112 protein-coding genes and 1 rRNA gene (1 of these 113 running past the window's edge) are annotated in these 111,287 nt (G+C 72.3%); 60 read left to right on the forward strand and 53 right to left on the reverse strand.

The features are described 5' to 3' along the window. From rrf to ACFW2G_RS08290, 9 genes are all read left to right on the forward strand, one after another. Nucleotides 1-92, forward strand: a 5S ribosomal RNA gene (rrf, locus tag ACFW2G_RS08250); the annotation flags it as partial. 130 nt (nt 93-222) lie between these two features. Then, the gene (locus tag ACFW2G_RS08255; RefSeq protein WP_037918652.1) at nt 223-876 is read left to right on the forward strand and encodes an HAD family phosphatase; all 654 of its coding nucleotides are present in this window, start codon (nt 223-225) and stop codon (nt 874-876) included. Between the two features lie 43 nt (nt 877-919). Continuing rightward, nucleotides 920-2,152 (forward strand): MFS transporter, encoded by a 1,233-nt coding sequence (locus tag ACFW2G_RS08260; RefSeq protein WP_384456514.1) that lies wholly within the window; start codon nt 920-922, stop codon nt 2,150-2,152. After that, complete coding sequence (locus tag ACFW2G_RS08265; RefSeq protein WP_384585573.1) at nt 2,124-3,272, forward strand: acetoin utilization protein AcuC; 1,149 nt, start codon at nt 2,124-2,126, stop codon at nt 3,270-3,272. Before ACFW2G_RS08260 ends, ACFW2G_RS08265 begins: the two co-directional genes overlap by 29 nt. Nucleotides 3,273-3,389: 117 nt before the next feature. Then, nucleotides 3,390-4,220: a phosphatase gene (locus ACFW2G_RS08270; RefSeq protein WP_384585570.1), complete on the forward strand. Its 831-nt coding sequence runs from the start codon at nt 3,390-3,392 to the stop codon at nt 4,218-4,220. 114 nt (nt 4,221-4,334) lie between these two features. Further along, the gene (locus tag ACFW2G_RS08275; protein WP_008738568.1) at nt 4,335-4,544 is read left to right on the forward strand and encodes a helix-turn-helix domain-containing protein; all 210 of its coding nucleotides are present in this window, start codon (nt 4,335-4,337) and stop codon (nt 4,542-4,544) included. Nucleotides 4,545-4,686: 142 nt separating this feature from the next. After that, nucleotides 4,687-4,785 carry a 30S ribosomal protein bS22 gene (locus tag ACFW2G_RS08280; protein WP_003948845.1) on the forward strand — a complete coding sequence of 33 codons (99 nt, stop codon included), beginning with the start codon at nt 4,687-4,689 and terminating at the stop codon, nt 4,783-4,785. Between the two features lie 95 nt (nt 4,786-4,880). After that, on the forward strand, nt 4,881-5,957 hold the full coding sequence (locus tag ACFW2G_RS08285; RefSeq protein WP_037918656.1) for an NAD-dependent epimerase/dehydratase family protein: 1,077 nt from the start codon (nt 4,881-4,883) through the stop codon (nt 5,955-5,957). Continuing rightward, nucleotides 5,957-6,946, forward strand: coding sequence for a lysophospholipid acyltransferase family protein (locus ACFW2G_RS08290; protein ID WP_384585567.1), 990 nt, complete (start codon nt 5,957-5,959; stop codon nt 6,944-6,946). The genes ACFW2G_RS08285 and ACFW2G_RS08290 overlap by 1 nt, the downstream gene beginning before the upstream one ends. 72 nt (nt 6,947-7,018) lie before the next feature. On the opposite strand, the gene ACFW2G_RS08295 is transcribed toward ACFW2G_RS08290, so the two are convergent. From ACFW2G_RS08295 to ACFW2G_RS08305, 3 genes are all read right to left on the reverse strand, one after another. Further along, nucleotides 7,019-8,227 carry a DUF5667 domain-containing protein gene (locus tag ACFW2G_RS08295; RefSeq protein WP_384456413.1) on the reverse strand — a complete coding sequence of 403 codons (1,209 nt, stop codon included), beginning with the start codon at nt 8,225-8,227 and terminating at the stop codon, nt 7,019-7,021. Between the two features lie 237 nt (nt 8,228-8,464). After that, complete coding sequence (locus tag ACFW2G_RS08300; RefSeq protein ID WP_384456416.1) at nt 8,465-9,283, reverse strand: ECF subfamily RNA polymerase sigma factor, BldN family; 819 nt, start codon at nt 9,281-9,283, stop codon at nt 8,465-8,467. 371 nt (nt 9,284-9,654) lie between these two features. Continuing rightward, nucleotides 9,655-10,638, reverse strand: a complete 984-nt coding sequence (locus ACFW2G_RS08305) for an HAD family phosphatase (protein WP_037918662.1) — start codon at nt 10,636-10,638, stop codon at nt 9,655-9,657. Between the two features lie 108 nt (nt 10,639-10,746). Between ACFW2G_RS08305 and ACFW2G_RS08310 the strand changes: the two genes are divergently transcribed. The 6 genes from ACFW2G_RS08310 (at nt 10,747) to ACFW2G_RS08335 (ending at nt 17,418) form a co-directional block, all read left to right on the forward strand. Then, a complete protein-coding gene (locus tag ACFW2G_RS08310) occupies nt 10,747-11,034 on the forward strand; it encodes a glutaredoxin family protein (protein ID WP_037918664.1) in 288 nt (95 codons plus the stop codon). Between the two features lie 272 nt (nt 11,035-11,306). Next, on the forward strand, nt 11,307-12,113 hold the full coding sequence (locus ACFW2G_RS08315) for a redox-sensing transcriptional repressor Rex (RefSeq protein ID WP_037918666.1): 807 nt from the start codon (nt 11,307-11,309) through the stop codon (nt 12,111-12,113). Continuing rightward, nucleotides 12,110-13,822, forward strand: coding sequence for a glutamyl-tRNA reductase (locus tag ACFW2G_RS08320; protein ID WP_384456423.1), 1,713 nt, complete (start codon nt 12,110-12,112; stop codon nt 13,820-13,822). The genes ACFW2G_RS08315 and ACFW2G_RS08320 overlap by 4 nt, the downstream gene beginning before the upstream one ends. Continuing rightward, nucleotides 13,819-14,787, forward strand: coding sequence for a hydroxymethylbilane synthase (gene hemC, locus ACFW2G_RS08325; protein ID WP_037918670.1), 969 nt, complete (start codon nt 13,819-13,821; stop codon nt 14,785-14,787). The genes ACFW2G_RS08320 and hemC overlap by 4 nt, the downstream gene beginning before the upstream one ends. Then, the gene (locus ACFW2G_RS08330) at nt 14,784-16,451 is read left to right on the forward strand and encodes a uroporphyrinogen-III synthase (RefSeq protein WP_384456427.1); all 1,668 of its coding nucleotides are present in this window, start codon (nt 14,784-14,786) and stop codon (nt 16,449-16,451) included. The genes hemC and ACFW2G_RS08330 overlap by 4 nt, the downstream gene beginning before the upstream one ends. Nucleotides 16,452-16,536: 85 nt before the next feature. Then, on the forward strand, nt 16,537-17,418 hold the full coding sequence (locus ACFW2G_RS08335; protein ID WP_384680882.1) for a hypothetical protein: 882 nt from the start codon (nt 16,537-16,539) through the stop codon (nt 17,416-17,418). Here ACFW2G_RS08335 and ACFW2G_RS08340 read toward each other — a convergent pair. From ACFW2G_RS08340 to ACFW2G_RS08350, 3 genes are all read right to left on the reverse strand, one after another. Beyond that, entirely contained in the window at nt 17,330-18,919 is a 1,590-nt protein-coding gene (locus ACFW2G_RS08340; protein ID WP_384584640.1) for an alpha/beta hydrolase, read from the reverse strand. The two genes, ACFW2G_RS08335 and ACFW2G_RS08340, sit on opposite strands and share 89 nt — an antisense overlap. A gap of 112 nt (nt 18,920-19,031) precedes the next feature. Further along, entirely contained in the window at nt 19,032-19,277 is a 246-nt protein-coding gene (locus tag ACFW2G_RS08345; protein ID WP_037918674.1) for a DUF397 domain-containing protein, read from the reverse strand. Then, nucleotides 19,274-20,098: a helix-turn-helix domain-containing protein gene (locus ACFW2G_RS08350; RefSeq protein WP_384446242.1), complete on the reverse strand. Its 825-nt coding sequence runs from the start codon at nt 20,096-20,098 to the stop codon at nt 19,274-19,276. The genes ACFW2G_RS08345 and ACFW2G_RS08350 overlap by 4 nt, the downstream gene beginning before the upstream one ends. Before the next feature lie 176 nt (nt 20,099-20,274). On the opposite strand from ACFW2G_RS08350, the gene ACFW2G_RS08355 reads away from it, so the two are divergent. Both ACFW2G_RS08355 and hemB read left to right on the forward strand, forming a co-directional pair. After that, a complete protein-coding gene (locus ACFW2G_RS08355; RefSeq protein WP_106967559.1) occupies nt 20,275-20,652 on the forward strand; it encodes an ATP-binding protein in 378 nt (125 codons plus the stop codon). A 43-nt stretch (nt 20,653-20,695) separates the two neighbouring features. Beyond that, a complete protein-coding gene (hemB, locus tag ACFW2G_RS08360) occupies nt 20,696-21,697 on the forward strand; it encodes a porphobilinogen synthase (RefSeq protein ID WP_037918676.1) in 1,002 nt (333 codons plus the stop codon). 9 nt (nt 21,698-21,706) lie between these two features. Here hemB and ACFW2G_RS08365 read toward each other — a convergent pair whose 3' ends face one another. Next, complete coding sequence (locus ACFW2G_RS08365) at nt 21,707-22,069, reverse strand: hypothetical protein (RefSeq protein WP_037918677.1); 363 nt, start codon at nt 22,067-22,069, stop codon at nt 21,707-21,709. Between the two features lie 126 nt (nt 22,070-22,195). Between ACFW2G_RS08365 and ACFW2G_RS08370 the strand changes: the two genes are divergently transcribed. The 5 genes from ACFW2G_RS08370 to ACFW2G_RS08390 all read left to right on the forward strand — a co-directional run bounded on the left by ACFW2G_RS08370 (nt 22,196) and on the right by ACFW2G_RS08390 (nt 24,784). After that, a complete protein-coding gene (locus ACFW2G_RS08370) occupies nt 22,196-22,801 on the forward strand; it encodes a hypothetical protein (RefSeq protein ID WP_384584637.1) in 606 nt (201 codons plus the stop codon). Between the two features lie 18 nt (nt 22,802-22,819). Next, nucleotides 22,820-23,395, forward strand: a complete 576-nt coding sequence (locus ACFW2G_RS08375) for a hypothetical protein (protein WP_384446248.1) — start codon at nt 22,820-22,822, stop codon at nt 23,393-23,395. Nucleotides 23,396-23,407: 12 nt separating this feature from the next. After that, nucleotides 23,408-23,707, forward strand: a complete 300-nt coding sequence (locus tag ACFW2G_RS08380; RefSeq protein ID WP_384584634.1) for an RNase A-like domain-containing protein — start codon at nt 23,408-23,410, stop codon at nt 23,705-23,707. A 12-nt stretch (nt 23,708-23,719) separates the two neighbouring features. Beyond that, entirely contained in the window at nt 23,720-24,376 is a 657-nt protein-coding gene (locus ACFW2G_RS08385; RefSeq protein WP_384584631.1) for a contact-dependent growth inhibition system immunity protein, read from the forward strand. Nucleotides 24,377-24,511: 135 nt separating this feature from the next. Further along, nucleotides 24,512-24,784, forward strand: coding sequence for a DUF1876 domain-containing protein (locus ACFW2G_RS08390; RefSeq protein WP_030851867.1), 273 nt, complete (start codon nt 24,512-24,514; stop codon nt 24,782-24,784). 47 nt (nt 24,785-24,831) lie between these two features. Here the strand turns inward: ACFW2G_RS08390 and ACFW2G_RS08395 are convergent, their stop codons facing one another. Further along, nucleotides 24,832-25,587: an ABC transporter permease gene (locus ACFW2G_RS08395; RefSeq protein ID WP_384446253.1), complete on the reverse strand. Its 756-nt coding sequence runs from the start codon at nt 25,585-25,587 to the stop codon at nt 24,832-24,834. After that, nucleotides 25,584-26,519: an ATP-binding cassette domain-containing protein gene (locus tag ACFW2G_RS08400; protein WP_384446255.1), complete on the reverse strand. Its 936-nt coding sequence runs from the start codon at nt 26,517-26,519 to the stop codon at nt 25,584-25,586. The genes ACFW2G_RS08395 and ACFW2G_RS08400 overlap by 4 nt, the downstream gene beginning before the upstream one ends. Before the next feature lie 104 nt (nt 26,520-26,623). Here ACFW2G_RS08400 and ACFW2G_RS08405 point away from each other — a divergent pair, with 104 nt between their 5' ends. Next, complete coding sequence (locus ACFW2G_RS08405) at nt 26,624-27,400, forward strand: TetR/AcrR family transcriptional regulator (protein ID WP_037918692.1); 777 nt, start codon at nt 26,624-26,626, stop codon at nt 27,398-27,400. A gap of 186 nt (nt 27,401-27,586) precedes the next feature. Here the strand turns inward: ACFW2G_RS08405 and ACFW2G_RS08410 are convergent, their stop codons facing one another. The 3 genes from ACFW2G_RS08410 to argS all read right to left on the reverse strand — a co-directional run bounded on the left by ACFW2G_RS08410 (nt 27,587) and on the right by argS (nt 32,311). Then, complete coding sequence (locus tag ACFW2G_RS08410; protein WP_384446259.1) at nt 27,587-29,314, reverse strand: stealth family protein; 1,728 nt, start codon at nt 29,312-29,314, stop codon at nt 27,587-27,589. Nucleotides 29,315-29,568: 254 nt separating this feature from the next. Beyond that, the gene (locus tag ACFW2G_RS08415) at nt 29,569-30,366 is read right to left on the reverse strand and encodes a VOC family protein (protein ID WP_384584649.1); all 798 of its coding nucleotides are present in this window, start codon (nt 30,364-30,366) and stop codon (nt 29,569-29,571) included. Nucleotides 30,367-30,547: 181 nt separating this feature from the next. Beyond that, nucleotides 30,548-32,311, reverse strand: a complete 1,764-nt coding sequence (argS, locus tag ACFW2G_RS08420) for an arginine--tRNA ligase (RefSeq protein WP_384446261.1) — start codon at nt 32,309-32,311, stop codon at nt 30,548-30,550. A gap of 189 nt (nt 32,312-32,500) precedes the next feature. Here argS and lysS point away from each other — a divergent pair, with 189 nt between their 5' ends. Then, nucleotides 32,501-34,240, forward strand: a complete 1,740-nt coding sequence (gene lysS, locus ACFW2G_RS08425) for a lysine--tRNA ligase (protein ID WP_037918699.1) — start codon at nt 32,501-32,503, stop codon at nt 34,238-34,240. A gap of 94 nt (nt 34,241-34,334) precedes the next feature. Here lysS and ACFW2G_RS08430 read toward each other — a convergent pair whose 3' ends face one another. The 3 genes from ACFW2G_RS08430 to ACFW2G_RS08440 form a co-directional block, all read right to left on the reverse strand. Continuing rightward, the gene (locus ACFW2G_RS08430; RefSeq protein WP_384584628.1) at nt 34,335-35,786 is read right to left on the reverse strand and encodes a DUF2637 domain-containing protein; all 1,452 of its coding nucleotides are present in this window, start codon (nt 35,784-35,786) and stop codon (nt 34,335-34,337) included. A gap of 125 nt (nt 35,787-35,911) precedes the next feature. Beyond that, complete coding sequence (locus ACFW2G_RS08435) at nt 35,912-36,673, reverse strand: DUF3558 domain-containing protein (RefSeq protein WP_384446266.1); 762 nt, start codon at nt 36,671-36,673, stop codon at nt 35,912-35,914. Between the two features lie 110 nt (nt 36,674-36,783). Beyond that, nucleotides 36,784-37,683 carry a DUF3558 domain-containing protein gene (locus ACFW2G_RS08440; RefSeq protein ID WP_384446268.1) on the reverse strand — a complete coding sequence of 300 codons (900 nt, stop codon included), beginning with the start codon at nt 37,681-37,683 and terminating at the stop codon, nt 36,784-36,786. A gap of 191 nt (nt 37,684-37,874) precedes the next feature. Here ACFW2G_RS08440 and ACFW2G_RS08445 point away from each other — a divergent pair, with 191 nt between their 5' ends. Next, on the forward strand, nt 37,875-39,068 hold the full coding sequence (locus tag ACFW2G_RS08445; protein ID WP_384446270.1) for an RtcB family protein: 1,194 nt from the start codon (nt 37,875-37,877) through the stop codon (nt 39,066-39,068). 140 nt (nt 39,069-39,208) lie between these two features. On the opposite strand, the gene ACFW2G_RS08450 is transcribed toward ACFW2G_RS08445, so the two are convergent. Then, the gene (locus ACFW2G_RS08450; RefSeq protein WP_037918709.1) at nt 39,209-39,973 is read right to left on the reverse strand and encodes an SDR family NAD(P)-dependent oxidoreductase; all 765 of its coding nucleotides are present in this window, start codon (nt 39,971-39,973) and stop codon (nt 39,209-39,211) included. 62 nt (nt 39,974-40,035) lie between these two features. Then, on the reverse strand, nt 40,036-40,371 hold the full coding sequence (locus ACFW2G_RS08455) for a YnfA family protein (RefSeq protein ID WP_384584625.1): 336 nt from the start codon (nt 40,369-40,371) through the stop codon (nt 40,036-40,038). 115 nt (nt 40,372-40,486) lie between these two features. Here ACFW2G_RS08455 and ACFW2G_RS08460 point away from each other — a divergent pair, with 115 nt between their 5' ends. Beyond that, nucleotides 40,487-40,972, forward strand: coding sequence for a hypothetical protein (locus ACFW2G_RS08460; protein WP_236647532.1), 486 nt, complete (start codon nt 40,487-40,489; stop codon nt 40,970-40,972). A 92-nt stretch (nt 40,973-41,064) separates the two neighbouring features. Here the strand turns inward: ACFW2G_RS08460 and ACFW2G_RS08465 are convergent, their stop codons facing one another. Continuing rightward, entirely contained in the window at nt 41,065-41,793 is a 729-nt protein-coding gene (locus tag ACFW2G_RS08465) for a Mut7-C RNAse domain-containing protein (protein ID WP_037918716.1), read from the reverse strand. A gap of 42 nt (nt 41,794-41,835) precedes the next feature. After that, nucleotides 41,836-42,252, reverse strand: a complete 417-nt coding sequence (locus ACFW2G_RS08470) for a winged helix-turn-helix transcriptional regulator (RefSeq protein WP_384446275.1) — start codon at nt 42,250-42,252, stop codon at nt 41,836-41,838. 162 nt (nt 42,253-42,414) lie between these two features. Between ACFW2G_RS08470 and ACFW2G_RS08475 the strand changes: the two genes are divergently transcribed. After that, a complete protein-coding gene (locus ACFW2G_RS08475; RefSeq protein ID WP_384584646.1) occupies nt 42,415-43,311 on the forward strand; it encodes an NADP-dependent oxidoreductase in 897 nt (298 codons plus the stop codon). A 205-nt stretch (nt 43,312-43,516) separates the two neighbouring features. On the opposite strand, the gene ACFW2G_RS08480 is transcribed toward ACFW2G_RS08475, so the two are convergent. Then, complete coding sequence (locus ACFW2G_RS08480; protein WP_384584623.1) at nt 43,517-44,380, reverse strand: LysR family transcriptional regulator; 864 nt, start codon at nt 44,378-44,380, stop codon at nt 43,517-43,519. Nucleotides 44,381-44,472: 92 nt separating this feature from the next. Between ACFW2G_RS08480 and ACFW2G_RS08485 the strand changes: the two genes are divergently transcribed. The 6 genes from ACFW2G_RS08485 (at nt 44,473) to ACFW2G_RS08510 (ending at nt 50,529) form a co-directional block, all read left to right on the forward strand. After that, nucleotides 44,473-45,210, forward strand: coding sequence for an SDR family oxidoreductase (locus tag ACFW2G_RS08485; RefSeq protein WP_037918726.1), 738 nt, complete (start codon nt 44,473-44,475; stop codon nt 45,208-45,210). Between the two features lie 537 nt (nt 45,211-45,747). After that, entirely contained in the window at nt 45,748-46,095 is a 348-nt protein-coding gene (locus ACFW2G_RS08490; RefSeq protein WP_037918730.1) for a peptidase inhibitor family I36 protein, read from the forward strand. A gap of 72 nt (nt 46,096-46,167) precedes the next feature. Further along, nucleotides 46,168-47,112 (forward strand): hypothetical protein, encoded by a 945-nt coding sequence (locus ACFW2G_RS08495; protein WP_384584620.1) that lies wholly within the window; start codon nt 46,168-46,170, stop codon nt 47,110-47,112. Between the two features lie 4 nt (nt 47,113-47,116). Beyond that, on the forward strand, nt 47,117-48,613 hold the full coding sequence (locus tag ACFW2G_RS08500) for a peptidoglycan-binding protein (RefSeq protein ID WP_384584617.1): 1,497 nt from the start codon (nt 47,117-47,119) through the stop codon (nt 48,611-48,613). Continuing rightward, the gene (locus tag ACFW2G_RS08505) at nt 48,606-49,280 is read left to right on the forward strand and encodes an ABC transporter ATP-binding protein (protein WP_384584614.1); all 675 of its coding nucleotides are present in this window, start codon (nt 48,606-48,608) and stop codon (nt 49,278-49,280) included. The genes ACFW2G_RS08500 and ACFW2G_RS08505 overlap by 8 nt, the downstream gene beginning before the upstream one ends. Then, nucleotides 49,270-50,529 (forward strand): ABC transporter permease, encoded by a 1,260-nt coding sequence (locus tag ACFW2G_RS08510; protein WP_384446284.1) that lies wholly within the window; start codon nt 49,270-49,272, stop codon nt 50,527-50,529. Before ACFW2G_RS08505 ends, ACFW2G_RS08510 begins: the two co-directional genes overlap by 11 nt. Nucleotides 50,530-50,537: 8 nt before the next feature. Here ACFW2G_RS08510 and ACFW2G_RS08515 read toward each other — a convergent pair whose 3' ends face one another. The 17 genes from ACFW2G_RS08515 to ACFW2G_RS08595 all read right to left on the reverse strand — a co-directional run bounded on the left by ACFW2G_RS08515 (nt 50,538) and on the right by ACFW2G_RS08595 (nt 71,652). Continuing rightward, nucleotides 50,538-51,290: a zinc ribbon domain-containing protein gene (locus tag ACFW2G_RS08515; protein WP_384584609.1), complete on the reverse strand. Its 753-nt coding sequence runs from the start codon at nt 51,288-51,290 to the stop codon at nt 50,538-50,540. 998 nt (nt 51,291-52,288) lie between these two features. After that, nucleotides 52,289-52,924 carry a phage tail protein gene (locus ACFW2G_RS08520; protein WP_384582670.1) on the reverse strand — a complete coding sequence of 212 codons (636 nt, stop codon included), beginning with the start codon at nt 52,922-52,924 and terminating at the stop codon, nt 52,289-52,291. Further along, nucleotides 52,921-54,894, reverse strand: coding sequence for a putative baseplate assembly protein (locus tag ACFW2G_RS08525; protein WP_384582673.1), 1,974 nt, complete (start codon nt 54,892-54,894; stop codon nt 52,921-52,923). The genes ACFW2G_RS08520 and ACFW2G_RS08525 overlap by 4 nt, the downstream gene beginning before the upstream one ends. Continuing rightward, nucleotides 54,894-55,316: a GPW/gp25 family protein gene (locus ACFW2G_RS08530; protein WP_037918745.1), complete on the reverse strand. Its 423-nt coding sequence runs from the start codon at nt 55,314-55,316 to the stop codon at nt 54,894-54,896. The genes ACFW2G_RS08525 and ACFW2G_RS08530 overlap by 1 nt, the downstream gene beginning before the upstream one ends. Beyond that, nucleotides 55,316-55,633, reverse strand: a complete 318-nt coding sequence (locus ACFW2G_RS08535) for a PAAR domain-containing protein (protein ID WP_384446292.1) — start codon at nt 55,631-55,633, stop codon at nt 55,316-55,318. Before ACFW2G_RS08535 ends, ACFW2G_RS08530 begins: the two co-directional genes overlap by 1 nt. A 46-nt stretch (nt 55,634-55,679) precedes the next feature. Beyond that, a complete protein-coding gene (locus ACFW2G_RS08540) occupies nt 55,680-57,497 on the reverse strand; it encodes a VgrG-related protein (protein WP_384582676.1) in 1,818 nt (605 codons plus the stop codon). Next, nucleotides 57,494-58,219 carry a LysM peptidoglycan-binding domain-containing protein gene (locus ACFW2G_RS08545; protein WP_037918754.1) on the reverse strand — a complete coding sequence of 242 codons (726 nt, stop codon included), beginning with the start codon at nt 58,217-58,219 and terminating at the stop codon, nt 57,494-57,496. Before ACFW2G_RS08545 ends, ACFW2G_RS08540 begins: the two co-directional genes overlap by 4 nt. Nucleotides 58,220-58,317: 98 nt before the next feature. Next, nucleotides 58,318-58,743 (reverse strand): phage tail protein, encoded by a 426-nt coding sequence (locus ACFW2G_RS08550; protein WP_030710062.1) that lies wholly within the window; start codon nt 58,741-58,743, stop codon nt 58,318-58,320. A gap of 37 nt (nt 58,744-58,780) precedes the next feature. Then, complete coding sequence (locus tag ACFW2G_RS08555) at nt 58,781-59,551, reverse strand: hypothetical protein (RefSeq protein ID WP_384582679.1); 771 nt, start codon at nt 59,549-59,551, stop codon at nt 58,781-58,783. A gap of 2,146 nt (nt 59,552-61,697) precedes the next feature. Further along, nucleotides 61,698-61,856 (reverse strand): DUF6760 family protein, encoded by a 159-nt coding sequence (locus tag ACFW2G_RS08560; RefSeq protein WP_167344733.1) that lies wholly within the window; start codon nt 61,854-61,856, stop codon nt 61,698-61,700. After that, entirely contained in the window at nt 61,853-62,350 is a 498-nt protein-coding gene (locus ACFW2G_RS08565) for a zinc-ribbon domain-containing protein (protein WP_037918765.1), read from the reverse strand. The genes ACFW2G_RS08560 and ACFW2G_RS08565 overlap by 4 nt, the downstream gene beginning before the upstream one ends. Continuing rightward, nucleotides 62,347-62,787: a phage tail protein gene (locus tag ACFW2G_RS08570; RefSeq protein WP_030031999.1), complete on the reverse strand. Its 441-nt coding sequence runs from the start codon at nt 62,785-62,787 to the stop codon at nt 62,347-62,349. The genes ACFW2G_RS08565 and ACFW2G_RS08570 overlap by 4 nt, the downstream gene beginning before the upstream one ends. An 83-nt stretch (nt 62,788-62,870) precedes the next feature. Beyond that, nucleotides 62,871-64,430 (reverse strand): phage tail sheath family protein, encoded by a 1,560-nt coding sequence (locus ACFW2G_RS08575; protein WP_384446300.1) that lies wholly within the window; start codon nt 64,428-64,430, stop codon nt 62,871-62,873. 217 nt (nt 64,431-64,647) lie between these two features. Continuing rightward, entirely contained in the window at nt 64,648-66,738 is a 2,091-nt protein-coding gene (locus tag ACFW2G_RS08580; protein ID WP_384582750.1) for an ATP-binding protein, read from the reverse strand. 113 nt (nt 66,739-66,851) lie between these two features. Further along, on the reverse strand, nt 66,852-67,556 hold the full coding sequence (locus ACFW2G_RS08585) for a DUF4255 domain-containing protein (RefSeq protein ID WP_384582682.1): 705 nt from the start codon (nt 67,554-67,556) through the stop codon (nt 66,852-66,854). After that, nucleotides 67,553-70,687: a hypothetical protein gene (locus tag ACFW2G_RS08590; RefSeq protein WP_384582685.1), complete on the reverse strand. Its 3,135-nt coding sequence runs from the start codon at nt 70,685-70,687 to the stop codon at nt 67,553-67,555. The genes ACFW2G_RS08585 and ACFW2G_RS08590 overlap by 4 nt, the downstream gene beginning before the upstream one ends. 194 nt (nt 70,688-70,881) lie before the next feature. Then, nucleotides 70,882-71,652, reverse strand: coding sequence for a LuxR C-terminal-related transcriptional regulator (locus ACFW2G_RS08595; protein WP_384446308.1), 771 nt, complete (start codon nt 71,650-71,652; stop codon nt 70,882-70,884). Between the two features lie 188 nt (nt 71,653-71,840). On the opposite strand from ACFW2G_RS08595, the gene ACFW2G_RS08600 reads away from it, so the two are divergent. After that, on the forward strand, nt 71,841-73,202 hold the full coding sequence (locus ACFW2G_RS08600) for a hydrolytic protein (RefSeq protein ID WP_384582688.1): 1,362 nt from the start codon (nt 71,841-71,843) through the stop codon (nt 73,200-73,202). 358 nt (nt 73,203-73,560) lie between these two features. On the opposite strand, the gene ACFW2G_RS08605 is transcribed toward ACFW2G_RS08600, so the two are convergent. Then, a complete protein-coding gene (locus ACFW2G_RS08605; protein ID WP_078556091.1) occupies nt 73,561-74,169 on the reverse strand; it encodes a hypothetical protein in 609 nt (202 codons plus the stop codon). Between the two features lie 133 nt (nt 74,170-74,302). On the opposite strand from ACFW2G_RS08605, the gene hemL reads away from it, so the two are divergent. From hemL to ACFW2G_RS08645, 8 genes are all read left to right on the forward strand, one after another. Beyond that, on the forward strand, nt 74,303-75,625 hold the full coding sequence (gene hemL / locus ACFW2G_RS08610) for a glutamate-1-semialdehyde 2,1-aminomutase (protein WP_384446312.1): 1,323 nt from the start codon (nt 74,303-74,305) through the stop codon (nt 75,623-75,625). Further along, nucleotides 75,622-76,320 carry a histidine phosphatase family protein gene (locus tag ACFW2G_RS08615; protein ID WP_037918777.1) on the forward strand — a complete coding sequence of 233 codons (699 nt, stop codon included), beginning with the start codon at nt 75,622-75,624 and terminating at the stop codon, nt 76,318-76,320. Before hemL ends, ACFW2G_RS08615 begins: the two co-directional genes overlap by 4 nt. 224 nt (nt 76,321-76,544) lie before the next feature. Next, nucleotides 76,545-77,780 (forward strand): hypothetical protein, encoded by a 1,236-nt coding sequence (locus tag ACFW2G_RS08620; RefSeq protein WP_370466482.1) that lies wholly within the window; start codon nt 76,545-76,547, stop codon nt 77,778-77,780. A gap of 78 nt (nt 77,781-77,858) precedes the next feature. After that, nucleotides 77,859-78,485 carry a TlpA family protein disulfide reductase gene (locus ACFW2G_RS08625; protein ID WP_384582691.1) on the forward strand — a complete coding sequence of 209 codons (627 nt, stop codon included), beginning with the start codon at nt 77,859-77,861 and terminating at the stop codon, nt 78,483-78,485. A gap of 4 nt (nt 78,486-78,489) precedes the next feature. Further along, entirely contained in the window at nt 78,490-79,263 is a 774-nt protein-coding gene (locus ACFW2G_RS08630) for a cytochrome c biogenesis CcdA family protein (RefSeq protein ID WP_384446317.1), read from the forward strand. Between the two features lie 13 nt (nt 79,264-79,276). Beyond that, entirely contained in the window at nt 79,277-80,980 is a 1,704-nt protein-coding gene (locus ACFW2G_RS08635) for a cytochrome c biogenesis protein ResB (protein WP_384446319.1), read from the forward strand. Further along, on the forward strand, nt 80,977-82,065 hold the full coding sequence (gene ccsB / locus ACFW2G_RS08640) for a c-type cytochrome biogenesis protein CcsB (RefSeq protein WP_037918784.1): 1,089 nt from the start codon (nt 80,977-80,979) through the stop codon (nt 82,063-82,065). The genes ACFW2G_RS08635 and ccsB overlap by 4 nt, the downstream gene beginning before the upstream one ends. Before the next feature lie 25 nt (nt 82,066-82,090). Next, nucleotides 82,091-82,606 carry an SRPBCC domain-containing protein gene (locus tag ACFW2G_RS08645; RefSeq protein WP_037918786.1) on the forward strand — a complete coding sequence of 172 codons (516 nt, stop codon included), beginning with the start codon at nt 82,091-82,093 and terminating at the stop codon, nt 82,604-82,606. Nucleotides 82,607-82,634: 28 nt separating this feature from the next. On the opposite strand, the gene ACFW2G_RS08650 is transcribed toward ACFW2G_RS08645, so the two are convergent. After that, a complete protein-coding gene (locus ACFW2G_RS08650) occupies nt 82,635-82,973 on the reverse strand; it encodes a PLD nuclease N-terminal domain-containing protein (protein WP_384582694.1) in 339 nt (112 codons plus the stop codon). 90 nt (nt 82,974-83,063) lie between these two features. Between ACFW2G_RS08650 and ACFW2G_RS08655 the strand changes: the two genes are divergently transcribed. The 3 genes from ACFW2G_RS08655 to mqnP are packed head-to-tail and all read left to right on the forward strand — an operon-like array spanning nt 83,064 to nt 85,911. Further along, nucleotides 83,064-84,521: a menaquinone biosynthesis decarboxylase gene (locus tag ACFW2G_RS08655; protein WP_037918790.1), complete on the forward strand. Its 1,458-nt coding sequence runs from the start codon at nt 83,064-83,066 to the stop codon at nt 84,519-84,521. After that, nucleotides 84,518-84,991: a hypothetical protein gene (locus ACFW2G_RS08660; RefSeq protein WP_037918792.1), complete on the forward strand. Its 474-nt coding sequence runs from the start codon at nt 84,518-84,520 to the stop codon at nt 84,989-84,991. Before ACFW2G_RS08655 ends, ACFW2G_RS08660 begins: the two co-directional genes overlap by 4 nt. Further along, nucleotides 84,988-85,911, forward strand: coding sequence for a menaquinone biosynthesis prenyltransferase MqnP (gene mqnP, locus ACFW2G_RS08665; protein WP_037918794.1), 924 nt, complete (start codon nt 84,988-84,990; stop codon nt 85,909-85,911). Before ACFW2G_RS08660 ends, mqnP begins: the two co-directional genes overlap by 4 nt. 127 nt (nt 85,912-86,038) lie before the next feature. Here mqnP and ACFW2G_RS08670 read toward each other — a convergent pair whose 3' ends face one another. Next, a complete protein-coding gene (locus ACFW2G_RS08670; protein ID WP_384446328.1) occupies nt 86,039-86,650 on the reverse strand; it encodes a rhomboid family intramembrane serine protease in 612 nt (203 codons plus the stop codon). A gap of 86 nt (nt 86,651-86,736) precedes the next feature. Between ACFW2G_RS08670 and ACFW2G_RS08675 the strand changes: the two genes are divergently transcribed. After that, a complete protein-coding gene (locus tag ACFW2G_RS08675; protein WP_037918796.1) occupies nt 86,737-87,429 on the forward strand; it encodes a UbiX family flavin prenyltransferase in 693 nt (230 codons plus the stop codon). Between the two features lie 8 nt (nt 87,430-87,437). Here the strand turns inward: ACFW2G_RS08675 and ACFW2G_RS08680 are convergent, their stop codons facing one another. Continuing rightward, on the reverse strand, nt 87,438-87,572 hold the full coding sequence (locus tag ACFW2G_RS08680) for a hypothetical protein (RefSeq protein ID WP_269084508.1): 135 nt from the start codon (nt 87,570-87,572) through the stop codon (nt 87,438-87,440). A gap of 122 nt (nt 87,573-87,694) precedes the next feature. On the opposite strand from ACFW2G_RS08680, the gene ACFW2G_RS08685 reads away from it, so the two are divergent. The 5 genes from ACFW2G_RS08685 (at nt 87,695) to ACFW2G_RS08705 (ending at nt 92,198) form a co-directional block, all read left to right on the forward strand. Beyond that, complete coding sequence (locus tag ACFW2G_RS08685; RefSeq protein WP_030026281.1) at nt 87,695-88,150, forward strand: Lrp/AsnC family transcriptional regulator; 456 nt, start codon at nt 87,695-87,697, stop codon at nt 88,148-88,150. Nucleotides 88,151-88,211: 61 nt separating this feature from the next. Beyond that, nucleotides 88,212-89,375: an aminofutalosine synthase MqnE gene (gene mqnE, locus ACFW2G_RS08690; protein WP_037918797.1), complete on the forward strand. Its 1,164-nt coding sequence runs from the start codon at nt 88,212-88,214 to the stop codon at nt 89,373-89,375. 118 nt (nt 89,376-89,493) lie between these two features. Next, nucleotides 89,494-90,018: a GNAT family N-acetyltransferase gene (locus ACFW2G_RS08695; protein WP_384582698.1), complete on the forward strand. Its 525-nt coding sequence runs from the start codon at nt 89,494-89,496 to the stop codon at nt 90,016-90,018. A 197-nt stretch (nt 90,019-90,215) separates the two neighbouring features. Next, nucleotides 90,216-90,488 (forward strand): DUF4229 domain-containing protein, encoded by a 273-nt coding sequence (locus ACFW2G_RS08700; protein ID WP_052030316.1) that lies wholly within the window; start codon nt 90,216-90,218, stop codon nt 90,486-90,488. A gap of 372 nt (nt 90,489-90,860) precedes the next feature. Beyond that, nucleotides 90,861-92,198, forward strand: coding sequence for a dicarboxylate/amino acid:cation symporter (locus ACFW2G_RS08705; RefSeq protein ID WP_384446334.1), 1,338 nt, complete (start codon nt 90,861-90,863; stop codon nt 92,196-92,198). Nucleotides 92,199-92,453: 255 nt separating this feature from the next. On the opposite strand, the gene ACFW2G_RS08710 is transcribed toward ACFW2G_RS08705, so the two are convergent. From ACFW2G_RS08710 to ACFW2G_RS08735, 6 genes are all read right to left on the reverse strand, one after another. Beyond that, entirely contained in the window at nt 92,454-92,774 is a 321-nt protein-coding gene (locus ACFW2G_RS08710) for a hypothetical protein (RefSeq protein WP_384446336.1), read from the reverse strand. Beyond that, the gene (locus ACFW2G_RS08715) at nt 92,771-94,162 is read right to left on the reverse strand and encodes a hypothetical protein (RefSeq protein ID WP_384446338.1); all 1,392 of its coding nucleotides are present in this window, start codon (nt 94,160-94,162) and stop codon (nt 92,771-92,773) included. Before ACFW2G_RS08715 ends, ACFW2G_RS08710 begins: the two co-directional genes overlap by 4 nt. Next, the gene (locus ACFW2G_RS08720) at nt 94,159-94,596 is read right to left on the reverse strand and encodes a hypothetical protein (RefSeq protein WP_236647536.1); all 438 of its coding nucleotides are present in this window, start codon (nt 94,594-94,596) and stop codon (nt 94,159-94,161) included. The genes ACFW2G_RS08715 and ACFW2G_RS08720 overlap by 4 nt, the downstream gene beginning before the upstream one ends. Nucleotides 94,597-94,658: 62 nt before the next feature. Beyond that, on the reverse strand, nt 94,659-94,850 hold the full coding sequence (locus ACFW2G_RS08725; protein ID WP_384582702.1) for a DUF397 domain-containing protein: 192 nt from the start codon (nt 94,848-94,850) through the stop codon (nt 94,659-94,661). Nucleotides 94,851-94,872: 22 nt separating this feature from the next. Continuing rightward, nucleotides 94,873-95,064, reverse strand: coding sequence for a DUF397 domain-containing protein (locus ACFW2G_RS08730; RefSeq protein WP_384582705.1), 192 nt, complete (start codon nt 95,062-95,064; stop codon nt 94,873-94,875). Further along, entirely contained in the window at nt 95,061-95,918 is an 858-nt protein-coding gene (locus ACFW2G_RS08735; RefSeq protein ID WP_384582708.1) for a helix-turn-helix domain-containing protein, read from the reverse strand. Before ACFW2G_RS08735 ends, ACFW2G_RS08730 begins: the two co-directional genes overlap by 4 nt. Before the next feature lie 155 nt (nt 95,919-96,073). Here ACFW2G_RS08735 and ACFW2G_RS08740 point away from each other — a divergent pair, with 155 nt between their 5' ends. The 3 genes from ACFW2G_RS08740 to ACFW2G_RS08750 all read left to right on the forward strand — a co-directional run bounded on the left by ACFW2G_RS08740 (nt 96,074) and on the right by ACFW2G_RS08750 (nt 99,760). Beyond that, entirely contained in the window at nt 96,074-96,481 is a 408-nt protein-coding gene (locus ACFW2G_RS08740) for an ATP-binding protein (RefSeq protein ID WP_384582711.1), read from the forward strand. A gap of 213 nt (nt 96,482-96,694) precedes the next feature. Then, the gene (locus tag ACFW2G_RS08745) at nt 96,695-97,579 is read left to right on the forward strand and encodes a helix-turn-helix domain-containing protein (RefSeq protein WP_384582714.1); all 885 of its coding nucleotides are present in this window, start codon (nt 96,695-96,697) and stop codon (nt 97,577-97,579) included. Between the two features lie 306 nt (nt 97,580-97,885). After that, a complete protein-coding gene (locus tag ACFW2G_RS08750) occupies nt 97,886-99,760 on the forward strand; it encodes an AMP-dependent synthetase/ligase (RefSeq protein WP_384446345.1) in 1,875 nt (624 codons plus the stop codon). Between the two features lie 90 nt (nt 99,761-99,850). Here the strand turns inward: ACFW2G_RS08750 and ACFW2G_RS08755 are convergent, their stop codons facing one another. Both ACFW2G_RS08755 and ACFW2G_RS08760 read right to left on the reverse strand, forming a co-directional pair. Beyond that, nucleotides 99,851-100,057 carry a hypothetical protein gene (locus tag ACFW2G_RS08755; RefSeq protein WP_384446347.1) on the reverse strand — a complete coding sequence of 69 codons (207 nt, stop codon included), beginning with the start codon at nt 100,055-100,057 and terminating at the stop codon, nt 99,851-99,853. A gap of 377 nt (nt 100,058-100,434) precedes the next feature. Beyond that, complete coding sequence (locus tag ACFW2G_RS08760; RefSeq protein ID WP_384582717.1) at nt 100,435-100,572, reverse strand: hypothetical protein; 138 nt, start codon at nt 100,570-100,572, stop codon at nt 100,435-100,437. Nucleotides 100,573-101,344: 772 nt separating this feature from the next. Here ACFW2G_RS08760 and ACFW2G_RS08765 point away from each other — a divergent pair. Continuing rightward, nucleotides 101,345-101,842 (forward strand): hypothetical protein, encoded by a 498-nt coding sequence (locus ACFW2G_RS08765; RefSeq protein WP_157840192.1) that lies wholly within the window; start codon nt 101,345-101,347, stop codon nt 101,840-101,842. Nucleotides 101,843-101,866: 24 nt separating this feature from the next. Here the strand turns inward: ACFW2G_RS08765 and ACFW2G_RS08770 are convergent, their stop codons facing one another. Next, nucleotides 101,867-102,463, reverse strand: coding sequence for a dihydrofolate reductase family protein (locus ACFW2G_RS08770; RefSeq protein ID WP_384582720.1), 597 nt, complete (start codon nt 102,461-102,463; stop codon nt 101,867-101,869). 453 nt (nt 102,464-102,916) lie between these two features. Here ACFW2G_RS08770 and ACFW2G_RS08775 point away from each other — a divergent pair, with 453 nt between their 5' ends. Continuing rightward, nucleotides 102,917-104,608 carry a lytic transglycosylase domain-containing protein gene (locus ACFW2G_RS08775; protein WP_384582723.1) on the forward strand — a complete coding sequence of 564 codons (1,692 nt, stop codon included), beginning with the start codon at nt 102,917-102,919 and terminating at the stop codon, nt 104,606-104,608. 217 nt (nt 104,609-104,825) lie between these two features. Here the strand turns inward: ACFW2G_RS08775 and ACFW2G_RS08780 are convergent, their stop codons facing one another. Beyond that, on the reverse strand, nt 104,826-105,029 hold the full coding sequence (locus tag ACFW2G_RS08780) for a cold-shock protein (protein WP_030012116.1): 204 nt from the start codon (nt 105,027-105,029) through the stop codon (nt 104,826-104,828). Between the two features lie 237 nt (nt 105,030-105,266). Here ACFW2G_RS08780 and ACFW2G_RS08785 point away from each other — a divergent pair, with 237 nt between their 5' ends. The 4 genes from ACFW2G_RS08785 (at nt 105,267) to ACFW2G_RS08800 (ending at nt 110,069) form a co-directional block, all read left to right on the forward strand. Beyond that, nucleotides 105,267-106,130: a menaquinone biosynthetic enzyme MqnA/MqnD family protein gene (locus ACFW2G_RS08785; protein WP_384446354.1), complete on the forward strand. Its 864-nt coding sequence runs from the start codon at nt 105,267-105,269 to the stop codon at nt 106,128-106,130. 204 nt (nt 106,131-106,334) lie between these two features. Next, the gene (locus ACFW2G_RS08790) at nt 106,335-108,134 is read left to right on the forward strand and encodes a serine/threonine-protein kinase (protein ID WP_384582726.1); all 1,800 of its coding nucleotides are present in this window, start codon (nt 106,335-106,337) and stop codon (nt 108,132-108,134) included. Nucleotides 108,135-108,211: 77 nt separating this feature from the next. Then, nucleotides 108,212-109,411, forward strand: coding sequence for a cyclic dehypoxanthinyl futalosine synthase (mqnC, locus tag ACFW2G_RS08795; RefSeq protein ID WP_384446358.1), 1,200 nt, complete (start codon nt 108,212-108,214; stop codon nt 109,409-109,411). A 13-nt stretch (nt 109,412-109,424) separates the two neighbouring features. Continuing rightward, nucleotides 109,425-110,069, forward strand: coding sequence for a hypothetical protein (locus ACFW2G_RS08800; RefSeq protein ID WP_384582729.1), 645 nt, complete (start codon nt 109,425-109,427; stop codon nt 110,067-110,069). Here ACFW2G_RS08800 and ACFW2G_RS08805 read toward each other — a convergent pair. Both ACFW2G_RS08805 and ACFW2G_RS08810 read right to left on the reverse strand, forming a co-directional pair. After that, the gene (locus ACFW2G_RS08805; protein ID WP_384582731.1) at nt 110,035-110,439 is read right to left on the reverse strand and encodes a response regulator transcription factor; all 405 of its coding nucleotides are present in this window, start codon (nt 110,437-110,439) and stop codon (nt 110,035-110,037) included. The genes ACFW2G_RS08800 and ACFW2G_RS08805 overlap by 35 nt on opposite strands. 54 nt (nt 110,440-110,493) lie before the next feature. Beyond that, on the reverse strand, nt 110,494-111,287 hold the 3' portion of the coding sequence (locus ACFW2G_RS08810) for a DUF3152 domain-containing protein (RefSeq protein ID WP_384582734.1). 112 nt of this gene lie beyond the right edge of the window; the window shows 794 of its 906 coding nt (coding positions 113-906); its start codon lies beyond the right edge, outside the window; the stop codon is at nt 110,494-110,496.

Genomic DNA, 111,287 nt, shown 5'->3' on the forward strand with positions numbered 1-111,287 from the left:
CGCCCGGTTACATTCCGAACCCGGAAGCTAAGCCTTTCAGCGCCGATGGTACTGCAGGGGGGACCCTGTGGGAGAGTAGGACGCCGCCGAACAATTTTTGTGGGGAAGCCCCGTACCTTCTGGTACGGGGCTTTTCCGCGTTCACGGGCCGGTCGGGTGACCCGGCGCCGGGGTGGGCACGGCGGCACCGTGCCGCATCCGTTTCCTCCGTAATGTGGAGGTATGGGCTACGACCTCGTCATCTTCGACAACGACGGCGTGCTGGTGGACAGCGAGCCGATCGCCAACAACGTCCTGGCCGGGTACCTCACCGAGCTGGGGCACCCCACCACGTACGAGGAATCGGTCCGCGACTACATGGGGGCCGCCGTGCGTCAGGTGCACGACCTCGTCGGGGAACGGACCGGCCGGCAGCTGCCGGCGGACTTCGACGAGACGCTCCACGCCCGGACCGTCGCCGCCTTCGAGACGGAACTCAAGCCCGTCCCCGGCGTGGAGGAGGTCCTCGGGGCGCTGACCGCCCACGGCATCGCGTACTGCCTGGCGTCCTCCGGAAGCCACGAGCGGATCCGGGTCGGGCACCGCCTGGCCGGCCTCGACGGGTGGTTCGAGGAGGAGTGGATCTTCAGCGCGGAGGACGTGTCCCGGGGCAAGCCCGACCCCGAGCTCTATCTGCACGCCGCACGCCGGATGGGCGTCGAGCCCGCGCAGTGCGTCGTCATCGAGGACAGCCCGCGCGGCATCCAGGCCGCCGCGGCCGCCGGGATGGACGTGTACGGGTACACCGCGCTGCTGCCCGCGGACCGGATGCCCGGTGCCACCGGGTACTTCGGCGACATGATGCAGCTACCGCTGATCCTGCAACTGCCCGTGTGATCTCTCTACCCACGGGTAGCCCCGGGGCCTACGCTGACCCGCCATGACGGATGATGTGCGGCTGCGCCGCGGCCGCGGCGCCCTGGGGTTCAGCTTCTTCGTGCAGGGCGTCACCTTCGCCCTGCTCGTCACCCGGATCCCGGCCATCCAGGACCGGTACGGGATATCCGACGGGCTGTTGCCCGTCTTCCTGGCCGCCGTACCCGTCCTCGCAGGGGTGGCCAGCGTCGGTACCGAGCACCTGGTCAAGCGGGTCGCGCCCAGTGCCGTCCTGCGGTGGGCCCAGCCGCTGGTGCTGCTGTCGCTGCTCGGCGTGGGGGCCGGTGAGCGCCTGTGGCACGTGGCGGTGGCCCTGGGGGCGTTCGGGCTGTCGGTGGGTGCCCTGGACGCGTCGATGAACATGCTCGGGGTCAGCCTGCAGCGGGCCTACGGGCGCAGCATCATGCTGGGCTTCCACGCCGCGTACAGCCTGGGCGGGATCCTCGGGGCGTCCGCGGCCTGGTTCGGGGCGCACGCGCACCTGGGGTTGTTCGTCAGCTACCTGCCGGCCGTGGCCGTCCTGCTGCCGCTCGTGCTGTCGGGGAGCCGGTACTACGTCGACCGGGAGGAGCGCGCCGGGGCGGACGGCGAGTCGCAGCAGGGCCTGGGCAGCGGCGGGTTCGGGCTGCTGCTGCCGCTCTGCCTGGTGATGGCGTGCGCGTACATCGGGGACTCGACGGTCGCGAACTGGAGTGCCAAGTACCTCCAGGACGTGCTCGGGAGTTCGGAGCAGACGGCGACCGTCCCGTACAACGTGTACATGGTGACGACCCTCGTGGGGCGGGCCGTGGGCGACCTCGGGGTGCGGCGCTTCGGGGCGGTGGCGGTGGTGCGTTGCGGGACGCTGCTGGCGGCCTCCGGGTTCGCGGTCGTGGCGGCCGCCCCCGGGGTGTGGGTGGGGATGATCGGCTTCACGCTGCTGGGCGTCGGGCTGTGCGTGATCGTGCCGCAGACCTTCGCGGCGGCCGGGAGGCTGTTCCCCGGGGCTTCGGACACGGCGGTCGCGCGGCTGAACATCTTCAACTACGTGGGCTTCCTGATCGGGTCGCCGCTCGTCGGGGCGATCGGCGACGTTTGGAGCTACCGGGGGGCGATGCTGGTGCCGATGCTGCTCGTCCTGATCACCCTGTTCCATGCCCGCTCGTTCGGGCCGCGGGAGGCCCGATACGGTGTCGACCATGAGCGGCGAGCCGGTGACCGGGCTGTTGATGTGGGACGAGGCGGTAACGGGGTATGACTTCGGACCGAGCCATCCGATGGACCCGGTGCGCCTGGCACTGACCATGGGCCTGGTGCGCGCCTTCGGGCTTGACCGGGCCATGGAAGTGCGCGCGGCTCCCGTGGCCGGGGACTCGACGCTGCGGCTCGTCCACCGGGAGGACTACGTCGCCGCGGTGCGCGAGGTGTCGGTCGATCCGGACGCCGCCGACGGGTCGTACGGGCTCGGTACCGTGGACGATCCGGCGTTCCGCGGGATGCACGAGGCCTCGGCGCTGATCGCCGGGCAGTCCGTGGCCGGCGCGGAGGCGATCTGGCGCGGCGAGGCCGAGCACGCCGTGAACTTCGCCGGCGGGCTGCACCACGCGATGCCGGGAGGAGCGGCCGGGTTCTGCGTCTACAACGACGCGTCGCTGGCGATCGCCCGGCTGCTGGAACTAGGGGCGGAGCGGGTCGCGTACGTGGACGTGGACGTCCATCACGGTGACGGTGTGCAGGCCGCCTTCTGGGACGACCCGCGGGTGTTGACGGTCTCGCTGCACGAGCATCCGCGGACGCTCTTCCCGCAGACCGGCTGGCCGGAGGAGACCGGTGGCCTGGCGGCCGAGGGCTCGGCGGTGAACGTGGCGCTGGAGGCCGGCACCGGGGACGAGGGCTGGCTGCGGGCCTTCCATGCGACGGTGCCGGAGCTGCTGGCGGACTTCCGGCCACAGGTGCTGGTGACCCAGCACGGCGCCGACACCCACTTCGAGGACCCGTTGGCGCACCTGGCGGTGTCCCTGGACGCACAGCGGGCCGTGCAGGAGGCCTGTCACGCGCTGGCGCACGCGTACGCGGACGGGCGGTGGCTGGCGCTGGGCGGCGGCGGGTACGCGGTGGTGGACGTCGTACCGCGGTCGTGGACGCACCTGGTGGCGATCGCCGCGCACCGGCCGCTGGACCCGGAGAGCGCGGTCCCGGCGTCCTGGCGCGACGAGGTGTACGCACGGACGCGTCAGGTGGCGCCGGGGCGGATGACCGACGGGCGAAGCCCTTCGTGGCGGGACTGGGACGCCGGCTACGACCCGGCGGACCGGACGGATCAGGCCGTTCTCGCCACCCGGCGGGCGGTGTTCCCGCTGCGCGGCATGCTGACCTGACGGCTGGCGCCGCGGGCAGCGTCGGTGCCGGTGGGAGCCTGCTGCATCGTTACGCCAACTGTGGGGCTGTTCGGCAGAATTGATGACCCGACAGATGCGGTGGGGGAGCATCGGAGGGTGTTGAGCACCGGCGCGCTGCGTGCGCATCTGCTGGCCGCCCGGTTGGCCGGGCCCGTCGCGACCTCCCGTGAGGAGAGCCTGCGCAGCTACCGCCTGTTCGCGGCGCGGGATCCGAGGGTGCTGCTGGGGCTGGATCCGGAGCGGGGCTGGGGCGAGGGTGAACTGCTGAGGCTGATGGCGGACAAGTGCGGTGTGTCGGCGGATCCTTCGCACGTCAGCGGCCCGGACACGATCGATCCGGAGCGGACGGTGGCCGCGCTGGAGGCGTTCGCGGGACGGCTCGCCGAGGCGGCCGGGGCGCGGTCGCACGTGTTGTTCGGGACCGGGCACCCGCATCGGCTCCTGGGTTTCTACGCCGGTCTGGCCGAGGCCATGTCGGCGGCGGGATGTGTTGTCCTGCGTCCGGCGCAGGGGGTGAGCGTCGACGTGGCGACCCGGTTCGGCGTACGCACGCACCGCATCGCTTACGTACGAGGGGTCGCACTGGTGCGGGAACCCGGCGTGCAGGCGCCGGGGAGTGCGACCGGCGTGCACAGTCATTCGCCGCTGCCGGTTCGGGTGGCTCTGGGGGCCCTCGCGGAGGCCGGCGAGCCCCTGCCGGACCTGGTGGTGGGGGACCACGGATGGGTGTGCGGCGCAGGTCAGCTCGGTGTGGAGGCGATCGGTCTGGCGGACACGGATGATCCCGCGCTGTTCGTGGGCGAGGCCGAGGGGCGGGTCTCGGTGGCCGTTCCGCTTGATGACGCGGTGCGATCGGACCACTACCATCCGCTTGCCCGGTTCGTGTTGGGCCGGGCGAGTCTGACGGGGCGGCAGGAGTGGCCGTAGCTCCTCTTCCCCACTCGTATCACGCGCCCCTACTCTGGGGAGTGAGCGTGCGACGACGAGGAGTAACCGGAGGGGAAGCCGGTGCCCGTCCTGCGCGGAAGGTCAAGGTGTGTCATGGCTGCTGGCGAGAGGCCTCTCAGTGAGGTTCAGTTCCTGACCGTGGCGGAGGTCGCCTCGGTGATGCGAGTGTCGAAGATGACCGTGTACCGGCTGGTGCACAACGGTCATCTGCCCGCGATCCGGGTGGGCCGGTCCTTCCGGGTCCCCGAGAACGCGGTCCACGAGTACCTCCGAGAGTCCTATGTGGGGGTGGAGTCGGCCTGAGACGGACGGACCCTGACGCCTTCGTAACCCCTGGGAAGCACTCGGATTACGGGCTCGGAGCTCGGGCGGGTAGGCTAGGCCGACGTAGGTCGTGTGGGCCCAGACGCCCCGCACCAGTGAAGAGAAGTGAGCGAGGGTAGTCGTGGGCTCTGTTATCAAGAAGCGGCGTAAGCGGATGGCCAAGAAGAAGCACCGCAAGCTGCTCAAGCGCACCCGCGTCCAGCGCCGTAACAAGAAGTAAACGGCAGCTGTACGTGTTCTCCGCAGCCCCTCCACCATCCTTGGTGGAGGGGCTGCGGTGCAGCCGGGTACTTCTTCGAGGGAGGCGCTGAGCTCGTGGGGAAGGTCGTACTCGTCACCGGGGCTGCCCGGCAGCTGGGGGGCCGCTTCGTGCGCCGGATCCAGCGCGATCCGGAGGTCGAGCGAGTGATCGCGGTGGACGCGGTGACGCCGCCGCACCGGCTGGGGTCGGCGCTGTTCGTCCGTACGGATATCAGGCAGTCCTCGATCGCCCGGGTCCTGGCCGAGCACGCCGTGGACACGGTGGTGCACCTGGCGGTCACGGGCAGTCGGCCGGTCGCGGGCGGCGCGTACAGCGCCGTCAAGGAGACCAACGTCATCGGGACGATGCAGCTCCTGGGGGCCTGCCAGAAGTCGCCGACGGTACGGCGGCTCGTGGTGAAGTCCACTACGAGCGTGTACGGGGGCACCCCGCGGGATCCGGCCGTCTTCACCGAGACCACGCCGCCGAAGTCACTGCCGGCGGGCGGCTTCGCCAAGGACGCGGCCGAGGTCGAGGGGTATGTACGGGGCTTCGCGCGTCGCCGCCCGGACGTCGCGGTGTGCGTGCTGCGGTTCGCGAACATCCTGGGACCCTTCGCCGATTCGGCACTCGCCGAGTACTTCTCGATGCCGGTGACGCCGACCGTGCTGGGCTATGACCCGCGGCTGCAGTTCGTGCACGAGGACGATGTGCTGGAGGTACTGAGGCTGGCCGCGCAGGAGCCCCGGCGCGGAACGCTGAACAGCGGGACCTTCAACATCGCGGGTGACGGCGTGCTGCTGCTTTCGCAGTGTTCGAGGCGGCTGGGCCGGCCCACGCTGCCGCTGCTGCTGCCCGCGCTCACCTGGGTGGGGTCGGCGCTGCGGGCGGTCGGAGTCACCGACTTCTCGGCCGACCAGATGAGGCTGCTCACGCACGGCAGGGTCGTGGAGACCACCCAGATGCGCGAGGTGCTCGGCTTCCAGCCGCTCTACACGACCACCGAGACCTTCGCAGACTTCGCGCGGAGCCGGGGCAGCGGCCTGCTGCCGCCCGAGCGGGTCGGGCGGGCTGTGGACCGGGTGGCGGCCATGCTGGATGCGGACGGCCTGCGGGACGACGTCGACACGGTTGAGGGAGCGAAGCGATAGTGGCGGACGCCAAGGTCATTCCGTTCGACGAGGACCGGCCGCGCCGGCGGGTGCCCCGCCGGGTGCGGGCGGTGCCGGCCCCCGGACCGGCGCAGCAGGAGCCGGCCGCTGTCGCGCCGGATCCCGATGCGGCCCCCGCGGAGCGCGGTGACGGCTGGGACCGGCGGATCGCCGGCGGGCTGGCGTTCCTGCGGCGGCGGATCACCGGGGAGTACGAGGTCGACGACTTCGGCTACGACAAGGAGCTGACGGACCAGGTCCTGATGTCGCTGATGCGGCCGCTGTACGACAAGTACTTCCGGGTCGAGGTCAGGGGCATCGAGAACATTCCGGCGGAGGGCGGCGCCCTCATCGTGGCGAACCACTCCGGGACGCTGCCACTCGACGGACTGATGCTGCAGGTGGCCGTGCACGACCACCACCCGGCGGAGCGTCACCTGAGGCTCCTGGCGGCCGACCTGGTGTTCGTGCTGCCGGTGGTGAACGAGCTGGCCCGCAAGGCGGGACACACCCTGGCATGCGCGGAGGACGCGCAGCGGCTGCTGGAGGCCGGTGAACTGGTCGGTGTCATGCCGGAGGGCTTCAAGGGGATAGGGAAGCCGTTCGGGGACCGGTACAAGCTCCAGCGCTTCGGGCGGGGCGGGTTCGTGTCGACGGCGCTGCGGGCGGGCACGGCGATCGTGCCCTGCTCGATCGTGGGTGCGGAGGAGATCTACCCCATGGTCGGCAACGCGAAGACGCTGGCGCGCCTGCTGGGCATCCCGTACTTCCCGATCACGCCCACGTTCCCGTGGCTGGGACCGCTCGGGGCGGTGCCGTTGCCGACGAAATGGACGATCCAGTTCGGTGAGCCGATCCCGACCGACGGGTACGCCGCGGAAGCGGCGGAGGACCCGATGCTGATGTTCAACCTGACGGACCAGGTGCGGGAGCAGATCCAGCACACGCTCTACAAGCTGCTGGTGCAGCGGAGATCCGTTTTCTTCTGACGCCGTCCGGCCGTGCGGTGGTGGGCCGGGACATCGCCCCGGCCCACCACCGCATCGCCTGCCGCTACCGCGCTACTTCGCGTCCTCCGCGCCGAGGCCCAGGCCCGGGAGGAGGCCCGGGAGCAGGGGCGGCAGGGTGATGTCGGGCTTCGGACTCTCCTGGGTGCCCGAGGCGGGCTGCCCCGACTGTCCCGTGGACGGCTTGAGCAGGTCGCCCGTACCACCGAGGAGACCGCCGTCGGCCGGCGGCCGGGTGCTGCTGCCCGACGGCGACGGCGCGGGGCCGCTGCCGGACGGCGTGTCCGGGGCGGGGGCGGGCTGCTTGGCACCGCTGGACGCGTCCGGCTGGGCGGGGGAGCCCGACGAGCCGGTGCCGCGGGACTGCTCCGGCGGCTTGGGGAGCAGGCTCTGGAGCGGCGCCACGTCTTCGTCTATGGCCTGGAAGACCGAGTCCACTTCACCGCCGACGTCGGTGAGCTGCACGGGGAGCTTCTCGCGCAGCTTGCCCCACGTGTCGCGGTGGGAGCGGGAGAACGACGACAGGGTCTGGATCGGGCCCAGGGAGCCGTCCCGGTCGAACGCCGCCTGGAGGAGGCGGTGCCCCTCTTCCGCGTCGTGCTTGACGCCCGACAGCGCGCGGCGGATCGCACCCAGGGACTCGTGGTCCAGGGTGCCGGTCCGGCCTCGCTCCATGAGCCGGCGGGCCTCGGAGAGACGGTTGGAGGCCCGGTCGAGGTAGACCTCGCCGCGCTCCGCGTCGTCGTCGGCCATCCCCAGCTTCAGGTCCTCCATGCCCCGCTTCACCGGGTAGAGGTGGTCACCGGGCAGGGCGTCGGAACTGGCAGCGGCCACTCCGCTGAAGGCCCCTGCGGCCACACCCACGGTGAGGCCGCCCGCTGCGATGCCCTTGGACCAGCGGGAGCGGGGCCGCAATTTCCGGAGCGAGGTCGCCCGGTGGGCGCCGCGGCCGGTCCGCTGCTCGGGCACCTGAGGGTCCGAGGCGGCACCGCCCCCGGCCCTCTCCTCCAGCACCATGGCTTCCATGGCCGCAACGAGCTGCGCTCGCTGCACCACTTTGGTCTCGGGGTCCAGCACTGGGCGCGGCATCCGTTCGCCGAGCACGCTCGCCAGGGCCAACAACCGGTCGTGGTCAGCAGGTTCGGCAGGTGCCTCGGACTGCTCGGCCGCCGGGTCCGGTTCCGAAAGGTCGGATGGGTTCCGACCCTCCAGGGCCTGGGCGAAGGCGTTCGCCCGCCGGTGCGGGGTCACGTTCGCGATCACTGGCGGCACCTCCTCTCGTCATGACGATCGACTCCCCAAGGTGTCCGGAAGGTTGCCTTCCTTGAGCGCATCCACACTTTCGAGTGAGCGGCTTCGGGTAGGGCGTGTCCACAGGGAGCCTGCATTCCGCACAACGAGCGTCGCGGCACTTGGGTTACGGACGAAGGATGATCGGACCACAGCGTCATCGAGGGGTCACCGGATGTGAGGTCGGGTTGATGTTGTCTGCACGGTCCGTCAGCGGGCGTCTTCGGGGAGGAGGCGGGCCAGGGTGCGCACCGCCCGGTACTGGAGCGTCTTGATGGCGCCCTCGTTCTTTCCCATGACGCGGGCCGTCTCGGCGACCGAGAGGCCCTGCAGGAAGCGCAGGGTCACGCATTCCTGCTGCTGCGGATTCAGCTTCCGTACGGCTTCCAGGAGTGCCGCGTTGGAGAGGGACTCCAGGACGGAGTCCTCGGGACTGCGCTCCACCTCGTTGGCGTCGAGCATCTCCCCGGTGGTGACCTCCAGCCGGAAGCGGCTGGACTTGAAGTGGTCCGCCACCAGGTTGCGGGCGATCGTCACGAGCCAGGCGCCGAAGTCGCGGCCCTGCCAGGTGAAGGTGGAGATGCGGCGCAGGGCGCGCAGGAAGGTCTCACTGGTGAGGTCCTCCGCGGTCGCTTTGCCGCCGACGCGGTAGTAGATGTAGCGGTAGACCGTGTCGCTGTACTGGTCGTAGAGGCGGCCGAAGGCCTCGGCCTCTCCGGCCTGGGCGCGCTCGACCAGATCCATCATGCGGGCCTGGTCGCTGTCCGCCAGGGGGCGGCGGGGGGCGGCCTGGGTGCTCGTGCCGGCCGCGCCGTTCGAGCCTCCGGAGGCCGAGCGACCTCGTCTGCCCACCGTGGCCCCGCCGTCGGTCAGGGCGTAGCAGGGACCGGCCGGGCCGAGGCCGGCAGGAACCGCGGCGGCGAAGGCGGGGGCGGTGTACGCGGTGGGGACGAAGCCGCGCAGGTGGTCGAGGACCGTTGTGCGCAGCTGAGCCAGGCCCGAGGCGTCAACCCCGACAGGTGGGTACACGGGACTCCCAGAGGCAGAGCTTCCATCACGTGCAGTGCGGGACCGTTCATCCGTCGTGGCGACAGGTGGCCGGTGGCATGCGTTTGAGGAGAATAACGCTTCGTACAGGCGGCGCTACACCCAGTTGCTCAAATCACCGGTTCCGACACTTCTGTTGCGTGTCGAGGGCATATTCGGTCGCAGTTGGTGATCGATTCTTGATCGTTTGAGTGCGCGGAATGGAAGCTTCCAAGGAGGCCTGCGACCGAGTCGGGCGCGGCCGAGTGCCGCGTCCGCGGCGCGGGTAGAGGTGAGCGAATGCCCGTGGCAGGGCAGGCCGGCGGTGCGGGCGGGCGTGGCCGCCGTGTGGCCTGGGGCGGGGCCCTGATCTGCTACTTGCGGCGCCGGTGCAGGGCGATCGCGGCGGCCGCGCCGCCGGCGATCGCGCCGACTCCGGCCGCCGCCGGGACGCCGACCTTCACGGCCTTGCGGCCGGTCCGATAGTCGCGCAGTCGCCAGTCGTTGGTCCGGGCATGCTTGCGCAGTTTTGTGTCGGGATTGATCGCGTACGGATGTCCGACCAGCGACAGCATCGGGATGTCGTTGTGCGAATCGCTGTACGCGGCGCAGCGTTCGAGGTCGAGGCCCTCGGCGGCGGCCAGGGCGCGGACCGCCTCGGCCTTGGCCGGGCCGTGCAGCGGCTCGCCGACCAGGCGGCCGGTGTAGACGCCGTCGACCGACTCCGCGACGGTGCCCAGGGCGCCGGTCAGGCCCAGCCTGCGGGCGATGATCGTGGCGGTTTCCACGGGCGCGGCGGTGACGAGCCACACCTTCTGGCCGGCGTCGAGGTGGGCCTGGGCCAGGGCGCGGGTGCCCGGCCAGATCCGCTCGGCCATGTACTCGTCGTAGATCTCCTCGCCGATCGCCATCAGCTCGGAGACCTTGTGGCCCTTGACGATGGACAGGGCGCTGTCGCGGGCGTCCTGCATGTGCTCGGGGTCCTCGACCCCGGCGAGGCGGAACCAGGCCTGCTGCCAGGCGAAGCGGGCCAGTTCGCGGCGTCGGAAGAACTCGCGCTTGTAAAGGCCGCGGCCGAAGTGGAAGATCGCGGCGCCCTGCATGACGGTGTTGTCGAGGTCGAAGAAGGCCGCGGCGAGGTCGTCGCCGGCGACGGGGAAAGCGGGCTCCGCGAGCTCCTCGGCCGGTTCCCCGGCTTCGAGGAGGTCGAGGTCGGTCTCGTCCGCCTCGGCTCCGGTGAGCTGGTCGGTCCCGCCCTGCGCGGTCTTGCGGGCGGCCTCGGCCGAGGCCTCGCCTGCCAGCACGCTGCGTGCGGTGGCGGAGCGCCTGCGGGGGGAGAGCCATCCGGGAGCGGCCATGACGCGAGCATAGCCACTGTGTTCGGGACTTCCCGAACCGATGGGAAACGGAGGCGTTAACTCTTCGCGACGCCGCCGGGCCCCGGCGGGCCGTGCGAGCGCGGGAGAATGGGGGGCATGAGCCCTTTGTTGCGCCGTAAAGAGAAGAAGAGCCCCGGTGAGCGGATGGTGACGCTCATCGGCAAGCCCGGGTGCCACCTGTGCGACGAGGCCGAGGAGGTCGTCGCCAAGGTCTGCGCCGAGACCGGTGCGCCATGGGAGAAGAAGGACATCTCGCAGGACGAGGAGCTCTACCGGCTCCACTGGGAGCAGATTCCGGTGGTCCTGGTTGACGGCGAGCAGCACACCTTCTGGAGGGTGAACCCGGACCGGCTTCGGCGGGCATTGGGAGGGTGACTCACTCCCCGGTTACCATCATGGGCGATTTGTGGGGTCTGGGGGCGTATCTGTGAGGAGTGTGCACGGTTTTGCCCCCTTTGGTATTTGAACGGGTTCGGCGTGCCGTCGGTTCCGGATTTGCGTGCCGACGTCGCGTGACCCCGGTCACTTTGGTCGGACAAAGCGGACACAATCTTTGTGCACGCGTTCACAAAGGCATAGCCTGCTGTCGACGGGGCGGTCCTGGGACAAGAGGCCGCCTGCAGCCCCGCTCATCCCGCAGGAGCATCGTGGCAACTGGCCGAACTCACCGACCGGCGACCCGCAGCCGAGGTATTCCCGAGGCCACTGTCGCCCGGCTTCCGCTGTACTTGCGCGCCCTGACCGCGCTCTCCGAGCGATCGGTCCCCACGGTGTCCTCCGAGGAGCTCGCGGCGGCCGCCGGAGTCAACTCCGCCAAGCTGCGCAAGGACTTCTCGTACCTGGGTTCCTACGGCACCCGCGGCGTCGGCTACGACGTCGAGTACCTCGTCTACCAGATCTCCCGTGAGCTCGGCCTGACCCAGGACTGGCCGGTCGTCATCGTCGGCATCGGCAACCTCGGCGCAGCCCTCGCCAACTACGGCGGCTTCTCCGCGCGCGGCTTCCGCGTCGCGGCCCTCATCGACGCCGACCCGGCCATGGCCGGCAAGCCGGTCGCCGGCATGTCCGTGCAGCACACCGACGACCTCGAAAAGATCATCGAGGAGAACGGCGTCTCGATCGGCGTCATCGCGACGCCCGCCGGTGCCGCCCAGCAGGTCAGCGAGCGGCTGATCGCGGCCGGGGTCACCTCCATCCTGAACTTCGCGCCGACCGTGCTGTCCGTGCCCGACGGTGTGGACGTCCGCAAGGTCGACCTCTCCATCGAGCTCCAGATCCTGGCCTTCCACGAGCAGCGCAAGGCCGGCGAGGAGGCCGCCTCGGCCGCCGAGCCCGGCTCCGGGGCGGGCGGCGCCGCGCCCGCCGCCGCCGTCGTGCCGCCGGCCGGGCGCACCACCGCCGAGGCACGCAAGCCCGGACCCGAGGGCGATGTCCCGGCGGTGATGCCGGCATGAGCCTGCTCGTCGTCGGGCTGAGCCACCGCAGCGCACCCGTGAGCGTGCTGGAGCGCGCCTCGCTGTCGGCCGACACCAAGACCAAGCTGCTGCACGACACCCTCGCCGCCGAGCCCGCGACGGAGGCGACGGTGCTCGCCACGTGCAACCGCATCGAGCTGTATGCGGACGTGGACAAGTTCCACGCCGGCGTCGCCGAGCTGTCCACCCTGCTCGCCCAGCACAGCGGGGTCGCGCTGGAGGAGCTCACTCCCTACCTGTACGTGCACTACGAGGACCGGGCGGTGCACCACCTGTTCTCGGTGGCGTGCGGACTGGACTCCATGGTCGTGGGCGAGGGACAGATCCTCGGCCAGATCAAGGACGCCCTCGCGCTGGGGCAGGAGCTGCACTCCGCCGGCCGGCTGATCAACGACCTGTTCCAGCAGGCGCTGCGGGTCGGCAAGCGGGCGCACTCGGAGACCGGCATCGACCGCGCCGGCCAGTCGCTGGTGACCTTCGGGCTGGAACAGCTCGCGGCGGGCACGCCCGTGGCCGAGTGGGCCCGGGGCCGGCGGGCCCTGGTGATCGGCGCCGGATCGATGTCCTCGCTGGCCGCCGCCACCCTCGCCCGAGTCGGCGTCGCCGAGATCGTCGTGGCCAACCGGACCGCCGAGCGGGCGGAGCGGCTGGCGGAGATTCTGGTTGCCTCAGGCACGGGTGTGCGGGCTTCGGCCCTCGCGATGGCAGCGGTGCCGGACGAGCTGACCCGCGTCGACGTGGTCGTGTCCTGCACGGGTGCCACCGGGCTCGTGTTGACCGCCGACGACGTCCTGGCCGCCGTGTCCTGGGGGGCCGCCGGTGAGCCCGCGCCCGCCGAGCAGGCTGCGCCCGGGGCTGCACCCCAGGCCCACCCGGCCGGGCCGCCGGCCGGGCCTGAAGCGGCCATGCCCGACGGCGACGTACTGGCCCGGCTGGTCGCCGCCGCCGAGGCGGGCGGCCGGATCGCCGACGCCGGAGCCGCGCGGACCATCAGCGCCCCCGCGGACGCCGCGGCGGACGGGTGCCCCGTCGGGCCCGACGGGCGCTCCGCGCTGACCGGCGTCGACGCCAACTCCCTCGAACTGCACGGGACCTGGGCCGACCAGGGCGAGGCCGCCGCGCAGCGGCAGCCCCGCAGGACCGCCCGTGCGCAGGCCCACGCCACCGACGTCCGGCTCGCGCTCCTCGACCTGGCCATGCCCAGGGACATCGACGCGGCCGTGCACCGGATCCCGGGCGTCCGGCTCGTGGACATCGAGTCCCTCGCCGAGGCGTCCGCAGACGCCCCGATGGCGGCCGACGTCGACGCCGTACGCGGCATCGTCGCCCAGGAGGTCGCCGCCTTCGGCGCGGCACAGCGGGCCGCCCACATCACGCCCACCGTCGTCGCCCTGCGGGCCATGGCGGCCGAGGTCGTGGCCATGGAAGTGGCCCGCCTCGACGGGCGGCTCCCGGACCTCGACGAGCGACAGCGCGCCGAAGTCACCCAGACCGTGCGCCGCGTCGTGGACAAGCTCCTCCACGCGCCGACCGTGCGCGTCAAGCAGCTCGCGAGCGAGCCCGGCGGCGCCGGGTACGCGGAGGCGCTGCGTGAACTCTTCGACCTCGACCCTCAGACGGTTGCTTCCGTCAGCCGGGCGGACGCGGCCGATCCGAAGAACGACGACGACCCAGGACGGGCATCATGAACACACGTCCCGACCAGCCGCTGCGGCTCGGTACGCGGCGGAGCAAGCTGGCCATGTCCCAGTCGGGGCACGTCGCCGAGGCGGTCCGGGAGCTCACCGGCCGGCCCGTCGAACTCGTGGAGATCACGACGTACGGTGACGTCTCGCGCGAGCACCTCGCCCAGATCGGCGGGACCGGCGTGTTCGTCACCGCCCTGCGCGATGCGCTGCTGCGCGGCGAGGTCGACTTCGCCGTGCACTCGCTGAAGGACCTGCCGACCACGCAGCCCGACGACCTCGTCATCGCGGCCATGCCGCGGCGTGAGGACGCCCGCGACGCGCTCGTCGCCCGCGACGGCCTGACCTTCGAGCAGCTGCCCGACGGCGCCCGGGTCGGCACCGGCTCGCCCCGCCGCACCGCCCAGCTCAACCACCTGGCGCGGTCACTCGGCAAGCGGATCGAGACCGTGCCCATCCGCGGCAACGTCGACACCCGCATCGGCTTCGTCCGCGACGGCGAACTCGACGCCGTCGTCCTGGCAGCCGCCGGCCTGAACCGGATCGGCCGCGGCGACGAGGCCACCGACCTGCTGTCCGTCGACAGCATCCTCCCCGCCCCCGGCCAGGGAGCCCTGGCCGTGGAGTGCCCTGCGTCCTCCACGGACCTCATCGCCGCGCTCGGCCGGCTCGACGACCCGCACACCCGGGCCGCCGTGACCGCGGAGCGTTCTCTGCTCGCCGCCCTGGAGGCCGGCTGCAGCGCACCCGTGGGCGCGTTCGCCGACCTGCTGGCCGACGGACGGATTGTCAATGAAATGCGCCTGCGCGGCGTCGTCGGAACCCTCGACGGCACGACGCTGGTGCAGCTGTCCACCACCGGTCCCGTGCCCCAGTCGTACGACGACGCCATGGCGCTCGGCCGCGAACTCGCGGACGAGATGCTGGCCAAGGGCGCGGCCGGTCTGATGGGGGAGCGATCGCTTTGAACCCCTCAATTCCGACCACCTCCGCCTTTCCGGCCGTCGCCGCCCACGGACACGTCACCTTCCTCGGTGCCGGCCCGGGCGACCCGGGTCTGCTCACGCTGCGGGCCGTCGAGGCGCTCGCCGCCGCGGACGTACTGATCGCGGAGCCCGAGGTGCTCGAAGTCGTACGGACGCATGCGCGCGCGGGTGTCGACACGCCGCAGCTGACGGTAGCTGACGAAGTGTCAGCAGCCGCCGGGGTCCCGGTGATCCGGGACGCGGCCAATCTTGTCATGGAGGCCGCACGCTCCGGCAGGCGGGTGGTCCGTGCCGTCACGGGCGACCCCGGACTCGACGGCAACGCCGCCGACGAGATGCTCGCGTGCGCGTCCGAGGGGATCCCCTTCGAGGTGGTGCCCGGCGTCGCGACCGCCGTCGGCGTGCCCGCGTACGCCGGTGTCCCGCTGCGCGACAAGCAGGGCGCGGACGTGCGGTTCGTCGACGCCAGGACCGCGTCGGCACGCTGCTGGAGCGAGGCCGGGACGAGCGACGGGGTCCTCGTCGTCTCCGCGACGCTGGAGACGGCCTCGGCCGCCGCCGCCGAGCTGGTGAGCGCCGGGCGCAAGCCCGACACCCCGCTGACCGTGACGGTCTCCGGCACGACGACGCGCCAGCGGACCTGGTCGGCGACGCTGGGCACGATCGCCCAGGTGTTCAAGCAGGGCAAGGTGCTGCCCTCGCCCGAGGGTGCCCGCCCCGTCATATGCGTGGTCGGCGAACACGGAGCCGCCGCGCGCCGCGAGGACCTCTCCTGGTTCGAGTCGAAGCCGCTGTTCGGCTGGCGGGTCCTCGTACCGCGGACGAAGGAACAGGCTGCTTCGCTCTCCGACCAGCTGCGCTCCTACGGCGCGGTGCCGCACGAGGTGCCGACGATCGCCGTGGAGCCGCCCCGCACCCCGCAGCAGATGGAGCGCGCGGTCAAGGGCCTTGTGACGGGCCGCTACGAGTGGATCGCCTTCACCTCGGTCAACGCCGTCAAGGCCGTCCGCGAGAAGTTCGAGGAGTACGGGCTCGACGCGCGGGCCTTCGCCGGCATCAAGGTCGCCGCGGTCGGCGAGCAGACCGCCGCCGCGCTGGTGGAGTTCGGCGTGAAGCCGGACCTGGTCCCGAGCGGGGAGCAGTCCGCGGCCGGACTGCTGGAGGACTGGCCGCCGTACGACCCGGTCTTCGACCCGATCGACCGCGTCTTCCTGCCGCGGGCCGACATTGCCACCGAGACGCTGGTCGCCGGGCTGATCGAGCTCGGCTGGGAGGTCGACGACGTCACCGCCTACCGGACCGTGCGCGCGTCGCCGCCGCCGGCCGACACCCGCGAGGCGATCAAGGGCGGCGGCTTCGACGCCGTTCTCTTCACGTCCTCCTCGACCGTCCGCAACCTGGTCGGGATCGCGGGCAAGCCGCACAACGTGACGGTCATCGCCTGTATCGGCCCGGCGACGGCCAAGACCGCGGAGGAGCACGGCCTGCGGGTCGACGTGCTCTCCCCGGAGCCGTCGGTGTCGAAGCTCGCGGAGGCCCTCGCCGAGTACGGCGCGGCACGCCGCGAGGCGGCCAAGGAGGCCGGCGAAGCGGTCTTCCGGCCGAGCGAACGACGCCCGGGCGCGCGCAGGCGTCGTACGACGTGAGCGGCTTAGCCGGCCGGAGACGGCCTGACGGACCGGTCGAGGGGCCCGGGTGCACACGCACCCGGGCCCCTCGGTCGGTCCGCCCGTGCTCATCCCGTTGTGCGGCGGGCCCCGCCCCCTGCTGGGGGCCGGGTCCCGCCCGGACACCGCCGGCGCGCAGGGACTGCCGGTGCTGTGCACGGCGGTGGCCGCCTTCGCCCACCGGATCGCCGAGGCCCTCGTGGAAGCGGGCGCCGACCCGGACCGGGTGCTGCCGGACGGTACGACCCCGCTCCTGCGGGCGATCGAGGGCGGCGCCCCGGCCACCGTCACGGCGGTGCTGTGGTCCAGGGACCTCCAGGAGCCGGAACTGCGGCTGGCGCAGCCGGAGCGCGAGCGGCTGCTCGCCGCCGCCCGCCACTGGTACGGGACGGGAGCGGAAGCGGAACTGCGCCGCCGGACCGGGGACGGCGGCCCGGCCGAGACGTCCACGGTCGCCGACGAGTGGTGCGAGGTCGAGCAGATCATGCTCGGCGGGCGGACCGTCCGCGCCGGACACGGCGCCGTCCTGACCACCCTGGAGTCGGTGTTCGCAGCCGCGGCCCCGCTGACGGAACTGGTGGCCCGCGCCGTCCGGCACCCTGATCCCCTGCACGTCCGGCCCCTGACGGCCGGGGCCACCGCCGTACTGCGCGCCCTGACGCAGGACCCGGACGACGAGGTCCGCTTCGACGCCGCCCGGATCCTGCTCGGGGGATCGGCGCCTACGGCCTGGCCCTGCGGGACGACCCGTACACGCCGCAGGCGTACGCGCGGGTCGAGGAACTCGGCCCCATCCACCGGCCCGACCACCGGGCGAACGCGCTCGGAGACTGGCGCCGGCGCAACGAGCCGCCGGTCTAGGCGAAGGGAACCCGGTCCGGGCGGCAGACCGTGCCGGGGGGCGGAAGCGTCCCGTCGACGAGGTAGCGGCTCTCGTACGCGCTGATGCAGCTGCTGGCGTTGTTGAACAGCGCGGTGTGCCCGTACCCGTCGTTCGTGAGCAGGCGGGCGTCCGCCAGCTCACGGGCCATGGCCTCGGCGCCCGCGTAGGGCGTGGAGGGGTCGTACCGGGTCCCGATCACCAGGACGGGACGGGCGGTCGGCCTGTCCCACGGGCCGCCGTAGCCGGCGGCGGACCTGGCCGGCCAGGTGGCGCAGGTCTCAGCCGCCCACGTCCAGAAGCGTCCCGCGTCGCCGGCCCGCCGGGCGCTGTCCTCCTCCAGGCCCTGGTAGACGGCGGGGTCGCGCGGATTGGGGCTGTCGGAGCACCACACCGCCGCCGCCTGCTCGTCGCCGAGGTACGGATTCGGCTCCGCCACCGGGGGCGGCGGCGGATACACGGCGGGCTTCGGGGCGCGGCCCTGCGACAGCTCCTGGAGCCGGCCGGCGAGGGCGGGCCAGCCGCCGACGAGGTAGAGGCCCTGCACCGTGTCGGCGACCGTCCTGGCGTACGTCCACGGGCCCACCGGGTGCTCCCGGAGCTGCTGCATCAGCCGGTCGAACTTCTCGCGGGTGGCCTGGGGACTGCCCGCGGAGAAGGCGCAGCGGGTCGCGGGCGCCGATCCGCAGAGGGTGAGGAACCGGTCCAGGGTGGCGGCGGCGGTGCGGTCCGAGCCCATGCGCAGGAAGGTGGTGGTGCGCGGCTCGCCCCGCGAGGTGCCGTTCGTCCAGGCCTGCGGGTCGATGTTGCTGTCGAGGACCATGGCGCGGACGTTGCCGGGGAAGAGGTTCGCGTAGGTGGCGCCCAGGATGGTCCCGTAGGAGACGCCGAGGTAGTTCAGCCGCGGTTCGCCCACCGACCGGCGGAGCAGGTCGAGGTCCCGGGCGGTGTCGGCGGTCGACACGTGGCGCAGCAGGTCCGGGTCGCGCTTCTCGCAGAGCCGGCCGAGGTCCGCGTAGGCGTCGGTCCAGGCCTTGCGTTCCTGCGCGCCGACGGGGAAGCCGCCGGGTGGGCGGGCCGCCCAGGCCTGGGCCTCCTCGGCGGTGTCGAAGCAGTTCACGGCCGTGCTGTTGCCGATCCCGCGCGGGTCCCAGCTGACGATGTCGAACCGCTCCCGCACCTCCTTCGGGAAGGAGTCGTAGTTCTGCGGCACCTGCACGGTCCCGGGGCCCCCGGGCCCACCGGGGTTCACGAAGAGCGTGCCCACGCGCCGGCCGGGATCGGCGGCCTGCCGCCGGACGACCGCCAGGTCGATGGTGCGGCCCGCGGGCGCGGCGTGATCGAGCGGCACCTTCGCGGTGGCGCAGTCCCACGGGCTGCCGGGCTTGCACGGACTCCAGTCCAGCCGCGGAACGCCGCCGCTCACCGGAGGTGACGGAGATGGGGGCGCGCCGCGTGCGGCGGCGGGCCCGGGCCCGGGCCCGGTGAGCAGCGCGGAGCAGGCCAGCGCCGCGGCGAGGACAGCCGCACGGCGCCGGCGGCGGGCTGTGGGACCTGGTGCGGACATCCGCCCTCCTGCGACGCGGCCAGGGCACGATCCGGCGGCCGATGCCGCGGCATCGGTACACACGCCTCTGCCACCACGAAACCGCGGATCGCCGAGGTGCGCGACCGGAGGCTCAGGAACGAACCCAGCGGGTCAGACCGGCCCAGGCGGCGGGGGCGAGCGCGAGCACGGGCCCGTCGGCGACCTTGGAGTCCCGGACGTGGACGGTGTCGGCACAGCCGCAGGCGGCGACCTCGACGCAGGCCCCGCCTTCGTCACCGCTGTAGGAGGACTTCCGCCAGGCGAAGGCGGCCTCCAGACACGCGCCGCCCTCGCTGCCGCTGTAGCTGGACTTGAACCACTTCAGTGGGGTGCTCATGTCTCTCCTGCCAGCCGGTCCAACAGGTCCTTGGTATCTGCCAAGTTGAGGGCCTGTGACCGCAGCATCGCATACTTCTGGGAGAGGATGCTGACCTCGTTCGGGTCCCTGACGAGGAAGCTGCCGCGCTGGGTTTCCGAGTAGGCCAGGTGCTGGAACTCGGGTGTCTCCAGCAGGATGAAGGCGCCATCGAGGCCCGCGTGGGCGGTGAGCCCGAGGGGCAGCACCTGGAGGGAGATGGCCGGGCGGTCGGCGCAGGCGCGCAGGTGCCGGAGCTGCTCCCGGTGGACCTCGTCCCCGCCGATCCGGTCCCGCAGGGCCGCCTCCCAGATCACGAAGCTGAGGGTGGGCGGGACGGCGCGGCGCAGGATCTCCTGGCGCCTCATCCGGTGCGCGGTCTGCAGCTCTATCTTCGCCTCCCCGACGAAGGGGACGCGGCAGCCGAGGACGGCGCGGGCGTAGGCCTCGGTCTGGAGCAGCCCCGGAACGGTCAGCGTGTCGAACCACGACAGCGCCAGGGCCTCCGCCTCCCGCTCCATGTACTCCTCCGCCCAGGCCGGGACCATGTCCACCTCCGGGAGGCGGTTCGCCACGACGGACAGGAGGCCGGGCAGGCCCAGGGCGCGGTCCATCCTCTCGGCGACGTTCGGCATCAGGACCCGTCGGCCCTGCTCGATCGAGGCGATGGTCTCGACGTCCAGGTGCAGGGTCTCCGCGAAAGCGCGCTGGGTCAGTCCTCCGGCGATGCGGGCGGCGGCGACCAGGGCGCCGACCATCTTCATGGCGGTCTCGTTGGGCCGCGGCCTCTTGCGTACTGGCATGTCCCTTGAACTCCCCGCCTCGGCGCGCGAGATACCCGTACCAACCCGTACTCCTCAAGGAGTACGGGTTGCTCGTCTCCTCCACGCTAGTGACGCAGGGCGACGATGGCGGGGTGAACGTGGATATCCAACCGGCCCTGCTACGCGAGCGGTTCTACCCGCGCAGCCGCCAGACCGTGCGCCCTGCCAGGCAGTTCGCGGCAGAGACACTTCACGCGTGGGGTGTCACATGCCGCCACGACGACGTGTTGCTCTGCGTGAGCGAGCTGGCGACCAACGCCCTGCTGCACGGCGTCCCGCCCGGCCGCGGCTACCGGCTGCGGATGCTGCGCTACGACGGCACCGTACGGGTCGAGGTGCACGACAGCGGGGGCGGCCGGCCGCGGATCGCGGGCCGGGACCCGGGCGCCGAGGGCGGGCGCGGGCTGCTGCTGGTGGCGGCGGTCGCGGACCGGTGGGGGGCCGTGGCACCGGTACCGGTACCGGGCAAGACGGTGTGGTGCGAGTTCACCGTCGGGGCGGTCGGCGCGGGCGGGCCGCCGCACGGGCTCTAGGCTGGTTGCGACTGCTGTCGATGCTCGAAGAGGCGACTGGAACATGAGCGCGTACGGATCCTTCCCCGGTTCGCGGCCCCGCCGGCTGCGCACCACCCCGGCGATGCGGCGGATGGTCGCGGAGAACCGGCTGCACCCCTCGGACCTGATCCTCCCGGCCTTCGTGCGCGAGGGCATCAGCGAGCCGCTCGCCATCTCCGCCATGCCGGGCGTGGTCCAGCACACCCGGGACACCCTGCGCAAGGCCGCCGTCGAGGCGGTCGAGGCGGGCGTCGCGGGCATCATGCTCTTCGGCGTCCCGGCCGACGAGAACAAGGACGCCCTGGGCACGGCCGGCACCGAGCCGGACGGCATCCTGCAGGTCGCCATCCGGGATGTGAAGGCCGAGGTCGGCGACGACCTGGTGATCATGTCGGACCTGTGCCTCGATGAGTACACCGACCACGGCCACTGCGGCGTCCTCGACGAGCACGGCCGCGTCGACAACGACGCGACGCTGGAGCGCTACGCCGAGATGGCGCAGGTCCAGGCGGACGCGGGCGTCCACGTCGTGGGTCCCAGCGGCATGATGGACGGGCAGGTCGGTGTCATCCGCGACGCCCTCGACGAGACCGGGCACGAGGACGTCTCGATCCTCGCCTACACGGCGAAGTACTCCTCCGCCTTCTACGGCCCGTTCCGCGAGGCCGTCGCCTCCTCCCTCCAGGGCGACCGCAAGACGTACCAGCAGGACCCGGCCAACGCCCGCGAGTCCCTGCGGGAGCTCGCGCTCGACCTGGAGGAGGGCGCGGACATGGTCATGGTCAAGCCGGCCGGCCCCTACCTCGACATCCTGTACCGGGTCGCGGAGGCCGTGGACGTTCCGGTCGCGGCGTACCAGATCAGCGGCGAGTTCGCGATGATCGAGGCGGCCGCGGAGAAGGGCTGGATCGAGCGGGACCGGGCCATCCTGGAGACCCTGCTGGGCATCAAGCGCGCGGGCGCGGACACGATCCTCACCTACTGGGCCACCGAGGTCGCGGGCTGGCTCCGCGAGGCCCGCTGAAGGCGTCCCCTACGGCCAGTCGACGAGGCCGTTGAAGACGACGAAGTCGAGGACGACGGCCGCCGGTGCGGCCACGGCCAGCCACACCCTGGTGGCGGCGTTGCGCCGCCGCCAGGGCAGTGCCCACGCGGAGAGCAGCACGGCCAGGACCACCACCAGGCCGAACCCGAACACCGGGAAGGCGATGCGGTAGGAGGCGTCGAACCGGGCGCTCACCTCGCCCCCGCACGAGTCGCAGGCCATGGGCGCCAACCCCGCGAAGAAGAACGCCAAGGCCGCCATCGGCAGCGTCAGCAGGGTGGAGACGAGCGGCGCGACGAACGCGCGCGGGTGGCGGTCGGTGTCCGGGGTCAGGGGCAGGGTCGGGGTCATGGCTCCAGTGAACTCCGCGACGGGACACTGAACACGAGTGCGCGTACTCAGGTGCGCGGCTGCGCGGTCTGTGAACCTCATAGGCATACGTGCGCACTTGGCACGTCGATACCGAGAGGTTCGTGAATGCAGGCTGACCATCTGTCCGTTGCCGACCAGGCGTCCTGGGAAGGGGCGATCCGGCACCTGTACGAGGACGCGTACTCGTTCATTGCCACCGGCCCGCGCGCGCACGAGGACTGGCGGGCGGACGTGCTCGCCGTCATGGCGCGCGCCGTTCCCGACCCGCGTGCCTGGGCGGGGCTCGACGACACCGCGAACGACCGCTCTCAGGAGCACCCGGACTACCCGTTCTGCCGTCCGTTCGTCGGGGACGATCCGCCCCGCCCGCTCACCCCGGCCGACATCGGGGAACGGTTGCACGAGATCGACCGTGCGAGTGCCGAGAAGCTCCTCCTCGCGCTCACCGACGGCGGCTGCACCCTGCGGAACCTCGAACGGTTCACCGAGAGCTTCGACGAGCTGCAGAACATGGCCCGCACCGTCCTCGCCCGCTACGGGGACACGTTCACGTGCCACACCAACGTCACTGTCGGTGCAGGCAGGGGCCGCACGCTGGACTTCGGGGCGTCCCACTGGGGCTACACCCCGATGACCTCTTATGGGGAGGACGCCGGCTTGGTCATCGTCTCCGACACAGAGGTCGGGTTGTTCTGGACCTTCAACGGCTGACCCCGACAGGAGGAATCCATGCCGACCCGATCCACCGATGCCGCCACCTGGGCAGCAGCCCTGCTGAGGCTCCTGGAGGAGGTCTACACCTTCGCGAGGTGCGGGCCCCGGTTGCACGAGGACTGGGCCGAGGATGCGCTCGCGGTCATGGAGCGTGCCGTTCCCGACCCGCGGGGTTGGTCCACCTTGGAATGGGAGATGGATGAGGAAGGACGTCGGACCTACCGTCCGTCGTACCCGTTCCGTGCCATGAGTGCCGAGGACATCCGCAACGGGGTCCGACCGATCAGGGCCGACGCGGCCGTCGGATTGCTCGCGTCGTTCGCGCAGGAGTGGTGGTTCGAAGGTTCCCCGATCCGGTTTCGGGAAGACCGCGACACGGTGCTCCTGGACGCACGGAACGCGCTGGACCGGTTCGGCCCCGACGCTACGTTCTGGACCTCCTCCGATCTCGCCCGTACCTGCGACGCGCCCGACTTCTTGGCGCGGGACCTGGAAGGCGGCCACCCCTTCACCGACCTCATGATGGATCTCGGCCTGATCGCGGTGTCCGCCGACGAGGTCGGCGTCTTCTGGTCGTTCAACGCGAATTGAGGCAATGATCCGATGCTGACCCGATCCGCCACCTACCCCGACCGGGAGACCGCACAGTGGGCCACCCAGCAGGTGGTGATCGCCAATGAGCAGGTCATCCACCGCTGGCTCGCCCAGGGAACGCGGGCCCGGCTCACCATCGAGGCCGCCTGGCCGTCCCGTGAGGAGCCCGTCGGGCGGGTGCAGTTGGAGGCGATGCTCCTCGCCGGGCAGGGGCCCGTCGACGTCCGTGCCGCCCGCGTCGTCCTGCGTCGCGAGCCGTACAGCCCGTACGGGTTCGTCGTCCAGACCACCGTCCCGTTCTACCTGTAGAGGCAACCGACCGTGCCCATGAAGCCCCTCGAACACGACCGGCGCTACGGCGAGCTCGATCAGGTCATGCATGCCTACCTCGGCCGGCAGGGGGAGGACACGGCCGAGCGCCGCAGCCCTGCGTTGGACGCCTATCTGCGCCACACCTGGCACACCCGCCCCTGGGCCATCGCGGAGGCGGAACGCCAGCTGCGTGAGTACAGCCGGAATCCTCCGGGGCGCCTGCGGATCGACCTCGGTGAGTTCTACGCAGTCCCCGACGTCGGGATTCCGCAGGCCGCGATCGGGGACTGGCTGCTCGTGCTCGCCGACCACCTCAAGCAGAGCGTCGAGGACGGCGAGGTGCCACCGCCGATGGCCCCGCAGACGCACTGGGAGTGGCACGCGAGGTTCCCGGAGACCGCCCAGCTGCTGGGCGGCTGGTTCTCGCAGGACATCGTCGACGAATTCCCCGATCACGAGGCTGCGGTCGCGGACTACGCCGCCACCACCGACCCGCAGCTCGTCGCCCGTCTTGTCGGCGAGCTCCACGAGCTGATCGCCCTCCCGATGGACGAGGGGGACTACGCCCTGGCCGCTGCGGAACTCGGCATGGAGGTCAACCCGCCCGAGCCGTTCTCGTACGGGGCGTGGTTCCAGTCGGTCGCGACAAGCCTGGCCAGCGGCTGACCCGCCCCATAGGCGCTTCCCCACGCCCTGCCTCGCCTCGCGCCCCCGCCCCGTCGGCCCGGTGTGGTTCCGGTCGCGTCCGTCGGGGCGCAGGCGCACCCTGGAGGCAAGGGTGACCCCTGGAGGTGATGCACCATGGCCACGCTCGTCGGGTGGCATGTGGAGCTCGAATTCACCGAGGAGGGCCACCGCACCAGTGCGGCGGCCCTGGTACGGCTCGGGGACGGCTCCGAGATCAGGGCGCGGGGCTATGCCTTGCGCCACCCCTCCGACCCGGAGCAGATGAGGGTCGGGGAAGAGATCGCGGGCGCTCGTGCGCTCATGGATCTCTCGCAGCAGCTGTTGCAGAAGGCCCACTCGGAGATCGACGAGGCGACGGGCCGTCATTCCTACCCGCTCAACCGCTGAGCGGCGGGCGGACCGCCGGCCCGCTGAGGGGCTCCTGCCGGAGCCGCTCAGCGGGTCCTGCTGCGGAAGAGGGCGGCCGCCAGGGCCATGGCCACGGCCGTGATGCCCGCGCACCAGGTCAGGGCCGTCCAGGGGGCGCTTCCGGCGGGCTGCGCGAGGAGCAGTGCGCGCAGGGATTCGATCACCGGGGTGAGCGGTTGGTGCCCGGCGAAACCGTGCAGCCAACCGGGCATGGTCTCGATCGGCACGAAGGCGCTGGACGGGTAGGGCAGGAACATCATCAGGAAGGTGAAGCCGCCCGCCGCCTCCGGCGTCCTGGCGAGCAGCCCGAGGGTGGCGGCCAGCCACGAGATCGCCGTGATGTACGCCAGCAGCAGGCCCGCCGCGGCGAGGAAGGCGGCCGGGCCGGCCTGGGGGCGGAAGCCGATGGCGAGGGCGACGGCGAGGACGAGGGCGGTGGAAAGCAGGTTGCGCAGGACGGAGGCGGCGACGTGTCCGGCGAGGATGGGGATGCCGCCGATGTCGAGGGTGCGGAAGCGGTCGATGACGCCGGTGCGCAGGTCGTCGGCGACGCTGACGGCGGTGGAGGCCGCGCCGAAGCCCGCGCAGAGCAGCATGGCGCCGGGGACCACGTACGTCACGTACTCCGTGCCGGTGTCGATGGCTCCGCCGAAGAAGTAGACGAAGATCAGCATCAGCATCACGGGCAGCATCAGGGCGGCGATCAGCGCGTCCGGGCTGCGGCGGCTGATGCGCAGGCTGCGGCCGGACAGGGCGAGGGCGCTCACGGGTGCGGCGGTCATCGGTCGGCTCCCGTCAGGGTGAGGAACACGTCGTCGAGGGTGGCGGTGCGGACGGCGAAGCGGTCCACGGCGGTGCGGTCCGGGTCGAGTTCGTCGAGCAGGGCGCGGACGTGGGCGGCGCTCCCGTCGGTGGCGACGCCGAGGGTGAGGTCCTCGGGTGCGAGGTGGACGGCGCGCGGGGCCAGGGCCTCGTAGGCGTCCTGTGTGGTGAGGGTGAGCTCCAGCCGGTGGCCCGCGACGCGTGCCTTGAGCTCGGCGGGGGCTCCCTCGGCGGCTATCCGGCCGTCGGCGAGGACGGCGACGCGGTCGGCGAGCCGGTCCGCCTCCTCCAGGTACTGGGTGGTGAGCAGCACGGTCGTGCCGTCGGCGCGCAGTTCCCGTACGAGTTCCCACAGGTCCTGGCGGCTGCGCGGATCGAGGCCGGTGGTCGGCTCGTCGAGGAAGAGCACCTCGGGGCGGGAGACGAGGCTGGCGGCGAGGTCGAGGCGGCGTCGCATGCCGCCCGAGTACGTCCTGGCCGTGCGTGCGGCGGAGTCGGCGAGACCGAACCGGGCGAGGAGTTCGTCGGCGCGGGCGCGGGCGGCGCGCGGGGTGAGTCCGCTCAGGCGGCCCATCATGCGCAGCGTCTCGGCGCCGGTCTGGAGCTCGTCGACGGCCGCGAACTGTCCGGTGAGGCTGATGCGTTCGCGGACGCGGGCCTGCTGGGAGGCGGTGTCGTGCCCGGCGACGCGGGCGGTTCCGGCGTCGGGCGCGGTGAGGGTGGCGAGGATTCGGACGGTGGTGGTCTTCCCGGCGCCGTTGCGGCCGAGGAGGGCGAGGACGCTGCCGCGGGGGACGGCGAGGTCGATGCCGTCGAGGACGCGGACGCCGCCGTAGGACTTGGTCAGGCCGGTGGCGTGGATCCCGAGGGTGCCGGAGGCGTGTGGGGTCATGCGGGATGCTGCTCCCTTCGCGAACGCTTCTGCGTATGCCTTACGCTTTTCTGCGTAAGTAATACACAGAACTAGGATGGGGGTCAATCGAGGAGTGGGCGGTCATGGCGGACGAGGACGACGAAGGCACCGGTACCGGGCTTCCGGCGAGTCTGGAAATGGCCTGGGGCCTGCGCGAACGGCCCGGGAAAGGCCCGCGCCCCACGCTCACGCTGCCGCGCATCGTGGAGAAGGCCGTGGCGCTGGCCGCGGGTGAGGGGATGGACGCCGTCTCCATGGGCCGGGTGGCCAAGGAGTTGGGCGTCTCGACGATGTCCCTCTACCGGTACGTCACGGCGAAGGAGGAGCTGCACATCCTGATGTCGGACGCGGGCGTCGGCACCCCGCCGGCACTGCCGCCGGAGGCGGAGGGGTGGGGGTGGCGCCGACTGCTGACCGAGTGGGCGTACGCGCAGCGGGCCGTCCTGATGGCCAACTCCTGGATCCTGCGCATCCCGATCACCGGGGCGCCGGTCAGCCCGAACCAACTGGCCTGGATGGAGCGCGGACTGGCGGCGATGGCCGACGCGGACCTGACCGAGAGCGAGAAGATCTCGACGATCATCCTGATCGGCGGTCTGGTCCGCAACGAGGCGACGATGGCCGCGGACATGAGGGACGCCATCGTGAAGTCCGGCGTCGCGCCGGACCAGGTCATGGGCCAGTACCTGCGCACGCTGCGGCTGATGACGGGCCCGGACAGCCACCCGGCCGTGACGCGCCTGCTGGAATCGGACGCATTCACGGGCTCGGACGAGCCGGACTTCCAGTTCCGCTTCGGCCTGGACCGGATCCTGGACGGACTGGCGGCGCTGGTGGCGGAGCGGGCGAGCGGGGCCTGAGAGGCGGGGCGGCGTCCCGGATCGCCGCGCGGCGGGTCAGCGGGGCGGCCGGCGGGTCGCTCCGGTCAACGGGGTGTACGGCAGCGGCCGTACGGGGCCCGCGTCGGCCGGGCTCGGACGGCTGGGCCCGCGTCGGCAAGGCCCGCGCCGACCCGGTCCGCATCGGACAAGCCTGCGCCGACCGGGTCAGGCCCTCTCGTACGGCGAGGGAACCGGGAAGTACGCCTCCAGGAAGGCCGTGACGACCCGCTGCTGTTCGAGAGCCGTGACGGTGGTGCTCTCGTCGTCGGCCAGGCAGAACGCATCCGGCCATCGGTCCCGCACCAGATCGGGCAGTCGCTCGATCTCGTCAGCGCGGCCGGTGGAGACGTACGCGTGGGAGAGTTCGCCCGTGACGGCCCGGCCGTCCGCCAGACCCAGGTGGGACGCGAGGGTGACCGGGGCGACGTCGGTGGCGCTGCGGAAGACCGAGCGGCTGGTGGCCGAGAGCAGACCGGGCAGCGTGTCCTCGACGTGGCCGAAGAGGGACCGGCTGAGCGGGTAGGGCGTGTGGGCCAGGATGTGCGGGTACGTGCGGCCGACGGCCTCCTCGACCGCCTGCCGGGTGGTCTTCTGCGAGGCGGTGAACACGTCGTCCGTGCCGTCCGGCGGACCCGGCGGCACGGCCCGCGAGTCGTGGAACACCTTGGGCAGCCCGGAAGGCAGGAAGTAGTTCTGGGGCTGCTGCGGGCGGCCCAGGAAGATGTCGTCGTTGAAGTAGAGGAAATGCTCGGAGAGGCCGGGTACGCGGTGCAACCGGCTCTCGATGGCATGCGAATTGAACACCGACCGGTGGTCGCCCTCGGCGAAGAGGGCAGCATGGTCGACGACGGTGATCCCGGGGTGGTCGACGGCCAGCCACGACGGGACCTGGTGGTCGGTGATCAGGAAGACGCGGCGGATCCAGGGCGCGTAGGCGGCGATGGAGCGCAGGCAGTAGCGGAGTTCGCCGCGGTCGCGGTAGCGGTGCTCGGCGTGGTCGACACCGGATCGTGCGCCGTCGTCCGTGCCGGCCGCCGCCGCGTCCCGGCGGCTTCTCCAGGCGGGGTCCGAGGCGTCCACCCAGGTGATCACCGCGTCGACGGGGAAGTCGATGTCGTGCGGGAACCGGCGGTCCAGATCGTCGATCACCGGATAGTCGCGGCTGCCCACCTTGCGTGTGGCGGTCGCCGTCAGAGACGGGAGCCACCACCCGTAGGGGCATTCGCGCAGGGCCGCGACACCCCCGGAACCGGAATCGGAGGGATCCCAGAACTCCAGGTCGCAGCCGTGGTCGGGGCCGTAGTAGAGGGTGCGGCCGGAGGTCACGGCAGGCATGAACAGCCGGACTCCCCTGACCGGCGGGTGCTGGTTCCCGTCGGCCGGACCGCCGGTCTGCGGGTGTGCGGCCTCCTTGGCCGCGACCGCGTCCGGCAGCGACTCGGCCAGGACCTCGCCGAGTTCCCCGCCGTCGCCCAGCAACTGCGCGTACACCGGCAGGCCCGCGCACGCGTGGGCCCAGGCCTTGAGCGCGGCATCGCGGTCACCCGGGGCGATCGCGACCCGGTGGGCCGGGCCGCCGTCGGGAACGAGCCCGTACGCGACGCCGCCCGCCTCCAGCGCCTCCGCGGCGATGCGCAGATTGGCCTCCCGTACGTCGGGCGGCAGCAGGTCGTCACGGACGTGGGCCAGTCGCCCGCGATACCGGATCACTCCGGGCAGGGCCTCCAGCAGTTCGTCCTCGCGGGACCTGGACGGCTCCCGGGGACCTGCCGCGGCGATGCGTTCCCGTTGCGACGCGGCGGGCTGCCGGCCCACCAGCGCAGGGCGGCGCAGGGCGGCGCGGGCGACGCGGCGAACGCCGGCCGGAAGCGGGATGCGGGAAAGGCCGCCCATCCTGTCGTCACCTCTCGAAGACCGCGTCGTTCCGGCCTACTGCCGGATTCACTCGAACTTTCCCTGTCGTTTGCCCGCCGCGCAAGCCCCGATGGTGAGGGTCACACGCCCCGGCGAAGACCTCGTGCCCCCGCCCCGCGGCCGGACGGCCGCGAAAGTCCTCGGAGGGCGGGTGCCGGATCGCCCCCCCGACCCTCGCGATCAGCCGGGGGGCTCGCGCTCGGGGTGACCGGGAACCGGTCAGGCCGACCGGGTCAGGAGGGCTGCCCCGGGGCCGTCGCCCTGATCACCGAGAAGGTGCCGCCCTGGGGGTCGGAGAGGACGGCCATGCGGCCCGCCGCCATGTCGAAGGCCGGGGCCATGACGCTCCCTCCGGCGCGCACCACCGCGGCCTGGATCTCGTCGACGTCGTCGACGTGGAAGTACGGCTGCCAGTGCGGCGGCACGCCGGGCGGCAGCTGGCTCAGGTCCATCATCCCGCCGACCGCGCGGTCGCCGACCTTGAACTCGGTGTACTCCTCGGCGCCGGGCATCTGGGACCTGGCCGTGGTGACGGGGAGGACCGCGGTGTAGAAGGCCGCCGCGGCGGGGATGTCGCCGGTGCTCAGCTCGCTCCAGATCAGGGCGCCGTGCTCGTTGACGATGCCCGCGCCGTCGAAGGTGCCGGCCTGCCAGAGGCCGACTGCGGCGCCCGTCGGGTCGGAGATCAGGGCCATCCGCCCGAGGTCCATGACGTCCGTCGCGCCCATCATGACCGAACCGCCCGCGTCGGTGACCGACGTGAGGGTGGAGTCGAGGGAGTCGGTGGCCAGGTACGTGGTCCACGCGGTCGGCGGCATCGGGTCGGGCACGGTCCCGTCCGGGTTGGACGCCTTCATGATGCCGGCGACCGGCCTGCCCTTGAGGAGGCAGACGGAGTATCCGCCCTGCTCGGCCGGCCCGACCTCGCCCTGCCAGCCGAAGAGGTCGCAGTAGAAGTCGAGGGCCGCCTGCTGGTCGGGGACCATCAGGTCGATCCAGCACGGGGTGCCGGGTTTGTAGGGGCCGTTCACATCGGGCACGGATGCCTCCGCTGGTGGTTGGGGCAGGACGCGCCGTCCCCTACCCGGCCCCTGCCGCCCGAATCGGCCCGTTCGGGTGACGGCCGAGCCCCGGGACGGCTCGGCCGGCGGCAACGCGACGGCCCCCGGCGCGGGGATGCGCCGGGGGCCGTCGTGGAGACCGGGAGCCGTGTCAGAGCTTCTCGGGGGTGCGGATGCCCAGCAGGGACATGCCCTTGTTCAGGGTGCGGGCCGTCAGCTCGCACAGGAACAGACGGTTCTCGACCTGCTGCGCCGTGTCCGCCTTGAGGACCGGGCACTCTGAGTAGAACGACGTGAACAGCGACGCCAGCTGGTACAGGTACGCCGCCAGCTTGTGCGGGGCGTGCTCCGCCGCCGCCTCCGCGATCAGCTCGCCGAAGCCGTCCAGGTGCAGGCCCAGCGCGCGCTCGGTCGGGGCCAGCGCCACCTCGGGGTGGGCGACCGGCCGGGTGTCGCCCGCCTTGCGCAGGATCGACCGGATACGGGCGTACGCGTACTGCAGGTACACGGACGTGTCGCCGTTCAGCGAGACCATCTGGTCCAGGTCGAACTTGTAGTCCCGGGAGGCGGACGTCGACAGGTCGGCGTACTTCACCGCCCCGATGCCCACCTGGGCGCCGCGCTCGGCGATCTCGGCCTCGGTGAGGTCCTGGGCCTTCTCGCGGACCACGGCGGAGGCGCGGTCGATCGCCTCGTCCAGCAGGTCCACCAGCCGGACCGTCTCGCCCTCGCGGGTCTTGAACGGCTTGCCGTCCTTGCCGAGGACGGTGCCGAAGGCCAGCTGCACGGCCTTGACGTCGTCGTTCAGCCAGCCCGCCCGGCGCGCCGTCTCGAAGACCATCTTGAAGTGCAGCGACTGCCGCGCGTCGACCACGTAGATCAGCTCGGTCGCGCCGAGGTTGGCCACGCGGTCGCGGATCGCCGACAGGTCGGTGGCCGCGTAGCCGAAGCCGCCGTCCGACTTCTGCACGATCAGCGGCGTCGGGTTGCCGTCCGGGCCCTTGACGTCGTCGAAGAACACGCACAGCGCACCGTTGGAGCGGACCGCGACGCCCGACTCCTCCAGCAGCTTGCAAGTCTCCGTCAGCATGTCGTTGTAGCCGGACTCGCCGACCACGTCCGGGTCCTGGATGTCCATGTCCAGCTTGTTGAAGACCGAGTAGAAGTAGATCTTCGACTCGTCCACGAACCGCTGCCACAGGGCGAGGGTCTCCGGCTCGCCGGCCTGGAGGTCGACCACCCGTGCCCGGGCCCGCGTCTTGAACTCCTCGTCGGAGTCGAAGAGCGCGCGCGAGGCCTTGTACAGGCGGTTGAGGTTCGACATGGCCTCCTCGCCGGAGGCCTCGCCCTCCCCGCCCTTGTGGTCGAGCTCGTGCGGGTGCTCCAGCAGGTACTGGATCAGCATGCCGAACTGGGTGCCCCAGTCGCCGATGTGGTGGCGGCGGACCACCTTCTCGCCCGTGAACTCCAGGATCTCCACCATCGCCGCGCCGATCACGGCGGACCGCAGGTGCCCGACGTGCATCTCCTTGGCGACGTTCGGCTGCGCGTAGTCGATCACCGTGGTGCCGGCGGAGGCGTTCAGCGGCACGCCGAGCCGGTCGTCCGCGGCACGTGCGGCGAGGGTCTTGACGATCGCCTCGTCCGAGACGGTGATGTTGAGGAAGCCGGGGCCCGAGACCTCGATCTCGTTGATCAGGTCACCCGTGGGGATGGCCTCGACCACGGTCGTCGCCAGCTCGCGCGGGTTGGCCTTGGCCTTCTTCGCGAGCGCCAGGATGCCGTTGGCCTGGAAGTCGGCCCGGTCGCTTCGTCGCAGCATGGGGTCGGCCGCACCGGCCTCCGGCAGGGCGGAGGCGAGGGCGTCCGAGACGCGCTGTTCGACGGAGGAAGCGAGGGAAGGGACCGAGGCCATGAGCTGCCGTTCCTGTGAGGTTGTGCCCGAGTGGGTCTTGGGCGTTCCGACAAGTGCCGAGTATCCCACGCGGAGCCCGTCCCCTTCTCGGTATAAGGGCCGCGTATCAGCAGGCGGAAGCAACCCCGGAGCGGCCCCTTCCGTCTGGGAGAATGGCCGAAGCCAGCATTCGAGATAGAAGGACGTGTCGTGGCTCAGAGCGCGCAGAGCAGCACCGAGACCGACTGGGTCTCCCGTTTCGCGGACGATGTCATCGCCGAGGCGGAGCGCCGAGCCCCCGGCAAAGCCGTCGTCGTCGCGTCCGGGCTCTCCCCGTCCGGCCCGGTCCACCTGGGCAACCTCCGCGAGGTCATGACCCCGCACCTGGTCGCCGACGAGATCCGCCGCCGCGGCCGCGAAGTCCGCCACCTCATCTCCTGGGACGACTACGACCGCTTCCGCAAGGTCCCCAAGGGCATCCCCGGCGTCACCGAGGAGTCGCACGCCCAGCACATCGGGCGCCCGCTGACCGCCGTCCCCGCCCCGGAGGGCTCCGCGTACCCGAACTGGGCCGAGCACTTCAAGGCCGCCATGGCCGAGTCGCTGGCCGAGCTCGGCGTCGAGTACGACCCGATCAGCCAGACCGAGCAGTACACCACCGGCGCCTACCGCGAGCAGATCCTGCACGCGATGAAGCACCGCGGCGACATCGACGCCGTCCTCGCCCAGTACCGCACCAAGGCCAAGCCGGGCGGCAAGAAGCCCCAGCAGAAGCAGGTCGACGAGGCCGAGCTGGAGGCCGCCGAGGGCTCCGGCGCGGCCGCCGAGGACGACGGCAGCGCCGGCGAGGGCGGGTACTTCCCGTACAAGCCGTACTGCGGCCGGTGCGGCAAGGACTTCACCAAGGTCACCTCGTACGACGACGAGACGACCGAGATGACCTACGTCTGCACCGAGGACGAGTTCACCGAGACGGTCAAGCTCAGCGAGTTCAACCGCGGCAAGCTCGTCTGGAAGGTCGACTGGCCGATGCGCTGGGCCTACGAGGGCGTGGTCTTCGAGCCCTCCGGCGTCGACCACTCCTCGCCCGGCTCCTCGTTCCAGGTCGGCGGCCAGATCGTCCACATCTTCGGCGGCGAGCAGCCGATCGGCCCGATGTACGCCTTCGTCGGCATCAGCGGCATGGCCAAGATGTCCTCCAGCAAGGGCGGGGTCTTCACCCCCGGCGACGCCCTGCAGATCATGGAGCCGCAGCTCCTCCGCTGGCTCTACGCCCGCCGCCGGCCCAACCAGTCCTTCAAGATCGCCTTCGACCAGGAGATCCAGCGCCTCTACGACGAGTGGGACAAGCTGGAGGCCAAGGTCGCCGACGGCACCGTCCTGCCGGCCGACGCCGCCGCGCACGCCCGCGCCGCCCGCGTCGCCTCCCACGAGCTGCCGCGCACCCCGCGCCCGATGCCGTACCGCACCCTCGCGTCAGTCGTCGACATCACCGCCGGACACGACGAGCAGACCCTGCGCATCCTCTCCGACCTGGAGCCGGACAAGCCGCTCACCTCGCTCGACGAGGTACGGCCGCGCCTGGACCGTGCCGAGAACTGGATCACCACGCAGGTCCCGGCCGACCAGCGGACCCTCGTGCGCGAGGACGCCGACACCGAGCTGCTGTCCTCCCTGGACGACGACGGCCGCGAGTCCCTGCGCCTGCTCCTGGAAGGCCTCGACGCGCACTGGTCGCTCGACGGGCTCACCACGCTCGTCTACGGCGTCCCGAAGGTCATGGCCGGGCTGGAGCCCGACGCCAAGCCGACCCCCGAGCTCAAGGTCGCGCAGCGCACCTTCTTCGCCCTCCTCTACCGGCTCCTGGTGACCCGGGAGACCGGGCCGCGTCTGCCCACGCTGCTGCTGGCCGTGGGCGCGGACCGGGTGCGCAAGCTGCTCGCCGTCTGAGATCCCGCACGGGCTGGGCCCGGATACGCGCAAGGGCCCGTACCCTCCTCCGACCGAGGAAGGTACGGGCCCTTGTGCGCGCCGCGAGACAGCCTCAGGCGATGTGCTCGTTCTCCAGCTCCCGCTGGTAGCGCAGCTTCAGCTGGGGGAAGATCTTGCGGATCAGCGAGCCGCTGCGCGGGTGGACCACCCCGTAGCGGTCGGCCAGCAGTATGTCGAGCTGCTCGGCGGTCAGCACCTCGCCGCTCTCCACCAGGTGGGTGCGGAAGACCTCGTACGCCGCCTCCGCGAACTTCTCCGCGTCCCCGTCGGCCTCGGCCCCGGGCTCGGCTCCCGCTTCGGCTCCTGCTTCGGCTCCGGCCTCGGCGGCCGGGTCCGCCTCCGCGCGGGGACCCGGCACGGCCGCCTGCACCTGCTGCTCGTCGGGACCCATCGGGGGCAGGACCGGCGTCGGCTCCAGGCCCTCGACGTACTGCGGGTTGTAGCCGCCCTCGTACGCGGCCTGCGGTGCCTTCGGCCCGGCGAACCAGGCGCTGTTGTGGGCCGCGGGCATCGCCGTCGGGTCCACCGCGAACGCCGGCGGGATCTGGGCGGCCGCCGCGGGCACCACCTGGGGACCCTGGGCCTGGGCCTGGGCCTGGGCGTGGGCGTGGGCCTGGGCGTGGACCGCTGCCGCTGCCGGGGCGTGCTGGATCTGGGCCTGATGGAGTTGGGCCTGCTGGAGTTGGGCGTGCTCGGTCCGGTGCGCCTCCTGGTCCGGGCCGACCTCCCCGTCCGACTGCGGAGCGCCCGTCAACGGGGCCTCCAGGGCCGGAGCCGCCCCGGCGGTCTGCTGCGCCGGCGGAGGCAGTACCGCCGGGTCGATCCCGGTCGCCGCCAGGGCGTCCGGCGCCGTCTGCGAGAGCGGTACACCGATCCGGGCCAGCTTCAGCGGCATCAGCGCCTCCACCGGTGCCTTCTGCCGCCAGAAGCGCCCGTACCGCGCCTGCATCCGGGCCTGGTAGATCAGCCGGTCCTGCTCCATGCCGATCGCCTGCTCGTAGGAACGCAGCTCCCACAGCTTCATCCGGCGCCACAGTTTGAACGTCGGCACCGGCGACAGCAGCCACCGCGTGATGCGCACGCCCTCCATGTGCCGGTCCGCCGTGATGTCGGCGATCCGCCCCACCGCGTGCCGGGCGGCCTCCACCGTCACCACGAACAGGATCGGGATCACCGCGTGCATGCCGACACCGAGCGGATCCGGCCACGAGGCCGCGCCGTTGAACGCGATCGTCGCCGCCGTCAGCAGCCACGCCGTCTGGCGCAGCAGGGGGAAGGGGATCCGCAGCCAGGTCAGCAGCAGGTCCAGCGCCAGGAGGACGCAGATACCGGCGTCGATCCCTATCGGGAACACCAGGGAGAAGCTGCCGAAGCCCTTCTTCTCCGCGAGCTCGCGGACCGCGGCGTACGAGCCCGCGAAACCTATGCCCGCGATGACGACGGCTCCGGCGACGACGACACCGATGAGTATGCGGTGCGTACGAGTCAGCTGCATCGCGGCCACCCGCGATCCCCTCCCCTTGTCGAGCACAAACCGGGCGCTTACCGAGCCCTTACAGAGCTGCGGCAGGCACAGCGTACGGGTGACTGGAAGTCAGCGCTCCAGGAGGCCCTGACCAGCCACCGCTCCTACTGGGGCTGAGGGGACTGCGGCTGCTCCTCGGGCTTGTTGGCGCCCGCGACGGAGCCCACTGCCTCCTTCGCCGCGGTGATCGCGTCCTGGAGGAGCTTCGCCCGGTCCGGGGCGCCGGCACCTTCGTAGGCCGCGCCGTTGTAGTCGAGGGTGACGACGACGTTCTGGGTGCGCGCCACGATCGTCGTGTTGAAGAAGTCGACGTCCTTCTTCACCGAGTAGACGACCGACGTGCCCTGGTCGCCCAGGCCCTCCACGGCCTCGGCCTTCACCTCCTGCGCACCCTCGGTGGACTTCGCCGCCTCGACCTGCTTGCCGTACTGCTCCTCGGCGCGCTTGTTGGCGCTGCCGAGCGAGGCGTGCGAGTCGGTGCGGAAGAAGGAGAGCGACAGCCAGCGGTACTGGGAGCCCTTGAGGCCGTCCTCGTCCAGACCGTTCCAGGAGCAGCTGGCCCGGGTGGCGAGGTCGTTCGACGTGGTCGCCGTGCCGTTCTTGTCCTTCGCCTCCGGGACGAGCGAGTCGATCGTCCCCGTCTGGAGCGCCTTGCAGGGCTCCGGGAGCGTGGCGAAGGCGGCCTTCTCCAGCTCCGGCGTGGGCTTCTTCTCGCCGGGCTTCGCGGAAGCGGACGAACCGGACTTCTTGTCGCCCTTGTCGGCCGCATCCTTCCCCGAGTCGGACGAACACCCGGCCACGGTGAGGATCACCGGGACGGCTGCGCAGGCGAGAACGCGGGTGAGGCGCGAGGCTGATCGGTGCATGGTTCCTTCAGTGCTTCGGGTACTTCTTCGGACGCGGGACCGTCAACGGTAGCCCGATCGGGTGCCGCACTGCTGTGCGCGCCGTCACGCGGGCGTGTGGCGCGCACCGCTCACTCGTTGAACCGCTCGGCGAGTGCCTCCGCCAACTGCCTTGCCTTGTCCTGGGTTTCGCCGCTCGGCGGGACGATGCCGGGCAGGGCCGGCTGCACGCTGTACTCGATCTTGACGATGACGTTCGAGGTACGGAACACAATCCGCACGGTGCGCGACTGTGCGGCCGTGGCCCCGGCGGCGCTCAGCTTGTCGTCCAGGAAGGCCTCGGTGCCGAGGTCCTCCAGGATGCGGGAGCCGAGCTCGGGCTGGGTGGACGGGCTGGCGCCGGGGGTCGGCGTCCCCGCGGCCGGAGCCCCGTCCGACGGCGCCGCACCGGCGGGCGGCGCGGCGGGCGGGGGTGCGGAGGCGGCCGGGTCGCCGGGGTTGGCGGGGTTGGCCGGGCTGCCGGAGTTGGCGGCGCCCGGGCCGGGTGTCGTGACCGGGCCGGGGAAGGGCAGGTGCGCGTCGGTGAGCAGGCGTACGTAGACCTGCTTCGCCTTGTCGTCGTCACTGGCGGCGCCGCGGTCGTAGGAGACGACGCGCTCGAAGCCGACCGACAGCAGCCTGGTCTCTTCGGGGGTCTGCGCGGTCCAGCGGCAGCCGACGTGCCGGTCGCCGTCGTAGGAGGCGTCGGCGACACCGGCGTACACCTGCTCGCGCTGTTCGGGGGTGAGGCTGTCCGGCGCCGGGAGCATGGCCTTGAGCTTCTTGCTGTCGGCGCCCGCCTTGCAGGGCGCGGGCAGGCTGCGGTACTTCCCCGGCTGGGCGGGCGCGGCGGAGCTGCCGCCGGCCTTGGAGTCGCTGGTGCTTCCGCCGTCGCTCCCGCCGCTGCACCCGGTCAGACCGGCCGCACCGGCCGCGAGCGCGGTGAGCATCGCGAGGCCGGGCAGGACTCGCCGTACCGCTGTGCGCTGCACGTCCACTGGCTCCCTTCGACCGGCGGGACCCCCGACAGTCAGGAAAATGCGTTGCCGCGGCTTGGGCGCGGCTGGACACAATGTCTATCGCACACGCTGGTGCTGGCGCCGGTCCCCTGTCGTATTCGGGATCAAGAGCGAGGCTTTTGCGGATTCTCACCTTTCTGTTGGTTTCGGGGGATTGATTCTTTATGTCGTACGTAGAGGTACCGGGGGCGCAGGTCCCGATCCGGATGTGGACCGACCCGGCGTCGGTCGAGCCGGGGGCGATGCAGCAGCTCCACAACGTCGCCACGCTTCCGTGGATCAAGGGTCTGGCCGTCATGCCGGACGTCCACTACGGCAAGGGGGCCACCGTCGGCTCGGTGATCGCGATGAAGGACGCGGTCTGTCCGGCCGCGGTGGGCGTGGACATCGGCTGCGGCATGTCGGCGGTGAAAACCTCCCTGACGGCGAACGACCTCCCGGGTGACCTCTCCAAGCTCCGCTCGAAGATCGAGCAGGCGATCCCGGTGGGCGTGGGGATGCACAAGGAGGCCGTGGACCCGTCGCGGCTGTACGGCTTCTCGGTGCAGGGGTACGAGGATCTGTGGAAGCGGTTCGACTGGCTCACCGATGCGGTCAAGCCGCGCCGGGAACGCGCCGCGAAGCAGATCGGGACGCTCGGAAGCGGAAACCACTTCATCGAGTTCTGCCTGGACGAGCAGGGCTCGGTCTGGCTGATGCTGCACTCCGGCTCCCGGAACATCGGGAACGAGCTCGCCGCGCACCACATCGGCGTCGCCCGCGGGCTCTCCCACAACCAGAACCTCGTCGACCGGGACCTGGCGGTCTTCCTCGCGGCCACGCAGGAGATGGAGGCGTACCGCAACGACCTCTTCTGGGCGCAGGAGTACGCGAAGCTGAACCGCGCGGCGATGATGAGCCTGTTCAAGGAGGTCGTCCGCAAGGAGTTCCGCAAGGCCCGGGTCTCCTTCGACCGAGAGATCAGCTGCCACCACAACTACGTGGCGGAAGAGCGGTACGACGGCATGGACCTGCTGGTCACCCGCAAGGGCGCGATCCGCGCCGGCAGTGGTGACTACGGGATCATCCCCGGCTCGATGGGCACGGGTTCGTACATCGTGAAGGGGCTCGGCAACGAGAAGGCCTTCAACTCGGCCTCGCACGGAGCGGGCCGGAAGATGAGCCGTACCGCGGCGAAGAAGAAGTTCTCGGCGCGCGACCTGGTGGAGCAGACGAAGGGCGTCGAGTGCCGCAAGGACTCGGGCGTGGTGGACGAGATCCCGGGCGCGTACAAGTCGATCGAGCAGGTCATCGATCAGCAGACCGACCTCGTCCAGGTCGTGGCCAAGCTCAAGCAGGTCATCTGCGTCAAGGGCTGAGGCCCGGGCGCCGCTGTCGGGGGAACGGAGGGGCCCGGACCGATCGGGATCGGTCGGGGCCCCTCCGTACGGTGTCGGGCTTCAGTCGGTGCGCCGACGCCGGCGGCCCTGATGGCGCGCCCGAGGAGCGCCGGAGTCGGCTAGAGCTCGCGGTGGACCTTCGTGTTCGAGGCCTGGGCCCGGGGGCGGACCACCAGGAGGTCGATGTTGACGTGGCTGGGGCGGGTCACCGCCCAGGTGATGGTGTCGGCGACGTCGTCGGCGGTCAGCGGTTCGGCGACGCCCGCGTAGACCTTCTCCGCCTTCTCCGTGTCGCCGCGGAACCGGGTCTTCGCGAACTCCTCCGTCCGGACCATGCCGGGGGCGATCTCGATGACGCGCACGGGCTGGCCGACGATCTCCAGGCGGAGCGTCTCGGCGAGGACGCGGGCGCCGTTCTTGGCGGCGACGTAGCCCGCGCCGCCCTCGTACGTGGCGTGGCCGGCGGTGGAGGAGAGGACCACGACGGTGCCGTCGCCGGAGGCGGTGAGGGCGGGGAGCAGCGCCTGGGTGACGTGGAGCGTCCCGATGACGTTGACCTCGTACATGGTGCGCCAGTCGGCGGGGTCGCCGGTGGCGACGGGCTCGGCGCCGATGGCGCCGCCCGCGTTGTTGACGAGTACGTCGCAGCGTTCGAGGGAGGCGGCGAGGGCGTCGACGGCGGCGCGGTCGGTGACGTCGAGGGCGTGCGCGGTGGCGGAGTGTCCGGCCTCGGCGAGCTCGGCGGCGAGGGCCTCGATGCGGTCCTTGCGGCGGGCGGTGAGGACGACGTGGTAGCCGGCGGCGGCGAGTTGCCGGGCCGTGGCCGCGCCGATGCCGCTGCTCGCGCCGGTCACTACGGCGGTTCGGGTGGCGGCCGTGCTCATGTGCGGGCTCCTCGGTCGTTCGTACGGGCGACTACCCGCCAGCATAGGCGGGGCCGGGCGGCTCAGCGGCCGCGCGGGGCGTACATGATCACGGCCATTCCGGAGAGGCAGACGAGGGCGCCGGCGATGTCCCAGCGGTCGGGGCGGTAGCCGTCGGCGACGGCACCCCAGGCGAGGGAGCCGGCGACGAAGACCCCGCCGTAGGCGGCGAGGACCCGGGCGAAGTCGCCCTGGGGCTGGAGGGTGGCGACGAAGCCGTAGAGGCCGAGAGCGATCACCCCGGCTCCGATCCAGGCCCAGCCTCGGTGCTCGCGCACGCCCTGCCAGACGAGCCAGGCGCCGCCGATCTCCAGGAGCGCGGCGAGGGAGAAGAGGGCTGCGGAGCGGGCGATCAGCATGGCTCAAAAGTACGCGGTGCGGATGGGGGTGGGCGCGCCCTCATTCGTGTGATGGTCCGACATGTCGGGGTCGGTGGGGGCTAGCCTCCGCGCGAGACGTGAGGAGGTGGTGGCGGTGCGCCGTGTCGCCGTACGGAGTGTGGTGGTGGCGGGGTTGCTGGCGCTCGGGGCGGGTGTGCCCGGGCCGTCGCAGGCTTGGGGAGCGGGGTGGGCGGGGCCGGAGGCCGATGTCTCGTACCACGGCCGGGTGGCCCTGTCCGGGGACCGGCTTCGGGTCTGGCTGGTTCCGGAGAACGACGGGCCTGCGGCGCTGCCGAACGCGACGCTGCGGGTGCGGCTGTCGGCCGACCTGGCCGACCGGCAGCGGCTGGCGGAGGGTTGTGTGCGGGCCGGCCTGCGGGAGGTGTTGTGCGAGACGGGGCCGTTGCCGCTGCACGGGCGCGGCCGGCACGTGGGGCTGGTGCTGGAGCTGCGGGAGCGCATGCCGGAGGTGGTGGTGCGGGTGGACACGTGGTGGAACGGCGGTGCGACCGACCGGAACCGCGCGAACAACGAGCCGGCGGTGCTGGCCCTGGACACGGGCGACGCCTACGCCTTCTAGGGCCGCTGCGGCCCCGGGGCCTGCTCTGCCCCGGGTCTGCTCCGGGTATGGGCAGGCCATGCCCCAGGGGCTGGTCTGCTTCCCGCGCTCCGTCAGGCGGTGCCGAACTCGACGAGTGCCTCGTCGACGATCCGCTCCAGGCGGGCGTGGTGGGCGCCGCGCCAGTACACGCGCTCGCACGCGGAGCACTGCGCGAAGACGTCGTAGGAGCGGTGCGTGCCGTGCTCCAGGCGGTCGCCGACGCTCTCCTTGTCGGCCTCGTGGAGCGGCCCGTTGCAGGCGGTGCAGCGGGTCCACGGGGCCAGGGCGGGGGCGAAGCGGCCGAGGACGTCGCGCAGTTGCTCGTCGGGGTTGTCGCTGTAGACGTACGCTCCGGCGAAGATCTCGCGGCGGCGGAGCAGGCCGCGGTCGCGGGAGAGCAGGACGCGCCGTTCGGCGGCGGAGCGGGTGGCCAGGGCGGGGTCGCCGATGTCCTCGTTCTCGTACGCGGCGTCGACGCCGAGCAGGCGCAGCCGGCGGGCGAGCGTGCCGAGGTGGACGTCGAGGAGGAAGCGGAGCGGGGCGCCGGGCACCTCCTGGGGGCGCACGACCCCGCACACCTCGACGATCTGGCCGTCCTGGGGCACGTAGGAGACGGGAACCTCACGGCCGTCGACGAGGAGGCGGCCGACCTCGGTGAGCGGGACCCCGGCGGATTCGACGACGTGGCCGAGGCTGGAGGCGCCATCGGTCGCGGTCGGTACGCGGTCCGCGCGCCGGCTGGGCGGGGCGAAGAGGCGCAGTTCGGGGGCGAGGGTGAGCTGAATGCCGGGTCCGTTCACCCTGTCAGCATGCCATTGCGGGGTGCGTGGCCGCGGCTGATTTCAGGAGGCTGCGGAGGCCCGGTCGTAGGCGTCGCGGTGGGCGTTGACCTCGTCGAAGTTGGTCTCGGCCCAGAGCTTCACGGAGGAGAGCAGCAAGCCGAGGCTGCTGCCCAGGTCGGTGAGCCGATAGTCGACGCGGACGGGGACGGTGGGCGTGACGTGGCGGGTGACGAGGCCGTCGCGTTCGAGGGAGCGCAGGGTCTGGGTGAGCATCTTCTGGCTGACCCCGGGGATCTTGCGGCCGAGGTCGCTGTAGCGCAGGGAGCGGTCGTCGGTCTCGCCGAGGGCGCAGACGATGAGGCCGACCCACTTGTCGCTGATCCGGGCCAGGAGCTGGCTGGTGGGGCATTCCTTGAGGAAGGCGTCGTAGGCGAATCGGGCTTCCTCGCGGCGGGCCGCAGCGGTACTGGTGGCCATGGGCACCCACTTCCGGGTCGGGTACGCACCTTCGAGTGCGTACTTACGGAAAGAGAGTACCTCTCCCTAGGTTAGTGGTCATCGGAACAAGCGAAGGCGACGGAAGCGGGGAGAACGATGAACGAGCGGACGATGAGCGCATCGACCATGGACGAGCGGACGATGCTGGCGGCCGTGGTGACCGGGTTCGGCGGCCCGGAGCGGGTCGAGCTGGCCGATGTGCCGGTGCCGCGTCCGGAGGCGGGCCAGGTCAGGATCAAGGTCGCGGCCGCCGGGCTCAACCCGGTGGACGCAGGGGTCCGCACCGGGATCTTCGGCGGGGACGGGCAGCGGATCGGCCTCGGCTGGGACGTCGTCGGGAAGATCGACGAGACCGGCCCGGGGGTGGCCGGCTGGAGCCGCGGCGACCGAGTGGTGGGCCTGCACCACGGCCCGGTGAAGCCGCTGGGCACGCACGCGGAGTACGCGGTGCTCGATGCCTCCGCCGTGGCCGCCGCGCCGGCCGCGGCGGACGACCCGGTCGCGGCCGCGCTGCCGCTGGCCGGCCTGACCGCCGCCCGCGCGGTGGACCAGCTGGGGCTCGCCCCCGGCTCCTCGGTGCTGGTCACCGGCGCCGCGGGGATGGTCGGAGGCCTGGCGGTGCAGCTCGCCGCGCGGGCCGGACTGGTGGTGACGGCCCTGGCGGGCCCGGGGGACGAGGAGCTCGTACGGTCGCTCGGCGCGGCCGCCTTCGTGCCGCGCGGCAGCGCTCCGGCCGGACCGGTGGACGGGGTCCTGGACGCGGCCGTCCTGGGCGGGGCCGCACTGGCCCTCGTCCGCGACGGCGGGGTCTACGTGGGCCTGATCCCGCACCACGCCCCGGCTGCGGAGCGCGGCATCCGGGTGGAGGAGCAGGAGGTCGCGGCGGACGGGGAACTGCTGGCCCGCCTGGTGTCCCTGGTCGAGGAGGGCGCGCTCACCCTGCGGGTCGCGGAGGTCTTCCCGCTCGCCGAGGCGGCGAAGGCGCACGACCTGCTCGCGACGCCGGGCGTGCGCGGCAGGATCGTCCTGACGCCGTGACGCCGTGACGCCGTGACGCCGTGACGCCGTGACGCCGTGACGCCGTGACGCCGTGACGGGGGGCGTCGGGCCCATCCGGCCCCACCCGGCGCCAGCGGTGTCCCGGCTCAGGCGGTCCGGTCCCATCGGTCCGCTTCTCCGGCCCCCGCAGGCTCCGGTGGCGCCTGAGCCGTCCCGGGGGCTGACCGGTGGGGGTAGGACCTGGTCACAGCCGTGCGGCCGTGCGGACCAGGCCGGCCAGGGTGAGGGAGCGGGAGTGTGCGGGCCAGGCGATGTGGGTCACCACGGAAGGTGCGTCGGCCAAGGGGACGGCCGCGTGCTCGGCCCAGAGCCAGGAACGGGCGGAGTCGGGGACGACCGCGACGGTGCGTCCGAGGGCGATCAGCTGGGCCAGTTGCGTCTGGTTGTGGATCTCGGGGCCCGGGCCTGGCGCGTAGATGCCGCGGCTGGGCCAGCGGGCGAGCGGTAGACCGGGGACGTCCTCGACATCGGCCAGGGACAGGGTCTCGCGGGCGGCGAGGGGGTGCCCGGCCGGCAGAACGGCGACCTGCCCCTCGGTCGTCAGTGCCTCGCTGTCGAATCCGGCGAGGGAGTTCCACGGCGTGTGCATGAGCGCGACATCGGCGCGTCCGTCGCGCAGCAGCTCTTCCTGCTCGCAGAGGCCGCACGGCAGCACCTCGATCTCGGCACCGTCGGGCTCGGCCGCGTAGGCGTCGAGGAGTTTCCGCAGCAGTTCGTGGGACGCGGCGGCCTTCACCGCGAGGACCAGCCGACTGCGGGGGCCGCCGGGGCTGTCGGCACCACCGGCGCGCCGGGTGCGGCGAGCGGCGGCGGCGCTCGCGTCGAGGGCCGCCCGGCCCTCGTGCAGCAGCACCTCTCCGGCGCCGGTCAGGCAGACGCCGCGGCGGTTGCGCTCCAGCAGGCGGACCCCGAGACGCCGTTCGAGTTGCTGGATCGCCCGCGACAGCGGCGGCTGGGCCATGCCGAGGCGCTCGGCCGCGCGCCCGAAGTGCAGTTCCTCGGCGACGGCGACGAAGTACCTCAACTCGCGGGTCTCCAGCGTGTCCACGGCCGCAGCATACGTGGTGATACCCGGCAGGTATCACAGGGCACCGCATCGGTGTTGGCCGCGCTGTTCGTTCGAGGGCCACCATCATCGGCATGAGCGAAACGAAGATCGCGCTGGTGACCGGCGCGAACAAGGGCATCGGGTACGAGATTGCGGCCGGGTTGGGCAGCCTCGGGTACCGCGTGGGCGTGGGGGCCCGTGACGAGAGCCGACGCGAAACCGCCGTCGGGAAGCTACGGGCCCTCGGCGTGGACGCGTTCGGGGTGCCGCTGGAGGTGACCGACGACCGGAGCGTCACCGATGCCGCGGAGCTGGTCGAACGGCGGGCCGGGCGTCTGGACGCCCTGGTCAACAACGCCGGCATCTCCGGCGAGATGGGCCCGGGGTGGGAGCAGGACCCGACCGCGCTCGACCTGGACGTGCTCCGCACGGTCGTGGACACCAACGTCATGGGGGTCGTCCGGGTGACCAACGCGATGCTGCCACTGCTGCGGCGCTCGGCCTCGCCGCGCATCGTCAACGTCTCCAGCAGCGTCGGCTCGCTGACCCGGCAGGCGGACCCCGACATCGAGATCGGCCCGATCATGGCGGCCTACGCGCCGTCGAAGTCGTTCCTGAACGCCCTCACCGTCCAGTACGCCCGGCAGTTCACCGGTACGAACATCCTGATCAACGCCGCCTGCCCGGGCCTGGTCGCCACCGACTTCACGGATTTCCACGGACCCCGCACCCCCGTACAGGGCGCGGCCACCGCGATCCGGCTCGCCACACTGGCCGACGGCGGCCCGAGCGGTTCGTTCTTCGAGGACAACGGCGTCGTCCCCTGGTGATGGCGAACCGCCCTGCCCCGACGAAGCCCCGGCGAGTGCGCGAAACGGTCCGAACGGACCGGATCGGATGAGACGGCGACGCCTGCATCCGGGCGACAGACCGGTCCCACAGTGCAGTTGACTGTGCGTCAGGATTTGGCTCCGCGGTGTGACGAGCCCCGCGGGGCGACGAGATTTTTTGTTGCGTGTTCGCGCCCTGCCCGGGTGCCGGAGATCCGGACAGTGTGCGCCCCGGCGGTCGTGCCTCACTCCGGGCGCGGCTGACCTGCGCCGGGTGCTCGGCCCGGGCGTGCGCGGAAGGTCGAAATGGAGGGCGGCGAAGCCGGATATCGGACACTGAATGATCAATTCCAGCCGACCATAATCCCTGTTGCAAAGGGAATTGGCGTTTGACATGCGATCGGGGTGGCCTAGCCTGGTTCTCAGCCGACCGGGGGGAAGGGCTTCGGCTGCCCTGCCCTCTCACTGCATCAGTCATCACCCGAAGAGGGGGACTAGCGAGTGCTCAGTAAGAGGATTTCGGCCGGATTCATCGCGATGGCAGCCGTCGTCGGCGTCATCGCCGCGGCGCCGTCCGCATCGGCCGTGGACCGTACCTGCTACGACGGCAACTTCTGCATCTACAAGGACCGGGACTTCTCCACCAGGAACTCGATGTACCGGACGAAGTACGAGTCCGCCCGCTGGGACATCGACATGCCGGCCGTTTACGAGGCCGACAGCTCCTGGTGGAACCGGCGCAGCCAGTCTTCCAAGACCTACGGCGGTCGCTGGATGTCGTTGGGCGTCGAGATCTGTCTCATTCCCGGCGGTTCCGTGAACTACTACTGGGACGCCAACGACGATGGTGCGAGCAACACGCTGAACGACGGCTCCCGCTGCTGACCATCGCTCGAAGGCCGGGCCGTTCCCGCCTCGCGGGGGCGGCCCGGCCGTACCTTCCGGAGGACACGGACATTGAACAAGCGCACCCGGGTTGTGACGGCGATCGCGGTGATGGCGGTGGTGACGGGCTCCGCCTCGGCCTGCTCGGAGAAGTCCCCCCAGGACATGGAGACGGCCCGCAGGGCACAGGCCGCACTCGACAGCGCCAACGAGGCACTGGAGCAGGAGCGTGAGGCCGAGGGCAAGCTGATCCGCAAGTGCATGAACGATCAGGGTTTCAAGGTCTTCCCGTCCGACGGCGCCAACAGCAGCAAGGGCAAGAAGCGCGGCGAGGACCTCACTCCGACGCTGGAGACGGCCCGCACCGTGGGCTACGGCGCGGACCCGCGCCGGTCGGACAACCAGAAGTCCCAGGAGGTCGGCGACGACTTCGACGCGTTGCCCGAGGACGTCAAGCGGGCGCACAGCATGGCCATGGACGGCTATGTGGACAAGCCCGAGGGCGGGGTCGAGTTCGACTTCGGCGGCGGCAAGGTCATGGTGCCGTCGAAGGGCTGCCGCGGCGAGACCCTCAAGGCCGTGTACGGGGATGTGAAGGAATATCTGCGCCTCAACTGGACGGTGTACAACACCGTGAAACAGGACAGCGCGCATATTCTCGCCGACGACGACGCGTATCAGAAGGCTTTGACGGAATGGGCCTCCTGCATGAAGGTCGGCGGCTATGCGGAGATTCCGACCCCCGAGAAGGCGAGGGAGGCGGCGCTTTCGCATTACGAGAATGTTCCGGACGGCGATACCGCCGCACTCGATATCGCGCAGCGTGCCGAGATCAAACAGGCCACCACTGATGCCGAATGCGGTACGAAGGTCGGGCTCAACACGAAGGCCCGGGAGGCCAAGAGCAAGGCATCCGCAGATTCCCTGGTGAAGCACGAGGCGGAGATCACCGCCTGGCTGGAACTCATCACGAAAGCCAAGGCCAAGGCGCAGGAACTACTGCGAGAGACGCCGTAGTACCGTGACGAGCCTCGAACGCCCCGCAGGGGCCCGGGCGGCGGCCGAGCCGTCCGGCGGGCGGGCCCGGCACAGGTCCAGGCGGGGCCTGGTCATCGCCGCCGTCGTCATCGTGCTGTTCGGAAGTTCCGGATCCGTCTGGTGGATCGCGTCCCAGGCCAGAACGCCCGAGCAGCGTGCCTCGAACGCCGCGGCGCCGCCGCCCTCCCGGATCACGGGGAAGGTCTCCGACCGGCAGCTCGTCGAGACGATGGAACTGACCGGGAAGGTCGAGACGGCCTCCCGGACCACCATCACCGGCGTCCAGCCGCAGGGCACCAGCCGGGCGGTCGTGACGGCCCTGCCCGCGGCCTCGGGCAAGAGCCTCAAGGCCGGCGCGGTCGTCGCCGAGGTGTCGGGCCGCCCGGTCCTGCTCCTCCCGGGGCGCTTCCCCGCGTACCGAGATCTGAAGGCGGGCGACAAGGGTCCGGACGTGCAGCAACTGCAGCGCGCCCTGAAACCGTTGTACGGGACCGCGGTGAACGGTACGTACGGGCAGGCCACCGTCGAGGCGGTGCGCAAGCTGTACGCGGCAGCCGGGTACGAGGCGCCTTCCGGGGAGGGGCCGAGTCAGGTCGCCGGCGCGAGTGGTGGCGGGAGCGGTGGCGGGAGTGCCCCTTCGGGCACGGCCGCCGGCGCCGCCGCCCCCCGCGGCGGCGCGGAGACCGACGGCGGCACGGGCGCGGCCCCCGCCGCGGGCGGAGCCGCGAGTCCGGCGCCCACCCGCCGCGCCGCCGCACCGCCTGCTTCCGGACCCGGCACACCCGGAGAAGTGCTGCCGGCCGCGGAGGTCGCGTACGTCAGCACCCTGCCCGCCACGGTGGTCCAGGTCACCGCGGCGGTGGGCGACGCGGCCGACAAGCCGCTCGTCGTCCTCGGCAGCGGCGGCCGCCAGGTGCGGGCGTCCCTCACCGCGGACCAGCGCGCCCGGCTGCGCGATCTGCCGAGCGACGCGGTCATCCGCTTCGGCACCGGCCCCTACGAAGGCCGGGAGGGCAGCCTGGGCTCCCTCGCCGGACCCCCCGACGCCGGAAACGGCGATCATCAGGGGAACACGAAGACCGGCGGACCGGACGGCGGGAGCACGTCCGGCGCCGGCGCCGGTACCGCGGGCGGGGGCTCCGGCGGCGGTGACACGGGCCGGCACGAGGCGCTGTTCGTCCCCAGCGGTGCGGAGGCCGAGGAGGGGGCGTCCCAGCGGATCGCCGTCGAACTGCGGCGCAGCCCCCAGGGCGCGCTGACCGTTCCCGTATCGGCGGTCTGGACCGACCTCGGCGGCTCGTCCACGGTCACCGTTACCGAGAACGGCAAGGAGCGCAACGTCCCCGTCGAGGTGCTGTTCACCCACGAGGGCCTCTCCGCGGTCAACGCGCTCGACGCGAATCTCGGCGCGGGCGAGACGGTCGTCCTGGTGCGCCGCGGAGGGGCGGCGGACGGCTCCGAAGGGGGCTCCGATGGCTGACCCGGCCCCCGTCATCGAGATGGCCGGCATCGCGAAGACGTACCCGGGGCCGCCGCCCGTGCACGCGCTGACCGACGTCACGCTCGACATCCTGCCGGGCCGGCTGGCCGCCATCGTCGGCCCCTCCGGTTCGGGGAAGTCCACGCTGCTGAGCGTGCTCGGCCTGCTCGACGTCCCCACCCGCGGCAGCTACCGGCTGGAGGGCCAGGACACCACCGACCTGTCCGAACGGGCCCGCACCGCGCTGCGGGCCTCGACGCTCGGCTTCGTCTTCCAGGCCTTCCACCTGGTCCCGCACCTGACCTGCGTCCAGAACGTCGCCCTCCCCCTCGTGCACCTCGGCGTGCCCCGTGCCCGACGGCGGCCCCAGGCCGTGGCCGCCCTGGAATCCGTCGGCCTCGGGCACCGACTGGAGGTCAGGCCCACCACCCTGTCCGGCGGGGAGCGGCAGCGGGTCGCGGTCGCTCGGGCGATCGTCCACCGGCCCGCCGTCGTGCTGTGCGACGAGCCCACCGGCAACCTGGACACCGCCAACTCGGCCCGCGTCATGGACCTGCTGACCGGACTGGTGGCGCAGGACCGGGCCGTCGTCGTCGTCACCCACGAACCCGACGTGGCGGCCCGCGCCGACCGCGTCTTCAAGGTGGTGGACGGCCATGTCGCGTAGCAGGGGGAGGCGTGAGAGGCGTGGGACGGGCGCGGTGGGGACGGCGGCTCCCCGCACGTCCGCCGCGGACCTGCTCGTTCAGGCGTTCCTCGCGCTCTTCGGCCGCCGGTTCCGCACCCTGCTGACGATGGTGGGCATCTCCGTGGGGCTGGCCGCGGCACTCGCCACCCTGGGCATCACCGCCAGCGCGGCCGGCGCCGTCTCCGACCAGTTCGACGCCCTCAAGGCGACCCGGGTGACCGTCAAGTACCCGTCGGAAGAAGTCGCCGGTATCCGGCCGCGGCCCGACGGCGGCGACACCCAGCGGGTACGGGGACTCAACGGGGTCCGCGCCGCGGGCCTCGTCAGCAAGGCCGGTGAACGGCCGGTGGTCTCCCGGCTGCCGTCGGACACGTCGAACGACCTGCCCGAGGGCACGGTCCTGGCGGCGCAGCCCGACGCGCTGTCGGCCATGTCGGCCGAACTCACGCAAGGCCGGTTGTTCGACACCGGGCACGATGCCCGGCGGGAGCGCGTGGCCCTGATCGACACGGCCGCCGCGTCCCGGCTGACCGTCGGCGACGGCGCCGGCAACTCCGTGATCCACGTCAACGGCGTCGCGTTCAGCGTGCTCGGCGTCTTCCGGGCTCCCCCCGGCGACACCGACCTCACCGGCTCCGTGATCGTCCCCTACTGGGCCGCCCTCCAGGACCCGGCCGGGCTGGGCTTCGCCCCGGCGGAAATGATCATCCGTACGGATCTCGGCGCCGCCGACCAGATCGGCGCCGAGGCCCCCTTCGCCCTGGCCCCGGGTGCCCCGGACAAGCTCGTCGCTCTGGTGCCACCGGACCCCCGGTCCCTCCGCCAGGGCGTCGAGTCGCAGACCCGGGCCCTGTTCCTCGGGCTGGCCGCCGTCTCCCTCGGCGTGGGGGCGCTCGGTGTCAGCAACACCGCCTACGTGTCCGTACTGGAGCGGCGCTCCGAGATCGGCCTGCGCCGGGCCCTGGGCGCCTCCCGGCGGGCCGTCGCCGGGCAGTTCTGCATCGAGAGCGGTCTGGTCGGGCTCGCCGGCGGGGTCGTCGGCACGGTACTGGGCATCCAGATCACCGCTCTGACCTGCCTGGCCAAGGACTGGCTGGTGGTCCTCGACCCCGCCCTCACGACGGCAGGCCCGCTGGTGGGCCTCTTGGTGGGGCTGGCCGCAGGGCTGTACCCGGCCCTGGCGGCCGCCCGCATCCTGCCCGCCGAGACGCTCCGGGCGGGCGTTTAGGCCGGGCGTCAGTCGCGCTGGAAGAACTCCACCTCCGCGAGGGCGAGGGGGCCCTGTGGGTCCGGGCCGGCGGGTTCCCGGAGGGTCAGCCGGACCGTCGTGGCGTGGCTGATGCCGAGGGGGAACGTCTGGGGGCCCGGTTTGTCGCTGAGGGCCAGCTCCTCGTGGACCGTGGCACCGTCCCGGTCCGTCACCTCCAGGTCGATGCGCAGTGCGCGTCCCTGCTTGGCGTACTCCTCGGGTGCCGTCGAGGCACCGTTGGTGACGATGACGTCGACGAGCCGGAACGGCGTGCCGAAGGTGTACGTCACCGAGGCGCCGGGGCCGGGCACGCCCCAGTAGCGGTTGCTGAGCCCGTCCGTGCTCTGGGTCACCGGGTGGCCGGGCAGCTCGGCGCTGGCCTCGGCGCGGGTGGGCGTCACCGCCTTGGCCTTGCCGAGCTTGTCCAGGGTGTCCTCCACCAGGTGCCGTCCGGCGGGCAACAGCAGGAAACCGGCCGCGCACAGGGCCAGTACGACGGCCAGGACCACCAGGAAGCGGGTCATCCGTCCGGAGCCGGCGCGGGCCCGGCGGCGCAGCGGCCAGACCGTGCGCCACCACGGGAGGGGCGCGGCGGTGGGGGAGGGCGCCAGCGGCGACGCACAGCGGCGGCAGAAACGACGGCCGGGCGGGTTGGCGGTGCCGCAGGCCGGGCACGGCACGCCGGCGACGTCGTCGCCGGCTGCGAGGGGCCGTACGACGGGGCGCGGCGCGACCGGCACGGCGGGCAGCACCGGAGCCGGTGACGCTGCCGCGGGGGGCGCGGGGGGCGCGGGGGGCGCGGGGGGCGCGGGGGGCCGCGGCGCGGGCGGAGTCGGCCGCGCCGGAGCAACCCGGGCGGGCCCGGCCGCCCCGTCCTGGTCGCGGGCCGGTCCCGCCGCCCCGGCGGAACCGGCCTGGTCGGAACCGGTGAAACCGGCCCGGTGGGATCTGGTCCCGGCGGGTGCAGACCGGTCGGGCCTCCTGCGCAGCCAGGACAACCACCGATCCGCGACACCGCGCGCGGGCACCGCGCGAGAGCCGGATTCCAGACCGGATTCCAGACCGGATTCTGCCCCGGTGGCCGTCCGGGCGGAGTCCCGTTCCGGGACCGTTCCCCGCTGGGACGTCCGGTCTTCGCAGGCGGCATCCCGGGCGCCGCCGACCTCGGTCGTGTCCTGCCGGGACGGCGCTTCGTCCTGCGGGGAGCCCTCCCGGGGCGCGCTCCCGTCGGGGGTGTCGCTTCGGGCCGTGCGCTCCTCGACCTCGCCGGTCTGGGGCGGGCGTCCCGGGGCCGCGGCCTCCCCTGCCATGCCCGGGGGGCCGGCCGGGAGTGCGCCGCCGTCCTGCGGGGTGCCTTCTCGGGGCGCGGCGCCCCGGACCGTGTCCTCCTGGACCGGGGCCTCCTGGACCGTGTCCTCCTGTGGCTCGCCCTGCCGGGGCGCGCCGGCCCGAGGAGTGTCGGTGACCGGCCGCCCCGCGCCTTCCCGGCCCGTCCCGGGCGGGGTCTCGTGAGGCGTTCCGCCCAGGGGCGGCGTACCCGGAGGAGGGCCTTCCCGGCGGGGTGCGGGAGGCGTGCCGGGGCCTGGGGGGACGTCGTTGGGGGTGACGTCGTCGGGGGTGTTCTCCCGGGCCGGGGTGCGGGCCGGGGAGGACCAGTTCAGGTACGAGCCGCAGTTGGTGCAGAAGTCTTCCGTCGGGGCGTTGGACGCCCCGCACGCGGGACACGGGCGCATTGCCGTCAGCTCCCTTCGGGCGCGGGCGGGCCGGACAGGATCTCCACCCGGCAGACCGTGTGCACGGGGCACAGGCTGCGGACGAGGGCGCGGACCCGGTCGGCGTCCACGCCGTGCGTCCCCTCCGTGCTCTCCGCGCCCTCCGCGCCCTCCGTGCCTTCCGCGCCCTCCGTGCCTTCCGCGCCCTCCGTGCCGCGCGGCCAGACCCGTACGAGGACCTCGCCGGCCACCGCGGGGTTCGGTTCGGTGCCGGCCGTGCGGGACCAGACGGCCGCGCCGTCCCCGCTGACCTCGGCGGACAGGCCCAGCACCAGGCGCAGGGCCTCGACCAGACCGCGCCGGGTGCCGCGCCACCGGTGCAGTTCCACCGCGCGGGCCACCGCCTCGCGCCGCAGCGCGGGCGGCCAGTCGGGGTCGTCCGCGCCGCCGACCCAGGAGGCCAGCCAGGACAGGAAGTCGGCCGGGGCGAGCCGGGGGTCGAAGTATGCGGGCAGGCTGTCGAGAGTCGTGAACACCGGGGCCAGGACCGTGTCCAGGCCCGCGGTGAACCGCTGGGCGAAGTCGTCGTCGGCGTAGAGCGCGGGCAACTGCTCGCCGATCGGGTGCCGGCTGGGCAGGCCGGGCACGGCGGCGCGGCTCATCCGTGCACCTCGGGTTCCGTCACGACGACCTGGTGCTGGTAGGAGAAGACGAGCGTGCCCGCGCCGATGTCGATGCGGTCGACCGGGGCGCCGCGCCGACCGGTGATCGGGTCGGCGGCGAACAGCCGGATCTCCTCCACCAGGACGTCCCCGACGGCGCGTTGCAGGACGCCGAACACCTCGCCGTACTGCACGGGCCGGCCGAACGGCCAGCCCGTGCCGTCGGGTCCGCCGTGCAGCGGGTTGAGGTGGCGGAACAGCGCGGCGAGCGCCGCGTCGCGCACCCGGTCGGCGTCGGCGGCCGGCGCCGACAGTCGGGCGACGACGGTGACGCCCTGGTAGACGGGCGGTTCGACGACGAGGCCGGTGCCGATCAGGCGCCGTTCGTCGAGGGCCGCGGTGATTGCGGCGAGGACCTGATCGGACGGGATGAGCTGCTCGAAGCGGAGCCGGTCGTCCTCGTCGGCGACCGCGTCCGGGACGACGAGGACGCGGACCGAACCCGCGCCGCGGTCGCCGTCGGCGGCGGGCAGGCAGCGCACCCGGCGCACCGAGGGCGCCGTCCGGCGGGCGATGATCTCGTAGTCCTCGGCGGTCACCGCGCGTTCCTGCATGCGCAGCGCCTCCGGGGCGCGCAGTTTGGCGTTGTCGACGGTCTCCCCGGCGACGCCGCCGCGTGCCGCCTCCCGGTTGACGACCCGGGCGATGTAGGGGACCGAGCTGCGCAGCACGGAGATCGCACCGCGCGAGACGTTGCCCGCCGGGCCGCCGCCGGTGCGGTAACCGGCCACCCGGATGTGGGAGCCCTTGGGCGGTACGGCGCCGCAGGCGCGCAGGCTGCCGTCGGCCTCGCGCAGCACCGGCGGGAAGGTGAACTCGCCGGTGGTGGCGTCGACGCGGACGTGCCGGTCGTCAGGACCGGAGCGGCCGAAGTGCTCGACGACCTCCCAGCGCTGCCAGCCCTCGGGGGAGGACACCTCCACCACCGGCGGTTCCCCGTCGAGCAGCACGGGCGGGCGCCCGAGCCGGAAGCTCTGTCCCGCGACGCCCTCCGACGCGCCGAGCGGTACGTCCCGCACGCGTTCGGCGTGCTCCACCGTCATGGTGCCGCCGACGGTGAAGACGGCGGCTTCGCGCACGGTCGGGGACTCGGAGTAGAAGGGCTGGCCGGGTTCGGGTTCGGTGACCCGGCAGCGCAGCCAGCCCGCGCGGGTCCCGCTGATCACCGAGGTGGTGTGCCCGGCCGGGACGTACACGATGATCTCGCCGGGCCGGTTGAGGCCGCCGGTGCTGTCGGAGTCCGTGGCGCAGCGCTGCCACCGGCCGCCGTTCCACGCCTCCCACACCAGCGGGGGCTGGCGCGGGTCGACGCCGACGCCCTCGACGCGGCTGTCCAGGCGCACCGCGACGACGCAGCGTGGCACCGCCGTGGGCAGTCCGAAGAGCAGGGCGTCGCCTGGTTCGGGCACGGCCTGGAAGCAGGGTATGTCGCGGCCTTCGGCAAGTGTGCCGGTCCGGTCGGCCGGTTCACCGGTGCGGGGCGCGGTGACCAGCTTCGTCAGCTCGCTGGGCAGGATCCGCAGGTCGTCGGTGGTGGCGAAGACCACGGCCTCCTCGGTGTCGCCGGCCGCGGTCGCCACCTCGGTCGTCACCTCGGTGCCCGCGGGCAGGGTGACGGTGTCGGGCTGGGGGGCCGACAGCCAGAAGTCGACGTCGGCGGTGGCGGCCGACGGCGGGTACAGCCGGATTCCCAACAGGTCCAGGAACGCCAGGTAGTTCTTGTCCGGGACCCGGTTGAGCCGGTACAGCAGCTGGTCCACGAGGTAGGCGAACGTCTCGATGAGGGTGACGCCCGGGTCGGAGACGTTGTGGTCGGTCCACTCCGGGGCGCGCTGCTGCACGTACCGCTTCGCCTCGTCGACGAGCTGCTGGAACCGTCGGTCGTCCAGGTTGGGGGAGGGCAGGGCCATCAGTCCGCGACCATTTCCTCGGCCCCCTCCTCGGAGGGGATCGTGTAGAAGGGAAAGACCAGGTTGCGCCGGTCGTTGGTGGTGCGCACCGTGTAGTGCACATCGATGTAGAGGGTGCCCGCCTCGACGGAGTCGAAGGCGACGGCGACGTCGTCGACCGTGATCCGGGGCTCCCAGCGTTCCAGTGCTTCGCGCACCTGCTGGGCGATCCGGCCGGCGGTGTCGCCGTCGCCGGGGGCGAACACGTACTCGTGGATGCCACAGCCGAATTCGGGCCGCATGGGCCGTTCGCCGGGCGCGGTGCCCAGCACGAGGCGGATGGCCTCTTCCAGCTCGCGTTCGCGTTCGACCATGGCGATCCCGCCGGTCGGGCCGACGCGCAGGGGGAAGGCCCAGCCGCGTCCGATGAACCGTTCGCTCATCACACGCCTCCGATCAGGACGTCCGGGGCGCCGGTGAGGACCATCGCGCCGCACGCGGTCTGGTCGCGGGCGCGTGCGGCGGGCAGTCCCCCGATGAGGACCGTCCCCGAGGCGAGGGCCGTCGGGTTCGGCATGACCACGTTGGCCGGTCCGAGGGCGGCGTGCGGCGGGACCACGCAGACGTGCAGGCTGCCCACGACGGCGGCGGGCCGGCCGCCGATCAGCACCGTGGCCACCGCCGCGGCGGCGCCGGGCGGCGGAGTGGCGAGCCGGCCACCGTGGTTGGTGGGGTCGCCGGTACGGGCTGCGGCTGGCATCGGGTGCTCCTCGGGGACGGCGGTCGGTGTGTAGGGGGCTGCGGGGTCAGTTGATACGGATGAGGCGGGCCTTGAGGACGGCGAGCAGGCCGCCGTCGACCGTGACGTCCGAGGTTCCGGAGACCTTCACCGACCGGCCGCCGATGCTGACCCCGGCGGTGCCGTCGATGTCCACCTGGCGGCCGGACACCTTCACGGTGCCCTGCCGGGCGTCGAGGGTGATGCCGTCCTTGTCCATGAGGACGGAGGTCGCGGGACGGCCCCGGCCCGCGTACACGGTGACCTCGATCCGGTCCCGGCGGTCGTCCATGCGTACTTCGAGCCGTTCGTCCCCGGTCACCAGCCGCAGCCCGGACGGGCCGGGCGCCGCCGCGTCCAGCAGTTCCACCCGGTGGCCCGAACGCGAGACGATCGAGCGCCGGTTGACCTTGCCGCTCGTCGCGTCGACCAGCGGTACGTCGTGCGGCGAGGGCTCGTCGACGCCGTTGTAGAGGCCGCCGATGACGTACGGGCTGTCGAGCAGGCCCTGCTCGAAGCCGACCAGTACCTCGTCGTTGACCTCCGGGCTGACCACCCCGCCGCCGCCCTTGCCGCCCCACTGGACGGTACGGACCCAGTCGGAGACGTATGTGTCGTCCAGCCAGGGGAACTTCAGCCGGACCGCGCCGCGCTGGGAGCCGTTCGGCTCGCGCACGTCCGTCACCACGCCGATCGCCAGACCGGGTATGCGCGGCCCGCGGCCCGGCGCGTTCGCACCGGTGACCAGACCGGTCAGGGAGCGGTCCGGGCTGGCGCTGACCCACACCGTCGAGCGGAAGCCGCCGTGCGGCTCCAGGACGTGCTGGACGGCCGTCGCCGTGTACCGGCCGGAGAACGCCTGCCCGACGTTGCCGAGCGCGACCGGCTTGCCGGCGCGCAGCAGCGGGTTGCCCTCGGCCACCGCTTCCAGCTCGCCGAAGCCGGAGCTGATCTGGGCCGCAGCCGCCTTCGCGACCGCCGTCGTCTCGGCCTGTGTGCGGTACGGGGTGTCGGTGACGGACACGGACGCCGCCCCGAAGCGGGTGGCGGACTGCGGGGCGAGGCCCGGCACCACCGTGTCGCTGACCACGGACGGCTGCTCGGCGACGAGCGGCCGCTTCGTGGTCACGTCCCAGCCGCGTACCTGCACCTTCGAGGCGCCGTCGGCCGCCGACAGGGCGGCCCGCAGGGCGAGGAGGTTGCGTCCGTACTCCAGGACCATCGGGTCGCGCACCGCCGACGTCGACGGGGAGGGCGCACCGGACGCCTGCACGGGCCGGGTGAACTGGAGCACGCCGTTGTCGTCGACGCGTACCTGTGCGCCGCTCTCACCGGCGAGGAACTGCAGGAAGTCCCAGTCCGAGACGTTCGCCTGGGACAGCTGCTGGTACGTGACCGGCGCGGCCTCCACCTTCCCGACGGCCAGGCCGGCTCCGGCGGCCACCTTGCGGACGATGGCGGCGGCCGTCATGTTCCGGTAGGCGACGACCTTGCGGCCGCGCTGGAGGCGGTGCGCCGTGGAGTAGGCGCGTACGACGGTGAACGAGCCGGTGCGGTCCCGGTCGATCTCCAGGGCCGTGACCTCGCCGTTGAACAGCCGCTCCCGGGCCTGCCCCTTCACGGTCGCCACCGACACCCGCAGCGGGGTGCCGATGGTGATGCCGGTGGCGCGCAGGAACTCGTGGTCGGGGTCGCGGTAGGTGAGCACCGCCGTGTCGGGCAGGCCCACGTTCTCGTCGACCACGCAGCTGACCAGTTGCGCCGTCCAGATCTGCGGCAGTTCGCCTGGGGCTTCCACGATGGGGTCGGCCGCGAACGACCGGCCCCCCGACTCCGACCCGCTCACCGCTGTTCCTCCTCGCCGTGCCGGTCCCGTGTGGCCGGCACGACGATCTCGGTGCCGGGGACGAGTGCCATCGGGTCGTCGATGCCGTTCGCCTCCGCGATGGCCCGCCAGGCCGTCGCATCGCCGTACTCGCGCCAGGCCAGCATGGCCAGGCTGTCGCCCGCCACCACGGTGTGGGTGCTGCGGGCGGTACGCGAGCCGGAGGTCGGGTTCTGACCGGGCGGGTCCACGCTCGCCTCCTCGATGGACAGCGAGCAGGTGGCCCGCAGCGGCTTCCCGTCCACGTCGAAGAGCGTGTACGACACCGACAGGTTCGACAGGACCCCGTCGAACGACGTCGTCCGCGCGCTGCCCCACTCGAAGCGCACCCAGGGGCTCGCCGGCTTCTTGCGGCCGAGGCTGGCCGGGGTCGGCACGCATGCCTTCATCAGCTTCTCCACCGCCTGTTCCACCGAGTTGTCGTGGGTGGCGGTGGCATCCAGGAACACGTCCAGGCTCAGCGTGCGCGGGCCACTGCCGACGAACTCGGGCAGGGCCGACTGGCCCGCCATCCGAGACGGGGAGCGCCGCCACTCGGTGGTCTTGCCCAGCTGCAGGGTCGAGGGGTTGAACTGCAGGTCGAGGCGGGCGATCGTCCCGCCGGGCCTGGCTCCGACGGAGGCCGGGGGCTCCTTGAGGGTGAGCTGGGCCCGGGCGCGGCTGGCGCGTGCCGAAAAGGCCATGCCGTGGACTTCCTTCCGGGGCGGGGGCGGGGGCGAGGGCTGGTGCGGGTGCGGGGCGTACGAGGACGGGTGGGTGGGGGAGGGGCCGGGGCGGGCGGTCAGGAGGGCAGTAGCCCCTGGTGGGCGATCTCCAACGTCTCCACGGCCGCGGCCGAGTTGGCGGGGTCGAAGGACGGCCCCTGCCAGCGCACCGGAACGATCCCGAACACCTGCCAGCTGATGATCCGGCTCAGATCGGGCCGCAGCGCCACGATCTCCCCGTCCTTCGGCTCGACCCGCCGCAGTGTCTCGTCGAGCCAGCGGCCGATCTTCGCCGTGTCGGCGGTGACGGGCCGGGTGAGAGTGATGTTCGACCAGGTCACGCGGCCGGGCAGCTGCCAGGTGAAGCCGTTGTTGCCACCCTCGGCGTAACTCTCCATCTCGACCTCGGCGCCCATGCCCGAGCAGGTGTGGAAGGCGCCCAGGTCGTTGCCGCCGATCGCGAGCCGGAAGAACACACTGGTCGCGAAGATGTTGTCCGTCATCGGTGTGTCGTCATCCGTTTCTCGTTCGTCAGTGTTCTCAGCGGCGCCCGTCGAAGGGCCGGCCCGCGCGTTCCCGGCCGCGCCGCAACTCGGTGCGCAGGAGGCGCGCGACCGGGTCGAGCAGACGTCGTGCCAGGTCGTCCAGATCGAGGTCGCCGCCGCCGTGGGGTGCGGCTTCGCGTCCGCCGCCGGGTCGGGCGGCCGCGGTCGCGGTCGCGGTGGGACCGGTCCGGCCCGTGTCGCGCTGTACGGGGGGCGGCGGGCCGGGCGCCGGAGGGCTGGGCGGCGGAGCGGGGGCGGCCGGACCGGGGGCGGACGGACCGGGGAGGGCCGTGGGGGCCGGCGCCCCGGGCCGTACGACCGGCACGGAACCGGAGGCCGGAGCGGCGGGTGCCGACTGGACCACGAGCGGGGGCGTGTACGGGCCGGTCACGGGCAGGAGCGCCGCCGCCGTCCTGGCGGGGGCCGCGGCCGACACGGGCGCCGGGCGCACGGCCGGTGCGGTGGGTGCGGTCGGTGTGGAGCGGCCGGTTCGGCCGGGGGCGGCGGGGGCGGCCGTACCGGGGGCGGGGGCCGCGGCACGCTGGACCTGCTGCGGGGCGGTTGCCGACGGGGCGGACCAGCGCGCCGGGACCACAGGCCGGCCGGCCGTCCGAGGGGCGGCGGCCGGCGCGCTGCCCATGCCCGCCACGTCACGGGTGCCGAGGGCGAGGGGCCGCGCCGCCAGCAGCTGGAGGGACGGGGGTGCATCGGGCGTCGCCCGCTTGCCGACGGCTCGGGCGGCGACGAGCGGGACCGGACCCGGCACGGGGCCCGAGCGAGGCGGGGTGGCGGTGGTCCGCTGGATGCCGCCGCGGTGCGAGCCGCCCCCGTCCGGCGGGGGCGCGTGGACCGCCGGCGCCTGTGGCCGCGCGGCGGCCCGGGGCGCGGCTGCGCTCCGCGGCAGCGCGGGAAGGGGCGCCCCCAGACCCGGGCGTCCGCGCGGCACGGACCGATCCGCGGGTACCGACCGATGCTGCCCGGCAGGCGCGTCCGCCGTGCGTTGCAGGGTGGGCATGGCGGGGGTGGTTGCTGCCGGGCCGGTGGTGGGGTTGGTGTGGGGCGTGGCGGTCGGTGTGGCGGTGGGGGGGAGTTCGGTGAGTGGTGCGCCGAGTGGTGCGCGGGTGCGCATCGGCTTTTCCGGTGCCGGTGCCGGTGCCGGTGCCGGAGCCGGAGCCGGCGTGGTTGCGGTGGGTGTTGCCGGTGCGGTGGTGGGTTCGGTCTGGCGTTGCACCACGGGCAGGGCGGGTGCGGCGTTGGGGGTGGTGGGTGTGGCCCGGGGGGCTGTCTCGGTGGGTGGGGTGCCGAGCGGGGCGCGGGTGTGCGGGGGTTCGTTCGTTGCCGGGTTGCCCGTGGTGGGTTCGGGTCGGCGTTGCAGGGTGGGCATGGCGGGGGTGGTTGCTGCCGGGCCGGTGGTGGGGTTGGTGTCGCGCGCTGCGGTCGGTGTGGCGGTGGGGGGGAGTTCGGTGAGTGGTGCGCCGAGTGGTGCGCGGGTGCGCATCGGCCTTTCCGGAGCCGGAGCCGGAGCCGGAGCCGGTGCCGGTGCCGGTGCTGGCGTGCTTGCGGTGGTGGGTTCGGCCTCACGCTGTACGACGGGCGTGGCGGGTACGGCGGCCGGTGCCGGGTTGCTCCCGGTGGGTGTTGCCGGTGCAGTGGTGGGTTCGGTCTGGCGTTGCACCACGGGCAGGGCGGGTACGGCGGCCGGTGCCGGGGGCGTTGATGGTGTGGACGGGGGCGCCGACTCGGTGGGAGGCGTGCCGAGCGGGGCGCGGGGCTGCGCCCGCTGGACCGGCGCACCTGGGCCGGCCACGGGTACGGCGGGGGGACGGACAGCGGCCACGCGGCGCTGCGGTGTGGCAGGGACGCGGGCGACGGTGAGCGTACGCCCGACCGGGCGCGGCCGGACCGCGGGGGTGCGGGCGCTGCCGGGAGTTTCCTCGCCGGTACGAGCGGGCCGGCGGGCCGCGGCCGCCCGTGCGGGGGTGGCGGTCCGCTGGGCGGGCGGGCCGGACATGCCTTCGGCGGCGGAAGACCCGGGGACCACGGCGATACGGCGGACCACGGGGAACGGCGTGGGCGGCGCCGTCCGGGCGGGCTCGGCGGCCCGCTGCACCGCGGGCGCGGATGCCTCGGGTACGGCTGCGGAAGGCGTGGATACCAGGCCCCTCGTCCCGGCTGCAGACCCGGCCGCGGAACCCTTGACCCGCGGCCGTAGGGGGGTCGGTGACACGGCGTTCGCCGCGGACCCGGACCCGGACCCGGACCCGGATCCGGACCCGGACGCGGGCTTCGGAGCCGCGGTCCGGTCCGAGGTCCCCCGGGCCCCGGCTCGCGAGACAACCGGGCCCGGTGCGGAGGCGTCCGGCTGACGGTCCGCACCCGGCTTCGGTCGTGCGGTGTCCGGGCGCCCCGGGCCCGGTGCGGCGGCGCCCGGCCCGGGGCGGCGCGAGACCTGCGGGGTCTCGCGCACGGGCCGCGCCTGCTCGGGCTGATGGCCAGCACCCGGTTCGGTGGGCTCGGTCGGCTCGGTGGGCAGCGCCCGGAGCAGCAGCGGCCCGCCGCCGCTGTGGGTGGGACGGGCGGTGGCGGGGCGGGCGACCCCGCGGACGAGTCCGGCCGGGGCGGACGGCAGGAGCCCGTGGGCGAGGCCCGTGTCGAACGACGGGTTGCGCCACGCGGCCAGGCCGGAACGGAAGGCGAGTCCGTCGCTGACGCCGGTGACCGAACGCGAGACGGTCAGCACGGGCGGTGCGGTCATCCGCCAGCCGCCGTCCCAGTCACCGGGTGCGGCAGCGCTCCGCGCCGCCGCACCCGGTGCCGACGTGCCGGCGCCGGTCACGGAGTCCGGCGCGGCTTCCGGCAGGGATTCCGGCACAGCGGCGCGTCGACGCAGCCTGTCCCGCCATGCCATTTTCTCAACCGCCTTCGTTCACACGGGTGTTGATTCGAGCTATCTCGGTGACCCAGTCCTGGCGCTCGCCGTGGGTCAGGTCGAGGATCTCGTCGCGCCGCCAGTGGAAGTGGTAGGCGATGTACGCGATCTCCTCCCGGAGCCGGGGGAGCGCGTACGTCACGATTCCCCCAGGCGCCCACCGGAGAGGTCGACCTCGAAGCCGCCGTCGCAGTGCGGGCAGGTGACCGCCGCGCGGGTGTGGCCCTCGCTGTTGACGCGCCGGTAGAAGTCCTGGAGGAACGCCACGTCGGTCGCGTACATCCGCTCGACGACCCCCGCGTGCACGTCGGTGATGGTCCCAAGCCGGGTGATCACCTGGCTCAGCAGCACCACACTCAGGTAGGCCGGGTTCTCCTTGACCCGCAGGTCGATCTGCGGGCGGAGTTCGTCGCGTGCGGTGGCCAGGCGCATCGAGCCGTGCCGGTGCACCGTGCCCGCCTCGTCCACGTAGCCGCGCGGTAGTTCGAACTCGAACTCCGTGCGCAACCCGTGGTCCTCACGGGGGGCCGGAGCGGCGGCGGCCGGGGGCGCCGCCGCCTGCTCCGGGGCTTGGGTGGGCGCCGTGACCTGGAGGATCTCCTCCAGGCTGCCCGCGGTCACGGTACGGCGCCTCATTCGACGATGATCTCCTCGAACACGATGGTCACGGACTCGGTGGCCGCGGCGGACTCGCCGGCCTTGAGGGAGGGGCCCTCCCACTTAGAGGCCCAGCCCTGCATCAGCTGGATGCGGCGGATGGTCGCGCCCGTGGAGTCCTTGATCTCGATCGTGAGGTTCTGCCGCGCGGTGTCGACCGCTCCGTTGTTGAGGGTCTCCTTGATCCACTTGGTGAACTCGCTGCTCTTGTCGAGTCCTCGGGTGATCGTGACCTCGCCCGCCTGGCGCGCGCCGGGCTGCTTGCGGATGATCTGCTTGCCCTCCGCGCTGACCTGGCGGACTTCGACGACCTCTTCCTCGACGGTCAGGCCGCTGATCTCCTGGATCGATTCGACCAGGTAGCCGCCGAGCTGCACGCCGAAGATATGGGTGGAAAGAGCATCGCCCTCTGCCATGACTGTCCTTCACCTTTCCTTGCTGCTGGTGCTGCTGGTGCTGTCGGCCCTGCGGATGCCGACGGTGCCGCCGCCCCGGAGGGTCACTCGTCGACGAGGCTGGTGCTGTCGGAGAACTGGGCCAGCCGGAACACCACGAACTCGGCGGGCTTCACGGGCGACACACCGATCTCGCAGACCACACGGCCCTGGTCGATCGACTCCTGCGGGTTGTTGTCCCGGTCGCACTTCACGTAGAACGCCTCCGCCGCCGTGCGGCCGAACAGCGCGCCGCGGCGCCACTCCTCAGTCAGGAACGCGGTGACGTTGCGCCGGATGCTGGACCAGAGCCGGTCGTCGTTCGGTTCGAAGACCACCCACTGGGTGCCCAGGAGGATGGACTCCTCCAGGTAGTTGAAGAGGCGGCGCACGTTCAGGTAGCGCCAGGCCGGGTCGGAGGAGAGGGTGCGCGCACCCCAGATCCGGATGCCGCGGCCGGGGAAGGCGCGTACGCAGTTCACGCCGATCGGGTTGAGCAGGTCCTGCTCGCCCTTGCTCAGGCGCAGTTCCAGGTCCACCGCGCCGCGGATGACCTCGTTGGCGGGGGCCTTGTGCACGCCGCGCTCGGCGTCGCTGCGCGCCCACACTCCGGCGACATGGCCGCTCGGCGGGACGGTCGTGTTGCGGCCGGAGGCGGGGTCGAAGACCTTCACCCACGGGTAGTAGAGGGTGGCGTAGCGGGAGTCGTAGCCCGCGTCGTCGTTGCGCCAGGTGCGTACCTGCTGCGCGGACAGGCCGGGCGGGGTGTCCAGGACGGCCACCCGGTCGCCCATCTGCTCGCAGTGGGAGATCACCGCGAGCTGTACGGTGCGCACGCCCTCGGCGTCGATCTCGCCGCGCTGGTAGGCGCTCATCAGGTCGGGCACCGCGACCATGGTGATCTCGTCGATGGTCTCCAAGCCGGCGAAGCCGGTGCGGGCGCCCGCGTCGCCGACGTACTCGGCCGGGTCGAGCCGGGACACGGCCGCCTGGCCTGTCGCGGCCGCCACGGGGCCCGGCGCGTCGGGCAGGGCCACGGTCTGGCCGGCCGGCCGGGTCTGGGTGGCGGACCGCTGCTCGGTGACCTCGATCAGCTTCGAGGCGCGTGCCTGGGTGACGAGGTAGCCCTTGACGTTCTTGCGGGCGGAGGCCTCGTAGGTCTCGGCGATCTGCTCGCCCTGGCGGACGAGGAGCTTGAAGCGGTCCTCCGGCGGGTTGTCCCCGTCGGCGTCGGCGATCTCGACGGACACACCGGCGATGCCCGGGCGTGCCGTGATCAGGAAGCCGCCGAGCTCGACGGGCTGCGCGGCGCGCGGCGGCGGTACCGATCCCGCGGCGGCCGGTGCGGAGGCATCGGCGGTCGGCCCGCCGATGCGGACGACGTACGCGGCGCCGCCGCCGTTGGCGAAGTAGCCGTAGACCGCGTGGGCCAGGTAGGAGCCCTCGGTGAAGCCACCGAAGTGCTGTGCGTACTGGTCCCAGTTGGTGACCAGCGTCGGTTCGTGGAAGGGCCCGCTCTGGGCGAACCCGACGAACGCGGCGACGGCGGTGCCGACCCCTTCGATCGGACGAGCACCGGACTGCACCTCCTCCACGTACACGCCCGGGGTGAGGTACGTCGGCATGCTCGCTCCTTCGACACGGATCGGCTATCGGTTCCGGTCACAGCCTTCCGCGCGACGACGGCCGCCGGCAGGGGCGTTCGGGCCTGGTCAGGGGCAAGCGCGCTGCCCTTCCGGTCTCCTCCCGGCGGGCCGTCCAGGCAGCCCGCCCGCCCGCTCGTCCGTCCGGACCGGACGCCCGGACAGTCCGCCCGGACAGTCCGTCCGGACCGCCGACGGGTCACACGTCCGCGACCTGCCCCAGGTACGGTCCGAACTCACCCTCCAGGACCAGGCGTCCGAGCTTGCGGTACTCCTGGGCGACGGCCGTCATCACCTGGCCCATCGTCAGTGGCCCCCCGGCCGCTGCCGCGAAGTAGGCGGCCGTCACCGCGCAGGCCCGGATGGATCCCCCGGCCAGTTCGAACCGGTCGGCGCAGAAGCCGAGGTCGACGTCATCGGCCCGGGGCACCCGGTCGCCCAGGCAGCGTTCCCACAGGGCCCGGCGCTGTGCGGCGTCGGGCACCGGGAAGTCCGCGATCACGTCGAGGCGGCGGGTGAACGCCTCGTCGAGGTTGGCCCGCAGATTGGTGGTCAGGATGGCGATGCCGTCGAAGGACTCCATCCGCTGGAGCAGGTAGGCCGACTCCATGTTGGCGTGCTTGTCGTGGGAGTCCTTCACGTCCGAGCGCTTGCCGAAGATCGCGTCGGCCTCGTCGAAGAGCAGTACCGCGTTCACGGCCGATGCCTCGGTGAAGATGCGTTCCAGGTTCTTCTCCGTCTCGCCGACGTACTTGTCGACGACCGTGGACAGGTCCACCACGTACAGGTCCATGCCCAGGTCGGCGGCGACCACCTCGGCCGACATGGTCTTCCCGGTGCCGGAGGAGCCCGCGAACAGCGCGATCACCCCGCGCCCGCGCCCTCCGCCGGGCCGCATGCCCCACTGCCCGAGCACCTGGTCGCGGTGGCGGGCACGCACCGCGAGCTCACGCAGCCGGCGGTGGGTGGGCGCGGGCAGGACCAGGTCGTCCCACCCCACGGCCGGCTCCACGCGGCGGGCGAGGCGGGCCAGGCCCGCGCCGTTCTGGGCGCGTACGGCGGTCCGCAGGTCGGCGGGGGAGACGGGGCGGCCGTCGAGAGCGGCGGTACGGGACGCGGTGTCTGCGGCGCGCCGCAGTTGCCCGGCGTCGAGGCGGTGCGCGGACACGGACCGGGCGAGGGCCGCCGCCCCGCCCGGACCGCTCCCCGCGTCCGGACCGCTCCCCGCGTCCGCCGCGTCCGTACCGCCGTGCTCCGCGGCGGCCCGTTCCAGCGCGTGCCGCCAGCGCACGGCCTGCCGGTCGGGGGAGGGGGCCGCCACCGTCAGGGAGACGGGGGTGGCGGCCGCCCAGGAGGGCTCCCAGCCGCTCGTGCCGTACGTGAACAGCGGGATGCCGCGCAGCACCGCGCACAGGGTGCGCAGGACGTGGGCCCGCTCGCCGGGCTGGTCGGGCAGCGCCTCCAGCGGCCCGAGCAGCACACCGGCGCCCAGCAGCCTGGCTTCTCGGGCGGCGGCGCGGGCCAGAAGGGGCAGGGCGCCGGCGTGGTGCGCCAGCGCCACGGGGTCCAGGACCAGGGGGCGCAGCCCGCGGGCCCGCAGTGCCGCGGCGGCCAGGCCCTCGGGGTCTCCGCCACGGGTACGCAGGTGGACGTGGCCGGTCCCGTTCCCGGCCGCTGCGGCGGCCCGGTGCAGTTCGCCGGGGTCGACGGCCGGGTCGTCGGCGGCCGGGCCGAGCACCTCGGCCAGTCGCCGGTCGGGCGCGGTGCCGCCGAGCAGGTGGGCGGTGACCCGGTCCGGGACGGCCAGCACCCGGGAAAGGGGCGGCCGTTCGGGCTCGGTGACCTCCAGCAGGCCGCCTGCGACGAGCGGTGCCTCGGGGGAGAGCCGGAAGCGCGCGGCGGAGAAGTGGCCGTGCCCGCACAGGTCGAGGGCGAGTCCCACCGTCGGCCGACGGCGCGTCAGGTCGTCGTTGAGGTAGCCGTAGAGCCGCTCGAACCGCGCGTCCAGGTCCGGGGCCAGCGCGACCAGCAGCAGATTCACGTCCAGGGGATCCAGCCCGAAGCGTGCGACGAGGATGCCGAGCGGTGAGCCGGACGGCGGCGGGTCGACCGGCGCGGGCAGGGGCAGGCCGGGGCCGCGCTCCTCGTCCAGGATCCGGACGGCGGCCTCGGGCGTGAGGTACTGGCCGCGGAAGGGGTCGTCCGGGTCGGGATCGACGGCTCGCCGGAGCTCCACGGACTGCCGGACCCGTTCCTCGACGAGCCGGAGCCGTGCCCACAGGTACGGGATTCCGTCGCCGCGCTCCGGGCCCGGGCCTCGTTCCTGTCCCGGGGCCCGTTCCTGTTCCGGGGCCCGTTCCTGTTCCGCAGCCGGGTGAGGGGCCGGGGGCTGGAGGGTGTGCGTCACGGCTGGCGTTCTCCTCTGCGGCGGCGGGCGGGGGCCTTGGGCCGTTCCCGGGAGCCGCCGAAGCCCTCCGGTCCCGGCGCGCCCAGTTCGACGTAGCGCAGCCGGCGCGGGCTGCCGTCCCCGTCCGGCCCTGCCTGCGGTACGGAGTCCACGACCAGGCCCTGGGTGACCGGCGGGGCCGTGAGCTTGCTGATCCCGGCCAGCGGGGCCTTCACGCGCAGCCCGAGTGAAGGCTTCAGCTCGCCGCCGAGCGCCGACCACACGTCGGAGGCGGCCGGCGCGTCCATGCCGGTGCCGCCCGCGTCCACGTCCACGAGCAGGCCGAGGTCGGCGAGGGTCCCGGTGAGCAGGCGCGGGGGCAGCGTATCGGTGGCCACGAGGCAGGAGAGCACCTGGGACAGCAGCCGGTGCTCGTCCTGAGGCCTGCTCGCCCAGGCGGTGACCAGGTACGTCAGCTCGAACCAGCGCGGCGGGGTGCGGCGCGCGACGACGAACCCGTCCGCGTCGTACACCTCGCCCCCGCCGCTGCCGCGCCGGGTCGGGTCCTCCCGGATGTCGTACAGGAACACGCAGACGGTGGGCGCGCTGCGACGGGCGGCCCAGTCGCGGGTCGGCGCGTCGAAGACGACCTCGACGCCCGACGCCTCCAGACCTGATTCCGCGAGCAGCCGCCGCAGCCCTTCGTCGACCTCGTGGATCACCGGCGGCTCACCTCGTCGGGCGGCTGTACCGTGCCGTTGACCACGAGGAAGTCGGTCTGCACCGGAGAGAATCCGGGGCCGCTCGCGGTGATGACGCGCGGGCCGGTCTGGTCCTTGGCGAGGATCAGCAGCTGGCCGATGAAGGTGCCGTCGGCCTGGGGGACGGTCGGTGCCGCCGCGGCCGTGATGCCCGGCTTCCACGCGAACCGCACCGGCGCGCCGGGCGGGAAGTCCTCGCCCCGTACCGAGGTGACGAAGCCCGGCTTGCCGATCGGCGGGACCGCGACGATGCGCGGCTGAAGGATGCGCAGCTCCTGCTGTGCGGTGTTGTCGCCCGGGTCGGCGTCCGTGCCGGTCGTGGTGAGGTGCGCGGTGACCTGGCCGGTGAGCGCCTTGTCCGGGCTGAGGACGACCCGCAGCACGTTGCTGGCGCCCGGAGTCAGGTCCGGCAGCGCGCACGTCCAGTTCCGGTCGCAGCCGGGCGGCGGTCCGTCGTGGGGGATTCCCCCGGGCAGCCCGATGCGCAGTCGCAGGCCGGTGGCCAGGGCGTCGCGACCGTTGGCGACCGTGACGGTGACGACGACGCGGCCGCCGACGTAGCCGGGGTTCGGCTGTGCGGTGATGCTCACGCCGGGGCCGGCCTGGGGTGCGGGCGGCAGCGGCGCCGGAGCCGGCGTCGTGGGCGGCGTCGTGGGCGGGGCCGGTGTCGTGGGCGGTGCCGGTGTCGGGGTGGGCGGAGTCGGCGTCGGCTCCGGGGTGACGGGGGCCTCGCGCACCGGCACCACGGTCCGGCCGGCATTGTCGCTGGGGCGGGGGTCGAGGACGGTACCGGTGACCGACCACTCCACACTCTGGTCACCGGGGGTGACACCGGTCAGGGTGACGGTCACCGGGACGGTGGTACCGGGCGTCACGATGCCCAGCGCGCAGGTCAGGGCTGCCGCGCCGCAGGTCGCACCGGGTGCGGTGAGCGCGGTGATGCTCACGCCGAGCGGAGGCGCGACGGTCAGCCGGGTTCCGGGGGAGGCCGCCGGACCCTGGTTGACGACGTCCACCCGGACGGTGGTCGAGCCGCCGACGGTGAGCGGCGCGCTCTTGCGGGGAGCCCGCACCGCGAGGTCCACCGACTGCTGCACACTGGGTTCCTTCTGACGGCCCGGCAGGCCGGTGACCAGCAGGTTGTGGGCACCGGTCGCGACGTTCACCAGCTTGAGCTTCTCCGGGCTGTTGGCGGCCCGGGAGCCGCGGCCGGTGACGACCAGGGACGTGCCGTCGGCGGTCCAGGCGGCGTCGCGCGGCTGGTAGGGGCCGTTGCCCGTGGTCTCGGGCAGTTCGCGGCCGCAGGCTCCCGGCTTGTCGCGGGCGGCGTCGGGCAGCAGGACCCGGCAGGTGCCGCCCGCCGGGGAGGCGAGCAGGATGCCGCTGCGTTCGTCGACGCGGCCGCCACCGTTCTTGCGGTTGAAGGCGATGGTGGTGCCGTCCGGGGAGAACGCGGGGCTGTCGTCGATGACTTCGCAGGCGCCGAAGCAGACGGTGGAGCTCAGGTCGCGCTGCCGGTCGAGGTGCTCCACGGGCACGGTCCAGATGTGCTTGTTGCCGCCGTGGCCGTTGATCACCAGGTTGCGCGTGAAGGCGAGCGTCGTGCCGTCGGAGGACCAGGTGGGCTGGGCGTCGCCGCCCTTGGGCTGTCCGGCGGGCGGGACGACCTCGCCGCGGATCGCCCCCGTCGCGGCGTCCGCGATCAGGATGCGCCCGGGCCCGGCAGCCTGGCCGACGCCGCCGGGGGAGGTACGGGTGAAGGCGAGGTACCTGCCGTCGGGAGAGAACGTCGGGTCGGTGTCCCAGTCCCCGGGGGCACGGCCGGCGAGCGGCAGGACCGCGGCGTTGGCGCCGTCGGCGTCGACCGTCCAGATCCGCTGGATCCTGCTGCCCGGCGTGCCCTCGAAGCGGGTCACCACGATCCTTCGCCCGTCGGGCGTGTAGTTCTGCCGCTCCGTCCACGGGTCGAAGCCGGGGCCGGGCTGGAACAGCGGGTCCTTGGCCGGGTCGGTGTTGGTGTCGGCCGCAGGGTCCTCGTTCAGGATGGTCAGGTTGAGGTCACGGGGGTCGGAGCCGTCCGTCCGTGCGTCCTGCAGGGTCACCACGTGCGGGCCGCCCGCCGAGATCCGCTCGACGACGGCACCGCCACCCTGGAGGGGGCCGAGCCAGGTGGGCGAGCCGACCTCACGGTCCTCGCTGTACACGAGCTTCGGCGTGTCCGCCGCATGCGCGGGCACCTGGAAGACGTGGTCCCAGTCGCCCTTGCAGTCACAGGTGCGGTCCGGACTGACGAAGAGCAGACCGTCCCCGTCGGGCAGCCACGCTGCCCCCCGGGTCCGCCAGCCGGCCTGGGCGCCGGACAGCAGCTGACCGTCCACGCGCCCGTTCGTCCACCGCAGGCGGGGCCCGGAGGACCCGGTGGCGGTGTAGGCGAGCACCTCGCGATGGGCCGCGTCGTCCACCGGGTTCCACACGGGCTCGGTGGCCGGGCCGTTCGCCGGGTCGGTGAGTCGGGTGGCGGCGCCGCCGCGCAGGGGGCGTACGTAGACCTGCGGTCCGGCGGCCCGGTCGCTGTCGGAGGAGTACGCAAGGCGTGCGCCGTCCGCGGAGACGGTGGGGTGCTCCTCGTTCGCGGGCGTGTCGGTCAGGCGGGTCAAGCCGGTGCCATCGGTGCGCACGAGCCACAGGTCGCGCTGGACGCCCCCGGCCGCGGCGCGCTGGGCGGAGTCGAAGACGACCGACCGCCCGTCGGGGGTCAGCCGGGGGTTGCCCGCGTCCATGCCGCCGGTCAGCCGGCGGACCGATCCGTCCGCGGACCGCAGGTAGACCTGCGGAGTCCGCTCGTCGCGGCGGCTCGCGAAGACGAGCTGGTCGCCGAGGGCCGAGGGCTGGACGTCGAGGTGGACCGGCCCGTCACCGAACAGCGGGGTACTGGCGTCGGTCGTGCCGTCCGCCACCCGCCCCAGGCTGCGGTGGCGCGTACCGGCGTACGCCACCCGGCCACTCCCGGCGTCGGCCGCGAGGGGCTGAGCCCCGGCGTCGCCCGGTCCGGCGGCCGCCGTCGCCGCGAGCAAGGGCGCCAGCAGCAGCATCGACGCGCCGGCCCTCCCCCAGCGGTGTCGCCGACGGCCGGACCCCTCCGTGCCCCTCACGGCCCACCTCACAGTCCGGTCCCGCATCCTGCCTGTCACCCCGCCACCCTGCCGGTCCGGCCGCGCGGACCGGCAGGGCCGCGCGGCCGGACCCGGGGGAAGCGCCGTGTGCGCTTTCGGGCAGTGCCGGGAGGTCAGATCAGACCGTTGCGCAGGGCGTAGCCGACCGCGTGCGTCCGGTTGCGTAGTTGCAGGCGCGTGATGACCTCGTGCAGCACGTTCTTGACGGTCCGTTCGGAGTACGAGGTCTTGCGGGCGATCTCCGCGGTGTCCAGCCCTTCCGACACCAGGCGCAGCATGTCCGCCTCGCGCGACGTCAGCGTGGAAAGGGACACCGAGCGCGGGTCGAGAGCCGAGCGCTGGAGGCTGCCCATGTGGTCGAGGAGCTTGGCCAGCAGGTCTCCGGGCAGCACCCCCTCGCCGTTCGCTATGGCCAGCACCAGCCGCAGGAGCCGGTCCTGGTCTGCCTCGGCGCGCCGGAGCACCGCGCTGACCCCGCACTCGATGGCACGCTGCAGCGCGTCGCCCGACTCGAAGGTGCCGACCACGAGTCCGGTGCGGGTGTGGGGGTTGTGCCGCAGCCGGTACAGCAGGGCTGCGGTTTCGTCGTCCACGCTGTCCACGGTCACGAGCGACACCTGCGCAGCGTCGGCCTCCGCGTCGGGAACGAGCTCGATCTCGGGTCGCTGGCGCAGCTGGTGGACGACCCCGACGCGCAGGATCGGGTCGGAGGCGTACACGGCCACCGTCACCCGTCGACCGGTTCTGCGAGCAGAAGCAGAAGCAGAAGCAGAAGCAGAAGGGGCTGGGGCTGGGGCAGGGGCTGGCGCAGGGGCCTGGGCGGGGAGCCGGGATATGCCGGTGCCGGAGGTGTGGATGATGCCGTTGTCATCAGCGCAGCGCATGTGTCGTACCTGTTCCGTGATGCGTCGTGGGGTAACGGAAGTGGCCGGCCCGGTCGGATCTCGACGTTGAGGTCCAACCGATGGCCGTGCAGGAGGAGTTGGGAAAGTCTGCGGGGGCACCGGGACTGCCCGGGGCCTTGCCCCCGCGTCCGTGGTGGTGTGCGTGGCGGCGGCCGTAGCGTCGTGGCGTGACATCCCCAGCTGCATCTCCCAGCCCTGGCGCGCCCGTCCTCGACATCGAGCCGGTGTCGGTGATGCCGGGCGGTACCGCCACCACGAGCCTGACCGTGCGCAACGACAGCGACATCGTCGAGGCGTACCGCCTGGAAGTCGTCGGCGACTGCGCTGCCTGGACCACGGTGGAACCCGAGCGCGTCTCGCTGTACCCGGGCACCTCGGAGACGGTGACGATCCGTCTGGCGCCGCCCCGTTCCTCCCAGGTGCGGGCCGGGGACGTGCCGCTCGCCGTACGCGTGCTGCCCACCGAGCAGCCCGAGGCCGTGCGGGTGCCCGAGACCACCGTCCACGTGGAGGAGTTCCGGGAACTGCGCGCAGAGAGCGCTCCCAAACGCCGCCGCGGATGGCTGCGCGGGCGATACCGCATCGCCGTGCGCAACGAGGGGAACGCCCCGGTGAAGGTGGGCTTCACGCCCGCACAGCCCGGCGAGGAGCTGAAGTTCGACGTCGCCCCGCCCACGCTGAAGCTGGAACCGGGCGAATCCGCCGAGGTGGTGCTGAAGGTCCGCACCGGCAGCCCGGTGTGGTTCGGATCCCCCGTGACCTGGCCGTTCACCGTGGAGGTGGCCGAGGCGGGGGAGGCCGGGGAGGCGGGGGACGCCGGCGGGGCCGGGCCGCGTCCCGAGCGCGAGGGTGTACGGGCACCGCTTGAGGTGGAGTTCGTCCAGATCCCGGTCTTCCCGACATGGCTGCTCGCGGTCCTGGCCGCGCTGCTCGCTCTGCTCCTCGCCTGGTTCATGCTGGTGCGCCCCGCCGTGCGCAGCACCGCGAAGGAGGCGGCGGCCGAGGCCGCCAGGAACCCGGAGCCCGCGGCGGACGGGGCGGGGCAGAACCCGGTGGCCGGCGGCGGCAAGCAGCCGGGCGGTGTGGGTACCGGCCAGGGTGCGGCGAAGGGCGGCCAGCCCGGGGCGGGTGGCGGTGGTGGCTCCGGTGGTGGCTCCGGCGGCGGTGGCGGCGGGCTGCAGAGCTCGGCCACCATCGACCTGCAGACCGGCGGCGGCCAGAGCAAGACCGGGTCCTACACGGTGCCCGCGGGCAAGGTGTTCGGGATCACGGACCTCGTGGTGGCCAACTTCCAGGGCGACGAGGGCGTGCTGACGATCGACTTCGGCGACCGCAAGATCACGACGATCGCGTTGGAGACGTTCCGCAACCAGGACTACCACTGGGTCACCCCCATCAGCATCACCGAGAGTCAGACTGTGACCGTCCAGGTGACCTGTGCGAAGCCGGGCACTCCGGCCACCGGCCGTCAGGCCCAGGAGTGCCACGAAGTCCTCAACGTGAGCGGTGTGCTGAGCGACCTCAGGTGACCCGAGCGGGACGGACATAGTCCGTCAGGCTCGCCCAGGAGCAAAGCGGACCCGTCCCGGTCCGTCCGGAAAGTGCCTACCGGACGGACTGGTGACGGGTCGTCTGCATTCCCGTGTTCCGGTGCGGTTGCGCCGTTCCACGGCTATTGCGCGGCTACTGGGCGGTAGCGGGGCAGTCGGCAAAACATGGCCGGTTTTCGACTATCGCGCCCGGCTCGTACCCGGATTGGGGCGGGGTCGCGCCCGGTTCGTGCCCGGTTTCACGATGGACGGCTCCGCACCCCGCCCGGACCGTGGCAGCGGGCGACGTCGTGCTCCGGTCCGGTGTGCACCGCCCGGGCTCGGGAAGAGACGGCGGTCAGGGCCAGACCAGGCAGTAGGGCTGATGCCCCGCTTCGTGGAGACGGTGGCTGAAATCCTGCCACTCGTGGAGCAGCTGGTAGACGTTGAAGGCGTCGCTCGGGCCGCCGCGGTCCGGGACCGTGGACCAGATGAAGGCGGCGGCGCCCACGGACTCCTCCCCGATCCCGCGGAGCGGGTCGACCACCGTCGTCGGGAGCTTGACCACCGCGTAGTCGGGGTGGAGGACGACCAGTTCCAGCGGCGGCACCTTGTGCAGGGGTATGCCCTCGATGCCGGTCAGCACCATCGCGGCCATCGTCTCTGGCTTGATCTTGGTGAAGAGGCCGCCCATGCCGAGCTCGTCCCCGCCGAGTTCCTCCGGCCGCATCGTCACCGGGACCCGTGCCGCCGTCGCGCCGTCGGGGGCGCCGAAGTACTTGTAGGTCACTCCCATGCCGCGGCCCCTGGGCGCGTCCTCGGGCGGCGTCGCGGGCTCCGGCACGGCGTCGGCCGCCTCGGTGGCGCGCCTGCGGTGCCTGCCCCGGCGGCGGGCCTCGCGGGCTTCGCGGGCGCGCTGCGGGTCGAGGCCGTCCGTACCCTCGCCCGGTCCACCACCGCGTTGCATATCTCCACCCGACTGGTCTTGCTCGTCCCGGCCCCGCGGCCCCCGCCACGCAGCCTGATCATCATGGCAGTGACCTCCCCCGCGGCGACGCGGTGAAACGCCCGCCCGCAAGTCTGTCGCAGCCTCTGAGACCATGGCTGGTGTGAGCTACCCGTACCCGTATGAAGCCCCAGTTTCGCAGACGCTCTTCGAGCGCGCCTCCCTCGTGACCCCCGGCGGCGTGAACTCTCCCGTGCGCGCCTTCCGCGCCGTGGGCGGTACGCCCCGGTTCATGGTGTCCGGCACCGGTCCGTACCTCACGGATGCCGACGGTCGCGAGTACGTGGACCTCGTCTGCTCGTGGGGGCCGATGATCCTCGGCCATTCCCACCCCGAGGTGGTCGAGGCCGTCCAGGCGGCCGTCGCACGCGGCACCTCCTTCGGTACACCCGGTGAGGGCGAGGTGGCGCTCGCGGAGGAGATCGTGGGGCGCATCGAGCCCGTGCAGCAGGTGCGCCTGGTGTCCTCCGGGACGGAGGCGACCATGTCGGCGATCCGGCTGGCACGCGGCTTCACCGGTCGCGCCAAGGTCGTGAAGTTCGCCGGCTGCTACCACGGTCACGTGGACGCCCTGCTGGCCGCCGCCGGTTCCGGGCTGGCCACCTTCGCGCTCCCGGACACCCCCGGTGTCACGGGTGCGCAGGCCGGCGACACGATCGTGCTCCCCTACAACGACCTCGAAGCGGTCCGGGCGGCCTTCGCCGCGCACCCCGGCGAGATCGCCTGCGTGATCACCGAGGCGGCGCCCGGCAACATGGGTGTGGTCACCCCGGCCGAGGGCTTCAACCAGGGGCTCGCGGACCTGTGCCGCGAGAACGGTGCGCTCTACATCTCCGACGAGGTCATGACGGGCTTCCGCACGTCCCGCGCCGGCTGGTACGGCGTCGACGGGGTCAAGCCCGACCTGATGACCTTCGGCAAGGTCATGGGCGGCGGCTTCCCGGCCGCGGCGTTCGGCGGCCGCGCCGACGTCATGGGCCACCTCGCCCCCGCGGGCCCCGTCTACCAGGCGGGCACGCTCTCTGGAAACCCGATCGCCACCGCGGCCGGCCTCGCGCAGCTGCGGCTGCTCGACGCGGCCGCGTACGAGAAGGTCGACGCCGTCTCGGCGGAGATCCAGGGCCTGGTCGCCGGGGCGCTCGCGAAGGAGGGTGTGGCGCACCGCCTGCAGACCGCGTCCAACATGTTCTCGGTCTTCTTCACCGAGGACCCGGTGCGCGACTACGACGACGCGAAGAAGCAGGAGAGCTTCCGCTTCAACGCGTTCTTCCACTCGATGCTGGCGCAGGGCGTCTACCTGCCGCCGTCCGCCTTCGAGTCCTGGTTCGTCTCCACCGCCCACGACGAGAAGGCGATCGAGCGCGTCGCGGCAGCCCTGCCGGCCGCCGCCCGAGCCGCCGCGGAGGCCACCGCATGAGCACCGACGGCCGCGACGCGACATCCGACATCACCGTCGTGCACCTGGTGCGCCACGGTGAGGTGCACAACCCGGACGGGGTCCTGTACGGGCGTCGCGAGGGCTACCACCTCTCCGAGCTGGGCCGCCGGATGGCGGACCGGGTCGCCGAGCACCTCAAGAGCCGGGACATCGCCTACGTGGTGTCCTCGCCGCTGGAGCGGGCCCAGGAGACGGCCGAGCCGATCGCGAAGGCCCACGGCCTGGACCTGGCGACGGACGCCCGGCTGCTGGAGGCGGAGAACGTCTTCGAGGGCAAGACCTTCGGCGTCGGCGACGGCGCGCTGCGCAAGCCCGGCAACTGGAAGCACCTGACGAACCCGTTCAAGCCCTCCTGGGGCGAGCCGTACGTCGAGCAGGTGGTCCGGATGATGAGCGCGCTGGAGGCCGCGCGCGACGCGGCCCGCGGCCACGAGGCGGTGGCGGTCAGCCACCAGCTGCCGATCTGGATCGTGCGCAGTTTCGCGGAGAAGCGCCGGCTGTGGCACGACCCGCGCCGCCGCCAGTGCACCCTCGCGTCCCTGACGTCCTTCACCTTCCAGGGCGACAAGCTGGTGTCGGTGGGCTACAGCGAGCCGGCCCGGGACCTGGTCCCGGCCCACCTGCTGGCCGGGGCGAAGCCGGTGAAGGGCGCTTCCAAGGCGTTCGGAGCCTGATCGGGCAGGACAGGACAGGACGGGACGGGACAGGACCGGGTCGGACCAGACCGGATCGGGACGGTCCCGTCTCCGGGTCCGACGGTCCGTTACGGGCCGTTACAGATCTGTCTCATTAAATACAAGATGCGCGGGAATCACCGTGTCAGCACACATGTCCGGTCGGCTTGTCCGCTTATATGGACTTTCGGTCGGGGCGTGTTGACGACGATGGGGACGGTGACATGCGCGACATCAGGGGAGTCAGTCGGAGGGGGCTGCTGGGACTGGGACTTGGCGCCGCGGCCGCGATGGGAGTCGCCGGCTGCGGACTGCCCGGCGTGTCCGGTCCCGGCGCTCCCGGGCCCGCGAAGGACCCGGGGCCCGGTGGGAAGGCGCCCGCCAGGCCCATCGGTGACGGTTCGACGGCCGACACCGGACCGCAGCCCCACCAGCCCGACCCGCCGGTGCCCCTCCAGCCGGGCGAGACTCCGCCGCAGTTCGTCGTCTTCAGCTGGGACGGCGCGGGGGAGGTCGGCAACGGTCTCTTCCCGCGCTTCCTGAAGCTCGCCAGGGACCACGGCGCGGCCATGACCTTCTTCCTCTCCGGCATCTACCTGCTGCCCGAGTCGAAGCGGCACCTCTACCGGCCGCCGAACAATCCCGTCGGCGCGTCCGACATCGGCTACCTGAAGGACGAGAACGTCCGTGCCACCCTCGGCCACGTCCGCGAGGCATGGCTCGACGGGCACGAGATAGGCACGCACTTCAACGGCCACTTCTGCGGGGGGCCCGGCTCCGTCGCCCGCTGGACCCCAGAGGACTGGCAGAGCGAGATCGATCAGGCCGTGTCCTTCGTCACAAGCTGGCGCACGAACACCGGGTTCACCGATGCGGAACCGCTGCCCTTCGACTATCGCAAGGAACTGACCGGCGCCCGCACCCCCTGCCTCCTGGGCCGGGACAACCTCCTGCCGACCGCCCGGAAGCTGGGCTGGCGCTACGACGCCAGCTCGCCCGGCGGCCTCCAGGTATGGCCCGTGCGCAGGTCCGGCATCTGGGACCTGCCGCTGCAGTCCCTGCCCTTCCCGGGGCACTCCTTCGAGGTGCTGTCGATGGACTACAACATCCTCGCCAACCAGTCGAAGAACACCACGAGGGGTGCGCCCGCCCACTACCCGGCCTGGCGCACCCAGGCCACCGCCACCTATCTCGGCGGGTTCCGCAGGGCCTACGAGACCAACCGCGCCCCGCTCTTCATCGGCAACCACTTCGAGGAGTGGAACGGCGGCATCTATATGGACGCCGTCGAGGAAGCACTCAAGGGCATGGCGGACAAAAGGGATGTACGGCTCGTGTCTTTCAGGCAGTTCACCGACTGGCTGGAGGTCCAGGACCCCAAGGTGCTCGACCGGCTGCGCGCCCTCGGCCCCGGCCAGTCACCCGCCGGCGGCTGGAACGCATACCTCGCCGCCGCCTGAACCACCACCTGACCAGGGCATTGACAACCGGCCGGGGGGTGCGGAGGATCCGCGAATTGCTCATGCGAAACTTTTCACATGAGCCTTAGCCGCGCCCCCCGACGCCGCTCACCCGGCGGCCGCGCCCTCCTGCTGACCGCAGTGACCCTCACCGGCGCCCTCGCCCTCACGGCGTGCAGCGGTACGGACAGCGGCAAGCCGACCGGCAGCGGCGGCAACTACGTCACGGGCGAGAGCGGCATCTCCACCGCGGCCAAGGGCGAGCGCGCCGAGGCCCCCAAGCTCGACGGCGAGACCATCGACGGCAAGACCCTCGACACCACCGCCCTCAAGGGCAAGGTCGTCGTCCTCAACGTGTGGGGCTCCTGGTGCCCGCCCTGCCGCGCCGAGGCCCCGTCCTTCGCGAAGGTCTCCAAGGAGCTCGCCGACGCCGGCAAGGACGTCGTCTTCGTGGGCATCAACGTCCGCGACAACAGCAAGCAGAACGCCGCCGCGTTCGAGGAGACCTTCAAGGTCCCCTACCCGAGCCTCTACGACCCCGACGGCAAGCTGCTGCTCCGCTTCCCCAAGGGCAGCCTCAGCCCGAACGCCATCCCGTCCACGCTCGTCCTGGACAAGGAGGGCAAGATCGCCGCGCGCACCCTGGCCCCCCTCAGCGAGGAGCAGCTGCGCTCAATGATCGACCCCGTCCTCGCGGAGGGGTGACCCCGTGGTCGAGTACGTCCTCGCCGCCGAGGCCACGGGTGTGAACGAGACGGTCCTGAACGGCGCACTGCTGCTGGCGCTGCCGATCGCGCTCCTCGCGGGGCTCGTCTCCTTCTTCTCGCCGTGCGTCCTGCCGCTGGTACCCGGTTACCTCTCCTACGTGACCGGCGTGAGCGGAGCGGACCTCGCCGAGGCCCGCCGCGGGCGGATGCTGGCGGGCGCGCTCCTGTTCATCGCCGGCTTCACCGCGGTTTTCGTCTCCACCGGCGCGCTCTTCGGCTACTTCGGCCAGACCCTGCGGGAGAACAACGAGATCATCTCCCGCGTCCTGGGCGGGGTGGTGATCCTCATGGGCCTCTTCTTCATGGGAGCGATCCCCGGCCTGACCATGCGGGAGTTCCGCTTCCACCGCAGGCCCACGGCGGGACTGCTCGGCGCGCCGCTGCTCGGCGTGCTCTTCGGAGTCGGCTGGACCCCCTGCATGGGCCCGACCCTCGCGGCCGTCAGCACGCTCTCCCTCGACCAGGCGAGCGCCGGCCGCGGCGCGCTGCTCACCGTCGTCTACTGCCTGGGCCTGGGCTTGCCCTTCGTCCTCGCCGCGATCGCCTTCCGCAAGGCGCTCGGTGCATTCGGCTGGGTGAAGCAGCACTATGCATGGGTGATGCGCATCGGCGGCGGCATGCTGATCGTCACCGGCCTGCTGCTCGTCACAGGTTGGTGGGACAGCATCGTCACCGACATGCAGAGCTGGACCCAAAGCTTCACGGTGGGGATCTGAGGAACCGACGGACATGAGTACGACAGACAAGACGCCCACCGGGACGCCGCCCGAGCCCTCCCCGGGGGACCCCTCCGAGGCGGAGGCCGGCTCCCAGCTCTCCACCGCACCCGTCGAGGACAGCGGTCCGGTCGGCATCGGAGTGATCGGCTGGGCCCGGTGGTTCTGGCGGCAGCTCACCTCCATGCGGGTGGCGCTGATCCTGCTCTTCCTGCTGTCACTCGGCGCCATCCCGGGCTCCCTCGTCCCGCAGACCAACGTCGACGCGTTGAAGGTCGCCGAGTGGAAGCGGGACAACCCGTCCTACGTCGGAGTCGCCGAGGCGCTCCAGCTCTTCGACGTCTACAGCTCCGTGTGGTTCTCCGCGATCTACCTGCTGCTGTTCATCTCGTTGATCGGCTGCATCGTCCCGCGCGCCTGGCAGTTCGTCGGCCAGCTCCGCGGCCGACCGCCGGCCGCCCCCAGGAGGCTCGACCGGCTGCCCGCCCACACCACCTGGCGCACCGACAGCACCCCCGACGAGGTCCTCTCGTACGCGAGGGCGCTGCTCGGCGCGAAGCGCTTCCGCACCGAGGCGGGCACCGGGCACATCGCCGCGGAGAAGGGCTACCTCCGCGAGGCCGGAAACCTGATCTTCCACGTCGCGCTGATCGTGATGCTCGTCGCCTTCGCCTGGGGCCAGTACTTCAAGTCGGAGGGCGGCAAGCTGGTCCTGCGCGGCACCGGCTTCTCGAACACGCTCACCCAGTACGACGACTTCAAGCCCGGCACGCTCTTCCACCCGGACGACCTGCCGCCGTTCAGCTTCACCCTGGACCGCTTCGACGCCACCTACGAGATGTCCGGCCCGCAGCGCGGCACCCCGCGCGACTTCACGGCGTACGTCACCCTCAGCGAGGGCGCCCACGGCACGCCGCGGAAGCGCGAGATCCAGGTCAACAAGCCCCTGGAGATCGACGGGTCCAAGGTCTACCTGCTCGGCCACGGCTATGCGCCGATCATCTCGGTCACCGACCCCACCGGGAAGGTGATCTACAAGGACGCCGTCCCGGTGCTCCCGCAGGACGGCAACCTCACCTCCACCGGGGCCGTCAAGGTCACCGACGGCTACAAGGACAAGGACGGCAAGCAGGAGCAGCTCGGCTTCAACGCCGTCTTCGTGCCGACCTTCGCCGGCGAGGGCATGGGAACGATGTTCTCGCAGTTCCCCGCCCTGCTGAACCCGCAGCTCATGCTCAACGCCTGGCACGGAAGCCTCGGCGTGGACTCGGGTCTGCCGCAGAACGTCTACCGACTCGACACCTCCAAGATGGAGATGTTCAAGGACGCCTCGGGCGAGCAGTTCAAGCAGAAGCTGGCGCCCGGCGACACGATGACCCTGCCGAACGGCGCGGGCACCGTAACGTTCGAGGGCATCGAGCGGTGGGCCACCTTCTCCGTCACCCAGCAGCCCGGCAGCGGCCTCGCCCTCGCGGGTGCGATCGCCGCCATCGCGGGCCTGGCCGGGTCGCTGTTCATCCAGCGCCGCCGGATCTGGGTGCGCGCCGTGGCGGGCAAGGACGGCGTGACCGTCGTGGAGATGGCGGGCCTCGGCCGCAGCGAGTCCGCCAGACTCCCGGAGGAACTGGCGGACCTCGCCGCCACGCTGCACGAGCAGGCGCCGACCGCGACGCCCGCCGAACCTGTCGAAGAAACCCCTGAAGGAGAGCGCGGATGACGCCGCTCGCAGCCGCAGCCAACGAGAATCTGGCTGAGATCAGCAACTACCTGGTCTATTCGTCGATGGCGGTCTACACGCTCGCCTTCTTCGCACACATCGCCGAGTGGACCTTCGGTAGCCGCAGCAAGGTGGCCCGCACGGCCGCGGCGCTCACCGGCTCCACCGCGGCCGCGTCGGCTGCCCCGGCCGTGCAGGTGCGCGGCAAGGGCGGCGCCACGGCCGTACTGGACCGGCCCCGGGTCACCACCCGCTCCGGCGCCGGAACCCGTGACGTCCCGGACGGCCCCGGCGCCGCCGGCGGCACCGTGCAGGGCGACCTGTACGGGCGGATCGCGGTCTCGCTCACCGCGCTCGCCTTCCTCGTCGAGGCGGCCGGAGTGGTCACCCGCGCGATGTCGGTCGAGCGGGCCCCCTGGGGCAACATGTACGAGTTCTCGATCACCTTCTCCACGGTGGCCGTCGGCACGTACCTGGTGCTGCTCGCCCTCAAGAAGAACGTCCGCTGGCTCGGCCTGATCCTGGTCACCACCGTCCTGCTGGACCTCGGCATCGCGGTCACCTGGCTCTACACCGACAGCGACCAGCTGGTTCCGGCCCTGCACTCGTACTGGCTGTGGATCCACGTCTCCACCGCCATCTTCTGCGGCGCCGTCTTCTACCTCGGTGCGGCCGGCGCGGTCCTCTACCTCTTCCGGGACTCCTACGAGGCCAAGCTCGCCGGCGGCGGCAAGCCCGGCAGGATCACCTCCTCCGTCCTGGAGCGCCTGCCCTCGGCGGCCTCGCTGGACAAGTTCTCGTACCGCATCAACGCGGCCGTCTTCCCGCTGTGGACCTTCACGATCATCGCGGGCGCGATCTGGGCGGGCGACGCCTGGGGCCGCTACTGGGGCTGGGACCCCAAGGAGGTCTGGTCCTTCGTGACCTGGGTGGCGTACGCCTGCTACCTGCACGCCCGCGCCACCGCCGGCTGGAAGGGCCGCAAGGCCGCCTACCTGGCCCTCTTCGCCTTCGCCTGCTGGATCTGGAACTACTACGGCGTGAACATCCTGCTCAGCGGCAAGCACTCGTACGCGGGCGTCTGACCGGCGGGAGTGAGACGCTGGTGGCATGTCCCTCGTGAGCCATGCCACCAGCGAACGGCGCGGCGAGAACCACTGGCTGCTCCGCTTCGAGCTGCATCTCCCGTACGCCTACGAGGCCCTCTGGCACGCCCTGACCACGCCCGAGGGGCTGCGCGGCTGGCTGGCCGCGGCCGACGTGCTGGAGCGGCGGCTCGGCGGGTCCGTCACGCTGCGCTGGCTGAACACCCCCACCGTGGCGAGCGGACACGTCACCGCCTGGGACGTGGAGCGCGTCGCCGAGTACACGGTGAGCGAGCAGGGCCGGATCCGCTTCCACCTGGAGGCGGTCGGCACCGATTCGACGGTCGTCCGGTTCGTGAACGAGCGCGGCGGCTCCGACGAGGACCGCCTCGACTGCCTGGCCGGCTGGCACGAGCACTTCGAGCTGTTGGACGCCGCGCTGGCCGGACGCCCGACGGACTGGTCCGCCTGGACGGACGCCCGCCGGGCTCGGCTGCGCGAGTCGTACGCGTCCTTCAGTCGGGTCCCCAAGGCCTCCTGAGGCCTTCCGGCCGGAAGCCCGGCCGGCCCTAGTCGGCGTCCTTGCCGTTGTCCTTGTCCTTGTCCCGGTCCTTGTCCCGGTTCTTGTCGTCCTGCTCCTCGCGCAGGGACTTCAGGAATTCCGGATTGTCGTCGGGGGCCACCCACTGGGTGCGGCCGCCCCGGGGGCGCCGTACGTCGCCGGAGGCCACCCGCTGCTTGCCCGCGAACAGCCACACCACCGGCCCCACGATGGAGAAGAGCAGGATGATGATCACCCACATCGGCTTGGGCAGGTGCTTGACCTCCTGCTCCGGCGTGTTCAGGCAGTCGATGAAGGCGTAGATGGTCAGCGCGATGATCAGCAGGAACGGCAGGTAGCGCAGCACGGTGTGGGACCGACTCCCGGGCAGTGGCGACGGACCCGCAAGGGGCCCCGGTGACGCTCCCAGCGTAGTTGGTGACGGATACTGACCCCTATGGCTTACGACGATCTCCGCTCGCTGCTCCGGGCTCTGGAGCGAGAGGGCGACCTCAAGCGCATCAAGGCCGAAGTCGACCCGTACCTGGAGGTCGGGGAGATCGTCGACAGAGTGAACAAGGCGGGCGGTCCCGCGTTGCTCTTCGAGAACGTCAAGGGCTCGGCCATGCCGCTGGCCATGAACGTCTTCGGGACCGACCGCCGCCTCCTGAAGGCCCTCGGCCTGAAGTCGTACGGCGAGATCAGCGAGAAGATCGGCGGCCTGCTGAAGCCGGAGCTGCCGCAGGGCTTCATCGGGGTGCGCGAGGCCTTCGGCAAGCTCGGCTCGATGGTCCACGTCCCGCCGAAGAAGGTGAAGGGCGACTCCGCACCCGTCCAGGAGGTCGTCCTCACCGGTGACGACGTCGACCTGGACCTGCTGCCCGCCCTCTTCACCTGGCCCAAGGACGGCGGCTCCTTCTTCAACCTCGGCCTGACGCACACCAAGCACCCCGAGACGGGCGTGCGCAACCTCGGCCTCTACCGACTCCAGCGCCACGACAAGCGCACCATCGGCATGCACTGGCAGATCCACAAGGACAGCCGCAACCACTACGCCGTCGCCGCGGCCAAGGGCGAGCGGCTGCCGGTCGCGATCGCCTTCGGCTGCCCGCCCGCCGTCACCTACGCGTCCACCGCGCCGCTGCCGGGCGACATCGACGAGTACCTCTTCGCCGGCTTCGTCGCCGGCAAGCGGATCGAGATGGTCGACTGCAAGACCGTCCCGCTCCAGGTCCCGGCCAACGCCGAGGTCGTCGTCGAGGGCTGGCTGGAGCCCGGCGAGATGCTCCCGGAGGGCCCCTTCGGCGACCACACCGGCTTCTACACCCCGCAGGAGCCCTTCCCGGCCCTGAAGATCGACTGCATCACGATGCGCAAGCGGCCGCTGCTCCAGTCGATCGTGGTGGGCCGCCCGCCGACCGAGGACGGCCCGCTCGGCCGTGCGACGGAGCGGTTCTTCCTGCCCCTGCTGAAGATCATCATCCCGGACATCGTGGACTACCACCTGCCCGAGTCGGGCGGCTTCCACAACTGTGCGATCGTCTCGATCGACAAGAAGTACCCCAAGCACGCGCAGAAGGTCATGCACGCCATTTGGGGCGCCCACATGATGTCGCTGACCAAGCTGATCATCGTGGTGGACAAGGACTGCGACGTCCACGACCTGCACGAGGTGTCCTGGCGGGCCCTCGGCAACACGGACTACTCCCGCGACCTCACCGTGGTCGAGGGACCGGTGGACCATCTTGACCACGCCTCCTACCAGCAGTTCTGGGGCGGCAAGGCGGGCATCGACGCCACCAAGAAGCTGCCCGAGGAGGGCTACACGCGCGACGGCGGCTGGCCCGACATGGTGGAGTCCGACCCGGCGACGGCGGCCCTGGTGGACCGCCGCTGGAAGGAGTACGGCCTGTGAGTCCGATCCCCGTGGACGGCCCGGAACTGCACCTCGGCACCGCGGAGGCGTACGTCGTCCTGGCGCGCCCGAAGATCGACCCGACCCAGCCCGGCGTGATCGCCGCGGCCCGGGACGCGGGCGTGAGCCCGGAGGAGTTCGCCGGGCCCGGCGACGTCTGGACGCTGATGTACGACGCGGACGGCGACGGCGACGGCTTCGAACTGCCCGGCGCCCGGGACACCGAGGCCGACGCCTTCGCGGAGCGGTTGCAGCAGGCCCTGGCGGCGGCCGAGCCCTTCACGGTCGAGGCCGGCAACTTCCTGCGCCTGGACGCCCGGCCCGCCGGCGCCGACTGGGCGGTCACCGCGCACGTCACCCCGCCCGAGGGCGAGCCCGACGGCCCCGCCGCCCGGACGCTGGACCTCGGTGCGCTGCGGGCGCCGGACCTGCTCGCCGACCTCGAACGGTTCCGGAGGGAGGTCGCATGATGGCCACCGCCGACGGAGTGGTCGGACAGGGGCCCGCCCCGGAGGCCGCCAACAAGGTCAGGGCCTTCCTGCGGCTGGTGATGATCGAGCACTCGGTCTTCGCGCTGCCGTTCGCCTACATCGCCGCCCTGACCGCCATGTTCCAGCTCGACCGGACCGTGCACTGGGGCAAGCTGCTGCTGGTCACGGTCTGCATGGTGGGGCTGCGGACCTTCGCGATGGCCGCGAACCGGATCATCGACCGCGAGATCGACGCCCGCAACCCGCGGACGGCGGGGCGTGAGCTGGTCACCGGTGCGGTGTCGGTCCGCTCGGCCTGGACCGGTGCGGCGATCGCGCTCGTGGTCTTCCTCGGCTCGGCGGCTCTGCTGAACCCGCTGTGTCTGGCGCTGGCGCCGGTCGCCGTCGTCCCGATGGTGGTCTACCCGTACGGCAAGCGGTTCACGAACCTCCCGCACGCCATCCTCGGACTGGCCCAGGCGATGGGCCCGGTCGGGGCCTGGCTGGCGATCACCGGGGAGTGGTCCTGGGACGCGGTGATCCTGGGTCTGGCGGTCGGCGTCTGGATCGGCGGCTTCGACCTGATCTTCGCCTGCCAGGATGTGGCCGCCGACCGCGCGGAGGGCGTCAAGTCCGTCCCGGCCCGCTTCGGCGTCCCGGCCGCCCTGTGGGGCGCGCGCGGCTCCCACGTCGTGACCACGGCCCTGCTGGCCTGGTACGCGCTCGCCACGGACGCGGGCCCGCTGTTCTGGGCCGGTCTGGCGATCGTCGTCGTCGCCTTCGTCTACGAGCACACCATCGTGACGCCGCACGACCTGTCGCGCCTGAACCGGGCCTTCTTCACCGTGAACGGCTTCATCGGCATCGCCCTCTTCGTGTGCGCCCTGGCCGATCTCGTGGTGCGTGGCCTGACCTTCTGAGCAGCCTGCCACCTGCCGTCGAGCGCAGCGGCCGGGGCGCCGCCGGGACCGACGCCGGCAGATGCGCGAGCGGCTTCCCGGGCAGGGCTGCGGGAGGCCCCGGGCCCGCCCGCGGACCGGGCGGTGGTCAGCCCGTGACGGCCGCCGGGCGGCGGCGGGCCGGGCGCTGGAAGTACAGGGCCGTCACGATGCCGGCCACCAGGCCGCACAGGTGTCCCTGCCAGCTGACGCCCGAGTCCGTCGGCATGATGCCGGAGACGACCGTGGTGCCCCAGACAGCGGCCACGCCCACGGCCACCGCGATGCCCAGCGCCTTGCGCTCGACGAAGCCCCGTACGAGCAGATAGCCGAAGAGGCCGAAGACGATGCCGGAGGCACCCAGCGTCATGGTGCCGGACGGGGATATCAGCCAGGTGCCGAGGCCGTCGGCGAGCAGGATCAGGCCACACACCGCGAGGAACCGGCGGATCCCGGACAGGGCGGCTATGAAGCCGAGGACCAGCAGCGGGACGCTGTTGGCGGCGACGTGGTCGAAGCCGAAGTGCAGGAAGGCCGCGGAGACGACGCCGGTGAGCGTGTCGGGGTCACGGGCGACGATCCCGTACTGGTCGAGGGCGTGACCGGTGAGGTGGTCGACTGCCTCCAGGGCCCACAGCAGGGCCACCCAGCCCAGCATCAGCTGGGCAGCCGCCTTGGCCCTGCGGGTCTGCGTCCAGCCGGTATCGACCGTCGTGCTCATCTTCGCCCCCTTCGCGGCTCCCCCTACGGGAACGTGCGGTCACCTTACTGAGTGCCCGCACGGCGTGGCCGGATAGTCTCGGAGGTATGACAGAGCGCAATCGCACGCCGTGGGTGGTCGGGGTTTCCGGAGCGTCCGGGACGCCCTACGCGGCGGCGGTGCTCCGTGGCCTGCTCGCCGCGGGGGAGAGCGTCGACCTGGTCGTGAGCCGGGCCTCGCGTCTCACCCTGCTGGACGAGACGGGCATCGCCTTCCGTGACGCGCACTGGCGCGCGGACCTTGCGGAGTGGCTGGCACGCGGAGCCGACGGCAAGCCGGGGACCTTCGAGGGCCTGGCGGCCGACGCGGACGTGCGGTACTGGGGTGCCGGGGACCTGGCCGCCGGCCCGAGCTCGGGCTCGTACCCGGTCAAGGGGATGCTGATCGTCCCGGCGTCCACGGCTTGCGTGGCGGGGGTGGCGCTCGGGCTGTCGAAGGACCTGCTCCAGCGCGTGGCGAGCGTCACGCTCAAGGAGCGGCGCCGACTGGTGGTCGCGGTGCGGGAGACCCCGCTGAACGGACAGACGCTGAAGCATCTGGTGGCGCTGGACGAGGCGGGCGCGGTCGTGCTGCCCGCCTCTCCGGCGTTCTACGCGGGTGCGACGCACATCCAGGATCTGGTGGACTTCGTCGCGGGGCGGGTGCTGGACGCGGCAGGGGTGCCGCACCGGCTCTACCGCCGCTGGGAGGGGGAGCTGGGAGGCTCCCGCGCTCCCCGGGAGGCGAACGGTGCCGACTAGGCCGGTGACTAGGCCTTCTTGCGGCCGAGCGGCTTGCGTGCCTTGTCGACGCGGGCGGCCGCGACGGGCTGGTGGGCTCGGGATCGGTTGGCCAGCTCCTGGAGCTGTCGCATGTGTGCGTGCGCCATCTCGATCGTGAACACGGTGTATCACTCCTGAAGATCGTTAGTGATCTGATGAAGGAAATCGCAGGGTGTTGACCCCGCATGCCTTAGATTCTATACCTAGACTTGCAGGATCGCCGAATAATGGAAGGCCCCACGTCATGGACACGGTGGACAGGCAGCTCATCCAGGCACTCCGGGAGAACGGTCGCGCCTCATATGCGGAGCTGGGCCGTCTCGTGGGCCTCTCCGGCCCCAGCGTCACCGACCGCATCAACCGTCTGGAGACGGCCGGTGTCATCACCGGCTACCGCGCGACGGTCGACTCCGCCTCGCTCGGCCTCGGCGTCACCGCACTGATCGGCATCTCCCTCTCCGACGCCGCCGACCACGAGGACGTGGCACGGCGGCTGCGCGACCTCGCGGAGATCGAGGACTGCTGGTTCATCGCCGGCGACGACTCCTACATGCTCAAGGTGCGCGCCAGCGACGTGGACGGCCTGGAGAAGATCATCCGCAAGCTCTCCGGCACCAAGGGCGTCTCGCGCACCCGCACCACCATCGTGCTCTCCACGAAGTGGGAGAACCGGGTCGGGGAGCTGCCCGAGGAAGCCTGAGAGTACGGTGGGTCAGGGTTTGCAGGACAGGCAAGAGGCATCTAGAGGAGGCGACCGGTACATGGACGCTGGGCTCAAGCGTGAGCTGGAGGAGAAGGTCCGCTCCGGCGAGCGGCTGACCCGTGAGGACGGCATCGCCCTCTACGAGTCGGACGACCTGGCCTGGCTCGGTGGCCTCGCCCACGAGGTGCGCACGCGCAAGAACGGTGACGTGGTCCACTTCAACGTCAACCGCCACCTCAACATGACGAACGTGTGTACCGCGTCGTGCGCCTACTGCTCCTTCCAGCGCAAGCCGGGCGAGAAGGACGCGTACACGATGCGCATCGAGGAGGCCGTCCGCCTGGCCAAGGCCATGGAGACGGAGAACCTCACCGAGCTGCACATCGTCAACGGCCTGCACCCGAACCTGCCGTGGCGCTACTACCCGCGCTCGCTGTCCGAGCTGAAGAAGGCCCTGCCGAACGTCTCGCTGAAGGCGTTCACGGCGACCGAGATCCACCACTTCGAGACGATCTCCGGCATGTCGGCCTCCGACATCCTGGACGAGCTGATCGAGGCGGGCCTGGAGTCGCTCACCGGCGGCGGTGCGGAGATCTTCGACTGGGAGGTGCGCCAGCACATCGTCGACCACCGCACCCACTGGGAGGACTGGTCGCGCATCCACCGGCTCGCGCACGCGAAGGGCCTCAAGACCCCCTCGACGATGCTGTACGGGCACATCGAGGAGCCGCGCCACCGCGTGGACCACGTGCTGCGGCTGCGGGAGCTCCAGGATGAGACCGGCGGGTTCCAGGTCTTCATCCCGCTGCGCTACCAGCACGACTTCGTGGACATGCAGGACGGCAAGGTGCGCAACAGGCTCCAGGCGCGCACGACCATGGCCACCGGCGCCGAGGCGCTGAAGACCTTCGCGGTCTCGCGGCTGCTCTTCGATAACGTGCCGCACGTCAAGGTCTTCTGGGTGATGCACGGCGTGCAGACCGCCCAGCTCGCACTCCAGCACGGTGCGGACGACATGGACGGCTCGGTCGTCGAGTACAAGATCACCCACGACGCGGACAACTACGGCACCCCGAACAAGCTGGGCCGCGAGGACCTGCTGGAGCTGATCCGGGAGGCCGGCTTCCGCCCGGTCGAGCGCAACACGCGCTACGAGATCATCCGCGAGTACCCCGGCCCGGACGCGAACCTGCGCGAGACCCCGCAGGCGATGCGCGTCTGACCCTCCGGCGCCCGGCGCCCGGCGCGCCGCAGCCGCTTCCGGCGAGTTAACCCCGGCCCATGGGCCGGGGTTTAGCTTTGCCTGGACGACCCATGAGGTAATGACTGAACTCAGTAAAATGACCATTACTTTCACCCTGGATCCGGTCGTCGGGCCCTCCCTGTGTGAGGGAATCCTCGAACTCTGGGTCGACGTCTCCAATGCGGGCGGCGCCGTGGGCTTCGTGCCCCCGGTCACCCACGACGACGTCCGCCCCTCGCTTGACGAGCACCTCGTCGGCGTCGTCGACGGGAGCCGCCGGCTGCTGGTCGGGCACGACGAGGCCGGGGCGGTCGCCGCGACCGCCTTCCTCGTCCGCAACGCGCACCGGCTCCATCGGCACTGGCTGTGGGCCTGCACGGTGATGGTCCATCCGCGCCACCAGGGCAGGGGCCTCGGGCGCGACCTCATGGCCGCCACCGAGGCGGCGGCCCGCTCGATCGAGGGAATCGACGCCATCCGCCTCAGCTGTCGCGGCGGCTTCGGCCTGGAGCGCTTCTACGCCTCCTGTGGCTACAAGCAGGTGGGTCGCGTCCCCGGCGCCGTCCGCATGGCCCCAGGCGACGACCGCGACGACATCACGATGCTCCTGCCGCTCCTGTGACGGCGGCCGGACGGGCCGCCCCCGCGCACCCCGGCGGGCCGCTGCCGGGTCTCGGCATGCTTCACTGGAAGGCGCCGTGCGACGCGTGACGCCCGGCGCGTGACGCACGACGCGTGACGCACGACGCATCCGACCACGACGAGAGAGAAGGGGTCACCGTGTCCCTCAAGCCGAGCGCAACGATCCGATACACCGCGATGCGCCTGGGCATCTTCGTCGGCTGCCTCGCCGTCGTCGCGCTCCTCGTCCGGTTCGGCCTGGTCCCCGCCGGGCTCGGCGACGCCAACGGCGCCTGGGTCGTCCTGCTCGCCCTCGTGCTCTCCGCCCCACTCTCCTTCGTCCTCCTGCGCAAGCAGCGTGACGAGATGTCCGCGCAGATCTCCGGGCGCGTCGCGGGTGCGAAGCAGAAGCTCGCCGAGAACCGCAGCCAGGAGGACCAGGCCGACGACGCGGCGCGCGTCGGGTCGTAACGCCCCCGTTGGCTTTCTCACACACCGAACCGCCCCAGCGCCGGGTACGCCGCCCGTAGCGCTGGGGCGGCGGCGTTCTCCGGGCCCGCGCAAGAGGGCCCCGTGCGCCGCTGTCTCAAAGCGCCCCTTTGAGATTCCCAAAGGATGAGTGTTAGCGTGTTCATCATGTTGACCACAGCTGCGCACCCGATGATCACGAGCGTCCCGCTCGTGATGCGCCTGCACGTCGACCTCTGCCGCCGCGCGTCCGCGGCCTGTTGCTGTTGAGCTGAATCGATACAGCAGCGGTCCCGGCCGGCCCTTCCTGGCTGCTGCCGCACCGCAACACCCGCAGAACCACCCCCCCCTCACCCCGTGCGCCACCTCCGGAGAGTGTCCGTGTCCGCGACCCCACAGGCCCCTGCCAAGGCCTCGTTCAAGTTCCCCTTCTGGGCCCAGATCGTCGCCGGTCTCGCCCTCGGCGTCCTCTTCGGCTGGATAGCCCGCAGCCAGGACGTCAGCTGGCTCGGCACCACGTTGGAGAAGACCGGCGACATCTTCGTCCAGCTGCTCAAGCTGGCCATCGCCCCGCTCGTCTTCTTCGCGATCCTGGTGTCGATCACCAACCTGCGCAAGGTGAACAACGCGGCTCGCCTCGCCTCCCGCACCCTCCTCTGGTTCATGATCACCTCGCTGATCGCGGTCGGCATCGGCATCACCATCGGCCTGCTGACCGACCCGGGTTCGGGCACCGGCCTGACCGCCGCCGACGGCCAGGAGCCCAAGAAGACCGGCTCCTGGATCGACTTCCTGACCGGCATCGTGCCGACGGACATCGTCACCCCGTTCACCGAGCTGAAGGTCCTTCAGATCGTCTTCCTGGCCGTCGTCGCCGGCATCGCCGCCCTCCAGCTCGGCGCCAAGGCCAAGCCGGTCCTCGACCTCGCCGAGTCCGCCCTGGAGCTCCTCCAGAAGGCCCTGTGGTGGGTCATCCGCCTCGCCCCGATCGGCACCATCGGCCTGATCGGCACCGCGATCGCCACGTACGGCTGGGACCTGATCGGCAAGTACGCCACCTTCACCGCCGACATCTACATCGGCTGCGCCCTGGTCATGTTCGGCGTCTACCCGCTGCTGCTCGCGACGGTCGCCAAGGTCAGCCCGATCCAGTTCTTCAAGGGCGCCTGGCCCGCCATCCAGCTGGCCTTCGTCTCCCGCTCCTCCGTCGGCACCATGCCGGTCACCCAGAAGGTCACCGAACGCCTCGGCGTTCCCAAGGAGTACGCCTCCTTCGCCGTCCCGTTCGGCGCCACCACCAAGATGGACGGCTGCGCCGCGATCTACCCGGCACTCGCCGCCATCTTCATCGCGCAGATCTTCGACGTGCAGCTGGGCATCAAGGAGTACCTGCTCATCGTCTTCGTCTCGGTCATCGGCTCCGCCGCGACGGCCGGCCTGACGGGCGCCACCGTCATGCTGACGCTGACCCTCTCCACCCTGGGCCTCCCGCTCGCGGGCGTCGGCCTGCTGCTGGCGATCGACCCGATCCTGGACATGATCCGCACGGCCACGAACGTCGCCGGCCAGGCCCTGGTCCCGGTCATCGTCTCGGCCCGCGAGGGGATCCTGGACAAGGAGGCCTACGGCAACGCCTCGGCCTCCCCGCTGGACGAGCCCGCCGCCCCGGTCGTCGTCGACGCCGCGCCGCAGCCGGCCGCCGCGACCGCCTGAGCAGCCCGCACATCCCACACTCCGCGGTCCCCGCCCCCGTCCGGGCGGGGGCCGCGGCGTCTTTTTCCCCGCAGGACGCCGGACGGTGCGGGCGCGGACGAGTGCGGTCGTCGAGACCGGCAACGGGCCGCGATCAGCAACGAGCCGCGAACGGTACCGGCCGCGAACCACCAGCGGCCCGCCGTGCGGCGGCGGGCCCCGAACGGCCGAGGAGGCCGCGTGGCGCGGGCAGACCGGTGTACCCGCGGGGCGGCCTCAGCCGAGCGTCTCGATGCGAACCCATGCGAGCACCCCCAGAACGAGCGGCGGCGCGAGCCACCACGAGCCCAGCAGCCTGCGGACGGGTGGGGCGAGCGTGATCAGGAGCCCGAGCGCGCTCAGGCAGAGGGAGAGGAAGACGGCCGCGGCCGTGCCCTCGTACCCCTGGTGGTCCCATGAGGCCTGCGGCCCGCGGGACACGGCGGCGTAGACGAGCACGGCGTTCAGGGCGTGCACGAGGGCGAGGAGGAGCCCGAGCACCCGGCGCGCCCAGCCACGGTCCGCGGGCGGGACGATGGTCCCGCTGCCGTCTGTCATCCCATCGCGTCCTTCACCTTGCCGAGAGCGTCGCCGAAACCATCGCCGTAGTCCTGGGCCTTGCCCGACCGCCAGTACGGGCCGCCGTTGTAGCGGGCGGCGATCTCCCGCATCTGGGTCTCGGTCAGCCGCTCCGCGGGCACGTCGCCGTACCCCGCCTCGGCCTTGAGCCGGGCCAGATGGCCCGCAGCGATGAACGCATTCTGCTTCGGATCCTGGAGCGACTCCTCCACCAGGTCCCGCTGGGCCCGCGTGAGGTGCGCCGGATCGTAGCCGAGCACCTCGGCGCCCCGGCGCAGCTGGATTGCGAGCGGCCCGAACGAGGTCTCGTCGGGCATCCCGCCCAGCCGCCACGGCAGGTCCCGCGGCGAGAGGGGGCTCAGCGGCGAGGCGGCCGCGCCGCGCAGGGTGTCGGTGAGGTCGTCGGTGAGTCCGTACTGCCCGCCGATCTCCTTCCAGGCGATCCCCGCGACGAGTTCCTCGGGCAGTCCGGCATGCCCCGCGGCGGCCCGCAGCAGCTCCTTGTTGCGGGAGATCCAGCGGGCCCGCTCCTCGTCGTCGCCCGGAGGGTCCCAGTAGCTGTCGTCCGCCACAGGCAGAGACGAGATCCGCATTCGGATGTCACGCAGCGCAGGTGACATCTCGGCGTCGCCGACCGCCGGCGCCGTCTCCCGTTTCGGGCCGCTGCCGGGCAGGCGGGTCAGCGGAGAGGCGGCGGCCTCCGCCGCCTCCCGACGGATGTCCGCCATCGCCGCATACAGGTCGGGCCGTGCGCCGCCGCCCGGCACCCTGAACTCGGGGAGCAGCCCGTATGCCTGTTTCAGCGCGTGGACGCACGTGGCGCGGGCCTCCTCCTCCACGGTCTTCGCGAGGTGGAAGCTGCCGCCCGCCGCGTCGTGGAGCCGGTCCGCCTCCTCCCGGATGTCGTCGACGTCCAGGGTGACCTCGGCCAGAAAGTCGAGGAATCCGGTCGTGGCCCGCATGTCCTCCCACCGCCGCATGGGCTCCGCCGCCCGCGCGGCCTCGGTGACCGCCACGCCCTTGGTGCCGATGAGCGCCGCGAGCGCCCGTTCGGTGTGCTTGCCGTTGCGGTAGTGGGACGTCGCGGTGGTGACGGCGGCGGCGTAGGCGTTCAGGGCACTGGCGGCCCTGTCGTAGCCTTCGGCCATCTGGGCCACCAGCAGCCGGGCCTCGGTGAGGCGCTCGGTGTACGTGTGGCTGCCTTCGCTCTCCCACTCGGTACGGGTCTCCGCGCGCCGGGCCGGCGCTCCGACCTGGACCAGGAGGTCGCGCAGACGGCGGAACTCGGCGGCGTTGCGCTCGATGAGCGGCGGACTGCACTCCTCCAGGAACGCGACGTCCTCGCGGTGGCTGATCCCCCTGCTCACTTGCACTCCGGCGGCACGTACCGCCCCGAGTCGAGGAGGCCGGCCAGGAAGGACCGGGCGGTGTCGTCGTCCACCTCGGCGAAGCTCGTGCCGGCGGTCTTGAGGCGGGTGGCGAGCCCGGCGAAGAGGGCGACGGTGTCCTTGAACTGGTCGTCGGCGAACGCGGCGAAGCGGAGGGTCTGTGCGGCCACGTCGGCATGGGCGCGCGGGGCGCGCGCCATGGTGCTCGCGTCGCCGTCGGGGCGGCCCTCGTGGAGCAGCGCGGCGATCTCGATCAGGAGGTTCGCATTCCCGTTGAGGGACGAAGCCGTGGCCACCAGCGCCCCGGCCGGACCGTCACCGCCCGCCCCGGGCGCCGGTACCGGGTCTGGCGCGGGTGCCGGCGCCGACCGGGCGAGGGCTTTGTGCTCCGCCCATTCCGCGTCGAACGACATCCATCCCCCGCACAGTTGGCGACCGTTCATCGGGAGACGCGGGAGAGGAACCCCCGGTTCCGTCACAGGCCGGACGCGTGTGCGACAAACCCTTCCCAGGCGGGGTGGCCGAAGGCCAGGTGGGCGCGCAAGGTGTCCTTGGAATCGCGGACCAGGACCGCGCGGGGGGTGGTGGCCACCTCGACGCAGGAGTCGCCTTCGCTGCCGTCGCTGTAGCTGCTCTTGAACCAGTCGGGCTCGCGGTTGTCTGTCATGTGCTCCTGCCCCGGGGTGTCGTCAGGCGTGGGACGCGTGGGCCACGAAACCGGCCCATGCGTGAGGGCCGAAGGCCAGGTGGGCACGTGAGGTGTCCTTGGAGTCGCGGACCAGGATCGCACCGGGGGTGGTCGCCACTTCGACGCAGTCGTCGCCTTCGCTGCTGTCGCTGTAGCTGCTCTTGAACCAGCCGAGCTCACGGTTGTCGGTCATGTCTCTCCCAGCAGTTCCTCGATGAAGGCCCGCGATTCCCGGGGCGTGAGCGCCTGAGCTCGGATGATGCCATAGCGCAGTTCGAGGATTCGGAGCTGCTTCGGGTCGGAGACCGTTCGGCCGTGAAACGCGCCGTCCGATCGTCCGACCGCCGTGCCGTCGGCGAATTTCAGGACTTGGATCCGCCCGCCCATGCCTGCGTGCTCCTCGCGGTTGGTGGGCATCACCTGGAACTCGACGTTCGGCAACTGGACGACCTCCAGGAGGTGTTCGAGCTGGCGGCGCAGCACCATTGTGCCTCCGATCGGACGGGTGAGCGTGACCTGTTCCTGGACGAAACTGAGCGCGGGTCCGGGGGTGCGTTCGAAGACGGATTGACGGGCCAGGCGGGCGGCCAGGTTGTGGTCCATCTCGTCCTGGGAGTACGCGGGCCTCCGCATCCTGAACAGTGCCGACGCGTACTCCGGGGTCTGGAGCAGACCGTGGATGTTGTGGTTGCCGTACGAGCCGATCTCGACGGCCCTCGCCTCCAGCTTCGCAAGGTCCCGCACCTTCTTCGGGTAGCGGACCTGCTCCAGGTCGGCCTTCATCGCGGAGATCCGGCCCCCGGCGTCCAGGACCTCGTCCGCCCTGTCCAGGTACTCGGGGCGGGGGATCCGCTTGCCCGCCTCGACCTTGCGGACCTGGTCCTCCCCGTACTGGATGGCCGCCCCGAAATCGGCGGGCCGTAGGCCGGCTGACTCCCGCCACGCCTTGAGCTGGCGGCCCAGCGCGGCCACCACCGCCGCGCCCTGTTCGTCCTCCGGGTCGACGTCCCAGCCGGGCTCTTCCGTACCGTCACTGTCCACGCCCACGCGCGCCCACCTCCGACGAGCCGATGTACGCAACGCCTCGTACCCCTCGGGTCGGTCCGGACAGTCGGGACGGGTCCGGACAAGCCCCGGACAAAGCCGGGACGCACGGGCGGTGCCGCTTCTCACGGTACGCACGCACGGACACGCTGAGTGACGTGATTTCTCAATTCGTCGACTTCCAGGTCCAGCTGTCCGCGACCCCGCGCGCCGCACGTCTCGCCCGTCTCCTGACCGTCGAGCAACTACGCGGCTGGGGCCTGCCCCTGATCGAACCCGCGCACGTCGTGGCGGAGCTCGCCGCCAACGCCGTGACCCATGGGCGCGTGCCCGGCCGGGACTTCCGGCTGGCCCTCACGGCGACCCCGGAGGCGCTGCTGATCGAGGTGACGGACGCGCGCGGTGACCGGGTCCCGCGCATCCGCGACGCGGGCTGCGGACTGCTCATCGTCGAAGCGCTGTCGGACCGTTGGGGCGTCAGGGAAGGGCCTTCGCCCTGCAAGGTGGTGTGGGCGGAGGTGCCCCTGGCGGCCGGGTCACGGGGGTCCGCGACCCGGCGTGCTTAGACGCATAAAGACCCAAAGAACCGGAGGAAAGAACCAACCGACCAACCACACCCGGCCCGCGTCGCTCGGTCGGGTGAAAGGTGTCAACTGGGCTGGATTTCCGGTGGGTTGGCGGGCATATGCTCGCCGCGACAACCCCAGACATGAGACGGCCCCCGGTGGGACTGGCATCCCGGCCGAGGGCCTGACCAACAAGGAAGCAGCATCTTCCCAATGGCTCCCCAGTACCCTAGCGCGCCCTCGCGCGCCACGTCCCGAGTTCCCTCCGGCACCGCCCGATCCGGTGTCATCCACGTCAACACGTGGCATGCGAGTCACTACACCGTGGTCGGCAACCACCTCCTCCAGCACCGCGAACTGTCCGCGACGGCGATCGGCGTCGCCGCCTACATCCAGTCGCTGCCGGACGGCGCCCCCGTCGGCATCAAGGCCCTCGCCGGCCGCTTCCCGGAGGGCGAGGTGCGGATCGCCTCCGCCCTGCGGGAGCTGGAGAGGCACGGGTACCTGGAGCGGCGGCGCGAGCGGCTGGAGGGCGGGCGGGTGGTGACCCGTACGTACTCGTACAACAAGCCGGGCTCCGCCCCGGACGGCCCTCCTCCGCCCGGCCGGGAACCCGTACCGGACCCGGACCCCGAGCCGACACCGGAACCGGAGCCGGGGGTCGTACCGCAGGAGGCCGATGATCCCCCGCCCGCGGCGGCTCCCGAGGCGCAGCGGGTGCACCCCGGTGCGGCCGACCTGCTGGCGCGGCTGCGGCGCCGCGATCCGCGGCTCCTGCTGTCCGAACGGGACGTGCGGCGGCTCACGCCGGGCGTGTCGGAGTGGCTGCGGCGCGGCGTCGAACCGGGCGCGGTCGAGCGGGCCCTGTCCTCGGACCTCCCTGCGGACATGCGGCGCCCCGCGTCCGTCCTCGCGTACCGGCTCACCGCCCTGCTCCCGCCGCACCTGCCGCCCGCCCCGCCGGGCCGGCCGGTCCGCCCGCCCGCCCGTCCGGACCCGCTCCAGAACTGCGACGGCTGCGACCACGCCTTCCGCGCCCCGGCCCCGGGCCGCTGCGGCGCGTGCTCGCAGGACGCCCGCTCGACGGACGCCGCGTAAGGGCCTCCGCGGCTGACAGCGGCCCGTCCGCTCCGCGCCGTCGAGCCCCGGCTGGCGCCCGTTCCTGCGGGGTGAGTGACGGGACACGTCCCCGCTGCCCCTCGGGGGCTGGATGGTCCCGGGCGGGGGTCGGGGCCCGCGGTGAGCGTCGGAGACGCGGTGCGCGGTACGGATCTCCTCGATTCCCCCGGCCGTGCGGTGGCGGCGGTCGCGGGGTGGAGCGTCGGTGAAGAAGGGCTCCGGGGGGTGGTCGGGCGGGGGTGCCCCTCCGTAGATTACCGGCGGTAACACCCGTCTAGTCGAGGAGTGTGCGCCGTGGAAGCGGAGCCGAAACCGGTGGAGCCCGTCCGGACGGTCGTCGACGGAGTGGTGCGTGAGGTGCGGGTACCCGCGCTGGCCGCGGCCCCCGCGCACGGATCCCTGGGGGACATCCCCTTCGACAACGCCGCCCAGGCCCCGCACGAGGCCGTACTCGCCCGCAAGGAGCCCGACGGGACCTGGCGCGACGTCACGGCCGCCGAGTTCGCGGCCGAGGTGCTCGCCGTCGCCAAGGGGCTGATCGCCGAGGGGCTGCGCGAGGGCGACCGGCTCGCCATCATGGCCCGCACGACCTACGAGTGGACCCTGCTCGACTTCGCCGGCTGGGCTGCGGGGCTGGTCACCGTACCCATCTACCCCACCGCCTCCGCCCTCCAGGCCCGCTGGATCATCCAGGACTCCGGCGCCGTGGCCTGCGCCGTCGAGGACACCGCGCAGGCCCGCATCCTCAGCTCCGAACGGACCAACCTGCCCCGGCTGGCCCACCTCTGGGAGTTCGACACGGGCGCGATCGGTCGACTGGTGAAGGCGGGGGAGCGCATCCCCGACGCCCTCGTGCACCTGCGGCGGGGCAACCGGACCCCGGACTCCGTCGCCACCCTCATCTACACCTCCGGCACCACCGGCCGGCCCAAGGGCTGCGTCATCACCCACGCCAACTTCTTCGCCGAGGTGGACAACTCCATCGAGCTGCTCCACCCCGTCTTCAAGTCCGTCAGCGAGGACCCCGCCTCGACCCTGCTGTTCCTGCCGCTGAGCCACGTCTTCGGCCGCATGGTCGCGGTCGGCTGCCTCCGGGCCCGCGTCAAGCTCGGCCACGCGCCCAGCATCCGTACCGAAGACCTCCTCGCCGACCTCGCCGGCTTCCGCCCGACCTTCCTGCTCGCCATCCCCTACGTCCTGGAGAAGGTCTACAACACCGCCCGAGCCACTGCCGAGAGCATGGGCCGCGCCTCCTCCTTCGACCGGGCCGCCCGCATCGCGCGCCGCGTCGGCGAGAGCGTCGAGGGCAAGGCGCCCGGGCCGGTACTGCGCGCCGCACGGGCGCTGTACGACCCGCTCGTCTACCGGCGGATCCGGACCGCGCTCGGCGGTCGCGTCCGCTACGTCCTGAGCGGCGGATCGCCCCTGGGGCGCAGGCTCGCCGCCTTCTACACCGGCGCGGGCATCGAGGTCTTCGAGGGCTACGGGCTCACCGAGACGACCGGGGCCAGCACCGTCACCCCGCCGCAGCGGCCCCGGCTCGGCACGGTGGGCTGGCCGCTGCCCGGGACCGCGGTGCGGATCGCGTCCGACGGGGAGGTGCTGCTGAGCGGTCGGCACGTCTTCGCGGGCTACTGGAACAGCGGGCAGGCGCTCCCGTCCGGCAGCTGGCTGGCCACCGGGGACATCGGAGCGCTCGACGCGGAGGGGTACCTCACCATCACCGGCCGCAAGAAGGACCTGATCATCACCTCCGGCGGCAAGAACGTGGCCCCCGCGCCACTGGAGGACCGCCTGCGGGCCCACCCGCTGGTCGGGCAGTGCATGGTGGTCGGCGACAACCGGCCCTACGTCGCCGCGCTGATCACCCTGGAGCCGGACGGGCTGTGGCACTGGCGCCAGATGCGGAAGAAACAGAACGTACCGATGCGGGACCTGGTGCGGGACGGGGAACTGCTGGCCGACCTCCAGCGGGCCGTCGACGAGGCGAACCAGCTGGTGTCACGGGCCGAGTCGATCCGTCGGTTCGCCGTCCTGCCGGGCGACTTCACCGAGGCCCGCGGGCACCTGACGCCGTCGCTGAAGCTCAGGCGGAGCGCGATCGCGCGCGACTACGCGGACCGCATCGACGAGCTGTACCGGGGGCCGCGGGGGACGTGAGCCCGATGGGTCTGGGCTGCGCCGCGGACCCTGGGGCGTCCGCTGGTCGATAATCCGCGACGGATCGCTTGGGTCCAGAGCCCCGCTGCATCAGGCGACGTCGGACCAGCGGCTGTGCAGCGGCACCCGCACGGGGCGTTCGGGCGCACCCCGCGAGGCGGGCTGCATGGGGACGAGCGTGCCGGTGGCGGCGCGCTCCATGGAGTCTCCGATCGCGCCCGGCGCTCCGGGCGCCACACGCAGGGCTCCCACGGCGATGGCTGCCTTGAGCAGGGCGAGACGGTGGATGCTGGTCATGGCGTACTCCTTGGCGCTGCGGAGAGCGGTGGCGGCCGGCCTGCGGAGGCCGAACCTCGTACGACCATTGCGCCCCGCCGTCCTCGCGCCGTCACGCCACGGCATCTCGGGGCTTGACACGGCAGGCGGCCAGGCCCTCACGGTGGGGCCGGAGCGCTGCGGAAGCCGATGGGGGTGGGGCGAGCGGGGCGGGGTTGTGGGTGTGGTGTTTCGCCGGGGCACCGCCCCGTCCCGGCGCTGGTCACATGCCGCAGCCGGCTTGGTCGCTTTTCGCGGACGGCGTCTGACGGCGGTCGGGGTCAGGAGGTGCTGGCCGGCCGATCGCCGGTTCTGGACGTACTCCTGCGTACGTCCAGAACCGGGACGGGTGCTTCAGGTCAGGGGGTGGTGAGGGTCGGGTTCTTGACCACCTTCGCGCAGATCGCGTAGGCCTTCAGGGTTCCCGCGTTGTCGGGGTCGGAGTTGGTCGCGAACGCCCACCACCGCTCCCCGCTGATCGGTGCACTCGCCGTCAAGTGGTAACGGTCGGCGTAGGAGTTGCCTGCGGGTAATCCGCGATCTGGAGTCCGGTCGACACAAATGTTCACCACAGAAACGATTTCCGCTACCGCAAACAGCTCACGGTGCGCATTCAAGGGCGCTCTGCTTGGGGCGATCGATGGTAACTGCGGCCCGTCGAGCGCCCATGTCATGATGTGCTGTAGTGAATCTCTTCTGACGGTCGGTCGTTGTACCGCCTCGCTCACCCACTCCCTCTCAGGCCTGCATCGACTTCGACTCAGCCGTCATCCCTCCCTCCCGCCTCCCCCGATCGCCGTCAGACGCCGTCCGCGAGAAGCGATTAGGGTGTGTGCGGCCCATGCCCAGCCCCGGACGGGTAGCAGACGCTGAGAGGCGAGGAGTGCGGAGCGATCGGGTGCGTTGCGGGCTTCGCCCGTGCCGCCTCCGACGCCCCGTCCCGGAAAGTTGGCACCGGCCCGTTCCTCTGGGGGCTTACCGGCGGTCTTTCGGATGTCCGGGGCGGGACGGTCGGTCAAGGGTGGCCGAAGGCCATCGCGCAGCGACGCGACCGCAGGGAGCGCCCTTGACCGGCCGGCACGAACCGGAGAGACGATGGGACTGACGGGAAACCCCCAGAACAGCTCTGATGCCGCCCCACCGCCCCCCGCCACCACCCCGCCCACGCGTTACGCCCCGGCCCCCGCGGGTATCGGCCCGCACGGGAGAGGGGGCGCCGTGCGAGCTGCTGTGCGGAGGTGGGGGCGGGGGTTGGCCGGTGGTGGGGTGGTGGTGACGCTCGCCGTGGCCGGGTGGCTGATGTGGGTGCTGCCGGGGCCGCAGATGGGCGCGGTACTCGGCTTCGGGCCCGTGGACGGGGTCGTCGAGGTCGACCGCTGCTACGAGGCCCCCGCCGCCGAGGGCTGGGCGACCGGTACCGACTGTGCGGGCTGGTACACCCCCCGCCGCCCGGGGGAGGAGGCGCGCGAGATCGTGCTGGACACGGCCGCCGACGCGTACCGGCGGGGGGCCGAGGTGGAGGTTCGGACGGCGAGAGGTCGGGCCTACGAGCTGTCGGGGACGGCCGTGTTCAACTTCGGCACCGCCGCTGGGCTGCTGCTCGTACCGTTCCTCACGTTCGCGGCCTGGTTGTTCGCCTGTGCCCGCAGTGGCACGGTGAGGAAGGCCGAGGGCTACTTCCTCGTGTCCCTGGCCGGCCTGTTCGCCGCCGTCGTGCTGGGGGCGGTGGCCGGATGCCTGGTGGGGATCGGGACCGCCGTGTTCTGACGGCGGTCCCGATCCCGAGATGTGCTAGGCCTCGGCGGCCGGGCGGTAGGTGCACACGTGCACGCCCGCGGGGCTGATCGCCGTGGAGGTCAGTTCGAGGGTGTGCAGGCCGCCGTCCTCGGGGAAGATCGACTTTCCGCCGCCCAGTAGCACCGGCATGATCATGAGCCGGAGCTCGTCGACGAGGCCCTCGCTCAGCAGGGTGCGTGCCAGGGTGGGGCTGCCCATGACCACCAGGTCCCCGCCGTCGCCGTCGCGCAGCTCGCGGATGCGGGCGACGGCCTTGGCGCCGTCGATCCGCGTGGTGTTGTTCCAGGTCAGCTCGTCGTCGCCCAGGGTGTCGGACACGACGTACTTCGGGAGGGCGTTCATCTGGTCGGCGAACGGGTCGCCGGCCCGCTGCGGCCACGCGGCGGCCATGTTCTGCCAGGTGCGGCGCCCGTACAGCAGTGCGTCGGCTTTCTCCAGGGCCTCGGTGAAGGCGCCACCGACGACCTCCGGGTCGAAGAAGGGCTGGGTCCAGCCACCGTGAGCGAAGCCGCCGTCGCCGTCCTCGCCCTGCCCGCCCGGGGCCTGCACGACCCCGTCGAGGCTGATGAATTCAGTGATGACGATGCGCATGGGGATCGTTCCTCTTCTGTCCGGGTCGGTGTCGATGCAAGTAAGACCGGCGGGCGCCGCGGAATGCATCGGTCCCCGCGATCCTTCTTGGGTGATCCGGGTCACACTGCCGCGAGTGGCGCGTGCGGGGTGGCGAGTGGGCCCCGTGGAGCGGCGGGGGGGGGACCGCGCATCGGCGCAGCCGGGTGGGTGGACGCTGGCGTGGCCGCAGGCCTGCCCGATGGCTTCGAACGGGCGTAGTACGGCTTGAATCAGGTTGTCATCGGGCTATTTCGGGCGGAGAGTTGAGGCTGTTGTCCGTTCTGTCGCCGGACCGTGGTGAAGGCGAGACGAATGGTCCGTCACATCTGCCGGGCGGACGGCGAGTCGGGTCGGAATACCTGATAGACAGTGGATATTCACGGCCCGACCGGCCGCATACCCTGAACGGCTCCTTGGGGGGATCGCCGCACTGTGAAGCCGCTTCACCGCCACATCGTCAACACCTCGCGCAAGGTCCTGTGCACGGCCGCGCTCGCGGCCAGCCTGACCACTGCCGCGGTCGTCTCCACGCCGTCGACCGCGGACGCGGGGGAGTCCGAACCGACCCCGGACAGCCCGCAGGCCACCGACCGCGGTGACGCCCGGCTGGACCTGCCGGACATCGTCGCCGACCCGCCGCCCGCCGCGGGGGCGGGCACCCCTGAGGGCGCGAGCGGCATACCCGCGACCGCCCTCGACGCCTACCACCGCGCCGAGCTGTCGGTGGCGGCCGCGCTCCCCAACTGCAAGCTGCCCTGGCAGCTGCTCGCGGGCATCGGCCGGGTCGAGTCCGTCCACGCCTCCGGCTACGGGCTCAAGGCCGACGGCTACACGGAGAAGCCGATCCGGGGCCCGCGCCTCGACGGCAACGGCTTCGCCGAGATCCGCGACACCGACCGGGGCGAGTGGGACGCGGACGTGGTCTACGACCGCGCCGTCGGTCCCATGCAGTTCATCCCCTCGACCTGGGCCACCTGGGGCGCCGACGGCAACGGCGACTCCAAGCGGGACCCGAACAACATCTACGACGCGGCCCTCGGCGCCGGCCTCTACCTGTGCGCGGGTGACCGGAACCTGTCCGTGGCCGCCGAGCTCGACAAGGCGATCCTCAGCTACAACAACTCCCGCGAGTACGTGAACACCGTGCTCGGCTACATGCGCCAGTACCAGCAGGGCGCCACCGAGGTCGCCAACCCGCCCGTCGGCACCTACCCGCCGGCGCAGCCGGGCACCCTGCCCACGCCCCGCCCGCAGCCGGTCACGTCGACGCCGACCCACACGCCGACCCCGACGCCCACGCCCACCCCGACGCCGACCCCGACGCCCACCCCGACGCCCACGCCCACCCCGACGCCCACGCCCACCCCGACGCCGACCCCCACCCCGGAGAAGCCGGCCCCGTACCTCCAGGACCTGACGGTGCTGGACGGTCCCGGCCTCACCGCCGAGGCGGGGACCGCCTTCACCACGGTTCCGCGGGTCAAGCTGCTCCTCAGTGACGGCAAGCCCGCAGCGAACCGAGAGGTGATCTTCGCGATCGAGGAGGACGCCACCGGCACCCTCTTCGGGACGGCGACCTCCCTGGTGGTCACGACGGGCGCCGACGGCATCGCCGCCGCGCCCGGCCTCAAGGCCGGCGCCACGGCGGGCACCTTCACCCTGCGGGTCTCGGCCTACGACACCACCAGCCGGCTCACCGCGAACTTCACGGGCAAGGTCACGGCGCCGGTCGCCGACCTGCTCGCCCGCCCGGACGGCGCGAAGCCGCTCGCGGCGGTCGCCGGTACGAGCATCAAGGGGGTCGAGGTCCGGGCCACGGCCAAGGGCAAGGCCGTCGCCGTGTCCGGAGTCGTCGCCGGTCTGGGCCTGGAGAAGGGCGGCGAGTGGGTGCCGGCCGACCCGGAGACCGCGAAGGGCCCCTACTTCAAGGACGAGAACGGCAAGAAGGTCTTCAGCCTCACCCTGCCGGAGACCGCCGCCGACGGCCGGATCGTCCTGCCGGAGCTCTTCACGGACGCGGACCTCGCCCCGGGCGCCTACCAGCTCCGCCTGGTCACCCCGGAGGACGTGGTCCTGATCCTCCGCATCGAGATCACCGCCCCGCCCGCGGACGCCGCGAACTGACCCGGGCCCGGGTCGGCGGGCGCGTCGGACCCGGCCGGCCCGGCCGTACACACGCCCTGGGGCCCGCACCGTGCACACGGTGCGGGCCCCAGGGCATATCCGCCCCCGCCGCGATCCGGAGGGGAAAGGCAGGAGCCCCGCCGCTCTGCTCGCGCAGAGGGGACAGGGCTCCTTGGGTACTGCTTTTCCAACCCGCGATGGAGGTTGGCCCAGGCGACTAGGCCGGGGTGACGTTCTCCGCCTGCGGGCCCTTCGGACCCTGCGTGACGTCGAAGTTCACCGTCTGGTTCTCCTCCAGGGAGCGGAAGCCAGAGGCATTGATCGCGGAGTAGTGGACGAAGACATCCGGGCCGCCGCCGTCCTGGGCGATGAAGCCGAAGCCCTTTTCAGCGTTGAACCACTTCACGGTTCCGGTAGCCATGAGCCCTCCTATGGGCCAAAGGGTCGCCCTGCTCCAGAACCTGCTAAGAAGTCTGAAAACTACAAAAGCCTGCGGGTCACATTCTCCGCAGGCCTCGTACTGCAAGGGAAACCAAACTGCAACTTGCGTCGAGCCTAGCACGCACCATGCGGCCGAGACCAGAGGGAAAGATCACGTCACCCGGACGTTTGAGACCCTCCTCAGGGCTGACGCGGACCGTGGGACTAGTCTCGCGATGTGGACGTCTACCGCAGCCGGCCCCGCGTCGGCCACATTCAGTTCCTGAACTGCCTGCCTCTCTACTGGGGGCTCGCCAGAACCGGCACGCTGCTGGACCTGGAGCTGACCAAGGACACCCCCGAGAAGCTCAGCCAGCGGCTCGTCGACGGGGAGCTGGACATCGCCCCGATCACCCTCGTGGAATTCCTCCGCAACGCCGACCGGCTCGTCGCCTTCCCCGATCTCGCGGTCGGCTGCGACGGCCCCGTGATGTCCTGCGTGATCGTTTCGCAGGTCCCCCTGGACCGGCTCGACGGAGCCCGCGTCGCCCTCGGCTCGACCTCCCGTACGTCCGTACGCCTGGCCCAGCTACTGCTGTCCGAGCAGTACGGCGTAGAGCCCGACTACTACACCTGCCCGCCTGACCTGGGTGTGATGATGCAGGAGGCCGACGCCGCCGTACTGATCGGCGACGCCGCGCTGCGGGCATCCCTCCACGACGCGCCCCGGCTCGGGCTGACCGTCCACGACCTCGGGCACATGTGGAAGGAGTGGACCGGACTGCCGTTCGTGTTCGCCGTGTGGGCCGCCCGCAAGGACTACCTGGCCCGCGAGCCCGCGGTCGTCCAGAAGGTCCACGAGGCCTTCCTCGCCTCCCGTGACCTCTCCCTCGAAGAGGTCACCAAGGTCGCCGAGCAGGCGGCCCGCTGGGAGGCCTTCGACGCGGCGCTGCTGGAGCGGTACTTCACGACGCTCGACTTCCGCTTCGGGCCCGATCAGCTCGCCGGCGTACGGGAATTCGCCCGCCGGACGGGAGCGACGACGGGCTATCCCGCGGATGTGTCCGTGGAGCTGCTGAGCGCGATGGTGCAGGAGTGCTGACCGCGTTTACCGCCGGGTAGATCCAAAGCGCCCGCCAGGTGAATGCCCGGTTTCCCGGGAATTCCCGCCCTTTCCGCATTCCTCCGCCGGTCGGGGGAAATGCAAAGGGGTGGCGGCCGCACCCTCCCGCTGCTGCCACCCCCTAGGCTGCTGCTCGACCGGATGCCACAAGGCGCCCGGAAACACGGGGAATTGGGGGGCGCGATGCATCCGCTGGAAGCCGGTGAGCCGCGGACCATCGGTGCGTACCGGTTGCTCGGCCGGCTCGGCGCGGGTGGCATGGGACGGGTCTACCTCGGACGCAGCGCGGGCGGCCGGACCGTCGCCGTCAAGATCGTCCACCCGCACTTCGCCTCCGACGAGGAGTTCCGGGCCCGGTTCCGCCGCGAGGTCGAGGCGGCCCGACGGGTCGGCGGCGAGTGGACCGCGCCGGTGCTGGACGCGGACCCCGGGGCCCCGGTTCCGTGGGTGGCCACCGGGTACGTGGCGGGCCCCTCCCTGGACCGCGCGCTCGCCGCGCACGGGCCGCTCCCCGAGACCTCGGTACGGGCCATCGGCGCGGGGCTGGCACGCGCCCTGGTGGCCGTGCACGGGCTCGGGCTCGTCCACCGGGACGTGAAGCCGTCGAACGTGATGCTCACCCTCGACGGGCCGCGGCTGATCGACTTCGGGATCGCGCGGGCCACCGACGGCACCGCCTCGCTCACCTCCACCGGAGTCTCCGTCGGCTCGCCGGGCTACATGGCGCCCGAACAGATCCTCGGCAAGGGGATCACCGGGGCGGCCGACGTGTTCTCGCTCGGCGCGGTGCTGGCCTTCGCTGCGACCGGCCGGCCGCCGTTCACCGGGGACAACTCCGCCACCCTCCTCTACAAGGTGGTGCACGAACCGCCCGAGCTCGGTGGGCTCCACGCCGGGGACCTGCGCGACCTGATCGAGGCCTGCCTGGCCAAGACGGCCGCCGACCGGCCCGCCCCCGACGCCGTCGCCGCCGCCCTGGCCGGGGCGCTCGGCGTCCCGGGCTGGCTCCCCGCGTCCCTGGTCGAGGAGGCCAGCCGGGCCGCGGTTGCCCTGCTCGACCTCGACGCCGGCCCCGCCGAGGGGGCCGCCGCGGCCGGCCCCGCCCCGGCCGGAGGCGGGCCCGCGGGACCGGAGGCGGTGTCGGGCCCGGTCCCGTTCACCGCCGGGTCGTACGCCCCCGCCGGTGGCGGCTTCGGGGCACCGGACCCCTCGTACGGGAGCCAGGGCGCGGGCGCTCCGTACGCCGTCCCGGCGGTGGGTCCGCATGGCAGCCCCACCGAGACCGCCGGCGGGGCCCCGGCCGGCGGCCCGCCCTCCGGGCCGCCCGGGGCCGGCGCGCTGCCGCATCCGCGGACGGAGCCCGGCGGCCGGCAGATCACGGTCAGCACCGGCGGCCGCCGGTTCAGCTGCACCCTCGTGCTGGCCGCCGCGGCCGTCCTGGCGCTGCTGTCCGGCGGGCTCTACTTCCTGGACCTGCTGCCAGGGCAGGGCGGCGGGCAGCGGGACCTGGCCGACGCCGGCGCGCGGCCCTCCGCCTCCTCACCCGCCCCGGGAGCTTCCGCCCCGGACGCTTCCGCCCCGGCTTCGGGCGCGAGCTCCGCGCGGCCCTCGTCCGGGACCCGTACCGACGTGCCCAAGGAGTTCATCGGTACGTGGAAGGGCACGGTCACCACCGCCCGCCTCGGGCTCTCGTCAGAGTTCGAGATCACCATCAAGGGCGGCCGGGTCGGCGAGGTCGTCGCCCGGGACAAGTCCGTCCTGGCCGTCCTCGGCACCGACTGCAGCGGTGACTGGAAGCTCGCCTCGGCCACCGACCGCTCCCTGGTGCTGGACACCGCGGGCGGACCCAACCCGGCCCCGGGGGTCTGCTCCAACGGCTCCGCCGACGAGCGGTTCACCCTGAACGCGGACGGGACGCTCCACTACACGTCGGGCGACAGCCCGGCCGGGAACCCCGAGGGCGACCTCAGGCGCAGCCCCTGAAAGCCGCCGCCGGACCCTGGCGTAGGCTGGCTCGGTCCGGACCTTGACACAGACACACCGCCGAAAGGTGACTCCCGGTGACCGACCAGGCCGTTCTCCAGTCTGTCCTCGACCGCGCCGCCGCGGGGGGCCGGATCACCAAGGAAGAGGCGCTCGACCTCTACCGCCACGCGCCGCTGCACGCGCTGGGGCAGGCGGCGGACGCGGTGCGCCGCCGCCGCTACGCGGGCACCGAGCACATCGCCACGTACATCATCGAGCGGAACATCAACTACACGAACGTGTGCGTCACGGCGTGCAAGTTCTGCGCCTTCTACGCGGCCCCGAAGGACACGAAGAAGGGCTGGTCGCGGGATCTCGACGACATCCTGCGCCGCTGCGCGGAGACCGTCGAACTGGGCGGCACGCAGATCATGTTCCAGGGCGGGCACCACCCGGACTACGGCGTCGAGTACTACGAGCACCACTTCGCGGCCATCAAGCAGGCGTTCCCGCAGCTGGTCATCCACTCCCTCGGCGCGTCCGAGGTCGAGCACATGGCCCGTATCTCGGGGGTCTCGGCGAAGGAGGCGATCCAGCGCATCCACGCGGCCGGCCTCGACTCCTTCGCGGGCGCCGGCGCCGAGCTGCTGCCGGCCCGGCCGCGCAAGGCGATCGCCCCGCTCAAGGAGTCCGGCGAGCGCTGGCTGGAGATCATGGAGATCGCCCACGAGCTGGGCGTGGAGTCCACCTCCACCATGCTGATGGGCACCGGCGAGACCAACGCCGAGCGCATCGAGCACATCGCGATGATCCGGGACACGCAGGACCGCACGGGCGGCTTCCGCGCCTTCATCCCGTACACCTACCAGCCCGAGAACAACCACCTCAAGGGCCGCACCCAGGCGACGATCTTCGAGTACCTGCGCATGATCGCGATCGCGCGCCTGTTCCTCGACAACGTCGCCCACATCCAGGGCTCGTGGCTGACCGTCGGCAAGGAGGCGGGCCAGCTCTCGCTGCACTACGGCGCGGACGACCTCGGCTCGATCATGCTGGAGGAGAACGTCGTCTCCTCGGCCGGCGCCAAGCACCGCTCCAACCGCCAGGAGATCATCGACCTCATCCGCAAGGCGGGCCGCACACCGGCGCAGCGCGCGACGACGTACGAGCACCTCCTGGTCCACGACGACCCGGCGAACGACCCGGCCGACGACCGCGTCGTCTCGCACATCTCCTCCACCGCGATCGAGGGCGGCACCGCGCACCCCGAGCTGAAGCTCGTCTCCGCGAACTGACGCGTCCGACACGATGCTGACGCTGCACGCCGCCGAACTCCTCGTGACCGGACCGAGGTCCGCTCCGCTGGCGGGCGGCGCGGTCCTCGTCGAGGGCGACCGGATCGCCCGCGTGGGTCCCTACGAGGACCTGGCGGCGGCCCACCCGCACGCCCGGGTCCGCCGCTGGCCCGGGGTGCTCACCCCGGGGCTGCTGGTGCGCGGGGCGGACGAGCTGCTGGAGCGGACGTACTACCCGGACGACCCGTACGAGGTCACGGAGCTCGGCGCGGACCCGATCAGCGGCGGGGAGGCGCTGGAGGCCCTGAAGCCGACCGAGTCGCGGTGGGGCCACAGCGCCCGGCGCGGCACGCAGCGGCTGCTGGCCCGCGGGGTGGTGGCGGTGTGCGGCCGCTTCACGGTCGCCGCGGTGCGTACGGCGGTGTCCCGATCGGGGCTGACGATCCTGCCGCCGGCGCTCTACGAGGGGCGCGCCGCCCTGGATCCCCTCGCGGGCCGGGAGTCGGCGGCGGAGGCCTTCCACGGGGTGCTGGAGCCGGGCGCGGTGGCACGCTTCGCGGTGTTCGCGGTGGCGGACGAGGCCGATCTGCTGGCGCGGGGTGCGACCACGTGCGTGGCCACGGTCATCGGGGGACGGCTGCTCCACCGCCGTCGCTGAGACCGCCGTCGTCGAGTCCGTCGTATCCGAGTCCGTCGTGGCTTCCGCCGGGCGCGCTCCCGGCGGGGAGTGCCTCGGCGGTCCGGCCGCCCTCCCGGGCGAGGGCGGCCAGCAGGCAGGCCTGGAGGCGGCTGATCCCGCCGAGCTTGGCGCGTATGTTCACGACGTGGAACTTGACCGTGCTGACGGACAGTTGGAGTTCTCCGGCGAGTTCCCGGTTGGAGGCGCCGGTGGCCAGGCACAGGAACACCGCGGACTCCTGCTCGGTCAGCAGGGCTTCGCAGGGACGGCCCTCGTGCTGCGCCGGCGGCCCGTCCGGCTCCTCGTACGAGGGGAACCACGCAGGGACGCTGAAGCTGACGACGCGCACGGTTCCCACTCCTCGATGCCCCCCGGCCGGCCCCGTACGGAGGGCGGCCTTTTCCTAGAGGACGGGTGGACCGGACAGGTAGGTTCCCTCCGCGTCGAACGGCCAGGCATTGGACTTGCAGCCGCCGAGGCCCTTGATCTGCTGCATCATCGCCGGCGCGGGCTTTCCGGGGCCCGGGCAGCCCTCGTGGCCGCGGCCGATCTCGTGCCCGACCTCGTGGTTGACGATCAGCGCCCGGTACTCCTCCACGGTGCCGCTGAACTGGGGCGAACCCTCCTTCCAGCGCTTGAGGTTCACCACCACGGTGTGGCCGACCCGGCAGTTGGTCTCGCCGATCAGCTCCGGGGTGACCACGTCGCACAGCATGTCGGTGGTCCTGGGCGACGCGATCTTGACGGTGAAGTCCACCGGCTGGCCCGCTCCCACGAGCTGGAAGCCGTACCGCGGGTCCTTGGTCCAGCCGCGCGGATCGCCGAGTATCGCCTCGACGGAACGGGCGGCCGCCTCCGGATCGACCCCGCTGCCCTCCTCGACCTCCAGCCGCCAGCGCCGTGCCGTCCCCTTGCCCTGGACACCGCCGGAGGCGGACGACCCGGCGAAGGCGCCGGGCTTGCCGGGCGTCGCCGGGGCGTCGGTGGACGGCTGCGGCGAGGCGGACTGCTGTGCCGAGGCGGCGGGGGACGGCTCGGCCTCGGGGGACTTCGCGCCGCCCTGCGGGAGCGGGTTCCCCGCGGCGTCGGTGTCTCCTGCGCCCGGTTCGTCGGGCCGGGCCGCGGCGCGGCCCTTGGCGTCCGTGCTGGTCTCGTCCTCGGGCACCAGCGCGTAGGCGGTCGCCGAGACGGCGACCA

The sequence above is a fragment of the Streptomyces sp. NPDC058880 genome (genome assembly GCF_042742535.1).
GTDB lineage: Bacteria > Actinomycetota > Actinomycetes > Streptomycetales > Streptomycetaceae > Streptomyces.

Excerpts from the sequence above, each read along its gene's own strand:
- ACFW2G_RS08320 (WP_384456423.1), top strand. The coding sequence starts at position 12,110 with ATGAGCCTGCTCGTCGTCGGGCTGAGCCACCGCAGCGCACCCGTGAGC.
- ACFW2G_RS08455 (WP_384584625.1), bottom strand. The coding sequence starts at position 40,371 with ATGCTGATCGCCCGCTCCGCAGCCCTCTTCTCCCTCGCCGCGCTCCTG.
- ACFW2G_RS08745 (WP_384582714.1), top strand. The coding sequence starts at position 96,695 with ATGGCTCCCCAGTACCCTAGCGCGCCCTCGCGCGCCACGTCCCGAGTT.
- ACFW2G_RS08310 (WP_037918664.1), top strand. The coding sequence starts at position 10,747 with ATGGGGGGCATGAGCCCTTTGTTGCGCCGTAAAGAGAAGAAGAGCCCC.
- ACFW2G_RS08520 (WP_384582670.1), bottom strand. The coding sequence starts at position 52,924 with ATGAGCCGCGCCGCCGTGCCCGGCCTGCCCAGCCGGCACCCGATCGGC.
- ACFW2G_RS08620 (WP_370466482.1), top strand. The coding sequence starts at position 76,545 with ATGCGCGACATCAGGGGAGTCAGTCGGAGGGGGCTGCTGGGACTGGGA.
- ACFW2G_RS08375 (WP_384446248.1), top strand. The coding sequence starts at position 22,820 with ATGCCGACCCGATCCACCGATGCCGCCACCTGGGCAGCAGCCCTGCTG.
- ACFW2G_RS08340 (WP_384584640.1), bottom strand. The coding sequence starts at position 18,919 with ATGTCCGCACCAGGTCCCACAGCCCGCCGCCGGCGCCGTGCGGCTGTC.
- ACFW2G_RS08410 (WP_384446259.1), bottom strand. The coding sequence starts at position 29,314 with ATGGGCGGCCTTTCCCGCATCCCGCTTCCGGCCGGCGTTCGCCGCGTC.
- ACFW2G_RS08780 (WP_030012116.1), bottom strand. The coding sequence starts at position 105,029 with ATGGCTACCGGAACCGTGAAGTGGTTCAACGCTGAAAAGGGCTTCGGC.
- ACFW2G_RS08645 (WP_037918786.1), top strand. The coding sequence starts at position 82,091 with ATGTCCCTCGTGAGCCATGCCACCAGCGAACGGCGCGGCGAGAACCAC.
- hemL (WP_384446312.1), top strand. The coding sequence starts at position 74,303 with ATGGCTGGTGTGAGCTACCCGTACCCGTATGAAGCCCCAGTTTCGCAG.
- mqnE (WP_037918797.1), top strand. The coding sequence starts at position 88,212 with ATGGACGCTGGGCTCAAGCGTGAGCTGGAGGAGAAGGTCCGCTCCGGC.
- ACFW2G_RS08710 (WP_384446336.1), bottom strand. The coding sequence starts at position 92,774 with ATGACAGACGGCAGCGGGACCATCGTCCCGCCCGCGGACCGTGGCTGG.
- ACFW2G_RS08380 (WP_384584634.1), top strand. The coding sequence starts at position 23,408 with ATGCTGACCCGATCCGCCACCTACCCCGACCGGGAGACCGCACAGTGG.
- ACFW2G_RS08445 (WP_384446270.1), top strand. The coding sequence starts at position 37,875 with ATGTCGTACGTAGAGGTACCGGGGGCGCAGGTCCCGATCCGGATGTGG.
- ACFW2G_RS08770 (WP_384582720.1), bottom strand. The coding sequence starts at position 102,463 with ATGCGCATCGTCATCACTGAATTCATCAGCCTCGACGGGGTCGTGCAG.
- ACFW2G_RS08575 (WP_384446300.1), bottom strand. The coding sequence starts at position 64,430 with ATGCCGACGTACCTCACCCCGGGCGTGTACGTGGAGGAGGTGCAGTCC.
- ACFW2G_RS08725 (WP_384582702.1), bottom strand. The coding sequence starts at position 94,850 with ATGACAGACAACCGCGAGCCCGACTGGTTCAAGAGCAGCTACAGCGAC.
- ACFW2G_RS08525 (WP_384582673.1), bottom strand. The coding sequence starts at position 54,894 with ATGGCCCTGCCCTCCCCCAACCTGGACGACCGACGGTTCCAGCAGCTC.
- ACFW2G_RS08365 (WP_037918677.1), bottom strand. The coding sequence starts at position 22,069 with ATGACCCCGACCCTGCCCCTGACCCCGGACACCGACCGCCACCCGCGC.
- ACFW2G_RS08550 (WP_030710062.1), bottom strand. The coding sequence starts at position 58,743 with ATGACGGACAACATCTTCGCGACCAGTGTGTTCTTCCGGCTCGCGATC.
- ACFW2G_RS08275 (WP_008738568.1), top strand. The coding sequence starts at position 4,335 with ATGGCTGCTGGCGAGAGGCCTCTCAGTGAGGTTCAGTTCCTGACCGTG.
- ACFW2G_RS08590 (WP_384582685.1), bottom strand. The coding sequence starts at position 70,687 with ATGCTGCTGCTGGCGCCCTTGCTCGCGGCGACGGCGGCCGCCGGACCG.
- ACFW2G_RS08255 (WP_037918652.1), top strand. The coding sequence starts at position 223 with ATGGGCTACGACCTCGTCATCTTCGACAACGACGGCGTGCTGGTGGAC.
- ACFW2G_RS08450 (WP_037918709.1), bottom strand. The coding sequence starts at position 39,973 with ATGAGCACGGCCGCCACCCGAACCGCCGTAGTGACCGGCGCGAGCAGC.
- ACFW2G_RS08790 (WP_384582726.1), top strand. The coding sequence starts at position 106,335 with ATGCATCCGCTGGAAGCCGGTGAGCCGCGGACCATCGGTGCGTACCGG.
- ACFW2G_RS08800 (WP_384582729.1), top strand. The coding sequence starts at position 109,425 with ATGCTGACGCTGCACGCCGCCGAACTCCTCGTGACCGGACCGAGGTCC.
- ACFW2G_RS08390 (WP_030851867.1), top strand. The coding sequence starts at position 24,512 with ATGGCCACGCTCGTCGGGTGGCATGTGGAGCTCGAATTCACCGAGGAG.
- ACFW2G_RS08395 (WP_384446253.1), bottom strand. The coding sequence starts at position 25,587 with ATGACCGCCGCACCCGTGAGCGCCCTCGCCCTGTCCGGCCGCAGCCTG.
- ACFW2G_RS08435 (WP_384446266.1), bottom strand. The coding sequence starts at position 36,673 with ATGCACCGATCAGCCTCGCGCCTCACCCGCGTTCTCGCCTGCGCAGCC.
- ACFW2G_RS08510 (WP_384446284.1), top strand. The coding sequence starts at position 49,270 with ATGTCGCGTAGCAGGGGGAGGCGTGAGAGGCGTGGGACGGGCGCGGTG.
- ACFW2G_RS08605 (WP_078556091.1), bottom strand. The coding sequence starts at position 74,169 with ATGCAACGCGGTGGTGGACCGGGCGAGGGTACGGACGGCCTCGACCCG.
- ACFW2G_RS08670 (WP_384446328.1), bottom strand. The coding sequence starts at position 86,650 with ATGAGCACGACGGTCGATACCGGCTGGACGCAGACCCGCAGGGCCAAG.
- ACFW2G_RS08730 (WP_384582705.1), bottom strand. The coding sequence starts at position 95,064 with ATGACCGACAACCGTGAGCTCGGCTGGTTCAAGAGCAGCTACAGCGAC.
- ACFW2G_RS08655 (WP_037918790.1), top strand. The coding sequence starts at position 83,064 with ATGGCTTACGACGATCTCCGCTCGCTGCTCCGGGCTCTGGAGCGAGAG.
- ACFW2G_RS08505 (WP_384584614.1), top strand. The coding sequence starts at position 48,606 with ATGGCTGACCCGGCCCCCGTCATCGAGATGGCCGGCATCGCGAAGACG.
- ACFW2G_RS08570 (WP_030031999.1), bottom strand. The coding sequence starts at position 62,787 with ATGGCAGAGGGCGATGCTCTTTCCACCCATATCTTCGGCGTGCAGCTC.
- ccsB (WP_037918784.1), top strand. The coding sequence starts at position 80,977 with ATGACGCCGCTCGCAGCCGCAGCCAACGAGAATCTGGCTGAGATCAGC.
- ACFW2G_RS08305 (WP_037918662.1), bottom strand. The coding sequence starts at position 10,638 with ATGGCCGCTCCCGGATGGCTCTCCCCCCGCAGGCGCTCCGCCACCGCA.
- hemB (WP_037918676.1), top strand. The coding sequence starts at position 20,696 with ATGAGCGCGTACGGATCCTTCCCCGGTTCGCGGCCCCGCCGGCTGCGC.
- ACFW2G_RS08545 (WP_037918754.1), bottom strand. The coding sequence starts at position 58,219 with ATGGCCTTTTCGGCACGCGCCAGCCGCGCCCGGGCCCAGCTCACCCTC.
- mqnP (WP_037918794.1), top strand. The coding sequence starts at position 84,988 with ATGATGGCCACCGCCGACGGAGTGGTCGGACAGGGGCCCGCCCCGGAG.
- ACFW2G_RS08675 (WP_037918796.1), top strand. The coding sequence starts at position 86,737 with ATGACAGAGCGCAATCGCACGCCGTGGGTGGTCGGGGTTTCCGGAGCG.
- ACFW2G_RS08485 (WP_037918726.1), top strand. The coding sequence starts at position 44,473 with ATGAGCGAAACGAAGATCGCGCTGGTGACCGGCGCGAACAAGGGCATC.
- ACFW2G_RS08695 (WP_384582698.1), top strand. The coding sequence starts at position 89,494 with ATGACCATTACTTTCACCCTGGATCCGGTCGTCGGGCCCTCCCTGTGT.
- ACFW2G_RS08685 (WP_030026281.1), top strand. The coding sequence starts at position 87,695 with ATGGACACGGTGGACAGGCAGCTCATCCAGGCACTCCGGGAGAACGGT.
- ACFW2G_RS08595 (WP_384446308.1), bottom strand. The coding sequence starts at position 71,652 with ATGCGCTGCGCTGATGACAACGGCATCATCCACACCTCCGGCACCGGC.
- argS (WP_384446261.1), bottom strand. The coding sequence starts at position 32,311 with ATGGCCTCGGTCCCTTCCCTCGCTTCCTCCGTCGAACAGCGCGTCTCG.
- ACFW2G_RS08370 (WP_384584637.1), top strand. The coding sequence starts at position 22,196 with ATGCAGGCTGACCATCTGTCCGTTGCCGACCAGGCGTCCTGGGAAGGG.
- ACFW2G_RS08260 (WP_384456514.1), top strand. The coding sequence starts at position 920 with ATGACGGATGATGTGCGGCTGCGCCGCGGCCGCGGCGCCCTGGGGTTC.
- ACFW2G_RS08350 (WP_384446242.1), bottom strand. The coding sequence starts at position 20,098 with ATGCCAGTACGCAAGAGGCCGCGGCCCAACGAGACCGCCATGAAGATG.
- ACFW2G_RS08635 (WP_384446319.1), top strand. The coding sequence starts at position 79,277 with ATGAGTACGACAGACAAGACGCCCACCGGGACGCCGCCCGAGCCCTCC.
- ACFW2G_RS08470 (WP_384446275.1), bottom strand. The coding sequence starts at position 42,252 with ATGGCCACCAGTACCGCTGCGGCCCGCCGCGAGGAAGCCCGATTCGCC.
- ACFW2G_RS08720 (WP_236647536.1), bottom strand. The coding sequence starts at position 94,596 with ATGTCGTTCGACGCGGAATGGGCGGAGCACAAAGCCCTCGCCCGGTCG.
- ACFW2G_RS08625 (WP_384582691.1), top strand. The coding sequence starts at position 77,859 with ATGAGCCTTAGCCGCGCCCCCCGACGCCGCTCACCCGGCGGCCGCGCC.
- ACFW2G_RS08405 (WP_037918692.1), top strand. The coding sequence starts at position 26,624 with ATGGCGGACGAGGACGACGAAGGCACCGGTACCGGGCTTCCGGCGAGT.
- ACFW2G_RS08565 (WP_037918765.1), bottom strand. The coding sequence starts at position 62,350 with ATGAGGCGCCGTACCGTGACCGCGGGCAGCCTGGAGGAGATCCTCCAG.
- ACFW2G_RS08755 (WP_384446347.1), bottom strand. The coding sequence starts at position 100,057 with ATGACCAGCATCCACCGTCTCGCCCTGCTCAAGGCAGCCATCGCCGTG.
- ACFW2G_RS08535 (WP_384446292.1), bottom strand. The coding sequence starts at position 55,633 with ATGCCAGCCGCAGCCCGTACCGGCGACCCCACCAACCACGGTGGCCGG.
- ACFW2G_RS08265 (WP_384585573.1), top strand. The coding sequence starts at position 2,124 with ATGTGGGACGAGGCGGTAACGGGGTATGACTTCGGACCGAGCCATCCG.
- ACFW2G_RS08400 (WP_384446255.1), bottom strand. The coding sequence starts at position 26,519 with ATGACCCCACACGCCTCCGGCACCCTCGGGATCCACGCCACCGGCCTG.
- hemC (WP_037918670.1), top strand. The coding sequence starts at position 13,819 with ATGAACACACGTCCCGACCAGCCGCTGCGGCTCGGTACGCGGCGGAGC.
- ACFW2G_RS08700 (WP_052030316.1), top strand. The coding sequence starts at position 90,216 with ATGCGCCTGGGCATCTTCGTCGGCTGCCTCGCCGTCGTCGCGCTCCTC.
- ACFW2G_RS08530 (WP_037918745.1), bottom strand. The coding sequence starts at position 55,316 with ATGAGCGAACGGTTCATCGGACGCGGCTGGGCCTTCCCCCTGCGCGTC.
- ACFW2G_RS08615 (WP_037918777.1), top strand. The coding sequence starts at position 75,622 with ATGAGCACCGACGGCCGCGACGCGACATCCGACATCACCGTCGTGCAC.
- ACFW2G_RS08345 (WP_037918674.1), bottom strand. The coding sequence starts at position 19,277 with ATGAGCACCCCACTGAAGTGGTTCAAGTCCAGCTACAGCGGCAGCGAG.
- ACFW2G_RS08490 (WP_037918730.1), top strand. The coding sequence starts at position 45,748 with ATGGCAGCCGTCGTCGGCGTCATCGCCGCGGCGCCGTCCGCATCGGCC.
- ACFW2G_RS08475 (WP_384584646.1), top strand. The coding sequence starts at position 42,415 with ATGCTGGCGGCCGTGGTGACCGGGTTCGGCGGCCCGGAGCGGGTCGAG.